The organism is Pseudomonas sp. SGAir0191, assembly GCF_002812565.2.
Classification (GTDB): Bacteria; Pseudomonadota; Gammaproteobacteria; order Pseudomonadales; family Pseudomonadaceae; genus Aquipseudomonas; species Aquipseudomonas parafulva_B.
On record NZ_CP025035.2, the window covers coordinates 4,484,221 to 4,599,563 of the forward strand.

The window sequence follows — 115,343 nt, forward strand, 5'->3', positions numbered from 1 at the left end:
GGCGACCAAGCGGGCTTTCTGGGCGGAGATTCGAGCGCCCGACAACTTAGCGGCTACTTCCATTTCCTTACCCCTTAACGCTTGGCTTTCTTGTCAGCCACGTGCCCGCGATAGGTGCGGGTACCGGCGAACTCGCCCAGTTTGTGGCCGACCATGTCTTCGTTCACGAGAACTGGGACATGCTGGCGACCGTTGTGAACCGCGATGGTCAGACCGACCATTTGTGGCAGGATCATCGAGCGACGCGACCAGGTTTTAACCGGTTTGCGATCGTTCTTCTCCACCGCCACTTCGACCTTCTTCAAGAGGTGAAGATCGATAAAAGGACCTTTTTTCAGAGAACGTGGCACTGTCGTATCCCTCTAGTTACTTGCGACGACGGACGATCATGTTGTCGGTACGCTTATTACCACGGGTTTTAGCACCCTTGGTTGGGAAGCCCCATGGCGATACCGGATGACGACCACCGGAGGTACGACCTTCACCACCACCATGTGGGTGGTCAACCGGGTTCATGGCAACACCACGAACGGTTGGGCGAACGCCGCGCCAGCGTTTGGCACCAGCTTTACCCAGCGAACGCAGGCTGTGCTCGGAGTTCGAGACTTCGCCCAGGGTCGCACGGCACTCAGCCAGGACTTTACGCATTTCACCAGAGCGCAGACGCAGGGTCACGTAGACACCTTCGCGAGCGATCAGCTGAGCCGAAGCACCAGCGGAACGAGCGATCTGTGCACCTTTACCCGGCTTCAGTTCGATGCCGTGAATGGTGCTACCTACTGGAATGTTGCGCAGCTGCAGGGAGTTACCGGCCTTGATTGGGGCCAGGGCACCTGCGATCAGCTGGTCGCCAGCGCTCACGCCTTTAGGGGCGATGATGTAGCGGCGCTCACCGTCTGCGTAGCACAGCAGGGCGATGTGAGCAGTACGGTTTGGATCGTATTCGATACGCTCGACAGTGGCTGGGATGCCATCTTTGTCGTTGCGACGGAAGTCGACCAGACGGTAATGCTGCTTATGACCACCACCTACGTGACGCGTAGTGATGCGGCCATTGTTGTTACGACCACCAGACTTCGATTTTTTCTCGAGCAGCGGTGCGTGAGGAGCGCCTTTATGCAGCTCCTTGTTGACCACCTTGACCACGAAACGGCGGCCAGGGGAAGTCGGTTTGCATTTAACGATTGCCATGATGCACCCCTTCCTTACTCAGCACTGCTGCTGAAATCGAGATCTTGGCCTGGCTGAAGGGAGACGATCGCCTTCTTCCAGTCATTACGCTTGCCCAGACCACGTGCGGTACGCTTGGTTTTACCCAGAACGTTAACGGTCGACACGTTTTCAACTTTTACGTTGAACAGGCCTTCGACAGCTTTCTTGATTTCCAGCTTGGTTGCGTCAGTAGCAACCTTGAATACGAACTGGCCTTTCTTCTCAGCCAGAACGGTAGCCTTCTCGGAAACGTGCGGGCCAAGGAGGACTTTGAATACGCGTTCCTGGTTCATCCCAGCAGCTCCTCGAATTTCTTCACGGCCGAGACAGTGATCAACACTTTCTCGTATGCGATCAGACTGACCGGGTCGGAACCTTGTACGTCACGAACGTCGACGTGCGGCAGGTTACGAGCAGCCAGGTACAGGTTCTGATCAACAGCGTCGGAAACGATCAACACATCGCTCAGACCCATGCCGTTCAGCTTGTTCAGCAGATCTTTGGTTTTCGGCGCTTCAACAGCGAAGTCCTGAACCACGACCAGACGGTCGCTACGCACCAGCTCAGCGAGGATGGAGCGCAGAGCTGCGCGGTACATCTTCTTGTTGAGCTTCTGCGAGTGATCTTGAGGGCGAGCTGCGAAGGTTACACCACCGCCACGCCAGATCGGACCACGAGTGGTACCAGCACGAGCACGGCCAGTACCCTTCTGACGCCATGGGCGCTTACCGCCACCAGCTACGTCGGAACGGGTCTTTTGCTGCTTGGTGCCCTGACGGCCGCCGGCCATGTAGGCCACGACTGCTTGGTGTACCAGCGTCTCGTTGAATTCGCCACCGAAAGTCAGTTCGGAAACTTCGATCGCCTGAGCGTCATTTACATTAAGTTGCATGTCAGTTTCCCCTTAACCGCGAGCCTTGACAGCTGGACGTACAACCACGTCGCCGCCAGTAGCGCCTGGAACGGCACCCTTGACCAGCAGCAGGTTGCGCTCAGCGTCTACGCGAACAACTTCCAGGGACTGAACAGTCACGCGCTCGGCGCCCATGTGACCGGACATCTTCTTGCCCTTGAACACACGACCAGGAGTCTGGCACTGGCCGATGGAACCTGGGACACGGTGCGACACGGAGTTACCGTGGGTGTTGTCCTGGCCACGGAAGTTCCAGCGCTTGATGGTACCGGCGAAGCCTTTACCTTTGGACTGACCAGTAACGTCTACCAGCTGGCCTGCAGTGAAGAGTTCAGCTTTGATCAGATCGCCAGCCTGGAAATCGCCTTCTTCAAGACGGAACTCCCAAACACCGCGACCAGCGGCAACGTTGGCCTTGGCGAAGTGGCCTGCCTGAGCGGCAGTCACACGCGAAGCACGACGCTCGCCGACAGTGACTTGCACTGCACGGTAGCCATCGGTTTCTTCAGTTTTGAACTGGGTGACGCGATTCGGCTCGATCTCAATGACCGTGACCGGAATGGAGACACCTTCTTCGGTGAAAATGCGGGTCATACCGCACTTGCGACCGATTACACCAATAGTCATGTTGTAAACCTCATGAGTGTACGGGGCTTTCACCCGCTATGGCCGCCCATTTCAGAGCGTTACACGACCAGACCGAAGTCTTAGCCGAGGCTGATCTGTACTTCCACACCTGCCGCCAGATCAAGCTTCATCAGCGCATCAACGGTTTTATCCGTTGGCTGGACGATGTCCAGAACACGCTTATGAGTGCGAATCTCGTACTGGTCACGCGCGTCTTTGTTGACGTGCGGGGAGACCAGAACGGTGAAACGCTCTTTGCGGGTAGGCAGTGGAATTGGACCACGCACTTGTGCACCAGTACGTTTCGCGGTTTCCACGATTTCCTGGGTGGATTGGTCGATCAGGCGATGGTCGAAAGCCTTCAACCTGATACGGATTTGCTGATTTTGCATTGGATTTCAGACTCCAGGCTGTTCCCAACGGACGCACTACGCCCGCTAAAAGGAGGCGTGATTCTATAGACGCCCCCAATTAGTGTCAACCCAATAAAAAAAGCCCCCGCTGAGCGGGGGCCTTTTTCAATCGGTCGAGTGATTACTCGATGATTTTGGCTACGACGCCGGCGCCGACGGTACGACCGCCTTCACGGATAGCGAAGCGCAGACCGTCTTCCATTGCGATGGTCTTGATCAGGGTAACAGTCATCTGAATGTTGTCACCTGGCATTACCATTTCAACGCCTTCCGGCAGTTCGCAGTTACCGGTCACGTCAGTGGTACGGAAGTAGAACTGAGGACGGTAGCCTTTGAAGAACGGAGTGTGACGACCGCCTTCTTCTTTCGACAGAACGTAGACTTCTGCGGTGAACTTGGTGTGCGGCTTGACCGAACCTGGCTTGACCAGAACCTGGCCACGCTCAACGTCGTCACGCTTGGTACCACGCAGCAGAACGCCGCAGTTCTCGCCAGCACGGCCTTCGTCCAGCAGCTTGCGGAACATCTCAACACCGGTGCAGGTGGTGGTGGTGGTGTCACGCAGACCAACGATTTCCAGCGGATCCTGAACGCGGACGATACCACGCTCGATACGGCCGGTCACAACGGTACCACGACCCGAGATCGAGAACACGTCTTCGATCGGCATCAGGAAAGGCTGGTCGATGGCACGAACTGGCTCAGGGATGTAGGAATCCAGAGTCTCTACCAGCTTCTTGACAGCGGTAGTGCCCATTTCGTTGTCGTCTTTGCCTTCCAGCGCCATACGAGCCGAACCGATGATGATCGGGGTGTCGTCGCCTGGGAAGTCGTAGGTGGACAGCAGGTCGCGAACTTCCATCTCGACCAGTTCCAGCAGCTCAGCGTCGTCTACCAGGTCAGCCTTGTTCAGGAAGACCACGATGTACGGAACGCCAACCTGACGGGACAGCAGGATGTGCTCACGGGTTTGTGGCATCGGACCATCGGCGGCCGAGCAAACCAGGATCGCGCCGTCCATCTGGGCAGCACCGGTGATCATGTTCTTCACGTAGTCAGCGTGACCTGGGCAGTCAACGTGAGCGTAGTGACGAATGGTCGAGTTGTACTCAACGTGAGCGGTGTTGATGGTGATACCGCGCGCTTTTTCTTCCGGAGCCGAGTCGATCTTGTCGAACTCAACGACTGCCGAACCGAATACTTCGGAGCAGACGCGAGTCAGAGCTGCGGTCAGAGTGGTCTTACCGTGGTCAACGTGGCCGATAGTGCCGACGTTAACGTGGGGAAGGGAACGATCAAATTTTTCTTTAGCCACGACAGTGAACTCCTAGCCTAAAGGGGCTGAATCAGCCTTGTTTTTTAATGAGAGCTTCGACGATGTTCGACGGAGCTTCAGCGTACTTGGAGAATTCCATGGAGTAGCTTGCGCGACCCTGAGACATGGAACGAACGTCGGTCGCGTAACCGAACATTTCCCCGAGCGGAACTTCAGCGCGGACGACGCGGCCAGAGACCGACTCATCCATACCCTGTACCAGACCACGACGACGGTTCAGGTCACCCATCACGTCACCCAGGTAGTCTTCCGGGGTTACAACTTCGACCTTCATGATCGGCTCGAGAACCACGCCGCCACCCTTCTGGGCCAGCTGCTTGGTTGCCATCGATGCAGCGATCTTGAACGCCATTTCGTTGGAGTCGACGTCGTGGTACGAACCGTCGAATACCGTGGCCTTCAGGCCGATCAGAGGATAGCCGGCAACAACGCCGTTCTTCATCTGCTCTTCGATACCCTTCTGGATCGGGGCGATGAATTCCTTCGGAATCACACCACCAACGACTTCGTTGGTAAACACCAGACCTTCGGTGATGTTGCCTTTTTCGTCCACTTCCGGCTCCGAGAAACGGATCCAGCAGTGACCGAACTGACCACGACCACCCGACTGACGAACGAACTTGCCTTCGATCTCGACGTTGGACTTGGTGATCTTCTCGCGGTACGAAACCTGAGGCTTACCGATGTTGGCTTCGACGTTGAATTCGCGCTTCATGCGGTCAACGAGGATGTCCAGGTGCAGCTCACCCATACCGGAGATGATGGTCTGGCCGGTTTCTTCGTCGGTCTTGACGCGGAACGACGGGTCTTCCTGGGCCAGCTTGCCCAGTGCGATACCCATCTTCTCCTGGTCGGCCTTGGTTTTCGGCTCGACGGACAGGGAGATTACCGGCTCAGGGAAGTCCATACGCTCAAGGATGATTGGATGATCGGCGTTGCACAGGGTTTCACCGGTGGTCACGTCTTTCATACCGATCAGGGCGGCGATGTCACCAGCGCGCACTTCCTTGATCTCTTCACGCTGGTTGGCGTGCATCTGCACCATACGACCAACGCGCTCTTTCTTGCCTTTCACCGAGTTGATCACGGAGTCGCCGGAGCTCAGAACACCCGAGTAGACGCGAACGAAGGTCAGAGTACCTACGAACGGGTCGGTCGCGATCTTGAACGCCAGGGCCGAGAACGGCTCGTTGTCGTCGGCGTGACGCTCATCTTTACGAACAGCCGGATCTTCCTTGTCCAGATCCTTGTCGTCCGGGTTGATACCCTGGATGGCAGGAATCTCGGTAGGAGCAGGCAGGTAGTCGATGACGGCGTCGAGAACCAGGGGAACACCCTTGTTCTTGAACGACGAACCGCAAACAGCTGGAACGATCTCGCTGGCCAGGGTGCGCGCGCGCAGGCCTGCCTTGATCTCGTCAACGGTGAGCTCACCGCCTTCCAGGTACTTGTTCATCAGCTCTTCGTTGGCTTCAGCAGCAGCTTCAACCATGTTGTTGCGCCACTCTTGAGCCAGCTCAAGCATGTCCGCAGGAATTTCTTCCTCGCGGTAGGTGGTGCCCTTGTCGTCGTCGTTCCAGTAGATAGCCTTCATCTTGATCAGGTCGACCTGACCCTGGAAGTTATCTTCCGAACCGATGGCCAGCTGAACCGGAACCGGGGTGTGGCCCAGACGGTTCTTGATCTGACCTACGACACGCAGGAAGTTGGCACCTGCACGGTCCATCTTGTTCACGTAAACAACACGTGGAACACCGTACTTGTTGGCCTGACGCCATACGGTTTCGGACTGAGGCTCGACACCGGAGGTGCCGCAGAACACAACGACCGCGCCGTCGAGTACGCGCAGCGAACGTTCTACTTCAATGGTGAAGTCAACGTGGCCGGGGGTATCGATGACGTTTACGCGGTAGTTGTCGTACTGACCAACGGAACCTTTCCAGAAGGTGGTCACGGCAGCGGAGGTAATGGTGATACCGCGCTCCTGCTCCTGCACCATCCAGTCGGTGGTCGCGGCGCCATCATGCACCTCGCCCATCTTGTGGCTCAGACCTGTGTAGAACAGGATCCGCTCGGTAGTGGTGGTCTTGCCCGCGTCAACGTGGGCACAGATACCAATGTTACGGTAGCGGTTAATTGCTGTAGTACGAGCCATAAAGCCCTCGCAAAATGATTGATGCTTGAATTAGAAGCGGTAGTGCGAGAACGCTTTGTTGGCTTCAGCCATACGGTGCACGTCTTCACGCTTCTTGACTGCAGCACCCTTGCCTTCGGCAGCATCCAGCAGCTCGCCAGCCAGGCGCAGCGCCATCGACTTCTCGCCGCGCTTGCGGGCGTAGTCTACGAGCCAGCGCATGGCCAGAGCGTTACGACGGGATGGACGAACTTCAACCGGGACCTGGTAAGTGGCACCGCCGACACGACGGGACTTTACTTCGACCAGCGGAGCGATGGCGTCGAGAGCTTTCTCGAAGATTTCCAGGGGGTCGCTGTTCTTGCGTGCTTTGACGGTATCCAGGGCACCATAAACGATGCGCTCGGCTACGGCCTTTTTGCCGCTTTCCATCACGTGGTTCATGAACTTGGCGAGAATCTGCGATCCGTACTTAGGATCGTCAAGGATCTCACGTTTTGCTGCTACACGACGTCTTGGCATGATAAGCCCTCAAACGGTCTTCAGGTTAGCCCGGGACCTGGGTCTACGACCCCCGCCCGACCTTACTCTTATCGACTCAAAAAAATGGATGTCTGCAAACGGCCGATTACTTCGGACGCTTGGTACCGTACTTCGAACGACCCTGGTTACGGCCTTTAACGCCCGAAGTATCCAGAGAGCCGCGAACGGTGTGGTAACGAACACCTGGCAAGTCTTTTACACGGCCGCCACGGATCAGGACGACGCTGTGCTCTTGCAGGTTGTGGCCTTCACCACCGATGTACGAGGAAACCTCGAAACCGTTGGTCAGACGCACACGGCATACTTTACGCAGTGCCGAGTTAGGTTTTTTCGGCGTAGTGGTGTACACACGGGTGCACACGCCACGACGTTGCGGGCAGTTCTGCAGCGCAGGAACGTCGGACTTCTCGACCGAACGCTTACGCGGCTGACGTACCAGCTGGTTGATAGTTGCCATCTACTAGCTCCACTGATTGTCTTGCGACTCTATTGTCTTGCAAGAAAGCCAAAAATTGGCGAGACGGAGCCTCACCAAATTTAAGGGTACAAAAGTCTAAAGAGGATCTTGCACCCAGTCAAGACAAGGCCCCGGCCCTCCCCGCCCGATCATCGCCAACATTTCATGTCGCCGACGACCGTTCGGGGTCAACCGGGGCCCTGCCCTGTACTCAGTTACCGCTGGAGTTCAGTGCTTCGGTCAGTGCGGCTTCTACCTCACTGGCGCTTACACGCAGCGGTTTGTCTGCATCACGACGACGCTTGCGCTCGCTGTGGTAAGCCAGACCCGTACCGGCCGGGATCAGACGACCCACGACCACGTTTTCTTTCAGACCACGCAGGTAGTCGCGCTTGCCAGTTACGGCCGCTTCGGTCAGTACGCGGGTGGTTTCCTGGAAGGAAGCCGCGGAAATGAACGACTCGGTCGACAGCGACGCCTTGGTGATACCCAGCAGCACACGGGTGAACTTGGAGATGAACTTGTCCTCGCCGGCGAGACGCTCGTTCTCTACCAGTACCTGAGTCAGTTCCATCTGGTCGCCCTTGATGAAGCTGGAATCGCCCGACTCGGAAATCTCGACCTTGCGCAGCATCTGGCGCAGGATGGTCTCGATGTGCTTGTCGTTGATCTTTACGCCTTGCAGACGGTAAACGTCCTGAATCTCGTTGACGATGTACTTGGCGAGTGCGCTGACACCCAACAAACGCAGGATGTCGTGCGGATCGCTCGGGCCGTCGGAGATAACTTCGCCGCGGTTTACCTGCTCACCCTCGAAGACGTTCAGGTGACGCCACTTCGGAATCAGCTCTTCGTACGGATCGCTACCGTCGGTCGGCGTGATCACCAGGCGACGCTTGCCCTTGGTCTCTTTACCGAAGGCAATGGTACCGCTGACTTCAGCCAGAATCGACGCTTCCTTCGGACGACGCGCTTCGAACAAGTCGGCAACACGTGGCAGACCACCGGTGATGTCACGGGTCTTGGACGTTTCTTGCGGGATACGCGCAATAACGTCACCGACACCGATCTGGGCACCGTCGGCTACGCCAACCAGGGCGTTGGCCGGCAGGAAGTACTGGGCAGGTACATCGGTACCCGGCAGGTACAGGTCCTTGCCAGAGGCATCCACCATCTTGATGGCCGGACGGATTTCCTTGCCTGCGGCAGGGCGATCCTTGACGTCCAGCACTTCAATGTTGGTCAGGCCGGTGAGCTCATCGGTCTGACGCTTGATGGTGATGTTTTCTTCCATGCCCACGAAGGTCACGGTACCTTTGAGCTCGGTCACGATCGGGTGGGTGTGCGGGTCCCACTTGGCGACGATGGCGCCAGCTTCGACCTTGTCACCTTCCTTGACCGAAATCACAGCGCCGTACGGCAGCTTGTAACGCTCACGCTCACGACCGAATTCGTCGGCAATGGCCAACTCGCCCGAACGCGATACGGCAACCAGGTTACCGTCTGCGCGCTCAACCTGCTTCAGGTTATGCAGACGTACCATACCGCCATTCTTCACCTGAACGCTGTCAGCAGCCGAGGTCCGGCTTGCAGCACCACCGATGTGGAACGTACGCATGGTCAGCTGGGTACCAGGCTCACCGATGGACTGGGCGGCAATGACACCGACCGCTTCACCGATGTTGACCTGATGACCGCGCGCCAGGTCACGGCCGTAACACTTGGCGCAGATACCGAAGCGGGTTTCGCAGCTGATCGGCGAACGCACGACCACTTCGTCGATGCTGTTCAGCTCGATGAACTCGACCCACTTCTCGTCTACCAGCGTACCGGCAGGAACGATGACGTCCTCGGTGCCTGGCTTGAACACGTCACGGGCGATCACACGGCCCAGAACACGCTCACCCAGCGGCTCGACAACGTCGCCGCCTTCGATGTGCGGGGTCATGACCAGACCTTGGTCGGTACCGCAGTCGATCTCGGTCACCACCAGGTCCTGCGCCACGTCTACCAGACGACGCGTCAGGTAACCGGAGTTAGCAGTCTTCAGTGCGGTATCCGCCAGACCCTTACGAGCACCGTGAGTCGAGATGAAGTACTGAAGTACGCTCAGACCTTCACGGAAGTTCGCGGTGATCGGCGTCTCGATGATGGAGCCATCCGGCTTGGCCATCAGGCCACGCATACCGGCCAGCTGACGGATCTGGGCTGCAGAACCACGCGCACCCGAGTCAGCCATCATGTACATCGAGTTGAACGATTCCTGGTCGACTTCATTGCCCTCGCGATCAATGACCTTCTCTTTCGAGAGGTTGGCCATCATCGCCTTGGACACTTCGTCGTTCGCCTTGGACCACAAGTCGATGACCTTGTTGTACTTCTCGCCCTGGGTTACCAGGCCGGAGGCGTACTGACTTTCGATTTCCTTCACTTCATCGGTAGCCGTACCGATGATGCGGGCCTTCTCATCCGGGATGACGAAGTCGTTCACACCGATGGAAACACCGGAAATGGTCGAGTAGGCGAAACCGGTGTACATCAACTGGTCAGCGAAGATGACGGTCTCTTTCAGACCAACCACGCGGTAGCACTGGTTGATCAGCTTGGAGATCGCCTTTTTCTTCATTGGCTGGTTGACGACATCGTAAGGCAGGCCAGCAGGTACAACCTGGAACAGCAGCGCACGGCCAACAGTGGTGTCGACGATACGGGTGTTCTTGGTGACGCTGCCATCACGTTCTTTCACGGTCTCGTTGATACGAACCTTGATTTTCGCGTGCAGGGCAGCTTCGCCGGCGCGGAATACGCGGTCGACTTCCTGCAGGTCGGCAAACACACGACCCTCGCCCTTGGCGTTGATGGCCTCACGGGTCATGTAATACAGACCCAACACGACGTCCTGCGACGGAACGATGATTGGCTCACCGTTGGCTGGCGACAGGATGTTGTTGGTCGACATCATCAGTGCACGCGCTTCGAGCTGGGCTTCCAGCGTCAGCGGCACGTGAACGGCCATCTGGTCACCGTCGAAGTCGGCGTTGTACGCGGCGCAGACCAGCGGGTGCAGCTGGATGGCCTTACCTTCGATCAGTACCGGCTCAAAGGCCTGGATACCCAGACGGTGCAGGGTCGGTGCACGGTTGAGCAGCACGGGGTGTTCGCGAATCACTTCGGCGAGAACGTCCCACACCTCTGGCAGTTCGCGCTCGACCATCTTTTTGGCAGCCTTGATGGTGGTCGCCAGACCACGCATTTCCAGCTTGCCGAAAATGAACGGCTTGAACAGCTCGAGGGCCATCTTCTTCGGCAGACCGCACTGGTGCAGACGCAGGGTCGGGCCTACGGTAATTACCGAACGGCCGGAGTAGTCCACACGCTTACCGAGCAAGTTCTGACGGAAGCGACCTTGCTTACCTTTGATCATGTCGGCCAGGGACTTCAGCGGACGCTTGTTCGAACCAGTGATGGCGCGACCACGACGGCCGTTGTCCAGCAGGGCGTCGACCGCTTCCTGCAGCATGCGCTTTTCGTTGCGCACGATGATGTCCGGCGCCGACAGATCCAGCAGGCGCTTGAGACGGTTGTTACGGTTGATCACCCGACGGTACAGGTCGTTCAGGTCGGAGGTCGCGAAGCGGCCGCCATCCAACGGTACCAGCGGGCGCAGGTCCGGCGGCAGCACTGGCAGGACGGTCAGGACCATCCACTCAGGCAGGTTGCCGGAGCCCTGGAAGGCTTCCATGAGCTTCAGGCGCTTGGACAGCTTCTTGATCTTGGTTTCCGAGTTGGTCTGCGGAATCTCTTCACGCAGGCGGCCGATCTCGTGCTCCAGGTCGATAGCGTGCAGCAGCTCGCGGACAGCCTCGGCACCCATGCGGGCGTCGAAATCGTCACCGAACTCTTCCAGCGCTTCGAAGTACTGCTCGTCGTTGAGCAACTGGCCTTTTTCAAGCGTAGTCATGCCTGGGTCGATTACGACGTAGCTCTCGAAGTAGAGCACGCGCTCGATATCACGCAGGGTCATGTCCATCAGCAAGCCGATACGGGACGGTAGCGACTTCAGGAACCAGATGTGTGCGACCGGCGAAGCCAGCTCGATGTGAGCCATGCGCTCACGACGGACCTTGGCGAGGGCAACTTCAACGCCGCACTTCTCGCAGATAACGCCGCGATGCTTGAGCCGCTTGTACTTACCGCACAGGCACTCGTAGTCCTTGACTGGGCCAAAGATCTTGGCGCAGAACAGGCCGTCACGTTCTGGTTTGAACGTACGGTAGTTGATGGTTTCCGGCTTCTTAACTTCACCGAACGACCACGAACGGATCATCTCTGGTGACGCCAGACCGATGCGGATGGCGTCGAACTCTTCGACTTGACCCTGGTTTTTCAGCAAATTCAGTAGGTCTTTCAAGGCCTTTCCTCCTGGCGGAGCAGGGAGCGGGCACTGCCTGCCCCACTCCCCTTCACGTCACGTGTTATTCGGTTTCCAGATCGATATCGATACCGAGCGAACGGATCTCTTTGATCAACACGTTGAAGGACTCGGGCATGCCCGGCTCCATACGGTGATCGCCATCCACGATGTTCTTGTACATCTTGGTACGGCCGTTCACGTCGTCCGACTTCACTGTGAGCATTTCTTGCAGGGTGTATGCCGCGCCGTATGCTTCCAGCGCCCACACTTCCATCTCCCCGAAACGCTGACCACCGAACTGTGCCTTACCACCCAGCGGCTGCTGGGTAACCAGGCTGTAAGAACCAGTGGAACGCGCGTGCATCTTGTCGTCCACCAAGTGGTTCAGCTTCAGCATGTACATGTAACCAACGGTCACAGGACGCTCGAACTTGTTGCCGGTACGGCCATCGAACAGCACCATCTGGCCGCTCTCAGGCAGGTCGGCCAGCTTCAGCATGGCCTTGATCTCGCTCTCTTTCGCACCGTCGAACACGGGCGTTGCCATTGGCACGCCTTTCTTCAGGTTATGAGCCAGGGCGAGAATTTCTTCATCGCTGAACTCGTCGAGGCTTTCCTGACGACCACCGATCTCGTTGTAGACCTCGGTCAGGAACACGCGCAGCTCTGCGGCCTTGCGCTGCTCCTCGATCATGCGATCGATCTTTTCACCCAGACCCTTGGCCGCGAGGCCCAAGTGGGTTTCCAGAATCTGACCCACGTTCATACGCGAAGGTACACCCAACGGGTTAAGTACGACATCGACCGGCGTGCCGTTGGCGTCATGCGGCATGTCTTCGACCGGCATGATCACCGAGACAACACCTTTGTTACCGTGACGACCGGCCATCTTGTCACCCGGCTGGATGCGACGGCGGATTGCCAGGTAGACCTTGACGATCTTCAGAACGCCTGGTGCCAGGTCATCGCCCTGTTGCAGCTTGCGCTTCTTGTCTTCGAACTTGTCGTCCAGCAGTCGGCGACGGTCGACGATGTACTGCTGAGCCTTTTCCAGCTGCTCGTTCAGTGCATCTTCGGCCATGCGCAGCTTGAACCACTGACCGTGCTCCAGACCGGCGAGGACTTCATCAGTGATGACAGTGCCTTTCTTCAGGCCTGCACCACCGTCGACCACCTGACCATCCAACGCAGAGCGCAGACGCTCGAAGGTTGCGCCTTCGACGATGCGGAATTCCTCGTTGAGGTCCTTGCGGATCTCGTCGAGCTGCATCTTCTCGATGGCCAGCGCACGGCTGTCACGCTCGACGCCATCACGGGTGAAGACCTGAACGTCGATGACAGTACCCTTGGTACCGGTCGGTACGCGCAGGGAAGTGTCCTTAACGTCGCTGGCTTTTTCGCCGAAGATCGCGCGCAGCAGTTTTTCTTCAGGGGTGAGCTGGGTTTCGCCTTTTGGCGTTACCTTGCCGACCAGAATATCGCCAGCGCCAACTTCAGCACCGACGTAAACGATACCGGCTTCGTCCAGCTTGTTCAGCGCAGCCTCACCCACGTTCGGGATGTCTGCAGTGATCTCTTCTGGGCCAAGCTTGGTGTCACGGGCCACACAGGTCAGTTCCTGGATGTGGATCGTGGTGAAGCGATCTTCCTGAACGACGCGCTCGGAGAGGCAGATGGAGTCTTCGAAGTTGAAGCCGTTCCATGCCATGAACGCGATGCGCATGTTCTGACCCAGCGCCAGCTCACCCATGTCGGTGGACGGGCCATCGGCCATGATATCGCCGCGCTGTACCATGTCACCCTTGCTCACCAGCGGACGCTGGTTGATGCAGGTGTTCTGGTTCGAACGGGTGTACTTGGTCAGGTTGTAGATATCTACACCTGCCTCGCCGGTTTCCACTTCGTCATCCGCTACACGGACCACGATACGGCTGGCGTCGACCGAGTCGATCACGCCACCGCGGCGAGCAACCACGCAGACACCGGAGTCACGGGCAACGTTGCGCTCCATGCCGGTACCTACCAGCGGCTTGTCGGCACGCAGGGTGGGTACAGCCTGACGCTGCATGTTCGAGCCCATCAGTGCACGGTTGGCGTCGTCGTGCTCCAGGAATGGGATCAGCGACGCAGCGACCGAAACTACCTGCTTGGGCGAAACGTCCATCAGAGTGACGTCTTCCGGCGCCTTGACGGTGAATTCGTTCAGGTGACGCACAGCGACCAGCTCATCGATCAGCTGCTTCTTGTCGTTCATCGCGGCCGAAGCCTGGGCGATCACGTGATCGGCCTCTTCGATGGCAGACAGGAATACGATGTCGTCGCTGACAACGCCTTCCTTCACCACACGGTACGGGCTTTCCAAGAAGCCGTACTGGTTGGTGCGAGCATACGCAGCCAGAGAGTTGATCAGACCGATGTTCGGACCTTCAGGGGTTTCGATCGGGCACACGCGGCCGTAGTGGGTCGGGTGTACGTCACGCACCTCGAAGCCAGCACGCTCACGGGTCAGACCGCCAGGGCCGAGTGCGGAAACACGGCGCTTGTGGGTGATCTCGGAGAGCGGGTTGTTCTGGTCCATGAACTGCGAAAGCTGGCTGGAACCGAAGAACTCTTTCACCGCGGCCGCAACCGGCTTGGCGTTGATCAGGTCCTGAGGCATCAGGCCTTCGCTTTCAGCCATCGACAGACGTTCCTTGACCGCGCGCTCGACACGCACCAGGCCTACACGGAACTGGTTCTCGGCCATTTCACCAACGCAACGTACGCGACGGTTACCCAGGTGGTCGATGTCGTCGACGATGCCTTTGCCGTTACGGATATCGACGAGAGTCTTCAGAACCTCGACGATATCTTCCTTGCTCAGCACGCCCGAACCTTCGATTTCGGTGCGACCGATACGACGGTTGAACTTCATGCGGCCGACGGCGGACAGGTCGTAACGCTCGGCGCTGAAGAACAGGTTGTTGAACAGGGTTTCGGCAGCATCCTTGGTCGGCGGCTCACCTGGACGCATCATGCGATAGATTTCGACCAGAGCTTCCAATTGGTTGCTGGTGGTGTCGATCTTCAAGGTATCGGAGATGAACGGACCGCAATCGATGTCGTTGGTGTACAGGGTCTCGATGCGGACGACCTGTGCCTTGGCGACTTTGACCAGCAGTTCGGTCGTCAGCTCGGTGTTGCACTCGGCAATGATCTCGCCGGTTGCAGGGTGCACGATGGCCTTGGCAGTCGTACGGCCCAGGACATACTCCATCGGCACGTTGAGCTGTTTGACACCGGCTTTTTCGAGCTGATTGATATGGCGCGCAGTGATACGACGGCCTTGCTCGACGATGACCTTGCCATTCTCGTCATGGATGTCCATGACCGCGACTTCACCACGCAGACGCTGTGGCACCAGTTCAAGGCTGAGGTTCTCGCCGGAAACATGGAACACGTTGGTGGTGTAGAAGGTGTTCAGCACTTCTTCAGTGCTGTAGCCCAGCGCGCGCAGCAGGACGGAAGCCGGCAGTTTGCGGCGACGGTCGATACGCACGAATACGCAGTCCTTGGGATCGAACTCGAAGTCCAACCAGGAGCCGCGGTAAGGAATGATGCGAGCGGAGTACAGCAGCTTGCCCGAGCTGTGAGTCTTGCCACGGTCGTGGTCGAAGAATACACCCGGCGAGCGGTGCAGCTGGGAAACGATCACACGCTCGGTACCGTTGATTACGAAGGTACCGTTCTCAGTCATCAGGGGGATTTCACCCATGTAGACTTCTTGCTCTTTGATGTCCTTGATCGCTTTGTTCGACGATTCCTTGTCGAAGATGATCAGGCGCACCTTGACCCGCAGTGGGACCGCGAAGGTCACGCCACGCAGGACACATTCCTTCACATCGAAGGCGGGTTCGCCCAGGCGATAGCCTACGTACTCCAAGGCAGCATTGCCGGAGTAGCTGATGATCGGGAATACCGATTTGAAGGCCGCATGCAGACCGACGTCGCGGAACTGATCCTTGGATGCTCCCGCTTGCAGGAATTCGCGATACGAATCCAGCTGGATGGCCAGGAGGTAAGGCACATCCATCACGTCCGGCAACTTGCTAAAGTCCTTGCGGATACGTTTTTTCTCAGTGTATGAGTAAGCCATCAGCGTTCCCCAGCTTGGTCACCTGCTTGTTTGGCTTCTCCCGGCGGGAGCAGCCAGAAAATCGTGCAAACCCTTGGTTTGCGCCACCCACATGGGTGTCTTGCAGCTTGTTATCGGGGCCGGCCTGACCGACCGCCAATAACGGAAAAAGGCCGGTGGCATAAGCCACCAGCCATCAGCCCTTTGCTCAACGCTCGGACTGGCGTCGCAAGGTCGAGATTACTTCAGCTCGACTTTAGCGCCTGCTTCTTCCAGCTTCTTCTTAGCGTCTTCAGCGGCTTCTTTCGAAACGCCTTCAGCTACAACCTGAGGAGCGCCATCGACTTTCTCTTTGGCTTCTTTCAGGCCCAGACCGGTCAGTTCGCGAACGGCCTTGATCACGTTCACTTTCTTGTCGCCAGCTTCAACCAGAACAACGTTGAACTCGGTCTGCTCTTCAACAACGGCAGCAGCAGCAGCTGGGCCAGCAGCGGCAACAGCAGCGGTAACGCCGAAGGTTTCTTCCATAGCTTTGATCAGCTCAACAACTTCCAGAACGGTTTTCTGGCCGATTGCTTCGATGATTTGCTCGTTAGTCAGGGACATGACTTAAATCCTGTATTGGGGTGACAGCCTACGCAGCCATCAAATTAAACGAATGATTTTGAAAGAGTTTCGCTTGCCTTAGGCAGCGGTAGCTTCTTTCTGGTCGCGAATGGCTGCCAGAGTACGAGCCAGCTTGCTGGTAGCGCCTTGGATCACGCTCATCAGTTTCGCAATAGCTTCGTCGCGGGTCGGCAGGGTAGCCAACACGTCGATCTGGTTCGCTGCAATGAAATTGCCGTCAAACGCAGCTGCCTTGATCTCGAACTTGTCCTGACCCTTGGCGAACTCTTTGAACAGACGGGCAGCAGCGCCCGGGTGTTCGTTGGAGAAAGCAATCAGGGTCGGGCCTTTGAACGCATCGTTGAGGATCGAAAATTCGGTGCCTTCAACAGCGCGCTTGAGCAGGGTGTTACGTACGACACGCACGTATACGCCAGCTTCGCGGGCCTCTTTACGGAGTCCGGTCATTGCGCTTACAGTCACACCACGGGCATCGGCCACGACAGCGGACAGAGCGACTTTGGCAGCCTCGTTGACTTCAGCGACGATGGCCTTCTTGTCTTCGAGTTTAATTGCCACGGGTTTACTCCTGGTTTTTACCGTTTCATCTGGCCGAAGCCGGATGTCGTTTTGGTGTCTGATTCGGTAACGAATCGGGAGCACCATCTGCGTGGGCTGATGTTTTAAGGCTTGCGCCGCCTACGGTCTTGGATAGCCCCCGCCAGGCAGGGACCCCAATTTTTGCTGGTGGCGTGACAGGTCACACCACCATGTTCTTACACGTCCAGCGAGCTCTGGTCGATGACCAGACCTGGGCCCATAGTGGTGCTCAGGGTAACGCGCTTGACGTAGATACCTTTCGAAGAAGCTGGCTTGATACGCTTGAGGTCAGCGATCAGCGCTTCAACGTTTTCCTTCAGCTTGCCGGCTTCGAAGCCGATTTTGCCAACGGAAGTGTGAATGATACCGTTCTTGTCGGTACGGTAGCGAACCTGACCAGCCTTGGCGTTTTTCACGGCAGTGGCTACGTCTGGGGTTACGGTACCAACCTTCGGGTTAGGCATCAGGCCACGTGGGCCCAGAACCTGACCCAGCTGACCTACAACACGCATGGCATCAGGCGATGCGATGACGACGTCATAGTTCAGGTCGCCGCCTTTCATTTCAGCAGCCAGATCGTCCATACCTACGCGGTCAGCGCCGGCAGCCAGAGCGGCTTCAGCAGCTGGACCCTGGGTGAAGACAGCAACACGTACAGTCTTGCCAGTGCCGTGTGGCAGCACGGTAGCGCTACGAACAACCTGGTCGGATTTACGTGGGTCAACACCGAGGTTTACCGCGATGTCGTACGATTCGACGAACTTGGCAGCCGGCAGCGAAGCCAGCAGAGTTGCCGCTTCTTCGAAGTTATAGGCCTTGCCTGCTTCGATTTTTTCGGCGATTGCCTTTTGGCGCTTGGTCAGCTTAGCCATTACACACCCTCCACGTTCAAGCCCATGCTGCGGGCAGAGCCAGCGATGGTGCGTACAGCTGCGTCCAGGTCAGCAGAAGTCAGGTCGGCTTGTTTAGCCTTGGCGATTTCTTCCAGCTGAGCGCGGGTAACGGTACCGACTTTAACGGTGTTCGGGCGAGCCGAACCACTGGTCAGGCCAGCAGCTTTCTTCAGCAGAACCGAGGCAGGAGTGCTCTTGGTCTCGAAGGTGAAGCTACGGTCGCTGTATACAGTGATGATCACTGGAGTCGGCAGGCCGGCTTCTTGACCCTGGGTACGGGCGTTGAAGGCCTTGCAGAATTCCATGATGTTCACACCATGTTGGCCCAGTGCTGGACCAACGGGTGGGCTTGGGTTGGCCTGGCCGGCCTTAACTTGCAGCTTGATGTAAGCCTGAATCTTCTTAGCCATGAGCTACTCCAATATCGGGTACGAACGCCTATTGGCTCCCCGGATGACTTGCGTTTTATCCCAGTGACGACAAAACCCCGCAGCACACAGGGCTGCGGGGTATGGGATGCTTCGTCCGCCTAGACCTTTTCGACCTGGCTGAACTCGAGCTCCACGGGCGTAGAGCGACCGAAAATAAGCACTGCAACCTGCAGGCGGCTCTTTTCGTAGTTAACCTCTTCGACACTACCATTGAAGTCTGCGAACGGACCATCAATGACTCGAACCACTTCACCGGGCTCGAACAGAGTCTTGGGCTTCGGCTTGTCACTGCCGTCGGCAACGCGACGCAGGATTGCCTCAGCTTCTTTATCAGTGATGGGTGCGGGCTTGTCCGCTGTACCACCGATAAAGCCCATCACGCGCGGGGTATCCTTGACCAAGTGCCAAGTCCCTTCGTTCATTTCCATCTGGACCAACACGTAGCCCGGGAAGAACTTGCGTTCACTCTTGCGCTTCTGGCCGTTACGCATTTCAACGACTTCTTCGGTCGGAACCAGGATCTCGCCGAAACCGTCTTCCATGCCAGCCAGCTTGACGCGCTCGATCAAGGAGCGCATCACATGCTTCTCGTAACCCGAGTAAGCATGCACAACATACCAACGCTTAGCCACGGGGCACCTTTAGCCTACGATCAAGGAGACCGCCCAGCCGAGCAGGGAATCGAGCCCCCACAGCAGCAGAGCCATAACCAGCACGACAGCCACAACAATCAGCGTGGTCTGGGTGGTTTCTTGGCGGGTCGGCCATACGACTTTACGAATCTCGGTACGCGCTTCCTTGGCCAGCGTAAAGAACGACTTACCCTTCGCGGTCTGCAAGGCAACAAAGCCAGCAACAGCAGCCAGAGCAAGAAGTGCGAGTACGCGGTACAGAATTGGAGCAGCAGAGTAATACTGATTACCCACTACACCAACAACCACCAAAGCCACTACAGCCAGCCACTTGAACAGATCAAAACGCGATTCTTGGGCTTCAGTTTTGGGGGTCATCGAGGAGGATCCTGTAAGAAGAAAGCCATCACACCGAGGTGAAATGGCAGGTCAGGAGGGAATCGAACCCCCAACCTACGGTTTTGGAGACCGTCGCTCTGCCAATTGAGCTACTGACCTGTAACGCTGTATCAGGCCGGCTATTATACCGGCCCAATCAAGTAAATCAACTACTTATTCAATAATTTTGGCTACGACGCCGGCGCCGACGGTACGACCGCCTTCACGGATAGCGAAGCGCAGACCGTCTTCCATTGCGATGGTCTTGATCAGGGTAACAGTCATCTGAATGTTGTCACCTGGCATTACCATTTCAACGCCTTCCGGCAGTTCGCAGTTACCGGTCACGTCAGTGGTACGGAAGTAGAACTGAGGACGGTAGCCTTTGAAGAACGGAGTGTGACGACCGCCTTCTTCTTTCGACAGAACGTAGACTTCTGCGGTGAACTTGGTGTGCGGCTTGACCGAACCTGGCTTGACCAGAACCTGGCCACGCTCAACGTCGTCACGCTTGGTACCACGCAGCAGAACGCCGCAGTTCTCGCCAGCACGGCCTTCGTCCAGCAGCTTGCGGAACATCTCAACACCGGTGCAGGTGGTGGTGGTGGTGTCACGCAGACCAACGATTTCCAGCGGATCCTGAACGCGGACGATACCACGCTCGATACGGCCGGTCACAACGGTACCACGACCCGAGATCGAGAACACGTCTTCGATCGGCATCAGGAAAGGCTGGTCGATGGCACGAACTGGCTCAGGGATGTAGGAATCCAGAGTCTCTACCAGCTTCTTGACAGCGGTAGTGCCCATTTCGTTGTCGTCTTTGCCTTCCAGCGCCATACGAGCCGAACCGATGATGATCGGGGTGTCGTCGCCTGGGAAGTCGTAGGTGGACAGCAGGTCGCGAACTTCCATCTCGACCAGTTCCAGCAGCTCAGCGTCGTCTACCAGGTCAGCCTTGTTCAGGAAGACCACGATGTACGGAACGCCAACCTGACGGGACAGCAGGATGTGCTCACGGGTTTGTGGCATCGGACCATCGGCGGCCGAGCAAACCAGAATCGCGCCGTCCATCTGGGCAGCACCGGTGATCATGTTCTTCACGTAGTCAGCGTGACCTGGGCAGTCAACGTGAGCGTAGTGACGAATGGTCGAGTTGTACTCAACGTGAGCGGTGTTGATGGTGATACCGCGCGCTTTTTCTTCCGGAGCCGAGTCGATCTTGTCGAACTCAACGACTGCCGAACCGAATACTTCGGAGCAGACGCGAGTCAGAGCTGCGGTCAGAGTGGTCTTACCGTGGTCAACGTGGCCGATAGTGCCGACGTTAACGTGGGGAAGGGAACGATCAAACTTTTCCTTAGCCATCGATACAATCCTCCGCAGAAGAAATAGTCTTGCGCTGATAAAACAAAGGCAGATATTTTCATATCTGCCTTGTTTATATGGAGCTCTTGAGCGGACTTGAACCGCTGACCTCACCCTTACCAAGGGTGTGCTCTACCAACTGAGCTACAAGAGCGAAACACGTTGTGCAATAACCAGCAAACTTGGAGCGGGTAGCGGGAATCGAACCCGCATCATCAGCTTGGAAGGCTGAGGTTCTACCACTAAACTATACCCGCGAGGCTTGCGGCTCTCGCTAAAACTGGTGGAGGGAGAAGGATTCGAACCTTCGAAGCTCTCGCAACGGATTTACAGTCCGTCCCCTTTGGCCGCTCGGGAATCCCTCCAGATGTGGCCGGCATTTTATTCATCTGCCGTCCTAGTGTCAAGCGCTTTTTCAAATTTTTTCAATCAAATCTGAAACTTAGCTGCGGTGACACCGCTTGCAACTCAACCACCTGAGTGGTGTTCCCTGCGAAGCGGGCGCCATTCTATCAAGCTATTCACCAGTTGCAATACCCTGGCAGAAAATAATTTGATGTTTTAAGTCTTTGAAATCATTGGAAAGCGCGTCAAGGGCCGCTGGGTCCAACAAGCGTTCACTTTCAGGCTCTACTTTGAGCCAACGCCCCTGGGCACCTGCGACCTGCCCACGGACTGGAGCCGTGGCGATGTCCAGACTTGTCAGCCGCTGACGAAGCGACTCGAGCACCTCGGTCGTCATTGCGCCTCCAACGATGAGGCACTCTTCGCGACGCCGATCAGGTGCCGCCACTCCCGCTTCCCGCAACAGGCGAATGTCCTGCTGACTGCCTTTATAAAGCAAAAGCGGCGTGACATCCTTGACCTTGAGTGGCGCCTCCTGCTGATTCCAGACGTAGTAAACACCATTGAGCATCAGCAGCAACAAGAACAACCAGCGCATAGGCACCTCAATTCAATGGGCAGGCCATGGCCAGGCCTACAAAGACCAAGTCGGGCACTACACGCGCGTCAGGCAACGAGTCCTTGACCAACGGGGCATCCCCTCCCGTCAGGAACACAGCAAAATCCTCGCCCCACATCTCACGCGCTTGCTCAACTTGTGTGCGCACGAAGCCTTGCAGCATCAGCACGCAGCCTCGTTCGACCGCCTCCACCGTTGAGCGACCCGGAGCCAAGCTGACCAGTGCACGCTCGGCAGACGCATCGTCATAGCGAATACGCCGCGTGTGCGTGCGCAGCTGGCTGCGCATCAGAGGCATGCCTGGACAGATGTAGCCGCCGAGATGCTCCCCATTGGCCGCCACGAAGTCCGCTTTGGCCGCAGTGCCCAGATCAATGACGAGGCAAGCGCCCTTGGCAAGGTGGAATGCGCCCAGCGTCGCCAGCCAGCGATCCATACCAAGGCGCTGATAGTCCTCATAGCCATTGCGCACGCCCGCCATCTCCGGCGCTGACCGTGCGACCTGTGCCTGGACGGCAAACACTTGAGCAATCAGTGACGTCAAAGCGTCGGTTTCTTCTTCACTGCGCACACTGACGATACGGCAAGCCGTAACCTGCACGCATGCCAGCGCTCTGATCTGGTCCATGAGTGTCTGGTCGGAATCCACGATTCCGCCACCCACGATCATCGCGTCGTGAACGTGAATTACCCGCCACTTGATGAAGCTGTTACCGCAATCGAGCTCAAGAATCATCACTCAACCTCAAACTAAGCTCGCCGCCGCTGAAAACTCTCTCCACGCCATCTACACACATGCGCAAACCGCCCTGCCCGTCCACACCCGCGACTACGCCTTGTACCTGGGTGGCTCCGGCAATGAGCGTGACATTGCGCCCCTGCCAGAGATGCGCCTGCTCCCATTCTTCCTGGAAAGCCGCGAATCCATATCGGCGGTGACGCCCCAGCTCATGCTCCAAGTGGTGGCTCAGCACCGCCACTAAATGATTGCGGTCTACAGACGCCCCCAATTCTCGACGCATGGATGTCCATCGTTGATCCACCTGCGCATTGGCCTGCATATTTACGTTTATGCCAATGCCCAGCACCACATGGCATACGTCTGCCGGATCACCGATCAACTCGAGCAAGATGCCGGTGACCTTGTGACCATCGACCAGCACGTCGTTAGGCCACTTCAAGCCTACATTCCTTACCCCGAATGCCTGCAATGTGCGCATGACCGCCAACCCCACGACCAGGCTCAGGCCCTCAAGCTGGCGCATGCCGCCATCAATGCGCAGCACCAGACTGAAGTAAAGGTTTTGCGCGAAAGGGCTGATCCATTGCCGGCCGCGTCTCCCGCGACCCGCAGTCTGCTGCTCCGCCAAGACGACGAAGGGCGCTGGCTGTCCTGCCGCCGCCAAGCGCATACCTTCAGCATTGGTCGAGTCGATCGACTCATGGATGAATGTGGGCCAGGCTGCCGCCTCCGCGTATCCTGCGATCGCAGCATTGTCCAGCAGCACCAACGGTGACGCTAGCTGATAGCCGCGTCCACGTACCTTGTGGATACTGAGGTTTAGCTCGCTTTCCAGGTGCTGCAACTGCTTCCACACCGCACTGCGACTGACGCCCAGAGCCGCCCCCAGAGCTTCTCCGGAATGGAATCGGCCATCCTTGAGGAGATTCAACAACTTCAGCATGCGCGTCTCGACTTCGAATGAGGCTGGCATGATAGCCATGGGGGATTGCCTTGCATAGGACAAGGACCTGCGATTGAGATTGGGGGGTACGTTGCACCGGTCCGGCTCAGATACCAGGCCGCCAACCCTCGGGGCTTCCACAGGTGCAATGCCGACCGGCTTATTTGACGCCCAAAGACAAAACCCCTACCTGCATACGCAGATAGGGGTTTTGCGAAATGAATCTTGACGATGACCTACTCTCACATGGGGAAACCCCACACTACCATCGGCGATGCATCGTTTCACTACTGAGTTCGGGATGGGATCAGGTGGTTCCAATGCTCTATGGTCGTCAAGAAATTCTGTAGCCAGAATGTCCTGTTGGACAGCCCAGCGAATTCGGATATGTGATATTTGCGATGCGTTGCGAACTTTCGGTTCATGTCATCTTCACCACCGCAATCTGCAGGAGCAAATTGCTTGGGTGTTATATGGTCAAGCCTCACGGGCAATTAGTATTGGTTAGCTCAACGCCTCACAGCGCTTACACACCCAACCTATCAACGTCGTAGTCTTCGACGGCCCTTTAGGGGATTCAAGATCCCAGTGAGATCTCATCTTGAGGCAAGTTTCCCGCTTAGATGCTTTCAGCGGTTATCTCTTCCGAACATAGCTACCCGGCAATGCCACTGGCGTGACAACCGGAACACCAGAGGTTCGTCCACTCCGGTCCTCTCGTACTAGGAGCAGCCCCTCTCAAATCTCAAACGTCCACGGCAGATAGGGACCGAACTGTCTCACGACGTTCTAAACCCAGCTCGCGTACCACTTTAAATGGCGAACAGCCATACCCTTGGGACCGGCTTCAGCCCCAGGATGTGATGAGCCGACATCGAGGTGCCAAACACCGCCGTCGATATGAACTCTTGGGCGGTATCAGCCTGTTATCCCCGGAGTACCTTTTATCCGTTGAGCGATGGCCCTTCCATACAGAACCACCGGATCACTAAGACCTACTTTCGTACCTGCTCGACGTGTGTGTCTCGCAGTCAAGCGCGCTTTTGCCTTTATACTCTACGACCGATTTCCGACCGGTCTGAGCGCACCTTCGTACTCCTCCGTTACTCTTTGGGAGGAGACCGCCCCAGTCAAACTACCCACCATACACTGTCCTCGATCCGGATAACGGACCTGAGTTAGAACCTCAAAGTTGCCAGGGTGGTATTTCAAGGATGGCTCCATGAGAACTGGCGTCCCCACTTCAAAGCCTCCCACCTATCCTACACAAGCAAATTCAAAGTCCAGTGCAAAGCTATAGTAAAGGTTCACGGGGTCTTTCCGTCTAGCCGCGGATACACTGCATCTTCACAGCGATTTCAATTTCACTGAGTCTCGGGTGGAGACAGCGCCGCCATCGTTACGCCATTCGTGCAGGTCGGAACTTACCCGACAAGGAATTTCGCTACCTTAGGACCGTTATAGTTACGGCCGCCGTTTACCGGGGCTTCGATCAAGAGCTTCGCTTGCGCTAACCCCATCAATTAACCTTCCGGCACCGGGCAGGCGTCACACCCTATACGTCCACTTTCGTGTTTGCAGAGTGCTGTGTTTTTAATAAACAGTCGCAGCGGCCTGGTATCTTCGACCAGCAAAAGCTTACGGGGCAAGCCCTTCACCTTCGCCGGCGCACCTTCTCCCGAAGTTACGGTGCCATTTTGCCTAGTTCCTTCACCCGAGTTCTCTCAAGCGCCTTGGTATTCTCTACCTAACCACCTGTGTCGGTTTGGGGTACGGTTCCCAGTTATCTGAAGCTTAGGAGCTTTTCTTGGAAGCATGGTATCAACCACTTCGTCGCCTAAAGGCAACTCGTCATCAGCTCTCGGCCTTGAAATCCCGGATTTGCCTAAGATTTCAGCCTACCACCTTAAACCTGGACAACCAACGCCAGGCTGGCCTAACCTTCTCCGTCCCTCCATCGCAATAACTGGAAGTACAGGAATATTAACCTGTTTTCCATCGACTACGCTTTTCAGCCTCGCCTTAGGGACCGACTAACCCTGCGTCGATTAACGTTGCGCAGGAAACCTTGGTCTTTCGGCGTGCGAGTTTTTCACTCGCATTGTCGTTACTCATGTCAGCATTCGCACTTCTGATACCTCCAGCAAGCTTCTCAACTCACCTTCACAGGCTTACAGAACGCTCCTCTACCGCATCACCATAAGGTGATACCCGTAGCTTCGGTGCATGGTTTGAGCCCCGTTACATCTTCCGCGCAGGCCGACTCGACTAGTGAGCTATTACGCTTTCTTTAAAGGGTGGCTGCTTCTAAGCCAACCTCCTAGCTGTCTAAGCCTTCCCACATCGTTTCCCACTTAACCATGACTTTGGGACCTTAGCTGACGGTCTGGGTTGTTTCCCTTTTCACGACGGACGTTAGCACCCGCCGTGTGTCTCCCATGCTCGGCACTTGTAGGTATTCGGAGTTTGCATCGGTTTGGTAAGTCGGGATGACCCCCTAGCCGAAACAGTGCTCTACCCCCTACAGTGATACATGAGGCGCTACCTAAATAGCTTTCGAGGAGAACCAGCTATCTCCGAGCTTGATTAGCCTTTCACTCCGATCCACAGGTCATCCGCTAACTTTTCAACGGTAGTCGGTTCGGTCCTCCAGTCAGTGTTACCTAACCTTCAACCTGCCCATGGATAGATCGCCCGGTTTCGGGTCTATACCCAGCGACTAAACGCCCTATTAAGACTCGCTTTCGCTACGCCTCCCCTATTCGGTTAAGCTCGCCACTGAATATAAGTCGCTGACCCATTATACAAAAGGTACGCAGTCACCTAACAAAGTAGGCTCCCACTGCTTGTACGCATACGGTTTCAGGTTCTATTTCACTCCCCTCTCCGGGGTTCTTTTCGCCTTTCCCTCACGGTACTGGTTCACTATCGGTCAGTCAGTAGTATTTAGCCTTGGAGGATGGTCCCCCCATATTCAGACAAAGTTTCTCGTGCTCCGTCCTACTCGATTTCATTGACAAGAGATTTTCGTGTACGGGGCTATCACCCACTATGGCCGCACTTTCCAGAGCGTTCCACTAATCTCAAATCAACTTAAGGGCTGGTCCCCGTTCGCTCGCCACTACTAAGGGAATCTCGGTTGATTTCTTTTCCTCAGGGTACTTAGATGTTTCAGTTCCCCTGGTTCGCCTCTTGCACCTATGTATTCAGTACAAGATAACCAGCTTGTGCTGGCTGGGTTCCCCCATTCAGAGATCTCTGGATCACAGTCTGTTTGCCGACTCCCCAAAGCTTTTCGCAGGCTACCACGTCTTTCATCGCCTCTGACTGCCAAGGCATCCACCGTATGCGCTTCTTCACTTGACCATATAACCCCAAGCAATCTGGTTATACTGTGAAGACGACATTCGCCGAAAATTCGCACGTTGCTCTTACGAGCAGAACTCACAAATTTTACCTTAGCCTGAATTCCAGCAGTGAAACTGGTCTTCAGTCTATTTCTATCACATATCCGAATTTTTAAAGAACGATCTGACAAAAGTCAGAAATCAACATTCACACCGGAATGTTCATTTCTGTGTTCTGAACAGTGCTGCAAACCTGAAGCCTGAAGGATTGGTGGAGCCAAGCGGGATCGAACCGCTGACCTCCTGCGTGCAAGGCAGGCGCTCTCCCAGCTGAGCTATGGCCCCGTATTCTACGGCTGAACCAAGTAATGGTAGGTCTGGGCAGATTTGAACTGCCGACCTCACCCTTATCAGGGGTGCGCTCTAACCAACTGAGCTACAGACCTATAACAGGGTCGCTTTACAACATCGTCTTTTACAATGAATCAAGCAATTCGTGTGGGAGCTCATCAGCAGGCTGATGTCGTCGATTAAGGAGGTGATCCAGCCGCAGGTTCCCCTACGGCTACCTTGTTACGACTTCACCCCAGTCATGAATCACACCGTGGTAACCGTCCCCCGAAGGTTAGACTAGCTACTTCTGGTGCAACCCACTCCCATGGTGTGACGGGCGGTGTGTACAAGGCCCGGGAACGTATTCACCGCGACATTCTGATTCGCGATTACTAGCGATTCCGACTTCACGCAGTCGAGTTGCAGACTGCGATCCGGACTACGATCGGTTTTGTGAGATTAGCTCCACCTCGCGGCTTGGCAACCCTCTGTACCGACCATTGTAGCACGTGTGTAGCCCAGGCCGTAAGGGCCATGATGACTTGACGTCATCCCCACCTTCCTCCGGTTTGTCACCGGCAGTCTCCTTAGAGTGCCCACCATAATGTGCTGGTAACTAAGGACAAGGGTTGCGCTCGTTACGGGACTTAACCCAACATCTCACGACACGAGCTGACGACAGCCATGCAGCACCTGTGTCAGAGTTCCCGAAGGCACCAATCCATCTCTGGAAAGTTCTCTGCATGTCAAGGCCTGGTAAGGTTCTTCGCGTTGCTTCGAATTAAACCACATGCTCCACCGCTTGTGCGGGCCCCCGTCAATTCATTTGAGTTTTAACCTTGCGGCCGTACTCCCCAGGCGGTCAACTTAATGCGTTAGCTGCGCCACTAAAATCTCAAGGATTCCAACGGCTAGTTGACATCGTTTACGGCGTGGACTACCAGGGTATCTAATCCTGTTTGCTCCCCACGCTTTCGCACCTCAGTGTCAGTATCAGTCCAGGTGGTCGCCTTCGCCACTGGTGTTCCTTCCTATATCTACGCATTTCACCGCTACACAGGAAATTCCACCACCCTCTACCGTACTCTAGCTTGCCAGTTTTGGATGCAGTTCCCAGGTTGAGCCCGGGGCTTTCACATCCAACTTAACAAACCACCTACGCGCGCTTTACGCCCAGTAATTCCGATTAACGCTTGCACCCTCTGTATTACCGCGGCTGCTGGCACAGAGTTAGCCGGTGCTTATTCTGTCGGTAACGTCAAAATTGCAGAGTATTAATCTACAACCCTTCCTCCCAACTTAAAGTGCTTTACAATCCGAAGACCTTCTTCACACACGCGGCATGGCTGGATCAGGCTTTCGCCCATTGTCCAATATTCCCCACTGCTGCCTCCCGTAGGAGTCTGGACCGTGTCTCAGTTCCAGTGTGACTGATCATCCTCTCAGACCAGTTACGGATCGTCGCCTTGGTGAGCCATTACCTCACCAACAAGCTAATCCGACCTAGGCTCATCTGATAGCGCAAGGCCCGAAGGTCCCCTGCTTTCTCCCGTAGGACGTATGCGGTATTAGCGTTCCTTTCGAAACGTTGTCCCCCACTACCAGGCAGATTCCTAGGCATTACTCACCCGTCCGCCGCTGAATCAAGGAGCAAGCTCCCGTCATCCGCTCGACTTGCATGTGTTAGGCCTGCCGCCAGCGTTCAATCTGAGCCATGATCAAACTCTTCAGTTCAATACTGCTTGGGTTTTTAAGAAACCCTAAACTTGGCTCAGCAATCTCAAATGACTATGTGATTTCTCGCATGGCCACTTGTGATGCTGATAATCTTTTTGACTATCAGTCCGTACTCACAAGCACCCACACGAATTGCTTGATTCGATTTGTTAAAGAGCGTTTGGCTGAGCGTGTTTCGTCTCAACCGAGGCGCGCATTCTACGCTTTCCTCATTGCCTGTCAAGCGTTTATTTTGAAGTTTATTTCGAGAAACTCGTTCAACTTCAAACACTTGACTCGCTTCGATCTCTCGTAGCGGGAGGCGAATTCTACAGCGTTTCAACACACTGTCAACCTTCTTCTCAACCGCTGCCGATCTGTTCGATCGTAACCCTTACAGCACCACCCGAACTAGCTAACTCATTGAATCTCAAGGAGTTTCGCGTTCCGATGTCGCTGGAAGTGGGGCGCATTATAAGGGGATTCGAAACCGCGTCAACCTTTAATTTCATATAAATCAAAAGCAAAGCGGGGAAGGCCCTTCGGCCTCCCCCGCTTATAGAGAGTACGCGCAGCGAATGCCTTACTCTGCCTTGAGCGTGACGCGTGCGAATGACTTCTTACCTGCCTGGCAGACATGGGTCGCGCCCAGTGCAACCACAAAGTCACGGTCAACTACGGCGCCATCGACCTTCACAGCCCCACTCCCCAATAGATCCCGCGCCTGCGCCGAGTTCTTGACCAGACCGGCACGGTTGAGCACCGCAGCAATGGGCAGCGGCTCGGCGGCAAGCACTTCGATCTCGGGCAAGTCTTCCGGCAACTCGCCGTCCTTCATACGATTCCCAGCGGCGCGATGAGCGTTGGCTGCGGCCTCCTCACCATGGAACCGCGCCACGATCTCCTCCGCCAGCTGGATCTTGATGTCCCGCGGGTTCGCCCCATTGGCTACATCCACGCGAAGCTGATCGATGTCCTCCATGGAACGGAAGCTCAGCAACTCGAAGTAACGCCACATCAGGGTGTCCGGAATCGACACCAGCTTGCTGTACATCACACCAGGCGCTTCCTGGATGCCGACATAATTACCCAGCGACTTGGACATCTTCTTGACGCCATCAAGCCCTTCGAGCAGGGGCATGGTCACGATACTCTGAGCTTCCTGACCGTAGGCACGCTGCAGTTCACGTCCCATCAGCAGGTTGAACTTCTGGTCGGTACCGCCCAGCTCGACATCCGCCTTGAGCGCGACAGAGTCATATCCCTGCACCAGCGGATAGAGGAATTCATGAATGGCGATGGGTTGATTAGTGGTGTAGCGCTTGTCGAAATCGTCGCGCTCCAGCATACGGGCGACCGTGTACTGCGATGCCAGACGGATGAAGTCGGCGGGTGTCAGCGTGTCCATCCAGGTGGAATTGAACGCGACCTCGGTCCTGGCTGGGTCGAGAATCTTGAAGACCTGCTGCTTATAGGTCTCGGCATTGTCCAGCACCTGCTCACGGGTCAATGGCGGGCGTGTGGCGCTCTTGCCACTGGGGTCGCCGATCATGCCGGTGAAGTCACCGATCAGGAACACCACGGTATGCCCCAACTCCTGGAACTGGCGCAGCTTGTTGATCAGTACCGTGTGACCGAGATGAAGGTCAGGAGCGGTAGGGTCGAAACCGGCCTTGATGCGCAAGGGCTGACCACGCTTGAGTTTTTCAACCAGCTCGGACTCCACCAGTACTTCTTCCGCACCGCGCTTGATAAGCGCCAGCTGCTCTTCAACCGACTTCATAGACAAACCCGCAAGGCTCAGATTCAGGGGGAGCCAACCATACAAGATCGGCCGTCAAATACAAGTTTTGCAAAGGAATGTGACCTGGGGGCGTGTGCGCAGCGTCTACGCGCCCTTGCGTGAAAATGGTTTTGGTTATATTTTATACAGTTATTTCATCTTCATCATGTCATTCATCTATTCCATTTCACCTTTTTCAAAGTCTCCTTACCCATGACCAACGAACCGCCTAAAGCGCCTCCGCTTTATCCGAAAACACACCTGTTGGCCGCCAGCGGCATTGCCGCCCTGCTTAGCCTGGCATTGCTGGTGTTCCCATCCAGCGACGTGGAAGCCAAGAAAACCACCCTCAACCTCGAGCTGGAAACCCCAGCCGAGCAACTGAAAGACGAATCCCGCGCGGCGCCACTGGTGCAGGCAGCCGGTGAGCAAGGCTCGCCGTTTGCGCAGATCGATGAGGCGGCTGCCTCCACCCAGAAAGCCGAACAGCAAACCCCGCCGGCCGAAGCCGCCGCACAGCCCGCGAAAGACCCTGCCCACCGGGAAGTCACCGTCGCAAGCGGAGATACCTTGTCAACGCTGTTTGCCAAGGTCGGCCTGCCGGCCAATGCCGTCCACGACATTCTTGCCAGCAGCAAGCAAGCCAAGCAGTTCAGCCAGCTCAAGCATGGCCAGGTCCTGCAGTTCGAATTGGACAAGCAAGGCCAGCTGGCCAGCTTGCACAGCAAGGTCGGCAGCCTCGAAACCATTCGCCTGACCAAGACGGCCAAGGGCTACACCTTCAACCGTGAAATCAGCAAACCCGTAGTGCGCACCGCCTACGCCCATGGCGTCATCAAGAGCTCGCTCTCGGCATCGGCACAACGCGCCGGGTTGTCCCACAGCCTGACCATGGACATGGCCAAGGTGCTGGGCTACGACATCGACTTCGCCCAGGATATTCGCCAAGGTGACGAGTTCGACGTGGTCTATGAGCAGAAGGTAATGGACGGCAAAGTGGTCGGCACCGGTAATATCCTCTCGGCGCGCTTTACCAACCGCGGCAAGACCTACACGGCCGTGCGCTATACCAACAAGCAAGGCAACACCAGCTACTACACGGCCGATGGCAACAGCCTGCGCAAAGCCTTCATCCGCACACCCGTGGATTTCGCGCGCATCAGCTCCCGCTTCTCTGCCGGGCGCAAGCACCCGATTCTCAACAAGATCCGCGCCCACAAGGGGGTGGACTATGCAGCCCCGCGAGGCACGCCCATCAAGGCCGCGGGTGATGGCCGTATCGAGCTGGCCGGCCGGCGCGGCGGCTACGGCAATACGGTGATCATTCAGCACGGCAATCGGTACAAGACCTTGTACGGTCACATGCAAGGCTTTGCCAAGGGCATCAAGACCGGCGGCTCGGTCAAGCAGGGCCAGATCATCGGCTATATCGGGACCACCGGCCTTTCCACCGGTCCCCACCTGCACTACGAGTTCCAGGTCAACGGCGTGCATGTTGACCCGCTGAGCCAGAAAGTGCCGATGTCCGATCCGATCGCCAAGAACGAGCGCCAGCGTTTCCTGCAGCAAAGCCAGCCGCTGATCGCACGCATGGACCAGGAAAAAGCCACGCTACTTGCCATGAACAAACGGTGAGCCCATGGGCCTTTACCTAGGTGTGATGTCAGGGACCAGCCTGGATGGGCTGGACATCGCCCTGGTCGAGCAAGGCGAGCACATCGAACTGCTCGCCACCCATTATCTGCCCATGCCAACGGAACTGCGGCAAGCGCTGCTCGACCTGTGTACTTCTGGGCCGGATGAAGTGGCGCGGGTCGCCCTCGCTGAGAACCTGTGGGCGGCCTTGGCAGCCCGAGGCATACTGGATTTGCTCGACCACCATGCCTTGCAGCCCAAAGACATTCGCGCTATCGGCAGCCATGGCCAGACCATTCGCCATGAGCCTGCCCGAGGCTTCACCGTGCAGATCGGCAACCCGGCGCTCCTGGCTGAACTGTCAGGCATCACGGTCGTGGCCGACTTTCGTCGCCGTGACGTAGCGGCCGGTGGTCAGGGCGCGCCGCTCGTCCCGGCGTTCCACGAAACGCTGTTCGGCCATCTCGAACAGCCGCTGGCCATTCTGAACGTGGGCGGTTTCAGCAACCTCAGCTTGATTGCCGAAGACAAGCCGGTCCGAGGCTTCGATTGCGGACCGGGCAATGTCCTGATGGACGCCTGGATCGAGCGCAAACGCGGCCAGGCATACGATGCCAACGGCGCCTGGGCGGCGTGTGGGGCTGTGCAACCTGCCCTGCTGACCTCCCTCATGGCCGACCCATTCTTTGCCGGCAGTGGGCCCAAGAGTACAGGCCGTGAAGTCTTCAACCTGCGCTGGCTGGAAAGCCATCTCGCTGCGCTGCCTGCCTACCGCGACGAGGACGTCCAGGCAACGCTGCTGGAAGTCAGCGCCCAAAGCATCATCGATTCGCTGAACACCGCACAGCAGGGCACCAGGACCCTTCTGGTATGTGGGGGTGGCGCCCACAATGGCGCCTTGATGGCTCGCCTTGCAACAGGCCTGCCTGGCGTGAAGGTATCCAGCACAGCCGAACAGGGGGTAGACCCTGATTGGGTTGAGGCCATGGCGTTCGCCTGGCTGGCGCATTGCTGCCTTGAGGGCATCCCTGCCAACCGTCCCAGCGTTACGGCCGCCAAAGGCTTGCGTGTTCTGGGCGCCATCTATCCGGCTTGAGCCATTGACCTGCCCAACGAAAAACGCCGCGCTTAAGCGCGGCGTTTTGACGAAGGCAAGGCTTCAGATCGAGAACGAAGAGCCACAGCCACAGGTGGTGGCAGCATTGGGGTTCTTGATAATGAAGCGCGAGCCTTCCAGGCCCTCCTGGTAATCCACTTCGGCACCGGCCAGGTACTGGAAGCTCATCGGGTCCACTACCAGCGAGACCCCCTCGCGCTCCACGATGGTATCGTCGTCGGCCACTTCCTCATCGAACGTGAAGCCATACTGGAAACCCGAGCAACCGCCACCGGTGACGAATACACGCAGCTTCAGGCGGTCATTGCCCTCTTCGGAAACCAGGTTCTTCACCTTCAGCGCAGCACCGTGGGTAAATTCCAAAACCGTAGGGGTGAAGGTTTCGACGCTCATGTTGATTCTCCCGGCCGACGGCCGTCATAAAACTCGATGACGGCCATTATCCGCTTTCCCGAGAAAATCGGTCAACAATAGGCGACGGGCAGGTCGCGATCAGCACAGCTCGCCGTAAGCCCTCCTCAGCTTACGGCAACAGGCCGGCATGGCTCAGCCCCATGCGCTCATCAAGCCCGAACACGATGTTCAGGTTCTGCACGGCCTGCCCGGAAGCGCCTTTGACCAGGTTGTCGATGACCGACAACACCACGACCAGATCACTCCCTTGTGGACGATGAACAGCAATGCGGCAGACGTTGGCGCCGCGCACGCTGCGGGTTTCGGGGTGGCTACCGGCGGGCATCACGTCCACGAAGGGTTCGTTGGCGTAGCGCTTCTCGTACAGCGCCTGGAGGTCGACCGATGTGTCGGCGACAGTCGCATACAAGGTGGCATGGATGCCGCGGATCATCGGCGTCAGGTGAGGGACGAAGGTCAGGCCAATGTCCTTGCCCGCAGCCAGACGCAGGCCCTGGCTGATTTCCGGAAGGTGACGATGCCCCTTGACCGCATAGGCTTTCATGCTCTCACCGGCCTCACAGAACAGCGACCCGACAGCCGCACCCCGTCCGGCACCGCTGACACCGGACTTGCAGTCGGCGATCAAGCGCGACGCGTCGGCCAAACCAGCTTCGAGCAACGGCAGGAAACCCAGTTGAGTGGCGGTTGGGTAGCAGCCCGGAACCGCGATCAGGCGCGCCTGGCGGATCTTGTCGCGGTTGACCTCGGGCAAGCCGTACACGGCATCGTCGAGCAGATCAGGCGCGCCGTGAGGCTGGCCGTACCACTTGGCCCACTCCACTGCGTCCTGCAGGCGGAAGTCGGCCGACAGGTCGATGACCTTGGTGCCCGCCGCCAGGAGTTCGCCCGCCAGGGCATGAGCGACACCATGGGGAGTGGCAAAAAACACCACATCACACGCGCCCAGGGTCTTGCTGTCAGGCACGCTGAATGCAAGGCCGTCGTAATGGCCGCGCAGGTTCGGATACATGTCGGCCACCGCCACACCGGCTTCCGAGCGCGAGGTGATGACCGCTACCTCGGCCTGTGGGTGCTGAGCCAGCAGACGCAACAGTTCGACGCCGGTGTAACCCGTGCCGCCGACGATACCGACCTTGATCATAACGCTTGCCCCTTATCAACGAGCCGTCTGGAAAACGCACGATGATAGGGGCGTGATGCGTCTGTCACAACACTTCAGGTGTCCCTGAGGGCGCCTGGGCACTACTATCTGACGACCGTGAATACCTGAAGGAATGCCCCGATGCTCTACCTATGGATCAAAGCGCTGCACATCGTCAGCGTCGTATGCTGGTTCGCCGGCCTGTTCTACTTGCCACGGCTGTTCGTCTACCATGCCCAGAGCCAGGACAGCATCAGCCAGGACCGGTTCGTGACCATGGAACGCAAGCTGTACCGAGGCATCATGAACCCGGCGATGATCGCCACCTATGTGTTCGGCGCCTGGATGCTCTACCTCACACCTGGGTGGCTGGGCCAGGGCTGGCTGCACGCCAAGCTGACACTGGTGCTTCTGCTGACCGGCTACCACCATGTGTGCGGGGCCCAGCGTAAACGCTTCGCCGCCGGCACCAACACCCGCAGCCATGTCTACTATCGCTGGTTCAACGAGGTACCTGTTCTGATCCTGCTGGCGGTCGTTATCCTGGTGGTGGTCAAACCGTTCTGATAATGGTGCCCAGCACTGGGGCTGCCAGGACGGTGCAAAGCTACTCGCCGATCGTCATAAGCGTCACTGACCGCCTATGCAGCGGCGCATTCCCAGGCTTGGGCAGCCCAGCAAAACGCAGCACCTGCCACCGCCAAGCTGTACACTAGATGCCCTCTTCGGCCCCAGGAGCCCTGCATGACCCGTTACGCCATGATCACCGGCGCTTCCACCGGCTTGGGCCTGGCCCTGGCGGAGGCCCTGGCACGGCGCGGGCGCAACCTGATCCTGGTCGCACGCCACCGTGAAACCCTGGAGCCGGTCGCCATCGAGCTTGCCCAGCGTTTCGGCGTCGAAGTGCTGTTGCGTGCGTGCGATCTGAGCCAACCGCTTAGGCTGTCAGGGTTCGTCCTCGAGCTGGAAGAAGGCGAGCGGCGCATCGATTTGCTGGTCAACTGCGCCGGTCAGCGCACCTACGGCCCATTCCTGGCCCATGAATGGGCCGACGAACAGGACCTGCTCGAAGTCAACGTGCTGGCACTGAGCCGCTTGTGTCATGCCATCGGCAATCTGATGGCGGTACAGGGCGGCGGCCAGATCCTCAACGTTGCCGGGCTGGCCGGCGTGGCCCCCGGGCCATGGATGGCCACCTATGCCGCCAGCAAGGCATACGTGATGAATTTCTCCCAGGCCCTGCGCGAAGAGCTCAAACCCACAGGCATCAAGGTCTGCGTGCTGTGCCCGGGGCCGGTGCGTTCCTCACGGCGCCACATAGCCCGGCTCGAAGGCAAAAGCCGCTGCCTCAGCCCCGAGGAAGTAGCGCTGTACACCGTTCGCGCGCTCGCCCGCAATCGCGCCTTGATTCTGCCGGGGCGACGCAATCGCTGGCTGGCATTCGCCCCGCGCCTGCTGCCGAACGGGTTGGTGCGCAAGCTGGCAGGTGTGATTCACCGGCGTTATTGTCCAGTCGGTATGGAATAGTCGCTGGGCGAGCGGCTTCGGCCTGAGTACACTCGGCCCGGACCCTCACCATGGAGCAAGTGCTGTGGACGATTTATTCCTCAAGATCATTAACCGGGAGATCCCGGCGAAGATCATCTACGAAGATGACCAGGTTCTGGCATTTCACGACATCGCCCCCCAGGCCCCGGTGCATTTTCTGGTCATTCCGAAAAAGCACATCCGCACCCTCAACGACCTGACCGAAGAAGACAAGGGCCTGGCTGGGCACATTCTGTTCACGGCCCAGCGTCTGGCCAGGGAACTGGGCTGCGAGGAAGGCTTTCGCGTGGTCATGAACTGCAATGAACAAGGTGGGCAGACGGTCTACCACATTCACATGCACGTGCTCGGCCAACGCCAGATGAACTGGCCACCGGGCTGATCCACCGCAAGCGACTCGAGCGCGATTGGGTTAAACTGTCGGGCACATTCTTGCGGAGGTGCCCGATGGCTACCGAACGTCACTATTCCCCGCTCGACCGCTTGTTGCTGCAGGCCGACACCGCCATGCGCACCTTGCTGCCGTTCAGCGGCCAACCCTCTCGTCCGTCCCCGGCCATCGTCAAGCCCGCCGTCGAACTCGAAGATCGGCAGGCACGTCACGTGGCAGGGCTGATGCGCATAAACCACACCGGTGAAGTCTGCGCCCAGGCGCTTTATCAAGGCCAGGCCTTGACGGCCAAACTGCCGTCAGTGCGCAAGGCCATGGAGCGCGCTGCGGATGAGGAAATCGATCATCTGGCCTGGTGCGAACAACGCATCCGTCAACTCAACAGCCACCCCAGCGTCCTGAACCCGCTGTTCTACGGCATGTCATTCGGCATCGGCGCTTTTGCCGGGCTGGTGAGCGACAAGGTGAGCCTGGGCTTCGTGGCAGCGACGGAGCACCAAGTCTGCAAGCACCTGGACGAGCACCTGGTGCAGATCCCTACTGAAGATGAAAAATCCCGAGCCATCCTCGAGCAGATGCGCGTCGACGAAGAACAGCACGCCGATACGGCACTGCAAGCCGGTGGCTACCGCTTTCCTGCGCCTGTGCGTTTTGGCATGAGCCTGCTGGCCAAGGTCATGACCAAGAGCACCTATCGCATCTGAAGGCTCGCCATGGCAACACGTTTCGATGCCAAGGACCTGGCGCGAGCGGTCGAGGCGGGGATTCTCCAGCCAGGCCAGGACGAGGCCTTGCAAGCCTTTCTCAGCCAGCGTCAAGTGGCGACAGGCAGCCTTCAACTGGCCCACAGCGTGTTCTATTTCGGCGCGCTGCTGGTCATCGGGGCCATGGGCTGGCTGCTCAACGAGGCATGGCTACGCATCGGCGACACCGCGTTGCTGGCCGTGGCCAGTGCCTACATCGGGTTGCTGACCCTGATCGCGCTCAGTCTTCAAAAGCGCAAGCAACCCATTGCGGCCGGCGTACTGGCCGCAGCCGCGGTCAGTATCGTGCCACTGGCGGTCTTCGCGCTGGAGCGGTTGCTCGGTTGGTGGCCGCTCGATGACGTGCAAGCCGATTACCACCAGTACTACACCCATGTACAGGGCGGTTGGCTGGCCATGGAGGCCGCCACCGTTGTTGCAGGTGTGGCGATGCTCCGCCTTGTCCCCTACCCATTTATCGTCATGCCCATTGCCGTTGCCCTGTGGTTCATGTCGATGGACCTTACCGAGTGGGTATTCGGCGCGCCATTTAGTTGGGACCAACGCCGAGTAGTATCTCTGTGGTTCGGGTTGGCGACCTTGCTGGTGTTTCTGGTAGTCGATGGTAGGACGCGGCAAGACTATGCCCACTGGGGCTATCTGGCCGGCCTTGCAGCCTTCTGGGGTGGGTTGACGATGCTCGACAGCGGCAGTGAATGGGGGAAAGCCACTTACTGCCTGATAAACCTTGTGCTCATGGGGGTTGCAGTGTTGCTACGCCGGCCCGTCTTCATGGTATTCGGGGCACTTGGCGTTGCCGCCTACCTGGGGTACCTGGCGTATGACGTATTTGCCCAATCCCTGCTGTTCCCGGTGTTGGTCAGCTTGATCGGCCTGGGCGTCATCGGGCTGGGCCTGCTTTACCAAAAACACCGGGAGGCGTTGAGCCAGTCGGTTAGAAGCGCACTACCAGGCTGGCTATACGCAACACTGCCAGCACTGCGCCATTAAGCGCCGCCGGCACGCGCCGCGCAGCTCGCACCCGTTGCTCAACCCAGTTCCACGATCTCGTAGCCATGGGTGATTTCGACCCCGGCACGCTCAAGCATGATCGACGCCGAGCAGTATTTTTCGGCCGAAAGCTCGACGGCACGCTTGACCTGGGCCTCTTTCAACCCGCGGCCCTTCACCACGAAATTCATGTGGATCTTGGTAAATACCTTTGGATCCTCGCCTGCCCGCTCGGCCTCGAGAAACGCTTCGCAGCTCTCCACCGCCTGGCGCGACTTTTTCAGGATGCTGACCACATCGAAACTGCTGCACCCGCCCAGGCCCAGCAACAGCATTTCCATCGGCCTGACGCCCAGGTTGCGGCCGCCGGCCTCGGGTGGGCCATCCATCACCACAACGTGGCCGCTGCCGGACTCGCCAAGGAACATTGCCTCACCGGCCCACTGGATACGTGCCTTCATCACCCGAACTCCTGAATTCGCAAAAAGGGTGTCAGCTTAGTCGTTGTGCCGCTGTGGGAAAAGTATGTAAGGAGGCGCTTTAATGCCGAAACATTTTGTAGTGTCTGATAAGCTGGCGCCAATCGAATGGCGTTTTTCCAGCCAACAGCCATGGACGCCCATGGACTGCACAGAACAGGATTTCGCGATGGCAGCCTCTGCCCTACCCCCAAAGATCAAGAACATCGACAAATTGCTGGTGCACTGCCAACGCCGGCGCTACAGCGCCAAGAGCAACATCATCAGTGCAGGTGAACGCGCGCAGACGTTGTCGTTCATCATCAAGGGGTCGGTCACCATCCTCATCGAAGACGAAAATGGCCATGAAATGATCATCGCCTACCTCAACAGCGGTGACTTCTTCGGTGAGCTAGGGCTGTTCGAACCGGTTGAGGCGCAGCAGCATCGTAGCGCCTGGGTTCGGGCCAAGACTGAGTGCGAAGTGGCCGAAATCAGCTACGGCAAGTTCCGCGAACTGGTACGACACGAGCCAGACATGCTCTATGCTGTCAGCAGCCAGATGGCCCAGCGCCTGCGCGACACTACCCGCAAGGTTGGGGACCTGGCCTTCTTCGATGTCACCGGCCGAGTTGCGCGGTGCTTGCTCGACTTGTGCAAGCAGCCCGACGCCATGACCCATCCAGACGGCATGCAGATCAAGATCACCCGCCAGGAAATCGGGCGAATCGTTGGTTGTTCACGGGAGATGGTCGGTCGCGTCCTGAAGGACCTGGAAGAACGCAGCCTGGTCCAGGTCAAGGGCAAGACCATGGTGGTACATGGCACGCGCTAGCTGACGGGCACCTCAGCCAGCACCTGCGCGTACGCTTGGGATAGCCGTGCGAACCACGGTGCCGCCGGTGCTACTTCATGCAAGGCGATGTGTGCATCGGCGCGGCATCGCTGTTCAAGGTTGCAGCACATATTGAAGTGGTTGACGGCAGCTACCATTGCCTCCCGGTCGTTATCCAGCAGCAATGCCCCATGCACCAGCACCACCGGGCCTTTGCCTGCGGCGGCCTGGCGCCAGCGCTGGGCGGTCCCCACCAACTTGCGGCCATTGAGGTTGACGTTGTACCGGCCATCGCAGAATGCACCCTCGATCTCGCCCACCGAGGCGACACCTCCCCACTCCTGCAGCACCTCGCACAGTGGCAGGCACAAGCGCTGGTAGGCTTTTTCGATACGCCCTTGATCGCCCTCACTGCGCGGGGCCGCATAGACCAGGGCGATATTTACCGTCGAATGGGACTGCGGTACAGGTTCGCCGCCGGTTTCGCGCAGCAGCACTGGCCAGCCAGCGCCAGCCAATTGCGCACTCGCCGCTTCAAAGTGCTCCAGCCGGCTCATCCTGCGAGGCATCACTAGCGCCTGGTCAGCGGGGCGCCAGAACAACACACCGTTATCGCGCTCGCCCCGGCAAACGGCGGCCAGCAGGTCCTGTTCGGCAAGCAGCCCTTGCTCGACGGTAAGGGCCAGGGGCTGGTCAGTCATTGATTCACCTTCGATTGAGTTACGCAGCCTGTGGCCACTACCGTTAGCGTCACAGCCTCTGCACGACAGGCATCAGGGCGAAAGCGCCCCTGAGCCAGATGGCAACCATGAAAAAGCCGGCAACATGGCCGGCTTGGTTCATTCAGTCCAGTTGCTGAATGGTCTTTTTCACTTGATCAGGGAAGAACAAGCGCTGGAGCTCGAGCCCCGGGTTCTCAGCCCGCATGAATGCCTCACCCACCAGGAATGAATAGACGCGGTTGATCTTCATCAGCTGCACATCGGCCTGATTGAGGATGCCGCTCTCGGTAATGGCGAGCCGATCCGCGGGGATACGTGGCAGCAGGTCCAGCGTGGCCTCCAGGTTCACTTCGAAGGTATGAAGGTTACGGTTGTTGACCCCCACCAATGGCGTGTCCAGCGTCTTGAGTGCGCGCTCAAGCTCAGCACCATCGTGCACCTCCACCAGCACATCGAGCCCGACCGACTTGGCCGTGGCCGCCAGCTCGGCCATTTTCACATCGTCGAGCGCCGACACGATCAGCAGCACACAATCTGCGCCCAGAGCACGGGCCTCGACGATTTGATAAGGGTCGACCATGAAGTCCTTGCGGATCACCGGCAGCGACACAGCTGCTCGCGCCTCTTTGAGGTAGTCGTCCGCCCCCTGAAAATAATCGACATCCGTTAACACCGACAGGCAAGTTGCGCCGCCTCTCTCGTAGCTCACGGCAATGTCTGCAGGGACGAAATGCTCCCGGATCACACCTTTGCTAGGGGAGGCCTTCTTGATTTCAGCAATCACCGCTGGCTGCTTGCGCTCGGCCTGACGCAGCATGGCGTTGGCGAAACCACGGGGCGCGTCGGCCGCCTTGGCCAACTGCTCAAGTTCGGCAAGGCTTACGCGAGCACTGCGCTCGGCCACTTCCTCGAACTTACGGGCGATGATCTTTTCCAGCACCGTTGGCACGCTCATGCTTCATTCTCCACCTTGAATACGGCCGTAAACGCACCCAGCTCCTGCAGTTTCTCCCAGGCCAACCCGGTGTGCAGCACGTCGTGGGCAAGTTCAACGCCGGCCTTCAGGCTCATGGCGTGATCTGCGGCATATAGGGCTGCACCGGCATTGAGCACGATCATCTCGGCGGCCTTCTGGCCGTTCTCGGTCTTGCGTCGACCCAGCGCATCACGAATCAGCGCCAGGGACGCTTGCGGGTCCTCGACCGCCAGGCCATGAAGGCTCTGGCTCTTCATGCCCAAGTCTTCCGGTTCAACCCAGTACTCGGAAATCTCGCCATTTTTCAATTCAGCCACGAAGGTGGGCGCTGCCAGGCTGAACTCGTCCAGTCCATCCTTGGAATGCACCACCAGCACATGCTTGCTGCCCAGGCGGTGCAGCACCTCGGCCAGAGGACGGCAGAGCGCCTGGGTGAACACCCCAACCACCTGATGCTTCACACCGGCCGGATTCGTAAGCGGGCCAAGCATGTTGAACAAGGTCCTGAGCCCTAGATCGCGACGCGGCCCAGCGGCATGTTTCATGGCGCTGTGGTGACTCTGGGCGAACATGAAGCCGATACCCAGGCTGTCGATGCAGCGGGCCACCTGAACGGGCGTCAGGTTCAGGTAGATGCCAGCCGCTTCCAGCAGGTCTGCGCTGCCACTTTTGCCGGACACCGCCCGGTTCCCATGCTTGGCGACGGTACAGCCAGCAGCGGCCAGTACAAAAGCGGATGCGGTAGACACGTTGAAGATATTGGCACCATCGCCCCCGGTACCCACGATGTCGACCACCCCATCAAGGGTGTTCAGCTCGACCTTGTCAGCCAACTCCCGCATGACCGACACCGCGCCAACGATTTCGTCGATGCTTTCACTTTTCATGCGCATGCCCATCAGAAATGCGCCAATCTGCGCTTCACTGCATTGGCCGGTCATGATCTGGCGCATCACGCCGCGCATTTCTTCGGTGGACAGGTCCAGATGGCCGACGATGCGACCCAGCGCGCTCTTGATATCCATATTCGTTCCTTAGCGGTAGCCGCCAGTCTGCTGGAGGAAATTGGCGAACAGTTCATGGCCCTGCTCGGTGAGTATCGACTCGGGGTGAAATTGCACGCCCTCGATATTCAACGTCTTGTGCCGTACACCCATGATCTCGTCGACCGAGCCATCTTCGTGTGCGGTCCAGGCCGTCACTTCCAGGCACTCCGGCAGCGTCTGGCGCTTGATCACCAGCGAATGGTAGCGGGTCACGGTCACCGGATTGTTCAGGCCGCTGAATACGCCAAGGTCGCGATGGTGGACGGGGCTCGTCTTACCGTGCATCACCTGGCGTGCACGCACGACATCGCCACCGAACGCCTGGCCGATGGACTGATGGCCCAGGCACACGCCCAGAATCGGCAGTTTACCGGCGAAATGAAGAATGGCTTCGATGGACACACCGGCTTCGCTCGGCGTACAGGGCCCAGGCGAAACGACGATGCGCTCCGGCGCGAGGGCTTCGATCTGGGCAATGGTCATTTCGTCATTGCGAATGACCCGCACATCAGCCCCTAACTCGCCCAGGTACTGGACGACGTTGTAAGTGAATGAGTCGTAATTGTCGATCATCAGTAACATCGGATGAAACCTCTTGAACCTACTGACTTCATGATTCGAACCTTCCTGTACCTGTCGCAGGCGCAACTTTGCCGCTAAAGACGTTGAGACAGGAAGGCAAACAGGGGCGGGCCGGACGGACCGGCAGAGGATAAAGTCAGGCGCGCCAACGCCAACGGGCGTGGGCCTTGATAACGCGCATCAAGAGTTTGCTGACGATCAACACAGGGTAGGTCTCGCTCATACGTCTCGGCACAGTAGCCTACCGGGGCGGCGGGCGCAATATGCCCGTAAACACTGGGAAACGAATGGCATCAGGTGCGATGCGCGGCGTTTTGCTAAGGTCGATGAAGTTGTCCTGATAAAAACAAAGAAAAGGATGTTTCTCGATGCTCAACGTACCGTTATTGCGCGTCACCGCCGCCTCACTGGCATTGGCCTGCGGCCAGGCATTTGCATCTGCTGACCCGTACGCTTCATTGATCGTATTCGGTGATAGCCTGAGCGACGCCGGCCAGTTCGCAGGCCTTCGCTTCACCAACCGCAATGCCGATGGCAGCTATGCACCTGTGTCGCCGATGATCCTGGGCGCTCGCCTGGGCCTGGGCGCCGATGCGCTTGGGCCTTCCACATCGCCGGTCAATGCGGCGCTGGGCCTGCCCGATGGCAACAACTGGGCGGTTGGCGGCTATACCACCAAGCAGATCCTGGACTCCATCACCACCACCTCCAGCACGGTCATCCCACCGGGGCGCCTGGGCGCGGGCCTGGTGCTTCGGGAAAAGCCTGGCTACCTGGCCACGGGCTTTCGCGCCGATCCCAATGCACTTTATTACGTGACAGGCGGCGGTAACGACTTCCTGCAGGGTTTGGTCAACAGCCCAGCCGACGCCGTGGCTGCCGGTGCACGCCTGGCCGCCAGTGCTCAGGCCCTGCAACAGGGTGGTGCCCGTTACATCATGGTTTGGCTGTTGCCTGATCTTGGCCAGACGCCCAACTTCAGCGGTACGGCGCAGCAAAATCCCCTGTCGTTGCTGTCCGGTGCCTTTAACCAGGCACTGGTCAGCCAACTCAGGCAAATCGACGCTCAGGTCATCCCCCTGAATGTCCCACTGTTGCTGAGCGAGGCCCTGGCCCACCCCGCTCAGTTCGGACTGGCCAGCGACCAGAACCTGGTCGGTACGTGCTATAGCGGCGAAAGCTGCGTCGGCAACCCCGTGTATGGCGTCAACGGCATCACGCCAGACCCCACGAAGCTATTGTTCAACGACGCCGTGCACCCGACCATTGCTGGCCAGCAACTGATCGCCGATTACGCCTACTCCGTTCTGGCCGCCCCTTGGGAGCTTACCCTGCTCCCCGAAATGGCCCACGCCAGCGTCAGCGCTCATCAGGATGAACTGCGCAACCAATGGCATGCCCCTTGGCAAGCGGTCGGTCAGTGGCAGCCTTTCATCGCCGCTGGTGCGCAAGACCTGGACTTCGGCGGGCAACGCAGCGCCGCCCACGGTGACGGCCACGGTTACAACCTGACTTTCGGCGGTAGCTACCGGGTCGACGATGCCTGGCGGCTGGGGCTGGCTGGCGGCGTGTACCGGCAGAAGCTGGAAGTGGGCAGCCATGATTCGGACTACACACTCGACAGCTACCTGGCCAGTGTCTTTGCGCAGTACCGCCAGCACCGCTGGTGGGCAGATGCGGCATTGACCGTCGGGCACCTGGATTATGACGATCTGAAACGCACCTTCGCGCTGGGGGTGAGCGAGCGCAGTGAAAAAGGCGATACCCAGGGCGAAACATGGGCCGTGTCTGGCCGACTGGGCTATAACCTGGCGCCGGACAATGCCCGCTGGCAGCTGGCGCCATTCCTGAGCGCTGACTATGCCAGGGTCAAGGTCGATGGCTATGACGAAAGGAGCGGTCGCGCGACGGCGCTGGGGTTCGATGACCAGGAGCGCACGTCACGACGGCTGGGCCTGGGCCTGCTGGGTAGCGTGCAGGTATTGCCTGCTACCCGGGTATTTGCCGAGGTGGCTCAGGAGCACGAGTTCGAGCATGACCAGCAGGACGTGCGCCTGAACTTCACCGCTTTGCCAGCCAATGATTTCACGCTCGACGGCTATACCCCCCATAGCAACTTGACCCGAGCGAGGCTTGGGGTCAGCCATGAAGTGGTGGCAGGGGTGAATGTGCGTGCCGGCTACAACTGGCGCAAGAGCGATGAGCTCAAGCAACAAGGTGTGAGCCTTGGCGTTAGCGTGGATTTCTAGCAAAGGGCCAGCCTGAAATTAACGGGGCCGCTTCGCGGCCCATCGCGGCACAAGACCGCTCCTACAAAACCCTTTGAGCCTACTAACTCAGGCATTACGCGGGCAGTGTAGGAGCGGTCTTGTGCCGCGATGGGCCGTGAAACGGCCCCAACGATCTTAAGTGAACAGCATTACGCTCATACAGGGGCTTGGACTGCGTCACCCCTCAGGCAACCGCCACCTACCGAGAAGTGGTCTGTTCGGCCAACGCCACCGCACGGAACATGGCCCGACGCTTGTTGATGGTTTCTTCCCACTCCAGCGCTGGCACCGAATCGGCAACAATGCCACCGCCGGCCTGTACGTGCAGCTCTCCACCCTTGATCACGGCCGTACGGATGGCGATCGCCGTATCCATGTTGCCGTTCCAGGCGAAGTACCCCACTGCGCCGCCATAAACCCCGCGCTTGACCGGTTCGAGCTCATCGATGATCTCCATCGCACGGATCTTGGGCGCCCCGGACAGCGTACCGGCAGGCAGGATGGCCCGCAGTGCATCCATCGCCGTCAACCCTTCGCGCAACTGGCCGGTGACGTTGGAAACGATGTGCATGACATTGGAATAACGCTCGATCACCATCTTCTCGGTCAGGCGCACACTGCCTGTGGACGATACCCGGCCGACGTCGTTGCGTCCCAGGTCAATCAGCATCAGGTGCTCTGCAATTTCCTTGTCGTCCGACAGCAAATCGTCTTCCAGCGCGCGATCGGCCTCCTCCGTCGCACCGCGTGGGCGTGTACCGGCGATGGGTCGCACCGTGACCAGGTTGTCCTCGACCCGCACCAGCACTTCGGGCGAGCTGCCGACGACATGAAAGTCCCCAAAGTTGAAGAAATACATGTACGGCGTCGGGTTGAAGCAACGCAAGGCGCGGTAGAGGTCGATGGGTGCTGCCTTGAAGTCGATGGACATGCGCTGCGACGGCACCACCTGCATGCAGTCACCGGCCAGGATGTATTCCTTGATACGGCCGACGGCATGCTCATAATCGTCACGCGTGTAGCTCGACCGGAAAGCAGGCTCGGCTGCCTGAGGCCCGCTCAGATCAAGCCCGCGGCGTGGCGTGATGGGTTGGCGCAGCGTTTCGAGCAGGCTTTGCAGGCGCGCCTGGCCTTGCTCATAGGCCTGTTCCTGGGCAGGGTCAACCAGCACGATGGCGTGCATCTTGCCAGCGAGGTTGTCGAACACCACCACGGCATCGGAGACCATCAGCAGGATGTCCGGCACCCCGAGAGGGTCCGGGTTGGGGCTCGCGCCCAAACGTTTTTCAACGTAACGCACGCAGTCATACCCGAAATAGCCGACCAGTCCACCGTTGAAGCGCGGCAGGCCCGGAACGTCGGCCACGTTGTAGCGCTGCTTGAAGGTTTCGACGAACGCCAGGGGGTCCTCGACGTCATGGCTTTCGACCTCGACGCCGTCCTGCAGGATGGACACGTGGTAGCCATGCACACGCAGCACGGTCCGCGACGGCAGACCAATCATCGAGTACCGCCCCCATTTCTCGCCGCCCTGCACCGATTCGAGCAGGTAGGAATTGGGCTGGTCAGCCAGTTTCAGGTAAATCGACAGGGGCGTATCGAAGTCGGCCAGGGTTTCGCAGGCCAGGGGGATGCGGTTATAGCCGGCAGCGGCCAGGCGCAGGAATTCTTCGCGGATCATGAGTAGCCTCGTGGCAAACAGCATTGGTTCGGGCAAACGGATGGGCCGGCATACGCCGGCAGGCAGGCATCAGGCGCGCCAACGCCATCGGGCCAGGGCCTTGATGACTTTCATCCAGAATTTGCCGGTAACCGCCACGTTGGACCCTTTTTGGTCTGAGGCTTGAAGGTCCGCCAACGTTATCCCAGTGGCAGGGTCTACGCAACCGGGCAACAAAGCCCGCAGGTCATCGATCACAAGGCTGGGCGATTCCTCTTCGATGGGCCGCCCGTGGTTGTAGCCATAGGTCAGCCCGACGCATTGCACGCCAGCTGCCTTGGCTGCCAGCACGTCGCTGCGCGAATCGCCGACGAACAACGCTTGCTGCGGGGTCACGCCGGCCATCTGCATCACGAACAGCAACGCCGCTGGGTCCGGTTTCTTCTGGGCCAGGGTGTCTCCGCCGATGATCCAGCGGAAATAGCTGCCCAGCTTCATCTGGTCCAGCAAAGGCCCCACGAAGCGCTCCGGCTTGTTGGTGATCAAGGCCATTTCCACACCGCGCTTGCGCAGCCAGCGCAAGGTGTCCTGCACGCCTGGGTACACGACCGTCAGGTCATGACTTTCGGCGTAGGCGTCCATGAACAGCGCCAAGGCCTGTTCGGCCAGGGCATCGTCCACCCCGGCGTGATCGATATCATCCGCCAGAGCACGGCGTACCAGCACCTGCGCGCCATTGCCCACCCACTGGCGCACGGCATCGAGGCCAGCGGCGGGTCGGCCGAGTTCGAGCAGCATGCGGTCCACCGCTGCGGCCAGGTCCGGGACGGAGTCGACCAAGGTGCCATCCAGGTCGAACATCACCAGCCTGGGCAGCGCTCCTGGGAACAGCTGCTCGAAGCCGCTCATGGGCGGGCCTGTGCCAGTTCGCTGCGCATCTGGGCGATGACCTGCTGGTAGTCGGGGGCGTTGAAGATCGCCGACCCGGCCACGAACGTATCGGCACCGGCGGCGGCGATCTCACGGATGTTGTTCACGTTGACGCCACCGTCGATTTCCAGACGAATGTCGCGGCCGCTGGCGTCGATCAGCGCGCGCGCCTCACGCAGCTTGTCGAGCGTGCCCGGAATGAACTTCTGGCCACCGAAGCCTGGGTTGACGCTCATCAGCAGCACCATGTCGACCTTGTCCATCACGTATTTCAGGACGTCCAGGCTGGTGGCCGGGTTGAACACCAGACCGGCCTTGCAGCCGCCGTCCTTGATCAGTTGCAACGAACGGTCGATGTGCTGGGTCGCTTCCGGGTGGAAGGTGATGTAGGTGGCGCCGGCCTCGATGAAGTCGCCGATGATGCGGTCCACGGGGCTGACCATCAGGTGCACGTCGATCGGCGCGGTCACGCCGTACTTGCGCAGCGCGCTGCAGACCATGGGGCCGATGGTCAGGTTGGGGACGTAGTGGTTGTCCATCACGTCGAAGTGGACGATATCGGCGCCTGCGGCCAGGACATTGTCGACCTCCTGGCCCAGGCGGGCGAAGTCGGCGGAAAGAATGGAGGGGGCAATAGCGTAGGGCTGCATGGCGCACCTGTTGGGCAGAATCACGGTGGCGCGCATTGTAACTCAGGCAAAGCGGTGAAGGCTGATTGGTATCAACGCATGTCGAGCAGCGGTTGCAACAGGCGCTGGCTTGTCTGCCGCCACACGGGCTGACAAGCCAGCACAGAAAGCGCTGTCAGGCCGGCTGCTGGGTGCGCAGTTTCTCGCTGCGCCCCCGTAGCCATTCCAGGGTCAGCAGCAGCACCACCGAAAAACCGATCAGCAGGGTCGCCGCAGCCGCAATGGTCGGGCTCAGGTTCTCGCGAATGCCACTGAACATCTGCCGTGGCAGGGTCGCCTGCTCTGGTCCGGCCAGAAACAAGGTCACCACCACCTCGTCGAAGGATGTGGCAAAGGCAAACAACGCCCCGGAAATCACGCCGGGCGCGATCAACGGCAAAGTCACCTTGCGGAACGCCAGCAGCGGCGAAGCACCCAGGCTGGCAGCCGCGCGCACCAGGTTGTAGTTGAAGCCTTGCAGCGTCGCCGACACGGTGATGATCACGAACGGCACACCCAACACCGCGTGCACCAGAATCAGCGAGGTGAAGCTGTTGCCAAGGCCCAGGGGCGCGAAGAACAGGTAGCTGGCCACGCCGATGATCACCACCGGCACCACCATCGGTGATATCACCAAGGCCATTACCAGGGACTTGCCGGGGAAATCACCGCGGGTCAGCCCGATGGCCGCCAGCGTTCCGAAGACCATGGCCAGCACGGTCGCCGCCGGGGCGACGATGATGCTGTTCTTCAAGGCCCGCATCCATTCGGCCGAGCCGAAGAAGTCCTGGTACCACTGCAGCGAGAAGCCTTGCAGCGGGTAGACCAGGAAGCTGCCGCTGTTGAACGACAGGGGCACGATCACCAGCACCGGCAGGATCAGAAACAGCAATATCAGACCACAGAGAATACGCAGGCTGTAGAACCAGACCCGCTCGATGGGCGACATGTAAGGGCTCAGCATGACAAGGCTCCTCAGCTCAGGCGCAGGCGGCTGGCGCCGACCAGCCAGCTATAGATCAGGTACAGCAGCACGGTGGCCAGCAGCAGCAGACCGCCCAGCGCGGTGGCCATGCCCCAGTTGATGCTGGTGTTGGTGTAGAACGCCACGAAATAACTGACCATCTGGTCGTTCGGGCTGCCAAGCAGCGCAGGCGTGATGTAGTAGCCGATGGCCAGAATGAATACCAGCAAGCACCCGGCACCTACCCCGGCATAGGTCTGCGGGAAGTACACTCGCCAGAAGCTGGCGAACGGATGGCAGCCCAGGGAAATGGCAGCGCGCATGTAACTCGGGGAAATACCTTTCATCACGCTGTACAACGGCAGGATCATGAAGGGCAGCAGGATGTGCACCATCGAGATGTACACGCCGGTGCGGTTGAAGACCAGCTCCAGCGGCTGATCGATGATGCCCATGGCCATCAGCGCACTGTTGATCAACCCGCCGGACTGCAGCAGCACGATCCACGCAGCCACCCTTACCAGGATCGAGGTCCAGAACGGCAGCAGGACCAGGATCATCAACAGGTTGCTCTGGCGTGTCGGCAGGTTGGCCAGCAGGTAAGCCAGCGGATAGGCCAGCACCAGGCAGATGGCGGTGATCACCACGCCCATCCACAGGGTGCGGGTGAAAATATCCAGGTAGATGGCCTGGTCCGGCGTGGCCTTGGCCAGTTCGCCCAGGTCGTCGATACGGTGGTCCAGCGACGCCAACAGGTAGAAAGGTGTCAGGGTACTGGTATTGCGGCGAATCGCCTGCCAATAGGCGGGGTCGCCCCAGCGCTCGTCCAGCGCCTGCAAGCCGTCCTTGTAGGAGGCAGGCTCGGCCTTGAAGGGCAGCGCCCGTGCGGTCTTGGCCAACAGGCTGCGGTAGCCGGCCAGCTCCATGTTCAAGCGCTTGGACAGGTCCCCCAGGGTCTGGTTCTTGCGCGATTCGGCCAAGTCCTGGCTCAACGCCTTGTAGACGTCCTCGCCAGGCAGGCCCTTGCCATCCCACTGGGTGATGATATCGACCGTGCGCGGCAAGCCGGCGACCACTTCCGGGTTACCGACGCTCTTGTACAACAAGGCTGCGATCGGCACCAGAAACACCAGCAGCAGAAACAGCGCCAGGGGCGCGATCAGCGCCTGGGCCTTCCAGCGGTTGACCCGCTCGGCGTGTTTAAGGCGCTGTTTGAGATTGGGACCGGCGCCTTCGTTGAGGGGCACTGCAATGGCCATGGCGAACTCCACGATACACACTGAAAGAGGGGCCGCCGCGCGGCCCCTTGCACTGGACGTTTACTTCTTCGCCGCCCAGGCGTTGAAACGTTGCTCCAGCTGCTCGCTGTTGTCCGCCCAGAAGGCCACGTCGATCTGCACCTGATTGGCGATGTTCTCAGGCGTGGTCGGCATGTCTTTCTTGACCTCTTCGGACAGCAGGTCGACCGCCTTGCTGTTGGCCGGGCCATAGGCGATGTTTTCGGAATACACCTTCTGCTGTTCAGGCTGCACGCTGAAGGCGATGAATTTCTTCGCCTCGTCGCTGTTCTTGGCGCCCTTGGGAATCGCCCAGGCGTCGAAGTCATAGATGCCGCCGTTCCACACCACCTTCAGGTTGCTCTCCTTCTGCACGGCAGCGATGCGCCCGTTGTACGCCGAACTCATGACCACGTCGCCCGAGGCCAGGTACTGCGGCGGCTGGGCGCCGGCTTCCCACCACTGGATGCTCGGTTTGAGCTGGTCGAGCTTCTTGAAGGCGCGGTCCACGCCTTCTTTGGTACCCAGCACCTTGTACACGTCCTTGGGCGCCACACCATCGGCCATCAAGGCGAATTCCAGGGTGTACTTGGCGCCTTTGCGCAGGCCGCGCTTGCCTGGGAATTTCTCGGTGTCCCAGAAATCGGCCCAGCTGCTCGGGGCGGTCTTGAGCTTGTCGGCGTTGTAGGCCAGCACCGTCGACCAGACGAAGAAGCCGACACCACAAGGCTGGATCGCACCTGGCACGTAGTCGGCCTCGTTGCCGAACAGCGCAGGGTCGAGCTCTTCGAACATGCCCTCGTCGCAGCCTCGGGCCAGTTCGGGTGATTCCACCTCGACCAGGTTCCAGGAGACACTCTTGGTGTCGACCATGGCCTTGACCTTGGCCATTTCACCGTTGTACTCACCGGCGACGATCTTGCCCTTGCCGGCCTTTTCCCACGGCTCGTAAAACGCCTTCACCTGGGCGGCCTTGTTGGCGCCGCCGAACGACACCACGGTCAGGTCCGCAGCCATGCTCTGGCCAGCGGCGAACAGCCCAAGGGCCAGGGCGGTCAGTTTCAACTGCTTGCGCATTTATTATTCTCTCCACAGTTCAGGGTTGGTGCTGCAAACCATCAATGGGCTTCGGTGATCGGATCCAGTGCACGGGCGTGTTCTACTTCCCAACCCAGTGGCACCACATCGCCCACGGCCAGGGCCGGGTCGAGTTCGGCGATGGGCTGCTTGACGAAGAAGTCGGCCTTGCCACACACCTCCAGACGAACGCGCACGTGGTCGCCCAGGTAGATGAACTCGGCCACGCGGCCGGAAAAGCGGTTGGCGCAGTGCTCGCTGTGGCCATTGAGCCGTACCCGCTCCGGACGGATCGACAGGGTCACCGCTTCGCCTGGCCGGCCCACGTTTACAGCCAAGGCCTCGACCCGCTCGCCGCGCGCCAACTGCACCTGGCAGCGGTTACCGTCATGGGTGAGCAAGGTGCCGTTGAGCCGGTTGTTCTCACCGATGAAGTTGGCGACGAACGTGTTGCTGGGTGCTTCATACAGGGTGCGTGGATCGGCGATCTGCTGAATCTCCCCCTGGTGGAACACCGCCACCCGATCGGACATGGTCAGCGCTTCGCCCTGATCGTGGGTCACGTACACCACGGTCACGCCCAGGCGCTGGTGGATGTGCTTGATCTCCATCTGCATGTGTTCACGCAGTTGCTTGTCCAGCGCGCCCAGTGGCTCGTCCATCAACACCAGTTGCGGCTCGAACACCAACGCCCGCGCCAAGGCCACGCGCTGTTGCTGCCCACCGGACAATTGGCCCGGGTAGCGCTTGGCGAAGCTGTCGAGCTGAACCATGTTCAATACCCGTTTGACCCGCTCGCTGATATCGGTCTTGCTCAGGTTGCGCACGGTCAGGGGAAACGCGAGGTTCTCGGCCACGGTCATGTGCGGGAACAAGGCGTAGTTCTGGAACACCATGCCGATATCGCGCTTGTGCGGGGGTACGTTGTTGATGGAGCGACCGGCCAGCTGGATTTCCCCGGCGGTGGGGGTCTCGAAGCCAGCGAGCATCATCAGGCTGGTGGTCTTGCCGGACCCGGAAGGCCCCAGCAGGGTGAGAAACTCGCCCTTGCGGATGTCGAGGTTGAGGTTCTTGACGATCAGCGACTCGCCGTCGTAGCTCTTCTGCACACCACGGAAGCTGACCAGCGTTTCGCCGGTGGCAGCGTTCGACTTCGCCTCGCTCATGCCTGCACCTTATTGTTGGATGACTGCGTGGGGCAAAGCGTAGAAGAGCCGCATCCCCCCGCAAATCGGGCGCCCAGAGAGAATGCCATCGTCCGGATGGAAGATTTGTTGTAGGGAACGCCCTACACGCATGGCGCTTTCAGAACACAGGCCCACACAGGCCCAGGCGCTTGACCGCCAGCCCTTGAGCGCAAGACCGCGCCTACGCAAGCAGCGGCGCTGCGGGCGGCGGAAGATACATGCTGGCAGCCTTCGTCTAGGCACCGGGTCACGGCAGCGATGGCGCGGCCGTGAATGTCGCAATCAGATCAGCTTGTGCTCCATCGCATACTTGACCAGCTCGGCCAGCGAATTCACTTTCAGCTTCTGCATCAGGCGCGCCTTGTGGGTGCTGATGGTCTTGCTCGACAACGCCAGTTGCTGGGCGATGTCATTGACGTTGGCGCCCTGGGCCAGGCGTTCGAACACCGAAAACTCCCGTTCCGACAGCAAGGTGTGCAAAGGCCTGGATTCGGTCAGGCCCACTTCGAACACCATGCGGTCTGCCAGCGCCGGATCGATGTAACGCCCACCGCCGGCTACCCGGCGTATCGCCGCCAGCAATAATGCCGGGTCGCTGTCCTTGGTCGCGTATCCGGCCGCCCCGGCCTTCAGGGCGCGGGCTGCCATCTGCGCCTCGTCATGCATCGACAGCATCAGGATCGCAGGCGCATCGTGCAGGGCACGGATGCGCGGGATCGCTTCCAGTCCACTCACGCCCGGCATCGAAATATCCAGCAGCACCACGTCGCACCGGGTGTGCCGCAGGCTGTCGAGCAACTGCTCGCCGTTTGCGGCTTCCCCTACCACCTGCATGTCCTTGGCCAGCCCGATCAACTGCTTGATCCCTTCCCGGACAATGGTGTGGTCCTCGGCCACCAGCACTCGAATCACGTTCGCTCCTCCTGCTCCAGGGCAATGGCTACGCTCAAGCGCGTGCCGTCGCCGGGCTCACTGTGCAGCACCATGCTGCCGCCCATCATCAATACCCGCTCGCGCATCCCGACCAGGCCAAACGAGCTGGGGCGCGGCTGGTCTGGGCAGAAACCCTGCCCGTCGTCACTGACCGTCATGCGCAACTGCCCGGCCTCGCGCACCAGCTCGATTTCCACGCTGTGCGCCCGGGCGTGGCGCATCACATTGGTGAGTGCTTCCTGAAGGATACGGAAAAGGCCCGTTGCCCGGGCGTCGCTCAACGCCGGCAGATGGTCAGGAACCTGTACCAGGCAAGGGATCTGGGTGCGCGCCTCGAAGCGCCGGGCTTGCCACTCGATGGCCGAGGCAATCCCGGCATCCAGAATGGGCGGGCGCAGCGCCGTCGCGACATCGCGTACCAGTTGAAACAACTGGCTGATCAGACGCTTCATGGTGGTCAGCCGCTCATTGAGGCCGGGGTCCAGTTCGGCAAAGGCCAGTTCGCACATGGATACTTCAAGCTTGAGTACGGTCAGCATCTGGCCCAGCTCATCGTGCACCTCGCGGGCGATTCGGGCTTTTTCCTCCTCGCGCACGCTTTCAAGGTGCGCCGAGAGTTCGCGCAGCTGCTCTTGGGAACGGGCCAGGGCCCGCTCGGCGCGCTTGCCCTGGGTGATGTCCCAGACCACCCCGTCCCAGACCAGCTGGCCGTTGCCCAGGCGCCGGGTGCTGGCCTTGATATCGGCCCAGCGTTGCTCGCCCTGACGCGTAAGGATGCGCCCCTGCCAGGCCCAGTCCTGCTCATTGGCCAGCGCCAGGTCTTGCACCCGGTGATAGTCGGCGCGGTCGTCGGGATGTACCAGGTTGCGCAGCCCCATCTGTGGGTGCTGGATCTCGCCAGGCGTATAGCCCACCAATGCTTCACTTCCCTCACTGACATAGGGAAATTCAAGTCCACCCTCAGCGGGGTCTCGTTCCAGGCGAAACACCAGCCCTGGTACGTTGCCAGCGATCCCCTTCAGCCGTGCCTCGCTTTCGCGCAAGGCAGCCGTGGCGCGATGGCGCTCGGTGACATCGGCCAGGTACACCACCAGGTATTCCGCATCGCGAAACCGCAGGAAACTCAAAGACAGCTCCACCGGCAGCAGACGACCGTCAGCGCGCAGGCATCGGGTTTCGAACTGCCCCACACCGCTGTCGCCTGAACGCGCACCTTTCCACAGGTCCAGCCAGCGTTCCATGCTCAACGAGGGCTCGAAGTCCCCCAACGGCTTTTCCAGCAAGGCGCCTTCGCCATAACCCAGCATGCGCTCGGCAGCCGGGTTGGCATAGCGCACATGGCTGTCCCAGTTGACCCAGAGAATACCCACAGTGCTCTGGTCGATGGCGAACTGGCTCAGGCGCGAGGCTTCATCGCGCGCATGCCGCTCTACCAGTCGCTCACGGGTGGCCAACAGGCTGCGCTCCAGCTGGCTCTGCTGGCGGCGCTGCCATACCAGGGTGATCAACGCGCAGATCAGCAACAGCCCCAGTAACAAGGCCAGGTTTTGCCAGAACCCCGGCGACTCGCTGATCCTGGGATACCTGGGCTGCAACCAGCGCTGATGCAGCTGTTCCAGTTCTTTGGCCGGCAGTGCCTGCAAACCACGCTCCAGCACCTCGGCCAACAGTGGCCAGTCTGGCCGAGAACCCATGCGCAGCAGCTGCGGCAGGCCGATATCCCCCACCACCGCCAGTTCGCTGAACTCGCTTTCACGGGACAGACGACTGAGTTGGGCCTCGTCCATGACGGCGTAGCTGGCCTGCCCTCCGACCACCAGTTGCAGGGCCTCACGGTCGTTCGGTACGCCCTGCAGGTTCAGGTTGCCGTAGTTGGCGCGCAGGTAATTGGCCAGAACCCCGGGCATTCTTACGGCCACGCGCTGGGCGGCGTCCAGTTTTTCCAGCTCAACGCCCAGCGCCGCGTTGCGGGGGCCCACGATCAACTGCGGCACGCGCATGTAGGGGTCGCTGAATAACCATAGGCGCAAGGTGGCCGGCGTCTGGGTCAAACCTGGCGCGAAGTCGATCTCCCCTGCTTGCAAGGCCCTTTCGAGATTGGCCTGGTCTGGATAATGGCGCCACGTGAGGTCCAGATGCAGCACTTTGGCCAAGCTGCTCACCAGCTCCACGTTAGCCCCGTACAGCTGCTGCAGGCGGCGGTCGAACTGGGCATAGGGGGCTTGCAATACCAACCCCACGCGCAAGCTGCGATGGGTCTCGAGCCATTGTTGCTGCGTCGGCTCCAGTATGACGCCAGGCACCGCCTCAGGCCTTGCCATGGCCATCAGCGGCAGCCACAGGCAGCCGATCATCAACAGGCGATGCACTCGCTTCATCTACACGTTCGTCCACACAGGGGCGGCCATCGACCGTGGCCGTAACGGGCAAATACCATTACGCTGCCGGTATCATTCTGGCTTTGGGTTGAGACATGTTCACACTCTATCGCACGACGCTGGCAATGTGCTGCCTGGTCTCGCTCCTTCCTGTGGCGGCGCTGGCTGACGACGCATCGGCTACCCCGCCCGAGACACCGCCTGCAGCAGAAGCTACGCCCTCGCGCCCGCCCCTGATCGAGCGCAGCCAGGAGGACGCCCAGGCACTCGAACGCCGCGTGCCCAAGGCCGAACAGCAGACCCTGCAAGCCGGTGCCGACAGCTTCCTGGCGTTGTGGAAACCCGCCAACGACAGCGACCCGCAGGGCGCGGTGATCATCGTGCCAGGGGCCGGCGAAACGGCCGACTGGCCCAACGCCGTGGGGCCCCTGCGCCAGAAATTCCCGGATGTGGGCTGGCACAGCCTGAGCGTAAGCCTGCCTGACCTGCTGCTCGACAGCCCATTGGCGCGTGTGCAGGCCAAGCCTGCCACGGCGCCTGTTCAGGCCGATGGGCAAACGGCGCCTGCCAAGGACGAACCTGCCGACGCCAACGCCAACGTGGCGCAAGCCACCGCTGCCGAGCCCGAAGCGGCACAAGGGACCGATGCCGAAGCTGCCAGCCAGCAGGCCGACCCCGCCGATGCCGAGCGCATTTTCGCCCGCCTGGACGCCGCCGTCGCGTTCGCCCAGCAACACAATGCCCGCAGCATCGTGCTGATCGGCCATGGCAGTGGCGCCTACTGGGCAGCCCGTTACCTGAGCGAAAAGCAGCCGCCAGAGGTGCAGAAGCTGGTCATGGTTGCCGCCCAGACACCGGCGCGTGTCGAGCATGACCTGGAGAGCCTGACGCCCACCCTGAAAGTGCCCACGGCCGACATCTACTACGTGACCCGCAGCGCTGATCGCAACGCTGCCATGCAGCGCCTGCAGGCCAGCAAGCGGCAGAAAGACAGTCAATACCGCCAGTTGTCCCTGATCGCCATGCCGGGCAATCAGGCCGCCGACCAGGAACAGTTGTTTCGTCGCGTGCGGGGCTGGATGCAGCCCTGATTGGGCGGGCAGGGCAGGATCTCTGCCGGCGCTCGGTCCCGGCTAGAAATCGCGGCGCTTACGGATCAGCGCGTAAGCCTGGTGCAGTTCGCGGGTTCGCTCGGTGGCTTCGCGTAGCTGCGCCTCGCTGGCGCCGGTGCCGGCCAGCTTGTCCGGGTGGTGACGACTGACCAGTCGCCGATAAGCCTGTTTGACAAGCGCGCCCTCGGTGTCGGTGTCCACGCCAAGCAGGCGCATCGCGGCCGCATAGGTCATGCCGACCCCTGCCATGCCAGCCGTTCGACGAGGTTCGTACTCCTGGGACATGGCCTGCACCTGGCGCCGGCTCATGCCCAGTTTGTGCCCCCAGTCCAGCAGCAGCTCACGCTCCTTGTTGCCCATCTTGCCGTCGGCCCAGACCATGCGCCAGCTGGCGCGCAAGGTGCCTTCCGCCCCATGGGGCTGCTGGCGGATCCGGCGCAGATAGCTGCCCAACCGCTCCTTGCCACCCTTGCCCCGATTAAAGGCATCGATCGCCCGCAACCTGGCTGCTTCATCCAGATTCAGCCGGGCCATTTCCTGCCGAGCCTGCTGGATATGCTGCTCGACCACACGCCCATCGCTCTTGGCCAGGCGCCCCAGCAGCACGAACAGCAACTCTTCGTCCCTTGGCGCCGGACGCCCGCCCAAACGCTCGCGCACATCGTCCCAGCCTTGCAGGCGCAGGTGACGGTCCATCATCTGCCCCGCCAGCGCACCGAGCAGGGCACCAGGAATGCTGGCGATGGCAAACCCTGCCCCAGCCCCGATCAACGTGCCTGGCCACCACATCTCAGCGGTGCTCGCCCAGCAGACGCTCGGCCTCGGCCAGGCGCTCGACGGTGCCAACGTCGACCCAGTGCCCGGCAAAATGCTCACCGCTCACCTGGCCGCTGGCCATGGCCTGGCGCAGCAAGGGCGCCAGCTTGAAGGCGCCGGGTTTGCAGCCTTCGAACAACGCCGGACGCAGCACCGAAATACCGCTGAAGGTCAACGTACCGGCTGCACCGTCCCCATCGACCACTTGGGTACCGGCCAGGCGAAAGTCGCCTTGGCCGTGATGCCCGGGGTTGTCCACCAGCACCAGGTGGGCCTGCCCTTGCAGCGGCGCCTGCAAACGCGAGAAATCGTAATCGGTCCAGACGTCACCGTTGATCAACAGGAACGGCGCATCTCCCAGCAAAGGCAAGGCCTTGAAGATACCGCCTCCGGTCTCCAGCGGTTCGCCTTCCGGGGAATAGGCAATACGCAAGCCGTAACGGCTGCCATCGCCCAAGTGGTCCTCGATCTGCTGACCCAGCCAGGCGTGGTTGATCACGACGTCGGTGATCCCTGCTGCGGCAAGGGCCATCAGGTGGTATTCGATGAGCGGGCGCCCCGCCAGTGGTATCAACGGCTTGGGCGTGTGCAGGGTCAGCGGGCGCATACGCTCGCCTTTGCCTGCTGCCAGAATCATCGCCTTCATGCACGCGCTCCCGCTTGCAGGCCAGCAATCAGCTTGCCCAGCTCGGCAAGCTCCGGCCGCCGGCCGATCACTTCTTCTATATAGGCGAAGAAGCGCGGTACGTCGGCCAGATAACGGGGCTTGCCGTCACGGTGGCAGATGCGGGCAAAGATGCCGATCACCTTGAGATGGCGCTGTACGCCCATCAGGTCGCTGGCACGCTGGAAGGCTTCGAACGTGCCCTGCACCGGTACGCCTGCGGCCTTGGCCTTGTGCCAATAATCGCGCAGCCAACCTTCGACCCTCACTTGCGGCCAACTGAGGAACGCATCCTTGAACAGACAGGTGATGTCGTAGGTGACCGGGCCGTAAACGGCATCCTGGAAATCCAGCACGCCGGGGTTAGGGGCGCTCTGCATCAGGTTGCGCGGCATGTAATCGCGGTGTACCAGCACCTGCGGCTGGTCCAGGGCGCTGTCGATCAGCAACTGGCTGGACCGCTGCCACGCTGCCGCCTGGGCCTCGTTGAACGCCAGGCCAAGCGCATGCTTCACGTACCACTGGGGGAACAGTTCCACTTCCCGGCGCAGCAGTGCCTCGTCATAGCGGGGCAACGGTGCGTCCATGGGCAGCGCCTGCAAGGCCAGCAAGGCATCGATGGCATCGGCGAACAGGGCATCGGCATTGTCGGCGTCGATGACGTCCAGGTAGGTCTGGCGGCCCAGATCGCCCAGTAACAGGAAACCGCGCTCTAGGTCCTGGGCATGAATCACGGGCACATGCACACCGCCTCTGGCCAGCAGGTGATCGATGGCGACGAACGGTCGGCAATCTTCCTTCGGCGGCGGTGCATCCATGATCACGAAACTGTGCCCTGCGCCCTCCCAGCGAAAATAGCGGCGAAAGCTCGCATCGCTGCTGGCAGGCGTCAGGCTGCCGGCCGGCACCGGGCCCCAGGCCTGGCGCAGGAAAAGGTCTTGGAGTTGCTGGTCGAGCCACGCGGACAGTTGCTGCAGGCGTACATCGTGTTCAGGCATTACAAGGGTCTCCGACGGCCCTAGCCGTCAAGCGGGTCATGCTTTATTATCCAGCATCTTTTTCAGACCATCGAGAGGCGTGCGGCCCCACACGCGGGCAGATGGCACGCAGGAAGCCCGGACTAATAAGATGGCATTGAAATCCCCCGCGTTTCGTAGAAAGTTTCCGTTGCTCGTCACCGGCAGTCTGCTGGCCCTGCAACCTCTGGCCATGTCGCACGTCATGGCAGCCGAACAATTCGACTGCCAAGTGTCCGCCTCCGGTGGTTGGGACTGCAAGCCCAAAACCGCCGTCACCAACCTGCCACCGCGCCCGGTGCACGAGGGTGCCGCCGCTGCTGGCGGTACCGGCACCGAAGCGGCCGGCGAAGCCGAGGCCGACCGGCCGGTGCTGGTCACCGAGGCCAAGGGCCGTGGGCTGAAGTCGCGCAGCGAGGACTACAGCCACCTGGACTGGGTCCCGCGTGACAAGCTGACCGCCGCGCAACTGGCTGAAACCGGCCCGTACTGCGGCGGTGCCTATGTCGAGCCGCTACGCCCCGGCATGGCTGACACCACGCCCAAGGACGAGTCGCCGACCTACATCAATGCCAAGGTATCCAAGTACCAGCAGGAGCAGCAGATTGCGACCCTGGCCGGTGACGTGGTCATGCGCCAGGGCAGCATGCAGGCCCAGGCCGACGAGGCCAACCTGTACCAGGCCGAGAACCGTGGCGAGCTCAAGGGCAACGTCAAGATCCGCGACAACGGCTCGCTGGTCGTCGGTGACCAGGCGCAGATCCAGCTCGACACTGGCGAAGCCCAGGTCGACAACGCCGAATACGTGATGCACAAGTCGCACATTCGCGGCAGTGCCCTGTACGCCAAGCGCGGTGAGAACGCCATCATCCGCCTCAAGGACGGTACGTACACCACCTGCGAACCGGGCAGCAACGCCTGGCAGCTCAAGGGCAACAACATCACCCTCAACCCGGCCACCGGGTTCGGCACCGCCACAAACGTCACGCTGCGGGTCAAGGATTTCCCGGTGTTCTACACACCGTACATCTACTTCCCGATCGACGACCGCCGCCAGTCCGGCTTCCTGCCGCCGTCGTTCAGCACCAGCAGCGACACCGGTTTCATGCTGGTGACCCCGTACTACTTCAACCTGGCGCCCAACTACGACGCCACCTTGTACCCGCGCTACATGACCAAGCGTGGCCTGTTGATGGAAGGCGAGTTCCGCTACCTGACGCCTTCGAGCGAAGGCCAGTTCGGCGGCGCCTACCTCAACGACAAGAGCGACGAGCGCAAGGACCAGACCGACTACAAAGACCAGCGCTACATGGTCAACTGGCAGCACAAGGGTGGCCTGAACGAGCGCCTGATGACCGAGGTGAACTACACCGACATCAGCGACCCGTTCTATTTCCAGGACCTGGAGTCGGACCAGATCGGCGTCGAGAACAAGGACTTCCTCGACCAGCAGGGTGCCCTGACCTACCGCGGCGACAGCTACACCGCGCGGTTGAACGTGCATGCCTACGAGGCGGCGACCATCTCGCAGATCACGCCTTACGACCGCCTGCCGCAGATCACCCTCAACGGTGTGCTGCCGTATCAGCCGGGCGGCTTGACCATGGCGTACGAAACCGAAGCGGCGCGCTTCGATCGTGACCTGAGGAACGGCCCGGTGTTCGACAAGGACGGTAATCTGGATCTTACCGCCGGCACTGACGGACGTCGTCTGGACCAGAACATTCAGGGTATCGAACGGGCCAACGGCACGCGCCTTAACGTGGCCCCCTCGATCAGCTACCCGATGCAGGCCAGCTATGGCTACCTGACGCCGAAGCTGAAGTATGCCTACACCCAGTACGATCTCGACCTCGACAGCCAAGGCAAGGCTGACGCTGTTCGCCTTGCCAACGCCAAGCCTGGCGCCTATGGCAGCTACAGCAGCTCGGTCAACCGCAGCGTCCCGATCTTCAGCGTGGACAGCGGCCTGTACTTCGACCGCAATACCTCGCTGTTCGGCACCAACTACAAACAGACCCTCGAGCCGCGCCTGTACTACCTGAACGTTCCCTACAAGGACCAGAAGGACATCCCGCTGTTCGACACAGGCGAGACGTTGTTCAGCTATGACTCGCTGTTCCGTGACAACCGCTTCAGCGGTAGCGACCGCATTGGCGACGAGAACAAGCTCTCGCTGGGCGTGACCACCCGCTGGATCGAAGACAACGGCTTCGAGCGCCAGAACTTCAGCATCGGCCAGGCCTACTACTTCAAGGACCGCAAGGTGCAGTTGCCGGGCCTCGACTACCGTGACCGCCAGGACTCCCAGTCGGACGTGTCGCCGTATGCGCTGGTGTACAACTACTACTTCAACCGCGACTGGCGCTTCAACTCGGACTTCAACTGGGACCCGGACAGCCACAGCACCCGCTCGGGCAGTGCGATGTTCCACTACCAGCCTGAAGACAACCCGAACAAGATCGTCAACCTCGGTTATCGCTACCGTAACGACACCATTGCCTACGACTCGGCCACCGGTACGTGGAAAGTGGGTGGTGGCGACTACGGCACCCCAGGTAGCCCGAACTACATCAAGGACTACTACAAGATCCAGCAGCACGACTTCTCGGTCATCTGGCCGATCGTCCCGCAGTGGAGCGTCATCGCTCGCTGGCAGCATGACTACAACCGCAACCGCACCCTGGAAGCCATGGGCGGTTTCGAGTACGACAACTGCTGCTGGAAGCTGCGCTTGATCAACCGTTACTGGCTCGACTTCGACGACTACAGCCAGGCACTGCCGCAGAACGAAAAAGGCGACCATGGCGTATTCCTGCAGGTCGTTCTCAAGGGCCTCGGCGGCGTCGTTGGCAACAAGGTCGAATCCTTCCTCGGCCAAGGCATTCAAGGTTACCGTGAACGTGAAGAACAAGCTTATTGATCGACTGCGCCCAGTGCTGCTGGGCGTCGCTTTGCTGAGTGGCGCGGTGCATGCCGCGGTGCAACCGCTTGATCGGGTGGTGGCCATCGTCGACAACGACGTGGTCATGCAAAGCCAATTGGACCAGCGCGTGCGTGAAGTTCAGCAGACCATCGCCAAGCGCGGCGGCAGCGTGCCGCCAAGCGGCGCCCTGCAGCAGCAGGTGCTGGAACGCCTGATCGTCGAAAACCTGCAGCTGCAGATCGGCGAGCGCTCGGGCATCCGCATTACCGATGAGGAGCTGAACCAGGCGATCGGCACCATTGCCCAGCGCAACGGCATGTCCATCGACCAGTTCCGCGCGGCCCTGGCCCATGACGGCCTGTCGTTCGACGATGCTCGCGAGCAGGTCAAGCGCGAGATGATCATCAGCCGCGTGCGCCAACGCCGGGTGGCAGAGCGCATCCAGGTGTCAGAGCAGGAAGTGAAGAACTTCCTGAATTCGGACATGGGCAAGATGCAGATGTCCGAAGAATACCGTCTGGCCAACATCCTGATCCCAACGCCGGAAGCGGCCAACTCCAGCGACATCCAGAAGGCTGCGCGCAAAGTTGGCGATGTCTACCAGCAGCTCAAGCAAGGTGCGGACTTCGGTCAGATGGCAATCGCCAACTCGGCCAGCGAGAACGCGCTCGAGGGCGGCGAGATGGGCTGGCGCAAAGCCGGTCAACTGCCCCCAGACTTTGCCAAGATGCTGAGCAGCATGCCGGTGGGTGAGATCACCCAGCCCATTCGCATCCCCAACGGCTTCATCATCCTCAAACTCGAGGAGAAGCGTGGTGGCAGCGAGAACGTGCTGCGCGACGAGGTGCACGTACGCCACATCCTGATCAAGCCAAGTGAAGTGCGCAGCGAAGCCGCCACCCAGCAACTGGCTGAAAAGATCTACGAGCGCATCGAAAATGGTGAAGACTTTGCCACCCTGGCCAAGAGCTTCTCGGAAGATCCGGGCTCGGCGCTCAACGGCGGCGACCTCAACTGGGTAGACCCGAACACCCTGGTGCCGGAGTTCCGCGAGCAGATGGCCAACGCACAGCAAGGCGTGGTGACCAAGCCGTTCAAGACCCAATATGGCTGGCATGTGATGGAAGTGCTGGGCCGCCGCGCCACTGACAGCACCGAACAGGCCCGTGAACAGCAAGCCCTGAGCGTGTTGCGCAACCGCAAGTACGACGAAGAGCTGCAAACCTGGCTGCGCCAGATTCGCGACGAAGCCTACGTTGAAATCAAGCTGCCTGGCGCTGACCAGGCCGTTCAGTGAAGCCCCTGCGCTTCGCCGTCACACCCGGCGAGCCAGCGGGGATAGGTCCTGACCTATGCCTGCTGCTCGCTGCCGACGCCCAGCCCCACCCCCTGATTGCCATCTCCAGCCGTGACCTGCTCGCCGAGCGGGCCACCCAGCTGGGGCTGGACATCACCTTGCTGCCTGTCATGCCAGGTCAATGGCCGAGTCAACCGGCACCCGCTGGCAGCCTGTATGTGTGGGACACGCCGCTGTCTGCCCCAGTGGTCGCCGGTCAGCTGGACAAGGCCAATGCGCCATTCGTGCTGCAGACCTTGACCCGTGCCGGACAAGGCTGCCTGGACGGCGATTTCGACGGCATGATCACAGCGCCCGTGCACAAGGGCGTTATCAACGAAAGCGGTATTTCTTTTTCGGGGCATACCGAGTTTCTCGCTGAGCTGACCCATACCACCCAAGTGGTGATGATGCTGGCCACCGATGGCCTGCGCGTCGCCCTGGTCACCACCCACCTGCCCCTGCGTGACATCGCCGAGGCCATTACTGCCGAGCGCATCGAGCGCGTGACACGCATTCTGCATGCCGACATGCGCGACAAATTCGGCATCGCCAACCCTCGCATCCTGGTATGCGGTCTGAACCCCCATGCGGGAGAAGGTGGCCACCTGGGCCGCGAGGAAATCGACATCATCGAGCCTACCCTGGCCCGCCTGCGTGCCGAAGGCATGGACCTGCGCGGGCCACTGCCGGCCGATACCCTGTTTACCCCCAAATATCTGGAGCACTGCGACGCGGTGCTGGCGATGTACCACGACCAAGGGCTTCCCGTACTCAAGTACAAGGGCTTCGGCGCTGCGGTCAATGTCACGCTGGGCCTGCCGATCATCCGTACCTCGGTTGATCATGGCACGGCCTTGGACCTGGCCGGCACCGGCAAAGTCGATACCGGCAGCCTGCGCGTTGCCTTGGACACCGCCTACCAGATGGCCGAGAACCGACCATGAACGAGCAATACCAACACCGGGCGCGCAAGCGTTTCGGGCAGAACTTCCTGCACGATGCAGGCATCATCGACCGCATCCTGCGCGCCATCAATGCCAAGCCAGGCGAACACCTGCTTGAAATCGGCCCGGGCCAGGGCGCATTGACCGAAGGCCTGCTGGGCAGCGGCGCGCAACTGGATGTGGTGGAGCTGGACAAGGACCTGGTGCCGATCCTGCAACACAAGTTTGCAGGCAATGGCAATTTTCGCCTGCACCAAGGTGACGCCCTGAAGTTCGACTTCAACCAGCTCGGCGTACCGGCACGTAGCCTCAAGGTGGTGGGCAACCTGCCCTACAACATCTCTACACCTTTGATCTTCCACCTGCTCAGCCACGCCGGCCTCATCCGGGACATGCACTTCATGCTGCAGAAGGAAGTGGTCGAGCGTATGGCCGCAGGGCCTGGGGGCGGTGATTGGGGTCGGCTGTCGATCATGGTCCAGTATCACTGCCGCGTCGAACACTTGTTCAACGTAGGCCCCGGCGCCTTCAACCCGCCGCCGAAAGTGGACTCAGCCATCGTCCGGCTGGTACCGCACGACGTGCTGCCTCACCCGGCCAAGGACCCGCAGTTGCTTGAGCGGGTGGTTCGCGATGCGTTCAACCAGCGTCGCAAGACGTTGCGTAATACCCTCAAAGGCTTGCTCGACAGCGCCGCCATCGAGGCCGCTGGCGTGGATGGCAGCCTGCGCCCCGAGCAGCTGGATCTGGCGGCTTTCGTGCGCCTGGCCGACCAGTTGGCTGATCAACCGGCCTGACCGGCCCCCTGCCCCGCTGACCGCAGTCAGCACCTGCAAGCTGATCGCCGCCCCGATGCTTGGGGCTTGCTTGCCGGGCCAGCCTGCCATCGCGCCGCTGGCCCTCTCCCCTCCCTATGGCCTAGACTGCATCATTGCGTCAGTTCCCCAAGGCCCTTGCATGACCGACCCTCGCTATCAGATCGACGTCAGCGTCGTGACCCGTTACCTCAAAGAGCAATCCGACCCTGAAAGCAGCCGTTTCGCTTTCGCCTACACCATCACGATCCATAACAATGGCTCGCTCAAGGCCAGGCTGCTGTCCCGGCACTGGCTGATCACCAACGGTGATGGCGAGGTCGAAGAGGTGCAAGGCTCTGGCGTGGTCGGTCAACAACCTACGATCGAGCCGGGCCAGAGCCATACCTACAGCAGTGGCGCTGTTATCACTACCCGCGTGGGGACCATGCAGGGCAGCTACGAAATGTTTGCCGAGGACGGCAAGCGCTTCGACGCACAGATCGCGCCGTTCCGCCTGGCAGTACCTGGGGCGCTGCACTGATGGCCACGTACGCCGTCGGTGACTTGCAAGGATGCCTGCAGCCGCTCAAATGCCTGCTTGAACGTGTGCGCTTCGACCCGGCGGTGGACAAATTGTGGCTGGTCGGCGACCTGGTGAACCGTGGCCCCGAGTCGCTCGAGACGCTGCGCTATCTGTATTCGATTCGCCAGTCGCTCACCTGCGTGCTGGGCAACCATGACCTGCACCTGCTTGCGGCCTGGCGCAACGTCGAACGCCTCAAGAAGAGCGACACGTTGCGCGAAATCATCGAGGCCCCTGACGCCGACCAACTGCTCGACTGGCTGCGCCAGCAAAAGCTGCTGCATTACGATGAACCGCGTGGCATCGCCTTGGTGCACGCGGGCATTCCACCGCAATGGACACTGGGCAAAGCCCTGGAGCTGGCTGCCGAAGTCGAAGAAGTACTGCGCGATGACAGCCGTCTGCCGCTGTATCTGGACGGTATGTACGGCAACGAGCCCGCCAAGTGGAGCAAGCGTCTGGCGGGTGTCGAACGCCTCAGGGTCATTACCAATTACCTGACGCGCATGCGCTTCTGCACCGCAGAAGGCAAACTCGAATTCAAGAGCAAGGAAGGGCTGGACAGCGCCCCCAAAGGGTACAAGCCCTGGTTCGCCCACAAAGGTCGGCGTTCGCGTCACGTGAAGATCATCTTCGGGCACTGGGCCGCCTTGCAGGGCCAGGTCGAGGAACCCGGAGTCATTGCGCTGGACACAGGCTGCGTATGGGGTGGGTCCATGACCCTGTACAACGTCGATGACGGCCAGTACCACCATTGCGATTGTGCCGATGACGGCACCCTGCGCCCTGCGGCGCCAACTACTCCAACCTTCAACGATCAACCCGGAACAGAGCCAACTCCATGAGCGAATTCAAGCGCATCCCTCCCGAACAGGCCCTGGCCCTGCGTGCGCAAGGTGCCGTCGTGGTCGACATTCGCGACCCGCAGGCCTACGCAGCAGGTCACATCACTGGTGCCCGCCACCTGGACAACCACTCGGTCGCCGACTTCATTCGCAATGCCGACCTGGACGCACCGACGCTGGTCGTCTGCTACCACGGCAATTCGAGCCAAAGCGCAGCTGCCTACCTGGTAGGGCAAGGCTTTTCCGACGTGTACAGCGTCGATGGTGGCTTCGAGCTATGGCGCTCGACCTACCCTGCCGAAACCGCCCAAGGCATTGAAGAATAAATTTTTCATCGTCACTGCAGCCCGCGCCATGCGCGGGCTTGAGTCCGTTCTGACGAACGGTCGCTAGCAACTTCCGTCACCCGTGCCCTTGACCTTGCCGATTACCAACTATCCTTAAGCGCAGGCCATCCGGAAAAAGGGGAGAGCCGGTACACCGGCGTGCGGGTCATCGGTAGCGCTATAGGGTGTTTGGGGGGTATATGGCAACCGGCAATGCCGCTTGCATACCAGCATCAGCTGACTGATCCGGCGTCGTCTCAACGTATCGAGCGAGGTGACGTCATGAGTATTTTTAGCCACTTCCAACAACGCTTCGAGTCCACGCGCCAGGAAGAACTCTCGCTGCAGGAGTACCTGGAACTGTGCAAGGAGGATCGTAGCGCCTACGCATCGGCATCCGAGCGCCTGTTACTGGCCATCGGTGAGCCAGAGCTGATCGACACCTCCACCAACTCCAGGCTGTCGCGCATCTTTTCCAACAAGGTGATCCGGCGCTATCCGGCCTTTGCCGACTTCCATGGCATGGAAGAGTGCATCGACCAGATCGTGTCGTACTTCCGCCATGCCGCCCAAGGCCTGGAAGAGAAGAAACAGATTCTTTACCTGCTTGGCCCGGTGGGTGGCGGTAAATCCTCCCTGGCCGAAAAGCTCAAACAACTCATGGAGCGGGTGCCCTTCTACGCCATCAAGGGGTCACCGGTCTTCGAGTCGCCGCTGGGGTTGTTCAACGCCGCCGAAGACGGGGCCATTCTCGAGGAAGAGTACGGCATCCCGCGGCGCTACCTGAACACCATCATGTCGCCGTGGGCCACCAAGCGCTTGCAGGAATTCGGCGGCGATATCAGCAAGTTCAAGGTGATCAAGCTCTACCCCTCCATCCTCAACCAGATTGCCATCGCCAAGACCGAGCCTGGCGACGAGAACAACCAGGACATCTCTGCGCTCGTGGGCAAGGTGGATATCCGCAAGCTTGAAGAATTCCCGCAGAACGACGCCGACGCCTACAGCTATTCAGGCGCGCTTTGCCGAGCCAACCAAGGCCTGATGGAATTCGTCGAGATGTTCAAGGCGCCCATCAAGGTGCTTCACCCGCTGCTGACGGCAACCCAGGAAGGCAACTACAACAGCACCGAAGGCCTGGGCGCTATTCCCTACTCCGGCATCCTGCTGGCGCACTCCAACGAGTCCGAATGGCACACCTTCCGCAACAACAAGAACAACGAAGCTTTCATCGACCGTATCTACATCGTGAAGGTGCCTTACTGCCTGCGGGTCAGCGACGAGATCCGCATCTACGACAAGCTGCTGATCAACAGCTCGCTGTCCAAGGCCCACTGCGCCCCGGACACGCTGAAAATGCTGGCCCAGTTCACCGTCCTCTCGCGCCTCAAGGAGCCTGACAACTCCAACATCTATTCGAAGATGCGGGTGTACGACGGCGAAAACCTCAAGGACACCGACCCCAAGGCCAAATCCATCCAGGAATACCGCGACTCGGCAGGCGTCGATGAAGGCATGAACGGCCTGTCGACCCGCTTTGCCTTCAAGATCCTGTCCAAGGTGTTCAACTTCGACCCTCACGAAGTGGCGGCCAACCCGGTGCACCTGCTGTACGTGCTCGAGCAGCAGATCGAACAGGAACAATTCCCGGCCGAGGTGCGCGAACGCTACCTGCGCTACCTGAAGGAATACCTGGCCCCCCGGTACATCGAGTTCATCGGCAAGGAAATCCAGACGGCTTATCTGGAGTCTTACAGCGAGTACGGCCAGAACATCTTCGACCGTTATGTGCTGTACGCCGACTTCTGGATCCAGGATCAGGAGTACCGCGATCCGGAAACCGGCGAGATTCTCAACCGCATCGCCCTGAACGAAGAGCTGGAGAAGATCGAGAAACCGGCGGGTATCAGCAACCCCAAAGACTTCCGCAACGAGATCGTCAACTTCGTGCTGCGCGCCCGGGCCAACAACAACGGCAAGAACCCAAGCTGGCTCAGCTACGAGAAGCTGCGGGTGGTGATCGAGAAGAAAATGTTCTCCAACACCGAAGACTTGCTGCCCGTCATCAGCTTCAACGCCAAGGCCAGCAAGGAGGATCAACAGAAACACAACGACTTCGTCACGCGCATGGTGGAGCGTGGCTACACCGACAAGCAGGTACGTCTGCTGTCGGAATGGTACCTGCGGGTCAGGAAATCGCAATAAAGCGGCAAGCGACAAGCCGCAGGCTTCACGCTGGCCGGCGCCGTGCACCCCTTCGGCGCCAGTGCCCGCAGCTGCGGCGGCTGCTCTTTCTTGCAGCTTGAAGCTTATGGCTTGCAGCTGCTCCCCGCAGGAGGAACCATGAGCTACGTTATCGACCGACGCCTGAATGGCAAGAACAAGAGCACGGTCAACCGCCAGCGGTTTTTGCGCCGGTACCGTGATCACATCAAAAAGGCCGTGGAAGAAGCGGTCAGTCGCCGCTCCATCACGGACATGGAGCACGGTGAGCAGATCAGCATCCCTGGTCGTGATATCGACGAGCCAGTGCTGCACCATGGCCGTGGCGGCAAGCAGACCGTCGTACACCCGGGCAACAAGGAATTCACCGCAGGCGAGCATATCCCCCGTCCGCAGGGTGGTGGCGGCGGCAGTGGCCGTGGCAAGGCCGGCAATGCCGGTGACGGCATGGACGACTTCGTTTTCCAGATCACCCAGGAGGAGTTCCTGGAGTTCATGTTCGAGGATCTGGAGTTGCCCAACCTGGTCAAGCGTCACCTGACGGGGGCAGACACCTTCAAGAACGTGCGCGCGGGTATTGCAAGCGAGGGCAACCCGTCACGCATCAATATCGTGCGCACATTGCGCTCGGCCCATGCCCGGCGCATCGCATTGACCGGCAGCAGCCGCGCCCTGCTTCGCGAAGCCCAGAAGGAACTTGAGCGCCTGCGCGTCGAGGAGCCTGACAACTTTACCGACATCCAGGAAATCGAGCAGGAGATCGAGCGGTTGAAGGCGCGTATCAATCGCCTGCCCTTCCTCGACACCTTCGACCTCAAGTACAACCTGCTGGTGAAACAACCGAACCCTAGTTCCAAGGCCGTCATGTTCTGCCTGATGGACGTTTCGGGCTCGATGACCCAGGCCACCAAGGACATCGCCAAGCGCTTCTTCATCCTGCTGTATCTGTTCCTCAAGCGTAACTACGACCGGATCGAAGTCGTGTTCATACGGCACCACACCAGCGCGCGCGAGGTGGATGAAGAAGAGTTCTTCTACAGTCGCGAAACCGGCGGCACCATCGTCTCCAGTGCCTTGAAGCTGATGCAGGAAATCATGGCCGAACGCTACCCGGCCAGTGACTGGAACATCTACGCAGCCCAGGCGTCGGATGGCGACAACTGGAACGACGACTCACCGATCTGCCGCGACATCCTCAACCGGCAGATCATGCCGCACGTTCAGTACTACACTTACGTGGAAATCACCCCACGTGAACATCAGGCGCTCTGGTACGAGTACGAACGTATCGGCGATGCCTTCCCCGATACGTTCGCGCAACAGCAATTGGTATCGGCCGGCGATATCTACCCGGTCTTCCGTGAACTCTTCCAGCGCAGGTTAGCCACATGACCGCCAGAGCACAGAGACGCCAGCCCATCTCCACCGGCTCAGAGTGGACGTTCGACCTGATCCGAACCTACGACCGGGAAATCGGCCGCCTGGCCGAACGTTACGCCCTGGACACCTACCCCAACCAGATCGAGGTGATCACTGCCGAGCAGATGATGGACGCCTACGCCTCGGTCGGCATGCCGCTGGGTTATCACCACTGGTCCTACGGCAAGCAATTCCTCAGTACCGAGAAATCCTACAGCCGCGGGCAAATGGGGCTTGCCTACGAAATCGTCATCAACTCAGACCCCTGCATCGCCTATCTCATGGAAGAGAACACCATGTGCATGCAGGCCCTGGTGATCGCTCATGCGTGCTATGGGCACAACAGTTTCTTCAAGGGCAACTACCTGTTCCGCACCTGGACCGATGCCAGCTCGATCATCGATTACCTGGTCTTTGCCAAGCAGTACATCGCCCAGTGCGAGGAGCGTCACGGAATCGATGCGGTGGAAGACCTCATCGACTCTTGCCACGCCCTGATGAATTACGGGGTGGACCGCTACAAGCGCCCCTACCCCATTTCCGCCGAAGAAGAGCGTCGCCGGCAGAAGGATCGGGAGGAACACCTCCAACGGCAGATCAACGACCTGTGGCGCACCATCCCCAAAAGTGCCGACAAGGCCAGTGAACGGGACGACGTGCGCTTCCCCGCCGAACCTCAGGAAAACATCCTCTACTTCATCGAGAAGAACGCACCGCTACTCGAACCCTGGCAGCGCGAGGTGGTGCGGATCGTGCGCAAGATCGCCCAGTATTTCTATCCACAGCGCCAGACCCAGGTGATGAACGAAGGCTGGGCGACCTTCTGGCACTACACACTGATGAACGATCTGTATGACGAGGGGCTGATCACCGAAGGCTTCATGATGGAGTTCCTTCAGTCCCATACCAGCGTGGTCTTCCAGCCGGGCTTCGACAGCCCCTATTACAACGGCATCAACCCTTACGCACTGGGCTTTGCCATGTACACCGACATTCGGCGCATGTGCGAAGCACCCACCGAGGAAGATCGCCATTGGTTCCCGGACATTGCCGGCAGCGATTGGCTTTCAACCCTCAAGTTCGCCATGAGCAGCTTCAAGGACGAAAGCTTCATCCTTCAATACCTGTCGCCCAAGGTGATGCGTGATCTGAAACTGTTCAGCATCCTGGACGATGACCAGCGGGACGAACTGTACGTGCCTGCCATCCACGATGATGCAGGCTATCGCACCATCCGCGAACAATTGGCCGCCCAGTACAACCTCGGCAATCGCGAGCCGAACGTGCAGATATGGAGCGTCGATCGTCGCGGAGATCGGTCGCTGACGCTTCGTCACCAGCAACACAACCGCAAGCCCTTGGGGGATTCGACCGAAGAGGTACTCAAGCACCTGCATCGCTTGTGGGGGTTCGATATTCATCTTGAAACCGTGCAAGGCGACCAGGTGATGAAAACCCATCACATGCCCCCTCGTGGCGAGCACGGCGAAGGTTCTGACTACGGGCGCCTGGACATGGCGGTCATTCACCACCTGTGATGCGCCCCCTGGCGGTCGGCAGGTTATGCTGTCGGCAATCAGGGGGAGTTACTTATGCACATTTACAAAGTGGGGGGCGCAGTACGCGACCGCCTACTCGGCCGCCCGGTCACCGATATCGACTGGCTCGTGGTAGGCGCCACGGTTGAAGACATGCTCGCCAAAGGGTTCCGCCCGGTTGGCGCCGACTTTCCGGTGTTTCTGCATCCCAAGACCGGCCAGGAATATGCGTTGGCCCGTACCGAGCGCAAGAGCGGCAGGGGCTACGGCGGGTTCACCTTTCACGCAAGCCCGGACGTCACGCTCGAGCAAGACCTGATACGCCGCGACCTGACCATTAACGCGATGGCGGAGGACGCGGACGGCACCCTCTACGACCCTTATCAGGGCAAGGCCGACCTTGATCGGCGCCTGCTGCGCCACGTTTCGCCCGCGTTTGCCGAAGATCCACTGCGTGTGCTGCGCGTGGCCCGTTTTGCAGCACGTTATGCGCCTTTGGGCTTCAAGGTGGCCGACGACACGCTGGGCTTGATGCAGCACATCAGCGCTTCGGGTGAACTGCTGGCGTTGACGGCAGAACGTACCTGGAAAGAAATCGAGCGGGCATTGATGGAGGCGCACCCCCAGGTGTTCTTCGAAGTTCTGCGAGCATGCAATGCCCTGCACGTGCTGCTGCCGGAACTGGAGCCTCATCCCCAGACCCTGGTCGCACTGGAACAGGCAGCCCGGCATCAGCTTGCGTTGCCCATACGCTGGGCCTGTCTGCTGCATCCTTTACCAACCGCGTCGATCAAGGCGCTCAATCAGCGCCTGAAGACCCCGCGGGAATGCCAGGACCTGTCGATGCTGACCAGCCAGTGCCTGGAGCAGGCCAACCAGGCCTTAGAGCTGCCTGCCCAGACGCTGTTGGATCTGTTGCAAACGTTCGACGTTTACCGCAGGCCGCAGCGTTTCGAGGACTTTCTAGCAGCCTGTCGGGCGATTGCGCAGGGCAACGGGCAGACAGACTACCGGCAGGCAGACTACCTGCAAGGGGCTATGGCCGCTGCCCGGGCCGTGGATGTAAAGCCGCTGGTTCAGGCTGGTTTCACCGGCCAGGCGCTGGGTGAGGCCTTGAAAAACGGGCGCTTGCAGGCGCTCGATGCCTACAAGGGCAGCTAGCTACGATGCCGCGCAGCTCACGCTCGACCTGCGCGACAACCCCAGCAGCAGCTGATGGCCGACATGCTGAGCCTTGCGTCCGACGGTATGAGCCTCAGGCAGGCGTCAGTTGCAACCCGCGCCACTCGAAGGCGACGGGCGCCAGGACCTGATCGATTTGCGACTCTTGCCACACCTGCGCCATGGTCTTGCCTACAGCCGGGTGCACCAGTTCAGGCGCCAGCAGCGACAACGGCCACAGCACGAAGGCATTTTTCAGAATCTCAGCCCGAGGCAGCATCAGCCCGTCGAAAGTGCCATGCAGGTTGTCATACATCAGCACGTCGATATCCAGCGGCAGGCCGAGTCGATCAGGGGCATACCGGCCATTGTCGGCCTCGATGAATTTCAGCCGCCGGTCCAGTTCGATCAACGGTAACGTCGTCTGTCCGGTCACCACGAAATTGATGAACGGCCCGCTCTTGATGCCCACCGCCTGGCTTTCGAACGCGGGCGAGCAACGCATGTCGGTCAGAATGGCCGCCAGCGCATCGAGGCCGGCACACAGGTGGGTGTGCCGATCGACGTTGCTGCCAAGGCCCAGGTATACCGTGCTCAGAGACATCCGCGCTCGATCTCCACGCCAACACCACCGCGCGCTGCCGGCACTGCGCCCGGCTTGGTGAGCTTCAAGCGCACCCAGGGGATGCCGAACTCGTCCATCAACACGGCAACCAGGCGCTCGGCGAAGGTTTCGACCAACTCGAAGCGTGCCTGCTCGGCGAACCCCTGGATGCGCGTCGAAACGCTCGCGTAATCGAGCGCCAGGGCGAGGTCGTCGCCCGCGGCCGCAGGCCTGTTATCCCAGGCGAAGCTCAGGTCAAGACGCAGGCACTGGCGAATATCCCGCTCCCAGTCATAGGCACCGATCACGGTATCGACTTCCAGGCCTTCGATGAACACTCTGTCCAAGCACTTCTCTCCACAGCACGACAAGGGCGACTGGCGCCGTTAGAATCAGGGCGTCCTCGCCCGGAATAGTTAGCATGTTTTGGTTACTGGCGCTGCTCGCCTACCTGCTCGGCTCGCTGTCCTTCGCCATTGTCCTGAGCCGCCTTGCGGGCAGCCCGGACCCGCGTTGCAGTGGTTCGGGCAATGCCGGCGCTACCAACATGCTGCGCCTGGCAGGGCGCAAGATGGCGATCCTGACCCTGCTTGGCGACCTGTGCAAGGGGCTGTTGCCGGTAATGCTGGCCCGCCTTGCCGGGCTGGACCTGCACGCGCAGGCCTGGATCGGTATCTGTGCAGTGCTGGGCCACCTGTTCCCCGTGTACTTTCGCTTTCGCGGTGGCAAGGGCGTGGCGACCGCGGCCGGCATGCTGGTCGGCTTGTACTTGCCTGCCGCATTGCTGGCCATCGTTGCCTGGGTGCTGACCCTGTACCTCACCCGTACCAGCTCCCTGGCTGCGCTGATCGCTACACCGCTGACCCTGCCATTGCTGGCCTGGCGCCAGCCCGAGGCCCTGCTGCCGATGACGGTACTGACCGTCCTGATCGTATGGCGCCATCGCAGTAACCTGCGTGACCTGTTTGCAGGCCGCGAGCGGCACTTCTGACCCCTACAGGGGCGGCAACTGCTCCATCGGCCAGCGCGCCTGCACGCTGATCGCCAGGTCTTGCTGCTGCCCCGCCAGCAGCCGCTGGCAGCCGGCATAGGCGATCATGGCCCCATTGTCGGTGCAGAACTGCGGACGGGCGTAATAGACATTGCCCTTGAGGTTGCCGAGCATGTCTTCCAGCGAAGCGCGCAGGGCCTTGTTGGCGCTGACCCCCCCGGCAATGACCAACCGCTTGAGGCCCGTCTGCTTGAGTGCCCGCTTGCACTTGATGGTCAAAGTCTCTACCACCGCCTGCTGGAACGCCAGGGACACGTCGCAACGGGTTTGTTCGTTGTCGTCACCAGCCTCCCGGCACTGCTGCCAGGTATTGAGGGCGAAGGTTTTCAGGCCACTGAAGCTCATTGCCAGGCCTGGCCGATCGGTCATCGGCCGAGGAAACACGAACCGACCCGGTGTGCCGCGCTCGGCAAGCCGGGCAATTTCCGGCCCACCAGGGTAGTTCAGGCCGATGAGCTTGGCGGTCTTGTCGAACGCCTCGCCGGCCGCATCGTCCAGGCTCTCGCCCAGCAATTCGTACTGACCAATGCCATCGACGCGCACCAGCTGGGTATGACCGCCGGAAACCAACAAGGCGACGAACGGAAACGCCGGCGGGTTTTCTTCCAGCATGGGCGCCAGCAAGTGGCCTTCCATGTGGTGTACACCGATGGCCGGGATGTCCCAGGCAAAGGCCAGGGCCTGGGCGCAGGAGGCACCGACCAGGAGTGCGCCGACCAGCCCGGGGCCTGCTGTATACGCGATGGCGTCGATTTCGGTGGCCACGCAACCCGCTTCGTCCAGCACTTGGCGAATCAGCGGCAGCATGCGCTTGACGTGGTCGCGCGACGCGAGTTCGGGCACCACGCCGCCAAACACGCGGTGCAGATCGATCTGACTGAACAGCGCATCGGCCAGCAGGCCCCGTTCACTGTCGTATAATGCGACGCCGGTTTCGTCGCAGGATGTTTCCAATCCCAGTACTAGCATGGGCTCGTCCCTTGTGGGGGCTGAATTCGAAGGCGCGCATGATAGTCCCCGTGCAAGGTGCCGACCAGCGGTTTTCGATCAGAGGCTTTGCATTCCGGCTTGCTAAGGGTTAACATCCGCAACCCTTGAAAACCGACGTTCTCCAGCACACCTTTGTTTTGCCAGGAGCGCGTCTACCCCGGTAATGAATTAAGGTAGCCCTGGATGCCAGCCGTCAAAGTTAAAGAGAACGAACCCTTCGACGTAGCTCTGCGTCGTTTCAAGCGCTCCTGCGAAAAAGCCGGTGTACTGGCTGAAGTTCGTAGCCGCGAGTTTTACGAGAAGCCGACCGCAGAGCGTAAGCGTAAGGCAGCTGCCGCTGTCAAACGTCACGCCAAGAAAGTTCAGCGCGAACAGCGCCGCGCCGTTCGTCTGTACTAATACAGACGCTCATCGCAAAGCTTCTGCCCTGCCCGGTTAACCACCGGGCGATGGCAGTGGTCGTTTCAAACTTGAGCAGCTTGCTCAAGGCTCCATGCACATGTTCAAGCACCGTGCATGCGGGCAACCTGCCTGAAACGTCAGAACTGGTCATTGTGTTGTAGGCCAGGCGTGCACGTCCGACTGACGGGCCTCATGGGCCGGCGACGGGCACTTATTCCCCGCATAGCTTCAAGCATCACCCGCTGCATTCGGCGCGTGAGCGATTAGACTTGCCAGTTGCCAGATTGACGAGACTGCCATGGCCGGGCTGATTCCCCAGAGTTTCATCGACGACCTCATCAACCGCCTCGACATCGTCGACGTGGTCAGCTCCCGTGTCCAACTGAAAAAAACCGGCAAGAATTATTCTGCCTGTTGCCCGTTCCACAAGGAAAAGACCCCCTCCTTCACCGTGAGCCCCGACAAGCAGTTCTATTACTGCTTTGGTTGCGGCGCCGGCGGCAACGCCCTTGGCTTCGTCATGGACCACGACAACCTGGATTTCCCCCAGGCCGTCGAGGAACTGGCACGAGTGGCAGGCATGGAGGTCCCGCGCGAGCAAGGCCGGCGCGACCAGAAACCGCGCCAGCCGACCGACTCACCGTTGTATCCGCTGCTGGACGCCGCCTCGGAGTTCTACCGCCAAGCCCTGCGCAGTCACCCGACCCGCAAGGCAGCGGTGGAGTACCTGAAAGGCCGCGGTTTATCCGGCGAAGTGGCGCGAGACTTCGGCCTGGGTTTCGCGCCGCCTGGCTGGGACAACCTGCTCAAGCACCTGGGTGCCGACACGCTACAGCAGAAGGTCATGATCGATGCCGGCCTGCTGATCGAGAATGCCGAAACCGGCAAACGCTACGACCGCTTCCGCGATAGGGTGATGTTTCCGATTCGCGACAGCCGTGGCCGCATTATCGCCTTCGGCGGCAGGGTGCTAGGTGACGACAAGCCCAAGTACCTGAACTCTCCCGAAACGCCTGTGTTCCACAAGGGCCAGGAGCTTTACGGGCTGTACGAGGCCCGCAAGCACAACCGCAACCTCGACGAAATCATCGTGGTCGAGGGCTACATGGACGTGATTGCCCTGGCCCAGCAGGGCTTGCGCAACGCCGTGGCCACCCTGGGCACCGCCACCAGCGAAGAGCACCTCAAGCGCCTGTTTCGCGTGGTACCGAGCGTACTGTTCTGCTTCGACGGCGACCAGGCCGGGCGCAAGGCGGCCTGGCGAGCGCTGGAGTCCGCCCTGTCGAACCTGCAGGACGGCCGTCGCGCGCGTTTTCTGTTCCTGCCTGAAGGCGAAGACCCAGACAGCCTGGTCCGCGCCGAAGGCACCGACGCCTTCATGGCCCGCATCAACCAGCACGCGCAACCATTGGCCGATTACTTCTTCGAGCAGCTGAGCATCGAGGCAGACCCTCGCTCGCTCGAAGGCAAGGCGCACATGGCCACCCTGGCTGCACCGTTGATCGAAAAAATCCCGGGCGCCAACCTGCGTCAACTGATGCGCAACCGCTTGCGGGAAATCACCGGGCTCGATCCGCAGCAGGTTGAGCAACTGGCGCAGCAGGCCCCCGCGGCGCCCAGCGCAGACTACGACCCAGGCTATGACTACGATGCCATGGTCAGCTACACGCCTGATTACGCCGACATGCCGCAGCCCGATTATGCTGGCGCTCATCAGGAACAGGCCTGGACGCCCAAAAAGGCCGGCGGCAAGAAAGCCTGGAGCGACAAACCCTGGGACAAGCATCGCAGGGGCGGCAAGCCGTGGCAGCGTGACGAGCCTGCGCCCCGCGTGCCGGCACCGGTCGAACCGCCTACGCTGGCGGCGCTGCGCACGCTGTTGCATCACCCGCTCCTGGCCGGCAAGGTGGAAGACGCCAGCCATTTTGCCGACGAAGAACAGCTCTACAGCCAACTGCTGGTGGCATTGATCGAAGCTGCACAGAAAAATCCTGGGCTAAGCTCAATGCAGTTGATCGCACGCTGGCATGGCACCGAACAAGGTCGCCTGCTGCGGGCGTTGGCGGAGAAGGAATGGCTGATCGTGGCCGACAACCTTGAACAACAGTTTTTCGACACCATTACTAGCTTGTCCGCTCGCCAACGTGAGCGAAGCCTGGAACAACTGCTCAGGAAATCCCGTCAAAGCGAATTGACCAGCGAGGAAAAAACCCAGCTTCTCGCCTTGTTGAGCCGGAATGTTCCCGCACAAAACCCGACCTCATCTGGCGCGTGAGGTCCATGCTCGGGTATAATCCTCGGCTTGTTTTTTGCCCGCCAAGACCTTCAGTGGATAGGGTGTTATGTCCGGAAAAGCGCAACAGCAGTCTCGTATCAAAGAGTTGATCACCCGCGGTCGTGAGCAGGGCTACCTGACTTACGCGGAGGTCAACGACCACCTGCCTGAGGATATTTCAGATCCTGAACAGGTGGAAGACATCATCCGCATGATCAACGACATGGGGATCAACGTATTCGAGAGTGCTCCGGATGCGGATGCCCTTCTGTTGGCGGAAGCCGACACCGACGAAGCCGCGGCCGAAGAAGCCGCTGCTGCGTTGGCGGCAGTTGAGACCGATATCGGCCGCACGACCGACCCAGTACGCATGTACATGCGTGAAATGGGTACTGTCGAGCTGCTGACCCGCGAAGGCGAGATCGAAATCGCCAAGCGGATCGAAGAAGGCATTCGTGAAGTCATGGGCGCCATCGCCCACTTCCCGGGCACTGTCGATTACATTCTCGGCGAGTACGACCGCGTCACCACCGAAGGTGGCCGCCTGTCGGACGTCCTCAGTGGTTACATCGATCCCGATGACAACATCGCTGCACCGACAGAGGAAGTGCCGATTCCAGGCGCCAAGACTGCCGCTGCGAAGGAAGAGTCCGAGGACGAGGAAGAAGATTCTGACAGTGACGACGAGGAAGAGGCCGAAAGCGGTCCGGACCCTGTCGTTGCAGCTCAACGCTTCGGCGCGGTCTCCGATCAGCTTCAGGCCACCAACAAGGTCCTGAAGAAGAACGGCCGTGATCACAAGGAAAGCATTGCTGCCCTGCAGGCACTGGCCGATCTGTTCATGCCGATCAAGCTGGTCCCCAAGCAGTTCGAAGTGCTGGTCGAGCGTGTTCGCAGCGCACTGAGCCGCCTGCGTCAGCAAGAACGCGCCATCATGCAGCTGTGCGTGCGTGATGCCCGTATGCCGCGTGCCGACTTCCTGCGCATGTTCCCCAGCAACGAAACCGACCAGACATGGAGCGGTGACCTTGCCAAGCGCAACACCAAATGGGCTGCGGCCCTGGGTGAAAAGGACGCAGCCATCGTTGCGTGCCAGCAGAAACTGATCGACCTTGAGACCGAAACCGGCCTGACCGTTTCCGAGATCAAGGAAATCAACCGTCGCATGTCGATTGGCGAAGCCAAGGCTCGCCGCGCCAAGAAAGAAATGGTCGAGGCCAACCTGCGTCTGGTGATCTCCATCGCCAAGAAGTACACCAACCGTGGCTTGCAGTTCCTGGACCTGATCCAGGAAGGCAACATCGGCTTGATGAAGGCTGTGGACAAGTTCGAATACCGTCGCGGTTACAAGTTCTCGACCTATGCCACCTGGTGGATTCGTCAGGCGATCACCCGCTCCATCGCCGACCAGGCACGCACCATTCGTATTCCGGTGCACATGATCGAAACGATCAACAAGCTCAACCGCATTTCCCGGCAGATGCTGCAGGAAATGGGTCGTGAGCCGACCCCGGAAGAGTTGGGTGAGCGCATGGAAATGCCTGAGGACAAGATCCGCAAGGTACTGAAGATCGCCAAAGAGCCGATCTCCATGGAAACCCCGATCGGTGACGATGAAGATTCGCACCTGGGTGACTTCATCGAGGACTCGACCATGCAGTCCCCGATCGACGTGGCCACGGTCGAAAGCCTCAAGGAAGCGACCCGCGATGTGTTGTCGGGCCTCACTGCACGTGAAGCCAAGGTGCTGCGCATGCGTTTCGGCATCGACATGAACACCGACCACACCCTTGAAGAAGTGGGCAAGCAGTTCGACGTGACCCGCGAGCGGATCCGTCAGATCGAGGCGAAGGCGCTGCGCAAGCTGCGGCACCCGACTCGAAGCGAGCACTTGCGCTCCTTCCTCGACGAGTGATGACCAACCCCGGCCCAGGCCGGGGTTTTTTCTGGGTTTCGTATACCGCTGGCCATCCGTCTCCAAGGCCCTGTTAAGCCTGAAAAAATCTCCCTGACACCCATCCCAGAGCTAATTGGCCGTCTACACTCGACTCAGTCCATTTGAATGCGAGAGGCCGCTATGCCCCTGATGCCGGCCATCCTGCTGGTGGCCCTGAGCCTGTGGACCACAACGGGCGTTGCGCAAGTGCAACAACCAGGTCCGGTCGCCGAGTACGTTGCCGTAGCGGTACCCGGCCAGACCACGGCGCAATCCGCCCCCCCGCAAGCCTCCGCACAACACGGCACTGCGCGCATGTTCTGGTCCGATCTGGTGGTGTATGGCGTGCCCACCGTATTGTTGCTGGTACTGGTGCTGGCCACGGTCATGCGTATCAACCGGCGCCTGAGTTCCGAAATCTCCCGGCGCATCGCATTGGAGCAGGAGCTGCGCAGCAGCGAATACCATTACCGTGGCCTGGTCGAGAGCCTTTCAGCCATCGCCTGGGAAGCGGACGTAAACGATTTCACGTACAGCTATGTATCGCCCCATGCCGAGGACCTGCTCGGCTATCCGCTGAGCAACTGGCTAAAGCCTGGCTTCTGGCGCAGCATCGTGCACCCTGACGATGCGCTATGGGCCCAGGCCTACTGCGAAAGCGAAACTGCTGCCGGGCGCGACCACAGCCTGGATTACCGGGTAATTCGTGCCGATGGCCAAGCGTTGTGGGTACGCAACATCGTCAGCATGATCAAGCATGGCCACCAGCCCGTCATGCGCGGTCTGATGATCGACATCAGCGAAACCAAGCGCACCGAAGACGCACTGCGTCTGTCCGAGCAGAAGTTTGCCTCGGTGTTCCAGCAGTGCCCCGACATCTTGCTGATCGCTCGCCACAGCGATGGCTGCCTACTGGAGGTCAACGAAGCGTTCGAAGAGCAGATAGGCCTGACGCCTGGTCAGGTCATCGGCCGGACGGCGACCGAGCTCAATCTATGGGCAGTCGAGGGTTCAGGGCCTCGCCTACTGGAGCGCCTGCACCTGGGCGGCATCCGCAACCTGGAGATGAGTTTCAGACGCAGCAACGGCCAGTTGTTCACAGGGCTTACGTCCGCTGAAACCTTCGAACTCGACGGCACGCCTGCGCTGGTGGTCGCCGTACGCGACATCAGCCAGCTCAAGGAAACCCAGCAGCAGCTGCAGATTTCCGAGGAAAAGTTCGCCAAGGCGTTTCATGCCTCCCCAGACGGCCTGTTGCTGTCCCGTCAGCACGATGGCTTGCTGCTGGAGGTCAACGACGGGTTTTGCCGCCTTACCGGCTACGCCCTACACCCCACCCTGGACCAGACGTCGCTCGACCTTGGCATCTGGGTAGACCTCAACGAGCGCAAGCGCCTGCTCGACCAGCTCAACCGAGAGGGCTTCGTACGCGACTTCACCTGCCATATCCGCCGTAGCGACGGGCAGATTCGCCTATGCGAATTGTCTGCGCGCCCGCTGCCAATCGCCGGCACCGACTGCATGTTGACCATCGCCCGGGACATCACCGAGCGCCACCTGATGCAGGAGAAACTGCAACTGGCCGCCACGGTGTTCGAAAACACCGCCGAGGGCGTGCTGATTACCGACATCGACCAGCGCATCAGTGCGGTCAACCGTGCTTTCAGCGAAATCACCGGGTACAGCGAGATCGAAGCGCTGGGCCAAACCCCTCGCCTGCTCGCCTCGGGCCAGCATGACAGCGCCTTCTACGCTGCCCTGTGGCATCAACTGACCGATGAAGGGCACTGGCAGGGCGAGATCTACAATAAACGCAAGAACGGCGAGCTGTACCCCAGCTGGCTGACCATCAGTGCCGTGCGCAATGCCGAGCGCGAGATCACGCACTTCGTGGCGGTGTTCGCCGACATCTCCAGCATCAAGCATGCCCAAGCCGAACTGGACTACCAGGCACATCACGACCCTCTCACTGGCCTGCCCAACCGTACCCTGTTCGAAAACCGCCTCCAGGCCGTGCTGACGTGTGGACAGCTGTCCAACCGCCAGGGCGCCGTGCTGTTCCTGGACCTGGACCGTTTCAAGCATATCAACGACAGCCTTGGCCATCCGGTAGGCGACCTGCTGCTCAAGGGTATCGCGCAGCGTCTCAAAGAGCAGGTGCGCGATGTGGACACCGTGGCGCGCTTGGGGGGCGACGAGTTCATCATCCTGCTGCCCGGCCTGCACAAGCCCAGTGACGCGAGCACCATCGCCAACAAGCTGCTGGCGTGTTTCAACGCCCCCTTCCAGGCCGGCGAGCATGAGTTCTTCACCAGCGCCAGCATTGGCATAAGCCTCTACCCACACGACGGCAGCGATGTCGCCACGCTCATCCGCAACGCCGATGCCGCCATGTACCGCTCCAAGGCCAAGGGGCGCAACCGGGTGGAAGTCTATACCCGCGACCTGACCGCCCAGGCCAGTGAGCGTGTCGCCTTGGAGCACGAACTGCGCCGGGCCATCGAACGCAACGAGATGAGCCTGTGCTTCCAGCCCAAGCTCAGCCTGCAAACCCAGACCCTGGTCGGTGCCGAAGCCTTGATCCGCTGGAGCCACCCGACGTTTGGCGAAGTGCCACCGGAGCATTTCATTCACCTGGCAGAGGAAAACGGCACCATCCTGCAACTGGGTGAATGGGTACTGGAACAGGCCTGCCGCCAGATGCAGGCCTGGAAACAGCGGTACGAACCCTTTGGTCCGCTGTCGATCAACCTGGCCGGCGCGCAACTGCGCCAACCCAACCTCGCACGGCGCATCGAGGTACTGCTCAGGCAACACCAACTCAAGGCCGGCGACCTGCAGCTGGAGATCACCGAGAACTTCATCATGAGCCAGGCCGAAGAAGCCCTGGCGGTGCTGCACCAGTTGAAGAAATTGGGCGTGCAACTGGCGATCGACGATTTCGGCACCGGTTATTCGTCGCTGAGCTACCTCAAGCGGCTGCCGCTGGACATCCTCAAGATCGACAAATCCTTCATCCGCGGCTTGCCCGACGACCCCCACGATGCCGCTATCGCACGCGCCATCATTGCGCTTGGCCGCAGCATGCAACTGACCATCATTGCCGAAGGCGTCGAGAACCAGGCCCAGCAGCGTTTTCTGGCTACCGAAGGCTGCGAGCAGATCCAAGGCTACATCGTCAGCCTGCCCTTGCTGCCGGAGGAATTCGCTGCGCGGTTTCTTCGCATAGCACTAACGGATCTTTCGGATGGCACAGGTGCGAAACCCTCGTTATAATCGCGCCTCCTACTGAGGGCCTATAGCTCAGTTGGTTAGAGCAGAGGACTCATAATCCTTTGGTCCACGGTTCGAGTCCGTGTGGGCCCACCACACTCAAAGCCGCGCACTGCGCGGCTTTCGGCTTTTTGGGTCGCGGCGCGAGCAGCAAGGTCATCGTGGCTCAGGCCAGCAAACGGTCGATCAACGCCTGCTCGTAATCATCGAGAGGCTGATCCTCGTAGAGCTTGTCGGAAGCCGCGACCAGCGCCTGGCCCTCGACCTCACGCCCAGTATCGCCATAAACATGCCCAAGGTTCTCCAGCGACTGCAGGTTGCCGTGCAGAGAGAACGAAATCAGGTACCAGCGCTCTGCCGCCTCGAGCTCGCCTAAACGGTGATAGGCCACAGCCAGGTTGTGCTGGGCGTAGACGTGGTCGGATTCCAGGGCCTGCAACAACGCCTGCTTGGCCTGCTGATAGTCTTCGAGCTGCAAATACAGAAGGCCAAGATTGTTGTAGCCGTCGACATTGCCCAACTCGGCAGCGCGCCGGTAGGCCTGCTCAGCCTGCGGATAACGTTCGGCATGCAGATGGACGTCGCCGAGCAGGTTCAGCGCCTCTGGATGATCGTGGCGCACGGCGTTGTTGAGGTGCTCGACGGCGGCATCGTGATCCCCATCCTGGTAGGCCATGCTGCCAAGGTAGAAGTGGCTGCGGGGACAATCGTACTCGGCGGCTTTCTGGAAGTACTGGCGGGCAGTGTCGTGATCACCCTCCTGGAAGGCCATGCTGCCGAGGTTGTAGTGGCTGCCCGGATAATCGTGCTCGGCAGCCCTCAGGAAGTGTCGGCGGGCGACCTCGTGATTACCGTCCTGGTAGGCCATGATGCCCAAGTTGTAGTGGCTGCCGGGATAGTCACGATCAGCGGCCCTCTGAAAGTGCCGATGGGCATCGGCGCGATCGTCACGCGCCAGGCTCACCGCGCCCACGCCATTCATCCAGCGCGGGTCGTCGGGACACGCTTTGGCAAGGTTTTCGAAGCACTCCTGCGCGGTGTCCAGATCCTGCTCTCGGAACGCCGCCCAGCCCTGGTCATTGAGCGCAGTCGCCTGCTCGGCACTGAGCGTTTTCTTGTTCATGAACCACATAGTGTTTCCTGCCTTGCGAGGGCCTCCCATTCTAGAGGCGTGTATAGAAGCCAACAAGACAATGGCTCTGCTGGGCAGGTTTGAACCACCCTCTGCGAAATCGCGCAGTTGTGCGGCTTTTTTTCATCTTCATATCGGCGTATGGACCCGACGCCCGCGTTGAAACCGCTCATCAGGCCGCTTTTTTCCCTCCATTCATTAGACAGTGAGCCGAATAGCAGGCATTATCGGCTCACTGAGTGAGCCGAATAGGCTCGCTAATCGGCTCACGTGAATGCTACCCATGAACGACCCGCAATGGATCTGGCAGCAGCCCGATTGGCCAGCGTTTACCTGGCAAACTGAAACACTTGCCCCGCTGCTGCGCACCTGCGGCCAGGTACAAGGCCGTCTATTGGGGATGCTCGATGCCGTAGGGCATGACACTGAAGTGCAAAGCAGCCTGGATGCCCTGCTGCAGAACATCGTCACGTCTTGCGCCATCGAGGGCGAGCAACTGAATGTGGGTTCCGTGCGCTCATCGCTGGCGCGGCGCTTAGGGTTGAACGAAGAAAGCCAATCGACCACACCACGCTCCGAAGGCCTGGCAGCATTGCTGCTCGATGCCACTCAGGGGTATCAACAAACGCTGGACACAGAACGGCTCTTCATTTGGCACCGTTGGTTGTTTCCAAGCGATGACCCGTTGCTGGCGAGACCTCTGCACATCGGCACACTGCGCGGCGATGAGCCCATGCAGGTGGTGTCCGGCCGGATCGACCGCCCGACGGTCCATTTCGAAGCGCCTCCGCGGACGGGATTGGAAACACAACTGGCGGACTTTCTAACGTGGTTCGAGCGCAGTCGCAGCGATGCGAACCTGGATCCTTTCTTGCGTGCAGGTATCGCGCACCTCTGGTTCGTTACCCTACACCCGTTCGATGACGGTAACGGCCGTCTTACCCGTGCGCTCACCGACTTGGCATTGGCGCAGGGTGAACGACAAACCATCCGTTTCTATGCGATGTCCGCGAGCATTCTCGACGACCGCGCCGGTTATTACCGTATCCTGGAAGCCAGTCAGAAAAGCGGACTGGATATCACCCGTTGGCTGTATTGGTTCCTCACCACCTTGCTCAACAGCCTGGAAAAGGCTCTTGTACGTATTGATCGAGTACTGGCAAAGGCGCGATTCTGGCAGGTGCACCGCGGCCAGGGGTTATCAGCAGAGCAGGTAAAAGTACTCAACCGTCTGCTCGACGGTGGCGAGCGCGGCTTCGAGCACGGCATCAACGCGGCGCAATACCAAGCCGTGGCGAAGGTATCCAAAGCCACTGCGACTCGCCACCTCAGTGACCTCCTGGAAAAAGGCTGTATCGAACGCCTGCCCGGAGGCGGCCGCAGTACCCGTTATCAAATAGCACAGCGAGCCCCAAGAAAAGGCTGAGCGCACTCGTGCACGCCTCCTTGCCCCCACCCACCCAGGCTAGCTAGGCTACCTCCCCACTTCCCGTCGCCGAGCCACGCCACGCCACGCCATGCCAGACCTTCGCCCATTTGCCCTGGATGAAATCGACCGCCAGCTGATCGCCCTGTTGCAGATCAATGCCCGCGAGAGCGTGGCCATGCTCGCGCGCCAGTTGGGCATCGCTCGCACTACGGTCAACTCACGGCTCGAGCGGTTGGAGAAGAACAAGGTGATTTCCGGTTACGGCGTGCGCTTGGGGCAGCAGGTGATGGGCGGCGGGCTACAGGCGTATGTGGGCATCAAGGTGCAGCCACGCTCGGGCAAAGAGGTCGTCAAACGGCTAAGCGCGATGGCCGCTGTGCGGCAGTTGTGCGCGGTGAGCGGCGAATTCGACTACGTGGCCTGGCTGCACACGGAGTCACCGGAACTACTGGACCAGTTGCTGGACCGCATCGGCAATGTCGAGGGCGTCGAAAAAACCACCACGTCGATCATCCTCAGCAGCAAGGTGGATCGCGGTCAGGCGCTTTGAAACCTGTGTTCACAAACATGAATTCGTCAAAATGCTCACAAACCACGTCACTATGACCAAATAGGAGACATTTCGACCTCATTCTGCTTCTTAATAACGAAATGCCCCCTCTCTAAAATGACCGCCAGACGTCTCCTATACTCAGGCTCAGCACATCGCGCAGCCGCTCTGGCAAGGTCCTTCAATGAACAAGAACAACCGGCACCCTGACGACGGCAAGAAACCCATCACCATTTTCGGCCCTGACTTCCCATTCGCCTTCGATGACTGGCTGGAGCATCCGGCGGGCCTGGGCACGATTCCGGCGCAACGCCACGGCGAGGAAGTCGCCATCATCGGCGCCGGAATCGCCGGCCTGGTGGCCGCCTACGAGCTCATGAAACTGGGGCTCAAGCCAGTGGTGTACGAAGCCTCGAAGCTGGGTGGCCGGCTGCGCTCGCAAGCCTTCAATGGCACCGATGGCATCGTCGCCGAGTTGGGTGGCATGCGCTTTCCGGTGTCGTCCACGGCGTTCTATCACTACGTGGACAAACTGGGGTTGCAGACCAAGCCCTTTCCTAACCCATTGAGCTCGGCCTCCAGCAGCACGGTGATCGACCTCGAAGGGCAAACCTACTACGCCGAAACCCCTGCCGATCTTCCCAAGCTGTTCCATGAGGTGGCTGATGCCTGGGCTGACGCGTTGGAAAGCGGTGCGCAATTCGCCGATATCCAGCAAGCCATCCGTGATCGCGATGTACCACGCCTAAAGGCGCTGTGGAACAAACTCGTACCGCTGTGGGACGACCGCACCTTCTACGACTTCGTCGCCACCTCGCGCTCGTTCGCCAAGCTCAGTTTTCTGCACCGGGAAGTATTCGGCCAAGTGGGCTTCGGCACAGGCGGTTGGGACTCGGACTTCCCCAACTCGATGCTGGAGATCTTCCGGGTGGTCATGACCAACTGCGACGACCACCAGCATCTGATCGTGGGCGGCGTGGAGCAGGTACCGCAGGGTATCTGGCGCCATCGGCCCGAGCGCTGCGCCCATTGGCCCGAGGGCACCAGCTTGCGTTCCCTGCATGGCGGCGCACCCCGCACCGGGGTCAAGCGGATCCAACGCGCTGCCGATGGCCGCCTGGCCGTCACCGACAACTGGGGGGACACCCGCCACTACGGCGCTGTGCTCGCCACCTGCCAGACGTGGTTACTGACCACCCAGATCGACTGCGAAGAATCGCTGTTTTCCCAGAAAATGTGGATGGCACTGGACCGTACCCGCTACATGCAGTCGTCGAAAACCTTCGTCATGGTCGACAGGCCGTTCTGGAAGGACAAGGACCCGGAAACCGGCCGCGACCTGCTGAGCATGACCCTGACCGACCGCCTGACCCGCGGCACGTACCTGTTCGATAACGGCGACGACAAGCCGGGGGTCATCTGCCTGTCCTATGCCTGGATGAGCGATGCCTTGAAGATGCTGCCGCACCCGGTGGAGAAACGCGTGCAGCTGGCCTTGGACGCGCTGAAGAAGATCTATCCGAAAACCGACATCGCCGGCCACATCATTGGCGACCCGATCACCGTTTCGTGGGAAGCGGACCCGTATTTCCTCGGTGCCTTCAAGGGCGCCTTGCCGGGTCATTACCGCTACAACCAACGCATGTACGCCCACTTCATGCAAAAGGACATGCCCGCCGAGCAACGCGGCATCTTCATTGCTGGCGACGATGTGTCGTGGACGCCTGCCTGGGTGGAAGGCGCCGTGCAGACTTCGCTCAATGCGGTGTGGGGTATCATCAATCACTTCGGCGGGCACACCCACCCCGAGAACCCGGGGCCGGGCGATGTGTTCGACGAGATCGGCCCGATCGCGCTGGCCGACTGACCCAGGAGCTGTCATGCGCATAGCCTTGTTCCAAGCCCTGCCTGGCCCGCTGGATGTGCCCGGCAACCTGCAGCGGTTGCGCGATCAGGCTCAGTTGGCAGCCGGCCAGGGCGCGTCATTGCTGGTTTGCCCTGAAATGTTCCTGACCGGCTACAACATCGGCTCGCCTCAAGTGCAGCAACTGGCCGAAGCCTGCGATGGCCCGTCAGCACAGCACATCGTGCAGACCGCGCGCACCTGCGGTATCGCCATCGCCTACGGCTATCCGGAACGGGATCCGAACGGTGCCGTTTTCAACAGTGTGCAATTGATCGCTGCCGATGGCCGCCGCCTTTGCAACTACCGCAAGACGCACCTGTTCGGCGAGCTCGATCGCACGATGTTCGAGCAAGGGCCGGATCACTTTCCGGTCGTCGAGCTGGACGGCTGGAAAGTCGGCCTGCTGATTTGCTACGACATCGAGTTCCCGGAAAATGCCCGTCGGCTGGCCTTGGCCGGCGCTGAACTGATCCTGGTCCCGACGGCCAACATGCAGCCCTACGACTTCGTTTGCCAGGTGACGGTGCGGGCACGGGCTCAGGAAAACCAGTGTTACCTGGTGTATGCCAACTACTGCGGCGCAGAAGACGCCATCGCCTATTGCGGACAAAGCAGCATCGTCGGCCCGGATGGCGGCGTATTGCGCATGGCAGGCCATGAAGAGTGCCTGCTGCTGGCCGAGCTGGAACAGCAAGCCGTGGTGCAGGGCCGTCGGGCCTTCCCCTACCTCACCGACCTGCGTCAGGCCTTACACGGACGAACGCCCCAGCAGGATCACTGACAGCGCAACGCTTGCAGGCTAGCATGGTCGGACCACACGGAGCCCCCATGCCTGACACCATCCGCCAGCTCACCCTTGCCAACGGCCTGCAGCTCACCCTGCGCCACGCCCCTCGTCTCAAGCGCGCGGCGGCGGCGCTCAGGGTGCACGCGGGCAGCCATGATGCCCCTGCCAAATGGCCTGGGCTGGCGCATTTTCTCGAGCACCTGTTCTTTCTGGGCACAACGCGTTATCCCCTGGAAGATGGCCTGATGCGCTACGTGCAGGCGCTCGGCGGCCAGGTCAATGCCAGTACCCGCGAGCGGACGACGGACTTCTTCTTCGAAACCCCGCCCACAGCTTTGGCGGGCGGTTTGATGCGGCTGTGCCAGATGCTGGCCGAGCCGGACCTGGCCATCGCCCGCCAACGCGACGAGCGCGAAGTGATCCACGCCGAATTCATCGCCTGGTCGCGTAGCCGCCAGGCCCAGGCGCATCATGCCTTGCTGCAATCCGTGGCGCCGGGGCATCCGTTGCGGGCCTTCCAGGCCGGTAACCGTTATACCTTGCCGCTGCAAGACCCCGCCTTCCAGCGAGCGCTGAGCGAGTTTCACCGACGCTATTATCAGGGCGGCCAGATGGTGCTGGCGGTGAGCGGCCCTCAGTCCCTGGATGAGCTGGAACAGTTGGCCGTACAACCCGCTCGACTGTTCGCCAGCGGCACGCGCGTGCTACAGCGCCCTCCACCCCCACTGGGCACAAGCTGCAACCGGCAACTGTTCGCCCATGAACAGATGCCGGTCGGCGCTGAACACGCCCTGGCGCTGCTGATCAGTTGTCTGAACGACAGTCGCCCCGGCATGTGGCTCGCGGCCGCGCGCCAGCACTGCGGATTGCAGGCCATCAAGGTGGAAACGCTCTATGCCTTTGCCGGGCAGCTGCTCTGGCACATCGACCTGACGCCGGGCGCCGGTATGCCAACTGGGCAGGCCATGGCCCTGCTGCACGGCTGGTTCGGATACATGCAGAACGCGGATTTTGCGCAGCTCAATCGAGAATTCGGGCGCTTGCAAAGGCGCCGTGAGCACAGCGCCAGCGCCATGGAGCTGGCACGCAGGGACAGCGCAGGGCTTCCCTTCACCGCGCTTGATACACAAGGGCAGCACGCCTTTACTGCGCTTCTGGCGAGCTTGCCACGTTCCGACCTGGGCCGCTGGCAGTTCCCTTCGAGCGAGCCATTGCTGCACACGCGGTTGCCTGAAGCCGGTGAGTGTTCGTTACCCGGCGGGCTGAGCATTAGCGACGCCTTGCCCACCGCGCGTCAGCACGCCGCCCTGCTTGTACGCTGGCATGTGCCCCTTGCTTTGAAGGAATCACTGCATGCTGTTCTGGACCAAGCCCTTGCCCCACTCAAAGCGCGCTGTGAGCGCGCCTCGGTACAGCTACAGTTCAGCAGCGCGGGCCAGGGATGGGAGCTGGGCTGTGCAGGCGTAGCCTCGGCCGTGGTCACCGCCATCGGGATTGCCCTGCCCTTGTTGAAGGCCCCGCCGGCCGACTGTTGGTCTGACTGTACTGGACCACCCAGTGAACCCATGCCCATCAGGGCATTGCTCGAACAGTTGCCAAACGCCGTGGCAGGCCTCGACGTGCAAGCGGTGGCCGGGTCACGACAGAGCCAGCGCCAACTCGACAGGCTCTGGCAGCAGGCCACCTGGCACGGGTTGGCCGTCGGTTTCGATGCAGATGCACAGCAGGCACTGTCAGCCGTCCTGCAAGGCCTGCCCGGCCATGGCGGCGCGCCTGTTCCCGTTCCGCCGCTCACCCGTCGTTGGTACACGGTGGGCGGGTACGGCAGCGAACATGCCTTGCTGGTGTTCTGCCCTCTGCCAGCGGGCATGGAGGCAGCGGGCAGGCTGCTGGCTCACCTGCTGCAAGGCCCTGTCTATCAACGTCTGCGGGTCGAGCTGCAACTGGGCTATGCGGTGTTCAGCGCCTTGCGCCAGGTGGAGGGGGTGCACGGGCTGATGATCGGCGTTCAATCGCCTCACGCCAGCCCGGACATGATTCTGGAACAGGTGGTCACGCTATTGCGCGAGCGCGTCACGCTGGACGTTCCCTCGCAGCAACTGCTGGCCGATCAGTTCGATGAAGTGGTCATGAGCAATGTCGAGGTTGTGGAGTGGGCCTGGCAGACACACCTGGCTACACAACCCCGGACGCTAGATGACGTACGCAAGGCTATCCTCAACGTGCGGCAGCATGATCTGGAAAGGCTACAGGATGCATTGCTCGATGGGCAGGCGCCCTGGACCTGTCTGGCCAACGCTGCCGCGCCACCTGACTTTCAGGCGCAGCAGCGCGAGATTGTTGCACCTGGTGCAACGCTACTTTCCTGATACACAGTCTTCGGATGAACGGTTTTCTTGTAAGATAGCGCAACCCTGATTCAGGGAACCTCCTGCCTATGGCGGTACCCAAGTAGTAGTCAAGCGTTCCTCAAACCCATTCGGAAGGAGTAATCCCATGTGGACCAAACCTGCATACACTGACCTGCGTATCGGCTTCGAAGTCACCATGTACTTCGCCAACCGCTAAGCACGGCTTAGGGTACGACGCCTCGGCCTGCCGGGGCGTTTTCGTTTTTTGGACATGACTTTCCGCACAGCATAGAGAGCACCCATGTATATCCAGGTTCTCGGCTCGGCCGCCGGTGGCGGGTTTCCGCAGTGGAACTGCAACTGCGTCAACTGCAAGGGCTTCAGGGACGGTACCCTGCGGGCCACTGCCCGCACCCAGTCATCCATCGCCCTATCCGATGACGGTGTGCATTGGGTGTTGTGCAACGCTTCGCCAGACATTCGTGCACAGCTCCAGGCCTTCGCGCCCATGCAGCCTGCCCGAGGTCTGCGCGATACCGGCATAGACGCCATCATCCTGCTAGACAGCCAGATCGATCACACCACTGGCCTGCTCAGCCTGCGCGAAGGTTGCCCGCACTCGGTGTGGTGCACGGATATGGTCCACCAGGACCTGACCACCGGCTTTCCGCTGTTCACCATGCTCAGCCACTGGAACGGCGGCCTGCAATGGAACCGAATCGAGCTTGAAGGCAGTTTCGTCATCCAGGCCTGCCCTAACCTGCGGTTCACCCCTTTCCCGCTGCGCAGTGCGGCACCGCCCTATTCCCCACACCGCTTCGACCCGCACCCAGGCGACAACCTTGGCCTGCTGGTCGAGGACACCCGCACCGGTGGCAAGCTGTTCTATGCCCCGGGCCTTGGCCAGGTGGACGAGCAGTTGCTGGAGATGATGCAAGGCGCCGATTGTCTGCTGGTCGATGGCACCTTGTGGGAGGACGACGAGATGCAGCGCCGCGGGGTGGGCACGCGTACCGGCCGTGAAATGGGACACCTGGCCCAGAACGGCGCCGGCGGCATGCTCGAAGTGCTCGACGGCTTTGCGCGCCAGCGCAAAGTGCTCATCCACATCAACAACACCAACCCGATTCTCGACGAAGACTCACCCGAGCGCGCCGAAGTGCTGCGCCGCGGTGTGGAAGTAGCCTTCGACGGCATGAGCATCGAGTTGTAACGGGCCTGCCCGCCACCCCCGCCTTCCAGGAGCCAGCCGAATGAGCGATGCACTGCCAATGTCCCCTGCCGAGTTCGAGCAGGCCCTGCGCGCCAAGGGCGCCTACTACCACATTCACCATCCCTACCACGTAGCCATGTATGAAGGCCGTGCTACCCGCGAACAGATCCAGGGTTGGGTAGCCAACCGCTTCTATTACCAGGTCAACATCCCGATGAAGGACGCCGCCATCCTGGCCAATTGCCCGGATCGCGAGGTACGCCGGGAGTGGATACAGCGCTTGCTCGACCACGATGGCGCACCTGGTGAGGACGGCGGCATCGAAGCCTGGCTGCGCCTGGGCCAGGCGGTTGGCCTTGACCCTGAGCAGTTGCGCTCACAGGAATTGGTATTGCCGGGGGTGCGCTTTGCCGTGGATGCCTACGTGAATTTTGCCCGTCGCGCCAGTTGGCAGGAAGCGGCCAGCAGCTCGCTGACCGAGCTCTTCGCCCCGCAGATCCACCAATCACGCCTGGACAGCTGGCCGCAGCACTACCCCTGGATCGACCCGGCAGGCTACGCGTATTTCCGCACGCGCCTTGGCCAGGCTCGCCGCGACGTTGAGCATGGCCTGGCCATTACCTTGCAGCACTACACCACCTGGGCTGGGCAGCAGCGTATGCTGGAAATCCTCCAGTTCAAGCTGGACATCCTGTGGAGCATGCTCGATGCCATGAGCATGGCCTATGAGCTGAACCGGCCGCCCTATCACTCCGTCACCCAGGAGCGGGTGTGGCATAAAGGAATCACTCTATGAAATTCGATCGTCAGCAAGTGCCCAGGTGGCGCCAGGGTTACCGCTTCCAGTACGAGCCTGCCCAGAAAGGCCATGTACTGCTCTACCCTGAAGGCATGATCAAGCTCAACGAAAGCGCCAGCCTGATCGGGGGATTGATCGACGGCCAGCGCGATGTGGCAGCCATCATCGACGCACTCCAGCAGCAATTCCCCGATGTGCCGGAAGTGGCCGACGACATCGAGCAGTTCATGGAGGTGGCCCGTGCCGAACACTGGATCGAGCTTGCCTGAGCTACCGCCCACGCCCGAGGTCGGCCTGCCGCTGTGGCTGCTGGCCGAGTTGACCTACCGCTGCCCGCTGCAGTGCCCCTATTGCTCCAACCCCCTGGATTTCGCAGCCCAGGGCCAGGAACTGAGCACTGCGCAGTGGTTCAAGGTCATGGCCCAGGCCCGCGAGATGGGCGCTGCGCAGATTGGGTTTTCCGGGGGCGAGCCGCTGGTTCGCCAGGACCTCGCCGAGCTGATCGCCGAGGCCCGCCGGCTAGGGTACTACACCAACCTGATTACCTCGGGTATCGGCTTGACCGAGGCGCGCATCGCCGCCTTCAAGCAGGCCGGCCTGGACCATATCCAGATCAGCTTCCAGGCCAGCGACGAGCAGGTGAACAACCTGCTGGCCGGTTCCCGAAAGGCGTTCGCACAGAAGTTGGAAATGGCCCGCGCCGTGAAGGCCCATGGTTACCCCATGGTGCTCAACTTCGTCACCCACCGGCACAACATCGACAAGATCGACCGCATCATCGAGTTGTGCATCGCCCTGGATGCGGATTTCGTCGAACTGGCCACGTGCCAGTTCTACGGTTGGGCGCACCTTAACCGGGTTGGGCTGTTGCCCACCCGTGATCAGCTGGAGCGGGCCGAGCGGATTACCAACGAGTACCGCGACAAGCTCAAGGCCGAAGGCAACCCGTGCAAGCTGATCTTCGTCACGCCGGACTACTACGAAGAGCGGCCCAAGGCCTGCATGAACGGCTGGGGCAACCTGTTCCTGACCATCACCCCCGACGGCACCGCCCTGCCATGCCATGGGGCCCGTCAGTTGCCGGTGCAGTTCCCCAGCGTGCGTGAGCATGACCTGCGACACATCTGGTATGAGTCGTTCGGTTTCAACCGCTTCCGTGGCTACCAGTGGATGCCGGAACCCTGCCGCTCCTGCGATGAAAAGGAGAAGGACTTTGGTGGCTGCCGCTGCCAGGCCTTCATGCTCACCGGTGATGCCAGCAATGCAGACCCGGTATGTGCCAAGTCGCCCGACCATGGCTTGATCCTCAAGGCCCGCGAGCAGGCGCAAAGCGCCGACCTCGCCATAGATCAGATGACTTTCCGAAATGAACGAAACTCCCGTGTCATCGCCCGAGGCTGAGTTCACCGCCGCCCAGGCCGTCGCTGCCGGCACCGATTTCGCCGAACTCAAGGTCGGTGATGCCGGCCTGTTCTGGGTCGAATTTCGGCCGGCCGACGACGCTTGCCGCATCTGGCACTGGCATCATCACCAGGCACGTTGCCTGACCCCGGACGGCTTCAGTGTACGCAGCCGTGTCTACGAATATGGTGGGGGCAGTTTCTGCCTGGGCGGGGACGGACTCGTGTTCGTCAACGAAAAGGACCAGCAGGTTTACACCCAGCCCTTGGACAACACGCCGCCGCGCCCCCTTACCCAGGACCCCGCCTGCCGCTATGGCGATGTGCAATGGCATGGCGGGCAGGCCCTGGCTGTGGAAGAGCGCCATGGCGAAACCGTGGAGCACCGCCTGGTGGCTTTGGCCGAGGGGACGCGTCAGGTGCTGGCCGAAGGCGCCGATTTCTACGCCTCGCCCACGGTCAGCCCGGACGGGCAGCGCCTGGCCTGGATCGAATGGGACCGCCCGGCGCAGCCGTGGACGGTAACGCGGCTGATGACCTGCCGTCGCGAGGCCAGCGGCCAATGGGGGGCAGCGCAAACGGTAGCAGCGGGCGGTGAATCGCTGCAGCAACCTCGCTTCGATACGGCTAACCGCCTGTACTGCCTGTCCGATCGCAATGGTTTCTGGCAGCCGTGGGGTGAGCTTGATGGCAGCTGGCAAGCGTTGGCAAGCGAGCCTGCCGACCATGCCGCAGCACCGTGGCAACTGGGTGCCAGTACCTGGCTGGCACTCGGGCCACAGCATTACCTGGCCACTTGGTTCGAAGCAGGTTTCGGGCAACTGGGTCTGCGCACGCTCGATGGTCGCAGCGAGCGATTCGCCAGCGCCTACACCCGCTTTCGCCACCTGGCCATGGACGCCACCTGCGTGTATGCCATCGCCGCCTCGCCCATCAGCCCTGCGGCGGTCATTGCGATTGCCCGTGACACCCATGAAGTGAGCGTACTGGCCGGTGGCGCCGAGGTATTACCGGCGCATCGGATCAGCTTGCCCCAGTCATTTCATTGCGGGGCTGGAGAGGCGCTGGCCCATGGCTTTTTCTATCCGGCTGCCGGCAGTATCACGCCATCGCCGCTGATCGTCTTCGTTCATGGCGGCCCGACCTCGGCCTGCTATCCCGTGCTCGACCCGAGAATCCAGTTCTGGACTCACCGAGGTTTCGCCGTTGCCGACCTCAACTACCGCGGCAGTAGTGGCTATGGCCGTGAGTACCGCCATGCCCTGCACCTGCGTTGGGGCCAAAGCGATGTAGAAGATGCCTGCTCAGCCGTCGAGCGTCTGGCTGCCGATGGCCTGATCGACAGGACCCAGGTGTTCATCCGGGGCGGCAGCGCCGGCGGCTACACCGCTCTTTGCGCACTGGCGTTCACGGACGTGTTCCGGGCAGGCGCGAGCCTGTATGGCGTCAGCGACCCGGTGGCACTGGCGCGTGCCACGCACAAGTTCGAGGGTGACTACCTGGACTGGCTGATCGGTGATCCGGTCCAGGATGCCGAGCGCTACCGGCAGCGCACGCCGCTGCTGCACGCCGAGCGAATCAAGGTGCCGGTGGTGTTCTTTCAAGGGGAACTGGATGCGGTCGTGGTGCCAGAGCAGACCCGCGCCATGCTCGCAGCGCTCAATGCCAATGGCATCGAAGCCCAGGCACATTTCTACGAGGGCGAGCGGCACGGGTTTCGCAAGGCCCGTAACCTGGAGCATGCGCTCGATCAGGAATGGCGATTCTACTGCAAGGTGCTTGAGCAGCATTGAGCCGGCGGCTCACGGCTATCCGTGAGCCGCACGGAATTCAGCGCCTGGCGATGATGTACACCGCGTGCACGATGCCTGGGATATAGCCCAGCAAGGTCAGCAGAATGTTCAGCCAGAAGGCTCCACCAAACCCCACCTGCAGAAACACGCCCAAGGGCGGCAGAATGATTGCGATGATAATCCGGATAATGTCCATGCGAGTCTCTCCGTAAGGGGTTACATCACAGACTCGCCGCCGCTTGCAGAGGTTCCACAGGCAAAAAAAACGCCCAGGGCCGAATGTGACAGGCCCGGGGCGGTGCGCAGAAACGCCAGACGGTTCGGTTTTACGTGGGTGGCCTAGGCGGGCATCTTTCGTCCCGAGGCCTGGACAGCGTGCAGTCGCGCGAACGCGCGCGAAAGCCTCAACAGCATTTCGTCGACATTGCCGCGGGTCACCGTTAGCGCCGGCGAGAACCGCAGCACATCGGCCTGGGGCGCACCGACCAGCAGGCACTCTTGCAATGCCGCACGCTCCAGCGCCCGTGCCAGGGGATCATTGAGCTGCAACGTCCACAACAGCCCACTCCCGCAGACCTGGCCCTGGCCAAAGCGGCCCGCCAGGCGGCTAAGTCCCTCACGTAGATGACGGCCAGTGTCCTGCACGTGCTCGAGAAAGCCTGCATCCAGCACCGTCTTCAGGACTGCCAGGCCTGCTGCGGCCGTCACCGCATTGCTGTACCGGGCATCCGGCAGCCCTGCCAACGGCGCGCAGCAAGCGCTGTTGCGCACCAGCACAGCGGCAAGTGGCACACCCCCACCAAGGCCGGCACCCAGCACCAAGATGTCGGCTTGCACGCCGTACAGGGTTTCGGCCAGCAATGCACCGCAGCGGCCCATGCCTGTGCGCGCTTCATCAAGAATCAGCAGAATGCCCAGCTCGCGGCAAAGGGCCTCAGCGCCCTTGAGGTATTCGGCGGTTGCAAGAACGATCGCACCCTGGCTTTGCAATGGTTCCAACACGATGGCTACCGTGCGCGACTCGACTGCGGCGTGCAGTGCAGCCAGGTCATTGAACGGCACATGGCTCAGATGGGCGCGTTCCGTTTTGGTATGGCTTGCACTGCTGGCCACAGGCGCACCGTACACGTCTTCCCCGCCCTGGCGGGCAACGATGATATGGCCCGCGCCGTGGCGGTGGCGTTCACCCCAGTGGCGAGCCAGGCGAATAGCGGCTTCATGTGCCTGTGCCGCGCTGTCGAAAAGCAGGGCACGTTCACTCCCGGTCGCTTGGCAGAGCTGGTCGCTCAATGCCAGAACGCCCTCGTGCGAGCGCCCCACACCCGGATTGATCAAAGCCTGAGCCTGGTTCGCCACCGCCTTGACGATCGACTCGGGGCTGTGCCCCAGCGTGTTGACCCCGTCGCCTTGGTTGAAGTCCAGACAGGCTTGGCCTTGGTCGTCCCAAAGCCACGCGCCTTGCCCTCTGATGAAAACAGGTGAGTCAGGGGCCGTGGCATCGATACGAGGCCGAGCGCGTGCTGGCTCAGACAACGTTTCAATTCCGACAGCACGCGCTGGACGGCGAAGGTTGAACAGGTTCATCGAAGTTATGCACGCTTGGATGATGGGCAGGGCTGGAACGGCCTTAATGGAGGTGAAATGCCGTGCCTATGGATAGGGAGTCAGACCGTGGTAAGGATGAGGTCCTCGTGAAGCCTGTAACCCGTTGTTATACCGCGATAGACTAGGCGCCGAACGCCGATTCCGACATTTCGATTTAGCAGTATTTTCAATAAGTAGAACTTATGGATTTTCGCCAACTGCGTTATTTCGTCGCGGTCTACGAAGAAGGCCATGTCGGGCGTGCCGCCGAGCGCCTGTCATTGTCTCAACCGGCCCTGTCCCAGCAGATTCGCCAGCTCGAGCATGGCCTGGACCTGAGCCTGTTCGAGCGCAGTAACAAGCGCCTGCTGCCTACACTGGCGGCGCACACCTTGTACAACCATGCCCTGCCCTTGCTCGATGGCTTGCAAAGGGCCCATGAGGCGATGCGAAACTTCAAAGGGCAGGCACTGCGAACCCTGGCGATCGGCGTCTTGCAAACGGTTCGGCCGAGCCTGGTACCGCAGCTTCTGGAACGACTGCGCAAGGCCCAGCCGCACCTGGTAGTGCAGATCTATGAGTTGTCGGGGTTGGAAATCGAGAAGCGCCTGATCAGCGGCACGCTGGACATCGGCATCAGCTACCTGCCCGCGCGCCAACCTGGGCTGCATGGCGTTTTGTTGTACGAGGACGAATTGCAGTTGGTCATCCCAGCGACCCACCCGCTCAAGGACTTCAAGAAGGTGTCGATCCGCCAGGCGGCGGAACTGCCCATGCTGATGCTGGGCGAGGAATTCCAGATGCGTCAGATCTGGCAGGCACAGCTGGCCAGCCAAGGTCGTCGCCCGCAGGTTCAGGCAGAAATGAATAACATGGCAGGCATTCTCGACAGCCTGTCGCACACCTCACTGGCGACCATCCTGCCGGGGCGGGCCAAGGAAGCCGAACAGGCGCAGCAAGGGCTACTGTGGAAGCCGTTGAGTGAACCCAGGGTGCCCTTAAAGGTAGGACTGGTGTTCCGTGACGCTCAGCGTCAGCAGGCCTCAATAGAACTTCTGCGTGGCCTGCTCGAAGAAGAGACTGACTTGCGTGGACCGGCGGCTTCGCCACTCGATGCACTGGGCTGAACGTGACGCACAAGAAAAACCCCGCCGAGGCGGGGTTCTTCAGACTGTTTCCCTGTGACATCCGTATCGCCCCACCATCCTGGCAGGAAATCCTTCGTCGTCTTCCGTGATCTGTCCTATGCGCTTCCTGCGCAACGTCCATGGAATAAAGATAACCCTGGATCCAATCTGAGAACAGTGGTGAAAAGTCACCACGTGCTGTAGGAAAAGGCTTACAAAGGGTAATCATTCCTATCTCCACCCTTTGTAATGGCGCCCACCCTGAAGCGGGCGCCCTTAGCTACGGCCGTATTCAACATCTGCGCCAGTCTTAGAACTGCTCCGCATCCAGCAGGTACAGCGTTTCGCTACCCGCCTTGACCGAGGCGATGAGCGAGTCGACGCGCGGCAGCAAGCGAGCAAAATAGAAGCGTGCCGTGCCGAGCTTGCCTTGGTAGAACGCTTCATCACCCTCGCCTGCCAGGGCAGCCTGGGCCATCAATGCCCACATGTAGGCATAGGCGACATAGCCGAAGGCATGCAGATATTCAACCGACGCTGCCCCGATCTCGTTCGGATTGCCCTTGGCTTGTTGCAGCACCCAGTCGGTCACTCCGTCCAGCTGGTCGAGCGCGGCGCCTAGTGGAGCGGTAAACGCAGCCATGTCAGCCCCGGCACCGGCAATGAACTGACGCACTTCGTCGGAGAACAACTGGTAGTACGCGCCACCACTGGCCACCACCTTGCGGCCCATCAAGTCCAGCGCCTGGATACCATTGGTACCTTCGTAGATTTGGGTAATGCGCACATCGCGCACCAGTTGCTCCTGCCCCCATTCGCGGATATACCCGTGCCCACCGAACACTTGCTGGCCGTGAAGGGTGCACTCAAGGCCCAGGTCCGTCAGAAATGCCTTGGCCACAGGGGTCAACAGCGCCACCAATTCTTCGCTGCGCTTGCGTACGGCACTGTCTTGCGCGTATTTGGCGCTGTCCAGTTGCATGGCCACGTAGCTGGAAAACGCCCGTCCGCCCTCGGTCAGCGCCTTCATGGTCAGCAGCATGCGCCGCACATCCGGGTGCACGATGATCGGGTCAGCAGGCTTTTCCTTGGCTTGCGGCCCAGTAGGCGCACGGCTTTGCAGGCGATCGCGGGCGTATTCGACAGCGTTCTGATAAGAGCGCTCGGCCGAGGCGAGCCCCTGTATACCAACGCCAAGCCGCTCGTAGTTCATCATGGTGAACATCGCGGCCAGGCCCTTGTTGGGCTCCCCAACGATGTAGCCGACCGCCTCGTCGAAATTCATCACGCAGGTGGCCGAGGCCTGGATACCCATCTTGTGCTCGATGGACCCGCAGGTCGCCGGGTTGCGGGCACCCAGGCTGCCGTCGTCGTTGACCAGGAATTTGGGGACCAGAAACAGGGAGATCCCCTTGGGCCCGGCCGGTGCGTCCGGTAGCTTGGCCAGGACCAGATGAATGATGTTCTCGGTCAGGTCGTGCTCGCCACCGGTGATGAAGATCTTGGTGCCGGTCACCCGGTAGCTGCCGTCAGCCTGAGGCTCGGCCTTGGTTCGGATCATGCCAAGGTCAGTGCCCGCATGGGGTTCGGTCAGGCACATGGAGCCTGCCCACACTCCTGAATACATGTTCGGCAGATACGTGTGCTTGAGCGCCTCGTCGGCGTGCGCGTTGATCGATAGGCAGGCGCCTGCGGTGAGCATGGGGTACAAGCCAAACGACAAGCTGGCTGCGTTGACCATCTCCTCGACTTGGGCCGATACCGCCTTGGGCATGCCCATGCCGCCGAAGGCTGGGTCACCACCCACGCCTACCCAGCCACCTTGAGCATAGGTGTCATAGGCTTCGATGAACCCCGCGGGCGTATGCACCGCGCCATTGTCCCAGCGGCAGCCTTCCTCGTCGGCAGCGCGGCTAAGCGGTGCGATGCTGCGTGCAGTGACCTTGCCCGCCTCTTCAAGCACCGCCATGGCCGTTTCGGCATCGACCAACTCGGCCAGGCCCGGCAGTTGCGCCCACTGCTGGCCTACGTTGAAGACTTCATTCAGTACGAAGCGCATGTCGCGCAGGGGCGCTTTATATTCAGCCATGACAACCTCTCGCTGGTCAGGACGGGCGGCGATGAGCACCGCAGCACGGGTAGTGGAACCAGTGTAACCGAACAACTTTTACGACACATAGGGTCATCAACAGACTGTAGAGTCAGCAATGGTCACGCTTCCCGCACCGCTCCCCGACGGTTTCTCAGGCCGTGCACCATCAAGCAGTTGCGCCCTGCGGCCTTGGCAGCGTACAGCGCCTGGTCGGCAGCCTTGAGCACCTCATCAACGCTACGGTTGTCGCCCTGCCGCTCGGCCACACCCAGGCTGATGGTCACCGTAACCGTGTCGCCGCTGCTGCCCGCGCGGCGCTGGCGCCCGGTGTTGTCATCCAGCGGACGCGCACTTTGGTCACGCAAGTGCATGCCATAGCCGGCGATCGCCTCTCGAACCGCTTCCAGATGCGGCGCGCACTGCTCGGCCGTCTTGCCCGCGAACACCACGGCGAATTCTTCACCGCCGTAGCGATAGGCGCGGCCTCCCCCTTTGACCTTGCTAAGCCGGCTGGCAACCAGGCGCAATACCTGGTCGCCGACATCATGCCCGTGGGTATCGTTGAAGCGCTTGAAATGGTCCACGTCGGCCATGGCGATCACGTAGGAGCGCCCTAGTCGCTGCATGCGCTCATTGAGCGCGCGACGGCCCGGCAACCCGGTGAGCTCGTCACGAAACGCCATCTGGTACGCTTCATGGGCGACTGCCGTGGCAATCATCAGCATGACCTGACTGCACATGATGTTAAGCGTGAAGGGCAACACGAACGTCTTGGGCAGCATCCAGAAAATACCGATCAGGCCCACGATCAAGGCGCCATGCAGGGGCCTGGGCGCGCGCAGGTACTGCACGACGAGTAACGCCAGCATGCCCATGAACACCGGGTAGGCCAGCTGAATCAGGCTCATCCACTGGCCGTGCAGGACTGGCCAGCGGATTTCCGCCAGGCTGGCCAGCAACGCCTCGGGAAAGCTTTGCTCGAAGCCTGCCGCCACCGCGGCCGTGGCCACCAGCACCGCACACCGGGCGACCAGGTCCTGGAGCAGATGCGTGCGCTCCTGCCAGATGCCATAAAGGCCATACAACGCCGGTAGTAGCAGGCACACCAGGTGAAAGATCACGGCAGCATCTTCACGAACGCGGCCGTTGTCCCGGTAGAAGTCGGTCTGGGTATCGAGCAGGAAATAGGCGATGTACACCGTGAGCATCAGAAACAGCTCCCGCTGGCGCCTGTATACCGCGCAGTAGGCGCCACCCATCAACAGCACGAGGGTTGGCAAAACATTGAAAAGCGACGTGAAGAAAACGCTGAGGTCCTTGACGTAAGCCGCAGCCAAGCCTGCCCCCAGCAAGACGAGAGAGGGTACGAAGTGGCTTGCGCGAACAGCGTCAAGGCGAAGCAAAGGCAATTCCAACCTGGCAGACCAATAGTGGCATTGTGCCCTTAGTTGATCGGCCATTCACCTGTACACTTGAGCACCTTTGCTATTGGCTTGCGCCAGACATAAAAAAACCGTCTGCCGGAGCAGACGGTTCGCGTACAACCTGAGGTGAATCAGTAAGCCAGGCCGAAGTGTTCTTCGTCCATGGCCATCAGGTTGTCCGCACCGGACAGCATGGCAGCCACATGCGTACGGGTGCGCGGCAGGATGCGCTGGAAGTAGAAACGTGCCGTCTGCAGCTTAGCGGTGTAGAACGCCGCTTCACTGGTACCTGCTGCCAGCTTTTCGGCAGCCAACCGGGCGATGTCGGCCCAGAAGTAAGCCAGGCAGGCGTAGCCGGAGTACATGAGGTAGTCCACCGAGGCCGCGCCCACTTCCTCACGGTCCTTCATGGCGGCCATGCCTACCTTCATGGTCAACTCACCCCATTCCTTGTTCAACGCAGCCAGGGGCTGAACGAACTCGTTGACGGCTTCGTTGCCTTCCTGCGACTGGCAGAACTTGTGCACGATCTTGGTGAAGCCCTTGAGGGCCTCGCCTTGGGTCATCAGCACCTTGCGGCCCAGCAAGTCCAGGGCCTGGATACCTGTGGTGCCCTCGTACAGCATGGAAATACGGCTGTCACGAACGTTCTGCTCCATGCCCCACTCGGCGATGAAGCCATGCCCACCGTAGACCTGAACCCCATGGTTGGCAGCCTCGAAGCCTACTTCGGTCATGAAGGCCTTGGCGATTGGGGTCAGGAACGCCAGCAAGGCATCGGCCTTCTTGCGCTCTTCCTCGTCCTGGCTGTACTTGACGATGTCCACCTGCTTGGCGGTGAAGTACACCATCGCACGGGTACCCTCAGCGAAGGCCTTCATGGTCAAGAGCATACGACGCACATCCGGGTGGACGATGATCGGGTCGGCGGCCTTCTCAGGCGCCTTGGGCCCGGTCAGCGAGCGCATTTGCAGGCGCTCGCGGGCATACTTCAAGCCACCCTGGAAGGCCACTTCGGCATGGGCCAGGCCCTGCAGCGCAGTACCCAGGCGTGCCGTGTTCATGAAGGTGAACATGCAGTTCAGGCCTTTGTTGGCCGGGCCAATCAGGTAACCGGTGGCTGCGTCGAAGTTCATCACACAGGTGGCATTGCCATGGATGCCCATCTTGTGCTCAAGGGAGCCGCAGCTCACACCGTTGCGCTCACCCGCTGCGCCTTCGGCGTTAGGCAGGAACTTCGGCACGATGAACAGGGAAATACCCTTGGTACCAGCCGGTGCATCGGGCAGGCGTGCCAGCACGATGTGCACGATATTCTCGGCCATGTCGTGCTCACCGGCCGAAATGAATATCTTGGTACCGCTGACTTTGTAGCTGCCGTCGGCCTGGGGTTCAGCCTTGGTGCGCAGCATGCCCAGGTCGGTGCCGCAATGGGGTTCGGTCAGGCACATGGTGCCGGTCCACTCACCCGAAACCAGCTTGGTCAGGTAGGTGTGCTGCTGTTCGGCAGTACCGTGGGCCGAGATCGTGTTCATCGCGCCGTGGGACAAGCCTGGGTACATGCCCCACGACCAGTTGGCACCGCCTACCATTTCGCTCAGGGCCAGGCCCAGCGACTCGGGCAGGCCCTGACCACCATGCTCCACATCGTGCGCCAGGCTTGGCCAGCCGCCTTCGACGAACTGCTGGTAGGCTTCCTTGAAACCGGTCGGCGTCTTCACGCCCGCCTCGCTCCAGGTGCAACCTTCCTGATCGCCTACGCGGTTGAGCGGCGACAGTACCTGTTCACAAAACTTCGCACCTTCCTCAAGGATCGCGTCCACCATGTCGGGCGTGGCGTCCTGACAGCCTGGCAGGCTTTGATAGTGCGCCTCGTAGCCGAGCAGTTCGTCACGCACGAAGCGAATATCACGCAGGGGGGCTTTGTAGTCAGGCATGGCGATGAACCTCTAGGTGAGTTCTGTGGGGACCGGCACACGCGGCAGGGTCTATCAAACAGTTGTTTGAAACTTACGTTTACCGCTGCCGGATGTCAAGAAGGCCCCACGATGCCATTTACGCCACGAAAAATGGCGAATCTGCCATCCGCACACATGCCCGCGTCCCCGCAGGGACGAGGACGCTTCGAGCGAAGAAGAGAAAACGAGGCAGTGCAAGCTTCTGAGCGTTGCGTGTCAGGCGAGAACGCGCTATTGACCGTCAGGCATAGGTGTCGATGATACGACCCAGCATTTCGTCGGATGCCTTGACGACTTTGGCGCCAAGTTCGACTTCGGTTCTGCCCAAGGCCATTTGCACGGTGCTGGTGGCCATGTCCATTTGCTGACTTCTGTCGACGGCACGCAGCCGCTCGGCCTGAAAATCACTCGATTGACTGGTGGCGGAACGTTCGGCGGTGGTGTTGGCGATCTGGCTGGCGGCCTGGTCGACGCGATTCTGACCAGTGTGAATGGCGCCAAGGCCGGCGTAAAAAGTGGAGCTACCGGTGATTTCCATGTCAGGACTCCATCGACACTGGATGACGGTGAGGCCCCATTAAAGCAGGCCAGCCACAAAAAAACCCGTTTAAATCGCTAATGGCTCGGTGCCACTTGATAGACCTTGACCATGCCAGCATCGGGGAACCTTCATACGCTCGACCCCATCCGCACCGCAGGTACGCGCAGGTTATGCCAGCAAGTCCAGCTGCAAATGCTCGGCCACCTTGTCTGCCGTGGCTTGCTTGAGCTTGGGCACGCGGCCCAGACAAGGCGCCGGCAGCCGTTCGGCCAGGCTGGCCAGGTTATCTTCGAGCCGCGACGTTCTTGGCTCGATAATATTCGCCACCCATCCGGCGAGCTGTAGTCCGTCACGCTCGATGGCTTCGGCACTGAGCAGTGCGTGGCTGATGCAACCCAGCCTTACCCCTACCACCAGGATGACCGGCAGCTTCAATGCAACCGCCAGGTCCGACAGATTCTCCAGACCCGAGAGCGGCACCCGCCAGCCGCCGGCACCCTCGATCAAGGTGAAATCGGCCTGGTGCTCCAATACCGTGCGCATGTCTGCCAGCAGCTGCGCCACCGCCAGCGTCACACCGGCCTCCCGCGCGGCGACATGGGGGGCGATGGCTGGCTCGAAGGCGAATGGGTTGACCTGCTCGTAGGCGAGCTTGATGGTGCTTTCGTCGATGAGCGCCAGGGCGTCGCTGTTGCGCAAGCCCTTGGCGGTCATGTTGCAGCCCGATGCTACCGGCTTGGCGCCCAAGGTGCTCAGCCCCTGCAACTTCGCTGCGTGTAGCAGACCGGCGGCAATGGTGGTCTTGCCGACATCGGTGTCAGTTCCGGCAATGAAATACGCCTGACTCATGAAGTACTCCTATGCCACAGGTTTGCGCAGCACGCCGTAGACCACTTGATAAGTGGCAGGCAGCCCTTGTGGCTGGCGATAGGCTTCGTATGCCTGAAGCATACCCTGTACGCGGGCGCGCCCGGTGAGCCCGGCGGGACGACCCGGGTTGAGGTTGTGTGCCCCCAGCGCCTTGAGCTCATGGGTCAATGTGCGCACGTCCGCATAATGCAATACATGCGGCAACTGTTGCAGGGTCAGCGTCTCGAGCGTGCTGGCTGCACATGAATGTTGGTATTCGTCGAAGCGCCTGAAGCGGTTGACATGCACTTGGCCATCCACGGTCTGCCAACTGCCGCGCAATTCATCGAGCGTACCCACGCACAGGCTGCTGAAGGCCAGGACACCGCCCGGTCGCAAGATACGCAACGCTTCATCCAGCACTTGGGCGAAATGGCTGCACCACTGCACGGCCAGGCTGGAAAAGACGAGATCGACGCAACCCTCGCCCAGCGGCAGGCGCTCGGCATCGCCGACGATGTAGCACTGGGCGCCATCGGCTCGACCGCGAGCATGGCGCAGCATGCCTTCGGCGATGTCCACGGCGATGCCGCTTGCAGGCCCGTAACGCTCGGCAAGCGCCCGGCTGAAATGGCCCGTGCCACTGCCCAGGTCCAGCCAGCGAGACGGTTCGAGGTCAGATGGCAGCATCGTCAACAGGTTCATGCCGACCGCACGCTGCAGGGCTGCCACGCTGTCATAGCTAGCGGCCGCACGCGAAAACGACGCGGCCACCTGGCGTTTATCGGGCAAGGCGCCAGGCAAACCTGGCTGGGATAGGTCAGTCATCGCCACTCTCATGCAGAAAACTTTTGATACCGCTGGCCAGTTCTTGTGGATACTCGAGCACAAACGCGTGGGAACTGTCTTCCACAAGGCCGACTTCCACGTCGGGCAACAGCTCGCTCAACCCCTGCGCAGCTTCGGCTGGCACCAAGGCATCTGCGCCGGCAAAAAGGTGAAGCTGCGGGCCGGCGAATGCCTCGAGGGCTGCGCGGGTATCCAGCTGGGCCAGTACCTGCAGCGCCGTGGCCAGGTACAGCGGGTCAGTGTCTGGAACGCCTACGCCCAGCTGCCGAAGCAACGTGCGCGGTTGCATCGCCCCATCACTGCACAGGGTGCGAAAGCGCTTGAGCGTGACCGAAGGATGGCTGCGACAACCATCCAGAAACGTTCCGAAGGTGTCTTCGGCCATCCCATGAGGCCAATCGGCACGGGCCACGAAACTGGGGTTGCTGGCCAGGGTGAGCAAGCCGCAGCAGTGGTCGCCGCGCTTGTCGGCCAGGGCACTGGCCAGCATGCCGCCCAAAGACCACCCCCCAAGCCACACATCGTGGGGCACCTTGCGATCCAGGTGTTCGACCCACCCCTGCACATCACAGTGATCCAGCTCCGGCAAGGGCATCAGCGTCACCTGAAGCCCAGGATCCTGGGCGCGCAGGCTGGCTGCAAGCGGCTCAAGGGAAGCGGTTCCCAGGCCCCAGCCTGGTAGCAGTACGAGTCGGTTACGCATCGGCGCGCTCCAGCTGTGGATAACACTCTGCCAATGCATTCAACAATAGCTGCACCTGGGCTGCCGTGTGGGCGGCGCTCAAGGTAACGCGCAATCGCGCACTACCGACCGCCACCGTAGGTGGCCGGATAGCGGTCACCAATAGGCCTCGCTCGCGCAGTAGACGCGACAGGCGAAGCGCTTGGGCGCTGTCACCGATGACAATCGGCTGGATCGGCGTCTGGCTCTCCATCAGGCGCAAGCCCAGTTGTTCTGCGCCCTCGCGAAATTGTTGTATCAGTGCCGCCAGGTGCTCGCGCCGCCAGTCCTGTGTCCGCACCAGCTCAAGGCTCTTGAGGGTGGCGCAGGCCAAAGCGGGCGGCTGGCTGGTGGTGTAGATGTAGGGCCGGGCGAACTGGATCAGCGCCTCGATCAACGTTTCACTGCCTGCCACGAACGCACCCGCCGTACCGCACGCCTTGCCCAGCGTACCGACCAGTACCGGGACATCCTCCACGCCAAGGCCATAGTGCTCGACGACCCCACCGCCGCCCGCACCCAGGGTGCCCAGGCCGTGGGCATCGTCCACCATCAGCCAGGCGTCGCGCGCACGCGCCGCCTGGGCCAGCGCCGGCAAATCGGCTACATCACCGTCCATGCTGAACACGCCATCGGTCACGACCAGCGCATTGCCTGTAGCCTTGGCCAGACGGTCACTCAGGCTGCCAACATCATTGTGCAGGTAACGGCTGAAGCGCGCGCCGCTGAGCAGGCCGCCGTCGAGCAGCGAGGCATGGTTCAGGCGGTCCTGCAACACCGTATCGCCCTTGCCCACCAAAGCGGTGATCACCCCCAGGTTGGCCATGTAGCCGGTGGAGAACAGCAGCGCTCGCGGCCGCCCGGTCAGTTCGGCCAATGCTTCCTCGAGTTGGTGGTGTGCCGTGGTATGGCCTATGACCAGGTGCGAAGCCCCCCCACCCACACCCCAGCGATCGGCACCCGCCTGCCAGGCCGCGACCACGTCGGGGTGATTCGCCAGGCCCAGGTAATCGTTGCTGCAGAAGGCCAGCAGCGGCTGGCCATCGACCACCACCCTTGGCCCTTGTGGGCCTTCCAGCAAGGGGCGCTGTCGATAAAGGTCCGCCGCACGCCGTTCGGCCAGCCGCGCGGCCAGGTCGAAGGCCATGTCAGGCCGACGCTGCGTCGTAGAACAACGCGTCGTTGCGCTGCTCGACCAGCGCCTGCTCGATCGCAGCCTGGTGCACTTCGTCGGCGTGCTCTTCACGGGCTTCAGGCTGGATCCCCAGGCGTGCGAACAGCTGCATGTCCTTGTCGGCCTGGGGGTTGGCCGTTGTCAGCAACTTTTCACCGTAGAAGATCGAGTTGGCACCGGCCAGGAAGGCCAAGGCCTGCATTTGTTCGTTCATCTGCTCACGGCCTGCCGAAAGGCGCACGTGCGACTTGGGCATGAGGATACGGGCCACCGCCAGCATGCGGATGAAGTCGAACGGATCGACGTCGGCCTCATCGGCCAGCGGCGTACCGGCCACCTTGACCAACATGTTGATCGGCACGGACTCCGGATGCTCGGGCAGGTTGGCCAGTTGGATCAGCAGGCCTGCGCGGTCATCGAGTGTCTCGCCCATGCCGAGGATGCCGCCAGAGCAGATTTTCATGCCGGCATCGCGCACATAGGCCAGGGTCTGCAAGCGCTCGGCGTAGGTGCGAGTGGTGATGATGCTGCCGTAGAACTCGGGGGAGGTATCGAGGTTGTGGTTGTAATAGTCCAGGCCCGCCTGGGCCAGCGCCTGGGTTTGCTCCTGGTCGAGCTTGCCGAGGGTCATGCAGGTTTCCAGGCCCATGGCTTTGACACCTTTGACCATCTCCAGCACATAGGGCATGTCCTTGGCCGAAGGGTGCTTCCACGCAGCGCCCATGCAAAAGCGCGTAGAACCAATCGCCTTGGCGCGCGCGGCCTCCTCGAGCACCTTCTGCACCTCCATCAGCTTCTGCTTTTCCAGGCCGGTGTTGTAGTGGCCGGACTGCGGGCAGTACTTGCAGTCTTCGGGGCAGGCACCGGTCTTGATCGACAGCAACGTGGAGACTTGCACCCGGTTGGCATCGAAATGCGCACGGTGTACGGCCTGTGCGTTGAAGATCAGGTCGTTGAACGGCTGTTGGAACAGCGCCTTGACCTCGGCCAGGGACCAGTCGTGACGTGTTGTTGCAGTTGTGCTGGCGCTCATCGGCGTTTCCTTGTTTAGGCTCTAGCAGGCGCCGGGCAAGCAGAACGCCCGCGCTTCACGGATAGCCGAAATAGTCAGGGAAGGCCCATGAACTGTCAACTTAAGCTTAAAAGACTGGTTTACAAATGGTCACTAATTAACCAGACGTGTGGTTTATGCAGTGCACCTGCGTTGCAACCTTACGCACTGTGCGAGCCATGTGAACAACAATTGCCCTGGCTGGATGATGACCACTGCATACGCTGCGCCCTGCCTCTGGCCATGGCAGGCATGGAGTGCGGGCAGTGCAACCGCAGGCCGCCAGCATTCGAACGGGTGCTTGCACCCTGGCATTTCACCTTTCCGGTGGACACCCTGATCAGTCGGTTCAAGCACAACCGCCAGTGGCCGCTGGGACGCCTGATGGCTGAGATTGCCGGTAATGCATTGAGCCATCACTACGCCGAAGATCTGCCCCGCCCCGACGTGCTGGTTCCCGTACCCATGGCACGGCGCCGGCTGCGTGAACGGGGGTTCAACCAGGCCGCGATGCTGGCGCGTTGGTGGTCCAGGCAATTGGCAGTGCCCTGCGTCGAACATCTGCTGGTACGCACCCGCCACACCACGGCCCAACAGCATTTGAGCGCCAAGGCTCGATGGCGCAACCTGCGCCAGGCGTTCGCCGTGTGCGATGGCCTGTACGGCCAACATGTCGCGCTCGTCGACGATGTACTGACCACCGGTGCGACGGCGCAGGCTATTGCACAGGTCCTGCGCAAGGCAGGTGCCGCACGTGTGGACGTCTATTGCCTGGCACGTACACCCAAGCCCGGCCATGCATAGCCTGCAGACCAGTGATGGCGACGCAGTGGTACGCTACGCCCACCCCGTACACTGGCCCATCACCGAACCGGTCGGATGCCCATGCCCTTACCTGCCCCACTGACCCACCACATTACCCGCCGCCCACAGCGCGTGGCCCTCTTGCAGCATATTGCCGAGCAGGGTTCCATCACGCGCGCCGCCAAGGCTGCCGGCATGAGCTACAAGGCTGCCTGGGATGCCATCGATGAACTCAACAACCTGGCCAGCAGCCCCCTGGTGGAGCGCAGCACGGGTGGTCGCGGTGGCGGGGGGGCACGCCTGTCTACCGAAGGCGAACGGGTGCTGCGGCTGTATCAGCGTCTGCAAGCCCTGCAGGCTCAGTTGCTCGAAGCCACCGATGATGTGAGCGACCTTGACCTGCTCGGTCGCCTGATGCTGCGCACCAGCGCCCGAAACCAGCTGCAAGGGCAGGTCAGCGCCCTGCATCGCGTGGGATGGCATGACCGGGTCGGCCTCGCACTGAGCGGGGGGTTACAGATCCAAGCCTTGATCACCCATGACAGCACCGAGCGCCTGGGGCTGACCCTGGGCACGACGGTGGTGGCCTTGCTCAAGGCAGGCTGGGTGCGCCTGCTGGGCCACAGCGACCAGGCGGATCAACAGCACAACTGCCTGCAGGTGACCGTGGACGCGCTTCTCACGGGCACCGACGGCCCCCACGAAGTGCGCCTTGCGCTTGGCAATGGTCAGATCCTGTGCGCCTTCGCCGAACCGGCCTGGCTGGCAGAGCACCAGGTGACAGTGGGTAGCGCCCTGCGTGTGCAGTTCTCTGCCGCTGATGTGGTGATTGGCATCCCGGCCTGACCTGTCGCGGCCCTGGCAAATGGCCGAGTCCCCTGCGGCGCCTGGCTGGCCAACGCGGTAACATGAGGACCACGCTGCCTACCGCCGGAGTCATCATGTCCCACCCGTTCGCCACACTTACCCCCGACTTGGTGCTCGACGCCGTGGAATCCCTGGGGTTTCTCAGCGATGCGCGGGTATTGGCGCTCAACAGCTATGAAAACCGCGTTTACCAGGTGGGTATCGAGGGCGAGCAGCCCTTGATCGCCAAGTTCTACCGGCCCGGGCGCTGGAGCGATGCAGCCATCGTCGAGGAGCACCGCTTCACGGCCGAACTGGCCGCCTGCGAAGTGCCGGTGGTAGCGCCCCTGCAGCATCAAGGCAACACGCTGTTCGAACACGGTGGCTTTCGCTTTACGCTGTTTCCGCGACGTGGTGGCCATGCCCCGGAACCCGGCAACCTCGATCAGCTGTACCGCCTTGGCCAGTTGATCGGTCGTCTGCACGCCGTGGCTGCCAGCAGACCGTTCGAACATCGGGAGGCGCTGGCTGTGGATAACTTCGGGCATGCCTCGCTGGACACACTGCTCAAGGGCGATTTCGTTCCTCGAGAATTGCTGCCCGCATTCGAATCGGTTGCGCGCGATGTGCTGGCACGCGTGGAAGCCGCCTATGCCCGCACCCCGCACCAGACCATCCGCCTGCACGGTGACCTGCACCCGGGCAACCTGATGCACCGCGACGAGATCTACCATGTGGTTGACCTGGACGACTGCCGCATGGGCCCTGCGGTGCAGGACCTGTGGATGCTGCTGGCGGGCAATCGGGATGAGCGTCAGGGCCAGCTGGCCGAACTGGTTGAGGGCTACAACGAATTTCACGACTTCGACCCGCGCGAGCTGGCGTTGATCGAGCCGCTGCGTGCCCTGCGTCAACTGCACTACAGTGCCTGGCTGGCGCGTCGCTGGGATGACCCGGCATTCCCACCCAGCTTCCCCTGGTTTGGTCAGCCGCGGTACTGGGGCGATCAGATTCTGGCGCTGCGTGAGCAAATGGCCGCCCTTGATGAGGCCCCACTCAAGTTGTTCTAGATCGACCGTCGGCTCTGTCTACAATAACTGCCGTTAATCAGCATCTTAAGCAAGGACTCTGCATGCACGCTGCAAACCCGCGTCGCGGGTATCTCCTGGGCCTGAGCGCCTACATCATCTGGGGCCTGTTCCCCCTGTACTTCAAAGCCATCCAGAGCGTGCCCGCCGTGGAGATCATCGTCCACCGTGTGCTGTGGTCAGCACTGTTCGGCTCGGTACTGCTCGCCTTCTGGAAGCACCCCGGCTGGTGGCGTGACCTGCGCGACAACCCGCGGCGCCTGGCCATCCTGGCGTTGAGCGGCACATTGATCGCAGCCAATTGGCTGACGTATGTCTGGTCGGTAAATAACGGACGCATGCTCGAGGCCAGCCTTGGCTACTACATCAACCCGCTGATCAACGTCCTGCTCGGCATGCTCATTCTCGGGGAGCGACTGCGCCGCCTGCAGTGGCTGGCGGTCGGCCTGGCCGCGCTCGGCGTGATGCAACAGGTCTGGCAAGTGGGCAGCTTGCCCTGGGTATCCTTGGCACTGGCGCTGACCTTCGGGTTTTACGGGCTGATTCGCAAACAAGCCCCCGTGGCTGCCCTGCCTGGGCTGGTGGTCGAGACCTGGATGCTGGTACCGCTGGCGCTTGGGTGGCTACTGCTGCACCCTGCCGCCATGAGCGCGCAGGGCGGGTTCTACACCACAAGCGAGGCCTTGTGGCTGATGGCTGCAGGTCCCGTGACGCTGGTGCCGCTGGTATGTTTCAACGCTGCCGCACGGCACCTGCCTTACACCACGCTG

The 115,343-nt window shown here is 60.5% G+C and carries 99 protein-coding genes, 7 tRNA genes, 3 rRNA genes and 1 pseudogene (2 of these 110 only partly in view); 43 read left to right on the forward strand and 67 right to left on the reverse strand.

Annotated features, from left to right (window positions below):
• The 33 genes from rplV to tyrS all read right to left on the reverse strand — a co-directional run.
• Positions 1-63, reverse strand: the 5' portion of a protein-coding gene (gene rplV / locus CWR53_RS20100; RefSeq protein ID WP_003103908.1) for a 50S ribosomal protein L22. 270 nt of this gene lie to the left of the window's left edge; only the first 63 of its 333 coding nucleotides appear in the window; the start codon lies at positions 61-63; the stop codon falls past the left edge of the window.
• An 11-nt stretch (positions 64-74) separates the two neighbouring features.
• Positions 75-350: a 30S ribosomal protein S19 gene (rpsS, locus tag CWR53_RS20105; RefSeq protein ID WP_003255482.1), complete on the reverse strand. Its 276-nt coding sequence runs from the start codon at positions 348-350 to the stop codon at positions 75-77.
• 16 nt (positions 351-366) lie between these two features.
• Positions 367-1,191: a 50S ribosomal protein L2 gene (rplB, locus tag CWR53_RS20110; protein ID WP_027915105.1), complete on the reverse strand. Its 825-nt coding sequence runs from the start codon at positions 1,189-1,191 to the stop codon at positions 367-369.
• A gap of 14 nt (positions 1,192-1,205) precedes the next feature.
• Positions 1,206-1,505, reverse strand: coding sequence for a 50S ribosomal protein L23 (gene rplW / locus CWR53_RS20115; RefSeq protein WP_003255484.1), 300 nt, complete (start codon positions 1,503-1,505; stop codon positions 1,206-1,208).
• Entirely contained in the window at positions 1,502-2,104 is a 603-nt protein-coding gene (gene rplD, locus CWR53_RS20120) for a 50S ribosomal protein L4 (protein ID WP_003255485.1), read from the reverse strand. Before rplD ends, rplW begins: the two co-directional genes overlap by 4 nt.
• A 12-nt stretch (positions 2,105-2,116) precedes the next feature.
• A complete protein-coding gene (rplC, locus tag CWR53_RS20125; RefSeq protein WP_003257089.1) occupies positions 2,117-2,752 on the reverse strand; it encodes a 50S ribosomal protein L3 in 636 nt (211 codons plus the stop codon).
• A gap of 80 nt (positions 2,753-2,832) precedes the next feature.
• Positions 2,833-3,144: a 30S ribosomal protein S10 gene (gene rpsJ, locus CWR53_RS20130; protein WP_003186070.1), complete on the reverse strand. Its 312-nt coding sequence runs from the start codon at positions 3,142-3,144 to the stop codon at positions 2,833-2,835.
• A 142-nt stretch (positions 3,145-3,286) separates the two neighbouring features.
• Entirely contained in the window at positions 3,287-4,480 is a 1,194-nt protein-coding gene (gene tuf / locus CWR53_RS20135) for an elongation factor Tu (RefSeq protein WP_038411791.1), read from the reverse strand.
• A 31-nt stretch (positions 4,481-4,511) separates the two neighbouring features.
• Positions 4,512-6,656 (reverse strand): elongation factor G, encoded by a 2,145-nt coding sequence (fusA, locus tag CWR53_RS20140; RefSeq protein ID WP_058606003.1) that lies wholly within the window; start codon positions 6,654-6,656, stop codon positions 4,512-4,514.
• A gap of 30 nt (positions 6,657-6,686) precedes the next feature.
• Positions 6,687-7,157 carry a 30S ribosomal protein S7 gene (rpsG, locus tag CWR53_RS20145; RefSeq protein WP_003246741.1) on the reverse strand — a complete coding sequence of 157 codons (471 nt, stop codon included), beginning with the start codon at positions 7,155-7,157 and terminating at the stop codon, positions 6,687-6,689.
• Between the two features lie 106 nt (positions 7,158-7,263).
• The gene (gene rpsL / locus CWR53_RS20150; RefSeq protein ID WP_003255492.1) at positions 7,264-7,635 is read right to left on the reverse strand and encodes a 30S ribosomal protein S12; all 372 of its coding nucleotides are present in this window, start codon (positions 7,633-7,635) and stop codon (positions 7,264-7,266) included.
• A 211-nt stretch (positions 7,636-7,846) separates the two neighbouring features.
• Entirely contained in the window at positions 7,847-12,046 is a 4,200-nt protein-coding gene (gene rpoC, locus CWR53_RS20155) for a DNA-directed RNA polymerase subunit beta' (protein WP_058606002.1), read from the reverse strand.
• Between the two features lie 64 nt (positions 12,047-12,110).
• Complete coding sequence (gene rpoB / locus CWR53_RS20160) at positions 12,111-16,184, reverse strand: DNA-directed RNA polymerase subunit beta (RefSeq protein WP_058606001.1); 4,074 nt, start codon at positions 16,182-16,184, stop codon at positions 12,111-12,113.
• A gap of 219 nt (positions 16,185-16,403) precedes the next feature.
• On the reverse strand, positions 16,404-16,769 hold the full coding sequence (rplL, locus tag CWR53_RS20165; RefSeq protein WP_003255496.1) for a 50S ribosomal protein L7/L12: 366 nt from the start codon (positions 16,767-16,769) through the stop codon (positions 16,404-16,406).
• Positions 16,770-16,847: 78 nt separating this feature from the next.
• Positions 16,848-17,348, reverse strand: a complete 501-nt coding sequence (gene rplJ, locus CWR53_RS20170; RefSeq protein WP_016715872.1) for a 50S ribosomal protein L10 — start codon at positions 17,346-17,348, stop codon at positions 16,848-16,850.
• Positions 17,349-17,545: 197 nt separating this feature from the next.
• On the reverse strand, positions 17,546-18,241 hold the full coding sequence (gene rplA / locus CWR53_RS20175) for a 50S ribosomal protein L1 (RefSeq protein WP_027915749.1): 696 nt from the start codon (positions 18,239-18,241) through the stop codon (positions 17,546-17,548).
• Positions 18,241-18,672: a 50S ribosomal protein L11 gene (gene rplK / locus CWR53_RS20180; protein WP_027915748.1), complete on the reverse strand. Its 432-nt coding sequence runs from the start codon at positions 18,670-18,672 to the stop codon at positions 18,241-18,243. The genes rplA and rplK overlap by 1 nt, the downstream gene beginning before the upstream one ends.
• A gap of 119 nt (positions 18,673-18,791) precedes the next feature.
• Complete coding sequence (nusG, locus tag CWR53_RS20185) at positions 18,792-19,325, reverse strand: transcription termination/antitermination protein NusG (RefSeq protein WP_003255501.1); 534 nt, start codon at positions 19,323-19,325, stop codon at positions 18,792-18,794.
• Positions 19,326-19,334: 9 nt separating this feature from the next.
• A complete protein-coding gene (gene secE, locus CWR53_RS20190; protein WP_027915747.1) occupies positions 19,335-19,703 on the reverse strand; it encodes a preprotein translocase subunit SecE in 369 nt (122 codons plus the stop codon).
• 44 nt (positions 19,704-19,747) lie between these two features.
• Positions 19,748-19,823 (reverse strand) — tRNA-Trp (locus CWR53_RS20195).
• Between the two features lie 54 nt (positions 19,824-19,877).
• Positions 19,878-21,071, reverse strand: coding sequence for an elongation factor Tu (gene tuf / locus CWR53_RS20200; protein ID WP_038411791.1), 1,194 nt, complete (start codon positions 21,069-21,071; stop codon positions 19,878-19,880).
• A 78-nt stretch (positions 21,072-21,149) separates the two neighbouring features.
• A tRNA-Thr gene (locus CWR53_RS20205) sits at positions 21,150-21,225 on the reverse strand.
• Positions 21,226-21,254: 29 nt separating this feature from the next.
• Positions 21,255-21,328, reverse strand: a tRNA-Gly gene (locus CWR53_RS20210).
• Positions 21,329-21,352: 24 nt separating this feature from the next.
• Positions 21,353-21,436 (reverse strand) — tRNA-Tyr (locus CWR53_RS20215).
• A 152-nt stretch (positions 21,437-21,588) separates the two neighbouring features.
• On the reverse strand, positions 21,589-22,014 hold the full coding sequence (locus CWR53_RS20220) for a hypothetical protein (protein ID WP_100852343.1): 426 nt from the start codon (positions 22,012-22,014) through the stop codon (positions 21,589-21,591).
• A 7-nt stretch (positions 22,015-22,021) separates the two neighbouring features.
• Complete coding sequence (locus CWR53_RS20225) at positions 22,022-22,771, reverse strand: pantothenate kinase (protein ID WP_058606176.1); 750 nt, start codon at positions 22,769-22,771, stop codon at positions 22,022-22,024.
• Positions 22,761-23,720, reverse strand: a complete 960-nt coding sequence (gene birA / locus CWR53_RS20230; protein ID WP_100852688.1) for a bifunctional biotin--[acetyl-CoA-carboxylase] ligase/biotin operon repressor BirA — start codon at positions 23,718-23,720, stop codon at positions 22,761-22,763. Before birA ends, CWR53_RS20225 begins: the two co-directional genes overlap by 11 nt.
• A gap of 223 nt (positions 23,721-23,943) precedes the next feature.
• Positions 23,944-24,059 (reverse strand): 5S ribosomal RNA (rrf, locus tag CWR53_RS20235).
• Positions 24,060-24,193: 134 nt separating this feature from the next.
• Positions 24,194-27,086, reverse strand: a 23S ribosomal RNA gene (locus CWR53_RS20240).
• Between the two features lie 250 nt (positions 27,087-27,336).
• Positions 27,337-27,412: transfer RNA gene (locus CWR53_RS20245), tRNA-Ala, on the reverse strand.
• A 24-nt stretch (positions 27,413-27,436) separates the two neighbouring features.
• Positions 27,437-27,513: transfer RNA gene (locus CWR53_RS20250), tRNA-Ile, on the reverse strand.
• An 85-nt stretch (positions 27,514-27,598) separates the two neighbouring features.
• Positions 27,599-29,134, reverse strand: a 16S ribosomal RNA gene (locus CWR53_RS20255).
• The 16S, 23S and 5S rRNA genes sit together here with 2 tRNA genes alongside, the layout of an rRNA operon.
• Positions 29,135-29,699: 565 nt before the next feature.
• Positions 29,700-30,899, reverse strand: coding sequence for a tyrosine--tRNA ligase (gene tyrS, locus CWR53_RS20260; RefSeq protein WP_058603067.1), 1,200 nt, complete (start codon positions 30,897-30,899; stop codon positions 29,700-29,702).
• A gap of 213 nt (positions 30,900-31,112) precedes the next feature.
• On the opposite strand from tyrS, the gene CWR53_RS20270 reads away from it, so the two are divergent.
• The gene (locus CWR53_RS20270) at positions 31,113-32,534 is read left to right on the forward strand and encodes a peptidoglycan DD-metalloendopeptidase family protein (RefSeq protein ID WP_058603066.1); all 1,422 of its coding nucleotides are present in this window, start codon (positions 31,113-31,115) and stop codon (positions 32,532-32,534) included.
• A gap of 4 nt (positions 32,535-32,538) precedes the next feature.
• A complete protein-coding gene (locus CWR53_RS20275) occupies positions 32,539-33,630 on the forward strand; it encodes an anhydro-N-acetylmuramic acid kinase (RefSeq protein ID WP_100852344.1) in 1,092 nt (363 codons plus the stop codon).
• A 63-nt stretch (positions 33,631-33,693) separates the two neighbouring features.
• On the opposite strand, the gene erpA is transcribed toward CWR53_RS20275, so the two are convergent.
• Both erpA and argC read right to left on the reverse strand, forming a co-directional pair.
• Entirely contained in the window at positions 33,694-34,044 is a 351-nt protein-coding gene (gene erpA, locus CWR53_RS20280) for an iron-sulfur cluster insertion protein ErpA (protein WP_023532751.1), read from the reverse strand.
• A 130-nt stretch (positions 34,045-34,174) separates the two neighbouring features.
• Positions 34,175-35,209 carry an N-acetyl-gamma-glutamyl-phosphate reductase gene (argC, locus tag CWR53_RS20285; protein ID WP_058603064.1) on the reverse strand — a complete coding sequence of 345 codons (1,035 nt, stop codon included), beginning with the start codon at positions 35,207-35,209 and terminating at the stop codon, positions 34,175-34,177.
• Between the two features lie 141 nt (positions 35,210-35,350).
• On the opposite strand from argC, the gene hemJ reads away from it, so the two are divergent.
• The 5 genes from hemJ (at position 35,351) to CWR53_RS20310 (ending at position 38,902) form a co-directional block, all read left to right on the forward strand.
• Complete coding sequence (hemJ, locus tag CWR53_RS20290) at positions 35,351-35,776, forward strand: protoporphyrinogen oxidase HemJ (protein ID WP_100852345.1); 426 nt, start codon at positions 35,351-35,353, stop codon at positions 35,774-35,776.
• Between the two features lie 177 nt (positions 35,777-35,953).
• Complete coding sequence (locus tag CWR53_RS20295) at positions 35,954-36,736, forward strand: SDR family oxidoreductase (RefSeq protein ID WP_058603063.1); 783 nt, start codon at positions 35,954-35,956, stop codon at positions 36,734-36,736.
• Between the two features lie 64 nt (positions 36,737-36,800).
• Positions 36,801-37,139, forward strand: coding sequence for a histidine triad nucleotide-binding protein (locus CWR53_RS20300; RefSeq protein WP_058603062.1), 339 nt, complete (start codon positions 36,801-36,803; stop codon positions 37,137-37,139).
• Between the two features lie 65 nt (positions 37,140-37,204).
• The gene (gene coq7 / locus CWR53_RS20305; protein WP_058603061.1) at positions 37,205-37,852 is read left to right on the forward strand and encodes a 2-polyprenyl-3-methyl-6-methoxy-1,4-benzoquinone monooxygenase; all 648 of its coding nucleotides are present in this window, start codon (positions 37,205-37,207) and stop codon (positions 37,850-37,852) included.
• A 9-nt stretch (positions 37,853-37,861) separates the two neighbouring features.
• Positions 37,862-38,902, forward strand: a complete 1,041-nt coding sequence (locus CWR53_RS20310) for a DUF2157 domain-containing protein (protein WP_100852346.1) — start codon at positions 37,862-37,864, stop codon at positions 38,900-38,902.
• A 38-nt stretch (positions 38,903-38,940) separates the two neighbouring features.
• Here the strand turns inward: CWR53_RS20310 and CWR53_RS20315 are convergent, their stop codons facing one another.
• Positions 38,941-39,363, reverse strand: a complete 423-nt coding sequence (locus CWR53_RS20315; protein ID WP_023532673.1) for an OsmC family protein — start codon at positions 39,361-39,363, stop codon at positions 38,941-38,943.
• A gap of 187 nt (positions 39,364-39,550) precedes the next feature.
• On the opposite strand from CWR53_RS20315, the gene crp reads away from it, so the two are divergent.
• Positions 39,551-40,195, forward strand: a complete 645-nt coding sequence (crp, locus tag CWR53_RS20320) for a cAMP-activated global transcriptional regulator CRP (RefSeq protein ID WP_100852347.1) — start codon at positions 39,551-39,553, stop codon at positions 40,193-40,195.
• On the opposite strand, the gene CWR53_RS20325 is transcribed toward crp, so the two are convergent.
• From CWR53_RS20325 to CWR53_RS20340, 4 genes are all read right to left on the reverse strand, one after another.
• Positions 40,192-40,896 carry a lipoate--protein ligase family protein gene (locus tag CWR53_RS20325; protein ID WP_100852348.1) on the reverse strand — a complete coding sequence of 235 codons (705 nt, stop codon included), beginning with the start codon at positions 40,894-40,896 and terminating at the stop codon, positions 40,192-40,194. The two genes, crp and CWR53_RS20325, sit on opposite strands and share 4 nt — an antisense overlap.
• 142 nt (positions 40,897-41,038) lie before the next feature.
• Positions 41,039-41,872 (reverse strand): indole-3-glycerol phosphate synthase TrpC, encoded by an 834-nt coding sequence (gene trpC, locus CWR53_RS20330; RefSeq protein ID WP_100852349.1) that lies wholly within the window; start codon positions 41,870-41,872, stop codon positions 41,039-41,041.
• On the reverse strand, positions 41,869-42,918 hold the full coding sequence (trpD, locus tag CWR53_RS20335) for an anthranilate phosphoribosyltransferase (RefSeq protein WP_058603056.1): 1,050 nt from the start codon (positions 42,916-42,918) through the stop codon (positions 41,869-41,871). The genes trpC and trpD overlap by 4 nt, the downstream gene beginning before the upstream one ends.
• A gap of 9 nt (positions 42,919-42,927) precedes the next feature.
• Positions 42,928-43,521, reverse strand: coding sequence for an aminodeoxychorismate/anthranilate synthase component II (locus tag CWR53_RS20340; protein ID WP_058603055.1), 594 nt, complete (start codon positions 43,519-43,521; stop codon positions 42,928-42,930).
• Between the two features lie 368 nt (positions 43,522-43,889).
• Between CWR53_RS20340 and estP the strand changes: the two genes are divergently transcribed.
• Complete coding sequence (estP, locus tag CWR53_RS20345; protein ID WP_100852350.1) at positions 43,890-45,770, forward strand: esterase EstP; 1,881 nt, start codon at positions 43,890-43,892, stop codon at positions 45,768-45,770.
• 220 nt (positions 45,771-45,990) lie between these two features.
• Here the strand turns inward: estP and trpE are convergent, their stop codons facing one another.
• From trpE to CWR53_RS20390, 9 genes are all read right to left on the reverse strand, one after another.
• Positions 45,991-47,472, reverse strand: coding sequence for an anthranilate synthase component I (gene trpE, locus CWR53_RS20350; protein WP_100852351.1), 1,482 nt, complete (start codon positions 47,470-47,472; stop codon positions 45,991-45,993).
• Positions 47,473-47,541: 69 nt separating this feature from the next.
• Positions 47,542-48,360: a phosphoglycolate phosphatase gene (locus tag CWR53_RS20355; protein WP_058603052.1), complete on the reverse strand. Its 819-nt coding sequence runs from the start codon at positions 48,358-48,360 to the stop codon at positions 47,542-47,544.
• A complete protein-coding gene (gene rpe / locus CWR53_RS20360) occupies positions 48,357-49,031 on the reverse strand; it encodes a ribulose-phosphate 3-epimerase (protein ID WP_058603083.1) in 675 nt (224 codons plus the stop codon). The genes CWR53_RS20355 and rpe overlap by 4 nt, the downstream gene beginning before the upstream one ends.
• A 154-nt stretch (positions 49,032-49,185) precedes the next feature.
• Entirely contained in the window at positions 49,186-50,013 is an 828-nt protein-coding gene (locus CWR53_RS20365; RefSeq protein WP_058603051.1) for an ABC transporter permease, read from the reverse strand.
• Positions 50,014-50,024: 11 nt separating this feature from the next.
• Positions 50,025-51,272 (reverse strand): ABC transporter permease, encoded by a 1,248-nt coding sequence (locus CWR53_RS20370; protein ID WP_058603050.1) that lies wholly within the window; start codon positions 51,270-51,272, stop codon positions 50,025-50,027.
• Positions 51,273-51,332: 60 nt separating this feature from the next.
• A complete protein-coding gene (locus CWR53_RS20375; protein WP_058603049.1) occupies positions 51,333-52,367 on the reverse strand; it encodes an ABC transporter substrate-binding protein in 1,035 nt (344 codons plus the stop codon).
• Between the two features lie 41 nt (positions 52,368-52,408).
• Complete coding sequence (locus tag CWR53_RS20380) at positions 52,409-53,533, reverse strand: ABC transporter ATP-binding protein (RefSeq protein WP_058603048.1); 1,125 nt, start codon at positions 53,531-53,533, stop codon at positions 52,409-52,411.
• Between the two features lie 303 nt (positions 53,534-53,836).
• Positions 53,837-54,466, reverse strand: a complete 630-nt coding sequence (locus tag CWR53_RS20385) for a response regulator transcription factor (protein WP_058603047.1) — start codon at positions 54,464-54,466, stop codon at positions 53,837-53,839.
• The gene (locus tag CWR53_RS20390; RefSeq protein ID WP_100852352.1) at positions 54,463-56,865 is read right to left on the reverse strand and encodes a PAS domain S-box protein; all 2,403 of its coding nucleotides are present in this window, start codon (positions 56,863-56,865) and stop codon (positions 54,463-54,465) included. Before CWR53_RS20390 ends, CWR53_RS20385 begins: the two co-directional genes overlap by 4 nt.
• A 95-nt stretch (positions 56,866-56,960) precedes the next feature.
• Between CWR53_RS20390 and CWR53_RS20395 the strand changes: the two genes are divergently transcribed.
• On the forward strand, positions 56,961-57,956 hold the full coding sequence (locus CWR53_RS20395) for an alpha/beta hydrolase family protein (RefSeq protein ID WP_100852353.1): 996 nt from the start codon (positions 56,961-56,963) through the stop codon (positions 57,954-57,956).
• 42 nt (positions 57,957-57,998) lie between these two features.
• Here the strand turns inward: CWR53_RS20395 and CWR53_RS20400 are convergent, their stop codons facing one another.
• From CWR53_RS20400 to CWR53_RS20410, 3 genes are read right to left on the reverse strand one after another with little or no spacing between them, the layout of a single operon-like run.
• Positions 57,999-58,766, reverse strand: a complete 768-nt coding sequence (locus CWR53_RS20400; protein WP_078479213.1) for a TerB family tellurite resistance protein — start codon at positions 58,764-58,766, stop codon at positions 57,999-58,001.
• Position 58,767: 1 nt separating this feature from the next.
• Positions 58,768-59,439, reverse strand: a complete 672-nt coding sequence (gene murU, locus CWR53_RS20405; protein WP_100852354.1) for an N-acetylmuramate alpha-1-phosphate uridylyltransferase MurU — start codon at positions 59,437-59,439, stop codon at positions 58,768-58,770.
• On the reverse strand, positions 59,436-60,455 hold the full coding sequence (locus CWR53_RS20410; protein ID WP_100852355.1) for an aminoglycoside phosphotransferase family protein: 1,020 nt from the start codon (positions 60,453-60,455) through the stop codon (positions 59,436-59,438). The genes murU and CWR53_RS20410 overlap by 4 nt, the downstream gene beginning before the upstream one ends.
• A gap of 130 nt (positions 60,456-60,585) precedes the next feature.
• Between CWR53_RS20410 and CWR53_RS20415 the strand changes: the two genes are divergently transcribed.
• The 11 genes from CWR53_RS20415 to CWR53_RS20465 all read left to right on the forward strand — a co-directional run bounded on the left by CWR53_RS20415 (position 60,586) and on the right by CWR53_RS20465 (position 74,574).
• A complete protein-coding gene (locus CWR53_RS20415; protein ID WP_058603041.1) occupies positions 60,586-63,396 on the forward strand; it encodes an LPS-assembly protein LptD in 2,811 nt (936 codons plus the stop codon).
• Positions 63,371-64,696: a peptidylprolyl isomerase SurA gene (surA, locus tag CWR53_RS20420; RefSeq protein ID WP_138031837.1), complete on the forward strand. Its 1,326-nt coding sequence runs from the start codon at positions 63,371-63,373 to the stop codon at positions 64,694-64,696. Before CWR53_RS20415 ends, surA begins: the two co-directional genes overlap by 26 nt.
• Complete coding sequence (pdxA, locus tag CWR53_RS20425) at positions 64,693-65,682, forward strand: 4-hydroxythreonine-4-phosphate dehydrogenase PdxA (RefSeq protein ID WP_100852357.1); 990 nt, start codon at positions 64,693-64,695, stop codon at positions 65,680-65,682. Before surA ends, pdxA begins: the two co-directional genes overlap by 4 nt.
• Positions 65,679-66,479, forward strand: a complete 801-nt coding sequence (rsmA, locus tag CWR53_RS20430; RefSeq protein ID WP_058603039.1) for a 16S rRNA (adenine(1518)-N(6)/adenine(1519)-N(6))-dimethyltransferase RsmA — start codon at positions 65,679-65,681, stop codon at positions 66,477-66,479. The genes pdxA and rsmA overlap by 4 nt, the downstream gene beginning before the upstream one ends.
• A 160-nt stretch (positions 66,480-66,639) precedes the next feature.
• The gene (gene apaG, locus CWR53_RS20435; protein WP_058603038.1) at positions 66,640-67,020 is read left to right on the forward strand and encodes a Co2+/Mg2+ efflux protein ApaG; all 381 of its coding nucleotides are present in this window, start codon (positions 66,640-66,642) and stop codon (positions 67,018-67,020) included.
• Positions 67,020-67,907 (forward strand): symmetrical bis(5'-nucleosyl)-tetraphosphatase, encoded by an 888-nt coding sequence (locus CWR53_RS20440; protein ID WP_100852358.1) that lies wholly within the window; start codon positions 67,020-67,022, stop codon positions 67,905-67,907. Before apaG ends, CWR53_RS20440 begins: the two co-directional genes overlap by 1 nt.
• The gene (gene glpE / locus CWR53_RS20445) at positions 67,904-68,233 is read left to right on the forward strand and encodes a thiosulfate sulfurtransferase GlpE (RefSeq protein ID WP_058603036.1); all 330 of its coding nucleotides are present in this window, start codon (positions 67,904-67,906) and stop codon (positions 68,231-68,233) included. The genes CWR53_RS20440 and glpE overlap by 4 nt, the downstream gene beginning before the upstream one ends.
• Positions 68,234-68,515: 282 nt before the next feature.
• Positions 68,516-70,438, forward strand: a complete 1,923-nt coding sequence (locus CWR53_RS20450) for a PrkA family serine protein kinase (RefSeq protein ID WP_100852690.1) — start codon at positions 68,516-68,518, stop codon at positions 70,436-70,438.
• A gap of 138 nt (positions 70,439-70,576) precedes the next feature.
• Positions 70,577-71,848: a YeaH/YhbH family protein gene (locus CWR53_RS20455; RefSeq protein WP_058603035.1), complete on the forward strand. Its 1,272-nt coding sequence runs from the start codon at positions 70,577-70,579 to the stop codon at positions 71,846-71,848.
• A complete protein-coding gene (locus tag CWR53_RS20460) occupies positions 71,845-73,413 on the forward strand; it encodes a SpoVR family protein (protein ID WP_058603034.1) in 1,569 nt (522 codons plus the stop codon). The genes CWR53_RS20455 and CWR53_RS20460 overlap by 4 nt, the downstream gene beginning before the upstream one ends.
• 54 nt (positions 73,414-73,467) lie before the next feature.
• Positions 73,468-74,574: a multifunctional CCA addition/repair protein gene (locus CWR53_RS20465; RefSeq protein WP_058603033.1), complete on the forward strand. Its 1,107-nt coding sequence runs from the start codon at positions 73,468-73,470 to the stop codon at positions 74,572-74,574.
• Between the two features lie 94 nt (positions 74,575-74,668).
• On the opposite strand, the gene folK is transcribed toward CWR53_RS20465, so the two are convergent.
• Both folK and folB read right to left on the reverse strand, forming a co-directional pair.
• On the reverse strand, positions 74,669-75,178 hold the full coding sequence (gene folK / locus CWR53_RS20470) for a 2-amino-4-hydroxy-6-hydroxymethyldihydropteridine diphosphokinase (protein ID WP_100852359.1): 510 nt from the start codon (positions 75,176-75,178) through the stop codon (positions 74,669-74,671).
• The gene (folB, locus tag CWR53_RS20475; protein ID WP_027913621.1) at positions 75,169-75,525 is read right to left on the reverse strand and encodes a dihydroneopterin aldolase; all 357 of its coding nucleotides are present in this window, start codon (positions 75,523-75,525) and stop codon (positions 75,169-75,171) included. The genes folK and folB overlap by 10 nt, the downstream gene beginning before the upstream one ends.
• 74 nt (positions 75,526-75,599) lie before the next feature.
• Here folB and plsY point away from each other — a divergent pair, with 74 nt between their 5' ends.
• On the forward strand, positions 75,600-76,169 hold the full coding sequence (gene plsY / locus CWR53_RS20480; protein WP_058603030.1) for a glycerol-3-phosphate 1-O-acyltransferase PlsY: 570 nt from the start codon (positions 75,600-75,602) through the stop codon (positions 76,167-76,169).
• A 3-nt stretch (positions 76,170-76,172) separates the two neighbouring features.
• Here the strand turns inward: plsY and tsaD are convergent, their stop codons facing one another.
• Positions 76,173-77,198, reverse strand: coding sequence for a tRNA (adenosine(37)-N6)-threonylcarbamoyltransferase complex transferase subunit TsaD (gene tsaD, locus CWR53_RS20485; protein WP_058603029.1), 1,026 nt, complete (start codon positions 77,196-77,198; stop codon positions 76,173-76,175).
• A 204-nt stretch (positions 77,199-77,402) separates the two neighbouring features.
• On the opposite strand from tsaD, the gene rpsU reads away from it, so the two are divergent.
• From rpsU to CWR53_RS20510, 5 genes and pseudogenes are all read left to right on the forward strand, one after another.
• A complete protein-coding gene (rpsU, locus tag CWR53_RS20490) occupies positions 77,403-77,618 on the forward strand; it encodes a 30S ribosomal protein S21 (protein WP_003255575.1) in 216 nt (71 codons plus the stop codon).
• A 301-nt stretch (positions 77,619-77,919) separates the two neighbouring features.
• Positions 77,920-79,896: a DNA primase gene (dnaG, locus tag CWR53_RS20495; protein ID WP_100852360.1), complete on the forward strand. Its 1,977-nt coding sequence runs from the start codon at positions 77,920-77,922 to the stop codon at positions 79,894-79,896.
• A 67-nt stretch (positions 79,897-79,963) separates the two neighbouring features.
• On the forward strand, positions 79,964-81,811 hold the full coding sequence (gene rpoD / locus CWR53_RS20500; RefSeq protein WP_100852361.1) for an RNA polymerase sigma factor RpoD: 1,848 nt from the start codon (positions 79,964-79,966) through the stop codon (positions 81,809-81,811).
• A 333-nt stretch (positions 81,812-82,144) separates the two neighbouring features.
• A pseudogene (locus CWR53_RS20505) lies at positions 82,145-85,108 on the forward strand (EAL domain-containing protein); the annotation flags it as partial.
• Between the two features lie 16 nt (positions 85,109-85,124).
• Positions 85,125-85,201: transfer RNA gene (locus tag CWR53_RS20510), tRNA-Ile, on the forward strand.
• Positions 85,202-85,271: 70 nt separating this feature from the next.
• Here the strand turns inward: CWR53_RS20510 and CWR53_RS20515 are convergent.
• On the reverse strand, positions 85,272-86,228 hold the full coding sequence (locus CWR53_RS20515; RefSeq protein WP_258313172.1) for a lipopolysaccharide assembly protein LapB: 957 nt from the start codon (positions 86,226-86,228) through the stop codon (positions 85,272-85,274).
• 292 nt (positions 86,229-86,520) lie between these two features.
• Between CWR53_RS20515 and CWR53_RS20520 the strand changes: the two genes are divergently transcribed.
• The 11 genes from CWR53_RS20520 (at position 86,521) to CWR53_RS20570 (ending at position 98,465) form a co-directional block, all read left to right on the forward strand.
• Positions 86,521-87,663: a Fic family protein gene (locus CWR53_RS20520; protein WP_100852363.1), complete on the forward strand. Its 1,143-nt coding sequence runs from the start codon at positions 86,521-86,523 to the stop codon at positions 87,661-87,663.
• A gap of 91 nt (positions 87,664-87,754) precedes the next feature.
• Positions 87,755-88,216 carry an Lrp/AsnC family transcriptional regulator gene (locus CWR53_RS20525; RefSeq protein WP_058603024.1) on the forward strand — a complete coding sequence of 154 codons (462 nt, stop codon included), beginning with the start codon at positions 87,755-87,757 and terminating at the stop codon, positions 88,214-88,216.
• Between the two features lie 184 nt (positions 88,217-88,400).
• Positions 88,401-90,083 (forward strand): NAD(P)/FAD-dependent oxidoreductase, encoded by a 1,683-nt coding sequence (locus CWR53_RS20530; RefSeq protein WP_058603023.1) that lies wholly within the window; start codon positions 88,401-88,403, stop codon positions 90,081-90,083.
• A gap of 13 nt (positions 90,084-90,096) precedes the next feature.
• Positions 90,097-90,903, forward strand: a complete 807-nt coding sequence (locus tag CWR53_RS20535) for a carbon-nitrogen hydrolase family protein (protein ID WP_100852364.1) — start codon at positions 90,097-90,099, stop codon at positions 90,901-90,903.
• 47 nt (positions 90,904-90,950) lie between these two features.
• Positions 90,951-93,278 carry a pyrroloquinoline quinone biosynthesis protein PqqF gene (pqqF, locus tag CWR53_RS20540; protein WP_100852365.1) on the forward strand — a complete coding sequence of 776 codons (2,328 nt, stop codon included), beginning with the start codon at positions 90,951-90,953 and terminating at the stop codon, positions 93,276-93,278.
• Between the two features lie 127 nt (positions 93,279-93,405).
• Positions 93,406-93,477 (forward strand): pyrroloquinoline quinone precursor peptide PqqA, encoded by a 72-nt coding sequence (gene pqqA / locus CWR53_RS20545; protein WP_003243383.1) that lies wholly within the window; start codon positions 93,406-93,408, stop codon positions 93,475-93,477.
• An 84-nt stretch (positions 93,478-93,561) separates the two neighbouring features.
• Positions 93,562-94,473 carry a pyrroloquinoline quinone biosynthesis protein PqqB gene (gene pqqB, locus CWR53_RS20550; protein ID WP_058639101.1) on the forward strand — a complete coding sequence of 304 codons (912 nt, stop codon included), beginning with the start codon at positions 93,562-93,564 and terminating at the stop codon, positions 94,471-94,473.
• Positions 94,474-94,513: 40 nt separating this feature from the next.
• Positions 94,514-95,269, forward strand: a complete 756-nt coding sequence (pqqC, locus tag CWR53_RS20555) for a pyrroloquinoline-quinone synthase PqqC (RefSeq protein ID WP_023532576.1) — start codon at positions 94,514-94,516, stop codon at positions 95,267-95,269.
• The gene (gene pqqD, locus CWR53_RS20560) at positions 95,266-95,541 is read left to right on the forward strand and encodes a pyrroloquinoline quinone biosynthesis peptide chaperone PqqD (protein ID WP_058603019.1); all 276 of its coding nucleotides are present in this window, start codon (positions 95,266-95,268) and stop codon (positions 95,539-95,541) included. Before pqqC ends, pqqD begins: the two co-directional genes overlap by 4 nt.
• A complete protein-coding gene (pqqE, locus tag CWR53_RS20565; RefSeq protein WP_100852366.1) occupies positions 95,513-96,673 on the forward strand; it encodes a pyrroloquinoline quinone biosynthesis protein PqqE in 1,161 nt (386 codons plus the stop codon). Before pqqD ends, pqqE begins: the two co-directional genes overlap by 29 nt.
• On the forward strand, positions 96,639-98,465 hold the full coding sequence (locus CWR53_RS20570; protein WP_100852367.1) for a S9 family peptidase: 1,827 nt from the start codon (positions 96,639-96,641) through the stop codon (positions 98,463-98,465). The genes pqqE and CWR53_RS20570 overlap by 35 nt, the downstream gene beginning before the upstream one ends.
• Positions 98,466-98,502: 37 nt before the next feature.
• Here the strand turns inward: CWR53_RS20570 and CWR53_RS20575 are convergent, their stop codons facing one another.
• Together CWR53_RS20575 and CWR53_RS20580 are read right to left on the reverse strand one after the other, a co-directional pair.
• Entirely contained in the window at positions 98,503-98,661 is a 159-nt protein-coding gene (locus CWR53_RS20575; RefSeq protein WP_023532725.1) for a YqaE/Pmp3 family membrane protein, read from the reverse strand.
• A gap of 143 nt (positions 98,662-98,804) precedes the next feature.
• On the reverse strand, positions 98,805-100,049 hold the full coding sequence (locus tag CWR53_RS20580; protein WP_100852368.1) for an aminotransferase class III-fold pyridoxal phosphate-dependent enzyme: 1,245 nt from the start codon (positions 100,047-100,049) through the stop codon (positions 98,805-98,807).
• A 203-nt stretch (positions 100,050-100,252) separates the two neighbouring features.
• On the opposite strand from CWR53_RS20580, the gene CWR53_RS20585 reads away from it, so the two are divergent.
• The gene (locus tag CWR53_RS20585) at positions 100,253-101,176 is read left to right on the forward strand and encodes a LysR family transcriptional regulator (protein WP_058603015.1); all 924 of its coding nucleotides are present in this window, start codon (positions 100,253-100,255) and stop codon (positions 101,174-101,176) included.
• Between the two features lie 310 nt (positions 101,177-101,486).
• Here CWR53_RS20585 and CWR53_RS20590 read toward each other — a convergent pair whose 3' ends face one another.
• From CWR53_RS20590 to bioB, 9 genes are all read right to left on the reverse strand, one after another.
• Positions 101,487-103,265, reverse strand: a complete 1,779-nt coding sequence (locus CWR53_RS20590; RefSeq protein WP_058603014.1) for an acyl-CoA dehydrogenase C-terminal domain-containing protein — start codon at positions 103,263-103,265, stop codon at positions 101,487-101,489.
• Positions 103,266-103,387: 122 nt separating this feature from the next.
• Positions 103,388-104,671: a diguanylate cyclase gene (locus tag CWR53_RS20595; RefSeq protein ID WP_058603013.1), complete on the reverse strand. Its 1,284-nt coding sequence runs from the start codon at positions 104,669-104,671 to the stop codon at positions 103,388-103,390.
• A gap of 152 nt (positions 104,672-104,823) precedes the next feature.
• Positions 104,824-106,629, reverse strand: a complete 1,806-nt coding sequence (locus CWR53_RS20600; RefSeq protein ID WP_058603012.1) for a phenylacyl-CoA dehydrogenase — start codon at positions 106,627-106,629, stop codon at positions 104,824-104,826.
• A 262-nt stretch (positions 106,630-106,891) separates the two neighbouring features.
• Entirely contained in the window at positions 106,892-107,188 is a 297-nt protein-coding gene (locus CWR53_RS20605) for a hypothetical protein (protein ID WP_058603011.1), read from the reverse strand.
• 171 nt (positions 107,189-107,359) lie between these two features.
• A complete protein-coding gene (gene bioD, locus CWR53_RS20610; protein WP_100852369.1) occupies positions 107,360-108,040 on the reverse strand; it encodes a dethiobiotin synthase in 681 nt (226 codons plus the stop codon).
• A gap of 9 nt (positions 108,041-108,049) precedes the next feature.
• The gene (gene bioC, locus CWR53_RS20615; RefSeq protein ID WP_100852370.1) at positions 108,050-108,868 is read right to left on the reverse strand and encodes a malonyl-ACP O-methyltransferase BioC; all 819 of its coding nucleotides are present in this window, start codon (positions 108,866-108,868) and stop codon (positions 108,050-108,052) included.
• Positions 108,861-109,592, reverse strand: coding sequence for an alpha/beta fold hydrolase (locus tag CWR53_RS20620; RefSeq protein ID WP_100852371.1), 732 nt, complete (start codon positions 109,590-109,592; stop codon positions 108,861-108,863). Before CWR53_RS20620 ends, bioC begins: the two co-directional genes overlap by 8 nt.
• Complete coding sequence (gene bioF / locus CWR53_RS20625) at positions 109,585-110,757, reverse strand: 8-amino-7-oxononanoate synthase (protein ID WP_100852372.1); 1,173 nt, start codon at positions 110,755-110,757, stop codon at positions 109,585-109,587. The genes CWR53_RS20620 and bioF overlap by 8 nt, the downstream gene beginning before the upstream one ends.
• A gap of 1 nt (position 110,758) precedes the next feature.
• Positions 110,759-111,817 (reverse strand): biotin synthase BioB, encoded by a 1,059-nt coding sequence (gene bioB, locus CWR53_RS20630; RefSeq protein ID WP_058603006.1) that lies wholly within the window; start codon positions 111,815-111,817, stop codon positions 110,759-110,761.
• Positions 111,818-111,904: 87 nt separating this feature from the next.
• Here bioB and CWR53_RS20635 point away from each other — a divergent pair, with 87 nt between their 5' ends.
• From CWR53_RS20635 to rarD, 4 genes are all read left to right on the forward strand, one after another.
• Positions 111,905-112,639, forward strand: a complete 735-nt coding sequence (locus CWR53_RS20635; RefSeq protein WP_100852373.1) for a ComF family protein — start codon at positions 111,905-111,907, stop codon at positions 112,637-112,639.
• Between the two features lie 81 nt (positions 112,640-112,720).
• Complete coding sequence (locus CWR53_RS20640) at positions 112,721-113,485, forward strand: TOBE domain-containing protein (protein ID WP_100852691.1); 765 nt, start codon at positions 112,721-112,723, stop codon at positions 113,483-113,485.
• Between the two features lie 95 nt (positions 113,486-113,580).
• Entirely contained in the window at positions 113,581-114,555 is a 975-nt protein-coding gene (locus CWR53_RS20645) for a serine/threonine protein kinase (protein WP_058603004.1), read from the forward strand.
• 62 nt (positions 114,556-114,617) lie between these two features.
• Positions 114,618-115,343: the 5' portion of an EamA family transporter RarD gene (rarD, locus tag CWR53_RS20650; RefSeq protein ID WP_058603003.1), read on the forward strand. Its footprint extends 162 nt past the window's final position; the window shows 726 of its 888 coding nt (coding positions 1-726); the start codon lies at positions 114,618-114,620; the stop codon falls past the right edge of the window.

Excerpts from the sequence above, each read along its gene's own strand:
- rpsJ (WP_003186070.1), bottom strand. The coding sequence starts at position 3,144 with ATGCAAAATCAGCAAATCCGTATCAGGTTGAAGGCTTTCGACCATCGC.
- CWR53_RS20640 (WP_100852691.1), top strand. The coding sequence starts at position 112,721 with ATGCCCTTACCTGCCCCACTGACCCACCACATTACCCGCCGCCCACAG.
- CWR53_RS20315 (WP_023532673.1), bottom strand. The coding sequence starts at position 39,363 with ATGAAGGCACGTATCCAGTGGGCCGGTGAGGCAATGTTCCTTGGCGAG.
- CWR53_RS20310 (WP_100852346.1), top strand. The coding sequence starts at position 37,862 with ATGGCAACACGTTTCGATGCCAAGGACCTGGCGCGAGCGGTCGAGGCG.
- rpsU (WP_003255575.1), top strand. The coding sequence starts at position 77,403 with ATGCCAGCCGTCAAAGTTAAAGAGAACGAACCCTTCGACGTAGCTCTG.
- plsY (WP_058603030.1), top strand. The coding sequence starts at position 75,600 with ATGTTTTGGTTACTGGCGCTGCTCGCCTACCTGCTCGGCTCGCTGTCC.
- apaG (WP_058603038.1), top strand. The coding sequence starts at position 66,640 with ATGACCGACCCTCGCTATCAGATCGACGTCAGCGTCGTGACCCGTTAC.
- rplL (WP_003255496.1), bottom strand. The coding sequence starts at position 16,769 with ATGTCCCTGACTAACGAGCAAATCATCGAAGCAATCGGCCAGAAAACC.
- CWR53_RS20355 (WP_058603052.1), bottom strand. The coding sequence starts at position 48,360 with ATGAGCGGCTTCGAGCAGCTGTTCCCAGGAGCGCTGCCCAGGCTGGTG.
- CWR53_RS20275 (WP_100852344.1), top strand. The coding sequence starts at position 32,539 with ATGGGCCTTTACCTAGGTGTGATGTCAGGGACCAGCCTGGATGGGCTG.
- CWR53_RS20520 (WP_100852363.1), top strand. The coding sequence starts at position 86,521 with ATGAACGACCCGCAATGGATCTGGCAGCAGCCCGATTGGCCAGCGTTT.
- CWR53_RS20395 (WP_100852353.1), top strand. The coding sequence starts at position 56,961 with ATGTTCACACTCTATCGCACGACGCTGGCAATGTGCTGCCTGGTCTCG.
- birA (WP_100852688.1), bottom strand. The coding sequence starts at position 23,720 with ATGCTGAAGTTGTTGAATCTCCTCAAGGATGGCCGATTCCATTCCGGA.
- rplK (WP_027915748.1), bottom strand. The coding sequence starts at position 18,672 with ATGGCTAAGAAGATTCAGGCTTACATCAAGCTGCAAGTTAAGGCCGGC.
- CWR53_RS20370 (WP_058603050.1), bottom strand. The coding sequence starts at position 51,272 with ATGGCCATTGCAGTGCCCCTCAACGAAGGCGCCGGTCCCAATCTCAAA.
- CWR53_RS20390 (WP_100852352.1), bottom strand. The coding sequence starts at position 56,865 with ATGAAGCGAGTGCATCGCCTGTTGATGATCGGCTGCCTGTGGCTGCCG.
- trpD (WP_058603056.1), bottom strand. The coding sequence starts at position 42,918 with ATGGATATCAAGAGCGCGCTGGGTCGCATCGTCGGCCATCTGGACCTG.
- CWR53_RS20645 (WP_058603004.1), top strand. The coding sequence starts at position 113,581 with ATGTCCCACCCGTTCGCCACACTTACCCCCGACTTGGTGCTCGACGCC.
- CWR53_RS20365 (WP_058603051.1), bottom strand. The coding sequence starts at position 50,013 with ATGCTGAGCCCTTACATGTCGCCCATCGAGCGGGTCTGGTTCTACAGC.
- bioB (WP_058603006.1), bottom strand. The coding sequence starts at position 111,817 with ATGAGCGCCAGCACAACTGCAACAACACGTCACGACTGGTCCCTGGCC.
- rpe (WP_058603083.1), bottom strand. The coding sequence starts at position 49,031 with ATGCAGCCCTACGCTATTGCCCCCTCCATTCTTTCCGCCGACTTCGCC.
- CWR53_RS20325 (WP_100852348.1), bottom strand. The coding sequence starts at position 40,896 with ATGACTGACCAGCCCCTGGCCCTTACCGTCGAGCAAGGGCTGCTTGCC.
- folK (WP_100852359.1), bottom strand. The coding sequence starts at position 75,178 with ATGTCTCTGAGCACGGTATACCTGGGCCTTGGCAGCAACGTCGATCGG.
- rplW (WP_003255484.1), bottom strand. The coding sequence starts at position 1,505 with ATGAACCAGGAACGCGTATTCAAAGTCCTCCTTGGCCCGCACGTTTCC.
- rpoD (WP_100852361.1), top strand. The coding sequence starts at position 79,964 with ATGTCCGGAAAAGCGCAACAGCAGTCTCGTATCAAAGAGTTGATCACC.
- rsmA (WP_058603039.1), top strand. The coding sequence starts at position 65,679 with ATGAACGAGCAATACCAACACCGGGCGCGCAAGCGTTTCGGGCAGAAC.
- rpoB (WP_058606001.1), bottom strand. The coding sequence starts at position 16,184 with ATGGCTTACTCATACACTGAGAAAAAACGTATCCGCAAGGACTTTAGC.
- bioF (WP_100852372.1), bottom strand. The coding sequence starts at position 110,757 with ATGGCCTTCGACCTGGCCGCGCGGCTGGCCGAACGGCGTGCGGCGGAC.
- tuf (WP_038411791.1), bottom strand. The coding sequence starts at position 21,071 with ATGGCTAAGGAAAAGTTTGATCGTTCCCTTCCCCACGTTAACGTCGGC.
- CWR53_RS20270 (WP_058603066.1), top strand. The coding sequence starts at position 31,113 with ATGACCAACGAACCGCCTAAAGCGCCTCCGCTTTATCCGAAAACACAC.
- coq7 (WP_058603061.1), top strand. The coding sequence starts at position 37,205 with ATGGCTACCGAACGTCACTATTCCCCGCTCGACCGCTTGTTGCTGCAG.
- secE (WP_027915747.1), bottom strand. The coding sequence starts at position 19,703 with ATGACCCCCAAAACTGAAGCCCAAGAATCGCGTTTTGATCTGTTCAAG.
- rplD (WP_003255485.1), bottom strand. The coding sequence starts at position 2,104 with ATGCAACTTAATGTAAATGACGCTCAGGCGATCGAAGTTTCCGAACTG.
- pqqD (WP_058603019.1), top strand. The coding sequence starts at position 95,266 with ATGAAATTCGATCGTCAGCAAGTGCCCAGGTGGCGCCAGGGTTACCGC.
- rpsG (WP_003246741.1), bottom strand. The coding sequence starts at position 7,157 with ATGCCAAGACGTCGTGTAGCAGCAAAACGTGAGATCCTTGACGATCCT.
- CWR53_RS20515 (WP_258313172.1), bottom strand. The coding sequence starts at position 86,228 with ATGAACAAGAAAACGCTCAGTGCCGAGCAGGCGACTGCGCTCAATGAC.
- CWR53_RS20525 (WP_058603024.1), top strand. The coding sequence starts at position 87,755 with ATGCCAGACCTTCGCCCATTTGCCCTGGATGAAATCGACCGCCAGCTG.
- erpA (WP_023532751.1), bottom strand. The coding sequence starts at position 34,044 with ATGAGCGTCGAAACCTTCACCCCTACGGTTTTGGAATTTACCCACGGT.
- CWR53_RS20605 (WP_058603011.1), bottom strand. The coding sequence starts at position 107,188 with ATGGAAATCACCGGTAGCTCCACTTTTTACGCCGGCCTTGGCGCCATT.
- CWR53_RS20295 (WP_058603063.1), top strand. The coding sequence starts at position 35,954 with ATGACCCGTTACGCCATGATCACCGGCGCTTCCACCGGCTTGGGCCTG.
- CWR53_RS20585 (WP_058603015.1), top strand. The coding sequence starts at position 100,253 with ATGGATTTTCGCCAACTGCGTTATTTCGTCGCGGTCTACGAAGAAGGC.
- rpsL (WP_003255492.1), bottom strand. The coding sequence starts at position 7,635 with ATGGCAACTATCAACCAGCTGGTACGTCAGCCGCGTAAGCGTTCGGTC.
- CWR53_RS20465 (WP_058603033.1), top strand. The coding sequence starts at position 73,468 with ATGCACATTTACAAAGTGGGGGGCGCAGTACGCGACCGCCTACTCGGC.
- CWR53_RS20400 (WP_078479213.1), bottom strand. The coding sequence starts at position 58,766 with ATGTGGTGGCCAGGCACGTTGATCGGGGCTGGGGCAGGGTTTGCCATC.
- CWR53_RS20380 (WP_058603048.1), bottom strand. The coding sequence starts at position 53,533 with ATGAGCGAGGCGAAGTCGAACGCTGCCACCGGCGAAACGCTGGTCAGC.
- CWR53_RS20575 (WP_023532725.1), bottom strand. The coding sequence starts at position 98,661 with ATGGACATTATCCGGATTATCATCGCAATCATTCTGCCGCCCTTGGGC.
- CWR53_RS20455 (WP_058603035.1), top strand. The coding sequence starts at position 70,577 with ATGAGCTACGTTATCGACCGACGCCTGAATGGCAAGAACAAGAGCACG.
- murU (WP_100852354.1), bottom strand. The coding sequence starts at position 59,439 with ATGAAGGCGATGATTCTGGCAGCAGGCAAAGGCGAGCGTATGCGCCCG.
- trpC (WP_100852349.1), bottom strand. The coding sequence starts at position 41,872 with ATGAGCGTGCCAACGGTGCTGGAAAAGATCATCGCCCGTAAGTTCGAG.
- CWR53_RS20340 (WP_058603055.1), bottom strand. The coding sequence starts at position 43,521 with ATGTTACTGATGATCGACAATTACGACTCATTCACTTACAACGTCGTC.
- CWR53_RS20415 (WP_058603041.1), top strand. The coding sequence starts at position 60,586 with ATGGCATTGAAATCCCCCGCGTTTCGTAGAAAGTTTCCGTTGCTCGTC.
- CWR53_RS20220 (WP_100852343.1), bottom strand. The coding sequence starts at position 22,014 with ATGCGCTGGTTGTTCTTGTTGCTGCTGATGCTCAATGGTGTTTACTAC.
- crp (WP_100852347.1), top strand. The coding sequence starts at position 39,551 with ATGGCAGCCTCTGCCCTACCCCCAAAGATCAAGAACATCGACAAATTG.
- argC (WP_058603064.1), bottom strand. The coding sequence starts at position 35,209 with ATGATCAAGGTCGGTATCGTCGGCGGCACGGGTTACACCGGCGTCGAA.
- CWR53_RS20600 (WP_058603012.1), bottom strand. The coding sequence starts at position 106,629 with ATGCCTGACTACAAAGCCCCCCTGCGTGATATTCGCTTCGTGCGTGAC.
- pqqB (WP_058639101.1), top strand. The coding sequence starts at position 93,562 with ATGTATATCCAGGTTCTCGGCTCGGCCGCCGGTGGCGGGTTTCCGCAG.
- trpE (WP_100852351.1), bottom strand. The coding sequence starts at position 47,472 with ATGATCCGCGAAGAATTCCTGCGCCTGGCCGCTGCCGGCTATAACCGC.
- CWR53_RS20375 (WP_058603049.1), bottom strand. The coding sequence starts at position 52,367 with ATGCGCAAGCAGTTGAAACTGACCGCCCTGGCCCTTGGGCTGTTCGCC.
- CWR53_RS20410 (WP_100852355.1), bottom strand. The coding sequence starts at position 60,455 with ATGCCTGAACACGATGTACGCCTGCAGCAACTGTCCGCGTGGCTCGAC.
- CWR53_RS20530 (WP_058603023.1), top strand. The coding sequence starts at position 88,401 with ATGAACAAGAACAACCGGCACCCTGACGACGGCAAGAAACCCATCACC.
- rplB (WP_027915105.1), bottom strand. The coding sequence starts at position 1,191 with ATGGCAATCGTTAAATGCAAACCGACTTCCCCTGGCCGCCGTTTCGTG.
- CWR53_RS20535 (WP_100852364.1), top strand. The coding sequence starts at position 90,097 with ATGCGCATAGCCTTGTTCCAAGCCCTGCCTGGCCCGCTGGATGTGCCC.
- hemJ (WP_100852345.1), top strand. The coding sequence starts at position 35,351 with ATGCTCTACCTATGGATCAAAGCGCTGCACATCGTCAGCGTCGTATGC.
- pqqF (WP_100852365.1), top strand. The coding sequence starts at position 90,951 with ATGCCTGACACCATCCGCCAGCTCACCCTTGCCAACGGCCTGCAGCTC.
- CWR53_RS20440 (WP_100852358.1), top strand. The coding sequence starts at position 67,020 with ATGGCCACGTACGCCGTCGGTGACTTGCAAGGATGCCTGCAGCCGCTC.
- bioC (WP_100852370.1), bottom strand. The coding sequence starts at position 108,868 with ATGACTGACCTATCCCAGCCAGGTTTGCCTGGCGCCTTGCCCGATAAA.
- fusA (WP_058606003.1), bottom strand. The coding sequence starts at position 6,656 with ATGGCTCGTACTACAGCAATTAACCGCTACCGTAACATTGGTATCTGT.
- CWR53_RS20460 (WP_058603034.1), top strand. The coding sequence starts at position 71,845 with ATGACCGCCAGAGCACAGAGACGCCAGCCCATCTCCACCGGCTCAGAG.
- glpE (WP_058603036.1), top strand. The coding sequence starts at position 67,904 with ATGAGCGAATTCAAGCGCATCCCTCCCGAACAGGCCCTGGCCCTGCGT.
- pqqC (WP_023532576.1), top strand. The coding sequence starts at position 94,514 with ATGAGCGATGCACTGCCAATGTCCCCTGCCGAGTTCGAGCAGGCCCTG.
- CWR53_RS20570 (WP_100852367.1), top strand. The coding sequence starts at position 96,639 with ATGAACGAAACTCCCGTGTCATCGCCCGAGGCTGAGTTCACCGCCGCC.
- rplC (WP_003257089.1), bottom strand. The coding sequence starts at position 2,752 with ATGACTATTGGTGTAATCGGTCGCAAGTGCGGTATGACCCGCATTTTC.
- CWR53_RS20580 (WP_100852368.1), bottom strand. The coding sequence starts at position 100,049 with ATGAACCTGTTCAACCTTCGCCGTCCAGCGCGTGCTGTCGGAATTGAA.
- rplA (WP_027915749.1), bottom strand. The coding sequence starts at position 18,241 with ATGGCTAAGCTGACCAAGCGCCAAAAGGCAATCGCCGAAAAAATCGAA.
- CWR53_RS20590 (WP_058603014.1), bottom strand. The coding sequence starts at position 103,265 with ATGGCTGAATATAAAGCGCCCCTGCGCGACATGCGCTTCGTACTGAAT.
- tsaD (WP_058603029.1), bottom strand. The coding sequence starts at position 77,198 with ATGCTAGTACTGGGATTGGAAACATCCTGCGACGAAACCGGCGTCGCA.
- CWR53_RS20225 (WP_058606176.1), bottom strand. The coding sequence starts at position 22,771 with ATGATTCTTGAGCTCGATTGCGGTAACAGCTTCATCAAGTGGCGGGTA.
- bioD (WP_100852369.1), bottom strand. The coding sequence starts at position 108,040 with ATGAGTCAGGCGTATTTCATTGCCGGAACTGACACCGATGTCGGCAAG.
- dnaG (WP_100852360.1), top strand. The coding sequence starts at position 77,920 with ATGGCCGGGCTGATTCCCCAGAGTTTCATCGACGACCTCATCAACCGC.
- estP (WP_100852350.1), top strand. The coding sequence starts at position 43,890 with ATGCTCAACGTACCGTTATTGCGCGTCACCGCCGCCTCACTGGCATTG.
- CWR53_RS20620 (WP_100852371.1), bottom strand. The coding sequence starts at position 109,592 with ATGCGTAACCGACTCGTACTGCTACCAGGCTGGGGCCTGGGAACCGCT.
- CWR53_RS20450 (WP_100852690.1), top strand. The coding sequence starts at position 68,516 with ATGAGTATTTTTAGCCACTTCCAACAACGCTTCGAGTCCACGCGCCAG.
- tyrS (WP_058603067.1), bottom strand. The coding sequence starts at position 30,899 with ATGAAGTCGGTTGAAGAGCAGCTGGCGCTTATCAAGCGCGGTGCGGAA.
- CWR53_RS20635 (WP_100852373.1), top strand. The coding sequence starts at position 111,905 with ATGAACTGTCAACTTAAGCTTAAAAGACTGGTTTACAAATGGTCACTA.